At 37.2% G+C, this 115343-nt stretch carries 99 protein-coding genes (2 of these 99 only partly in view); 36 read left to right on the top strand and 63 right to left on the bottom strand.

The genetic code is table 11. From position 1 onward, the window contains the following. The 3 genes in view from ACO05K_RS12205 to ACO05K_RS12195 are tightly spaced (at most 41 nt apart) and all read right to left on the bottom strand, a layout consistent with a single transcriptional unit that may run on beyond the window. A protein-coding gene (locus ACO05K_RS12205; protein ID WP_421944709.1) for a helix-turn-helix domain-containing protein crosses the window boundary here: on the bottom strand, positions 1–45 show its start. It extends 876 nt beyond the left edge of the window; 45 of the gene's 921 nt are visible here — the first part of the coding sequence; it begins with the start codon at positions 43–45; its stop codon lies off the left edge, out of view. Between the two features lie 34 nt (positions 46–79). Beyond that, positions 80–490, bottom strand: coding sequence for a DUF2147 domain-containing protein (locus ACO05K_RS12200; protein WP_421944708.1), 411 nt, complete (start codon positions 488–490; stop codon positions 80–82). Between the two features lie 41 nt (positions 491–531). Continuing rightward, positions 532–1512, bottom strand: a complete 981-nt coding sequence (locus ACO05K_RS12195) for an NAD(P)H-binding protein (protein WP_421944707.1) — start codon at positions 1510–1512, stop codon at positions 532–534. Positions 1513–1985: 473 nt separating this feature from the next. Here ACO05K_RS12195 and ACO05K_RS12190 point away from each other — a divergent pair, with 473 nt between their 5' ends. Further along, positions 1986–3332 (top strand): DUF4932 domain-containing protein, encoded by a 1347-nt coding sequence (locus ACO05K_RS12190; protein WP_421944706.1) that lies wholly within the window; start codon positions 1986–1988, stop codon positions 3330–3332. Positions 3333–3438: 106 nt separating this feature from the next. Here the strand turns inward: ACO05K_RS12190 and istB are convergent, their stop codons facing one another. Continuing rightward, on the bottom strand, positions 3439–4188 hold the full coding sequence (gene istB / locus ACO05K_RS12185; protein ID WP_238414369.1) for an IS21-like element helper ATPase IstB: 750 nt from the start codon (positions 4186–4188) through the stop codon (positions 3439–3441). 19 nt (positions 4189–4207) lie between these two features. Beyond that, entirely contained in the window at positions 4208–5737 is a 1530-nt protein-coding gene (gene istA, locus ACO05K_RS12180; RefSeq protein ID WP_421944705.1) for an IS21 family transposase, read from the bottom strand. A 155-nt stretch (positions 5738–5892) separates the two neighbouring features. On the opposite strand from istA, the gene ACO05K_RS12175 reads away from it, so the two are divergent. After that, the gene (locus ACO05K_RS12175; RefSeq protein ID WP_421944704.1) at positions 5893–6519 is read left to right on the top strand and encodes a DUF4143 domain-containing protein; all 627 of its coding nucleotides are present in this window, start codon (positions 5893–5895) and stop codon (positions 6517–6519) included. A gap of 75 nt (positions 6520–6594) precedes the next feature. Here ACO05K_RS12175 and ACO05K_RS12170 read toward each other — a convergent pair whose 3' ends face one another. Continuing rightward, positions 6595–6894, bottom strand: a complete 300-nt coding sequence (locus ACO05K_RS12170; RefSeq protein ID WP_421944703.1) for a hypothetical protein — start codon at positions 6892–6894, stop codon at positions 6595–6597. A gap of 52 nt (positions 6895–6946) precedes the next feature. Between ACO05K_RS12170 and ACO05K_RS12165 the strand changes: the two genes are divergently transcribed. Continuing rightward, the gene (locus tag ACO05K_RS12165) at positions 6947–7315 is read left to right on the top strand and encodes a DUF4142 domain-containing protein (RefSeq protein WP_421944702.1); all 369 of its coding nucleotides are present in this window, start codon (positions 6947–6949) and stop codon (positions 7313–7315) included. Between the two features lie 93 nt (positions 7316–7408). On the opposite strand, the gene ACO05K_RS12160 is transcribed toward ACO05K_RS12165, so the two are convergent. The 9 genes from ACO05K_RS12160 to ACO05K_RS12120 form a co-directional block, all read right to left on the bottom strand. Further along, entirely contained in the window at positions 7409–9016 is a 1608-nt protein-coding gene (locus tag ACO05K_RS12160) for a tannase/feruloyl esterase family alpha/beta hydrolase (protein WP_421944701.1), read from the bottom strand. 175 nt (positions 9017–9191) lie between these two features. Next, positions 9192–12038: a glycosyl hydrolase gene (locus ACO05K_RS12155; protein ID WP_421944700.1), complete on the bottom strand. Its 2847-nt coding sequence runs from the start codon at positions 12036–12038 to the stop codon at positions 9192–9194. A 40-nt stretch (positions 12039–12078) separates the two neighbouring features. Then, positions 12079–13470 (bottom strand): glycoside hydrolase family 28 protein, encoded by a 1392-nt coding sequence (locus ACO05K_RS12150; RefSeq protein ID WP_421944699.1) that lies wholly within the window; start codon positions 13468–13470, stop codon positions 12079–12081. A 25-nt stretch (positions 13471–13495) separates the two neighbouring features. After that, on the bottom strand, positions 13496–14281 hold the full coding sequence (locus ACO05K_RS12145; RefSeq protein ID WP_421944698.1) for a GDSL-type esterase/lipase family protein: 786 nt from the start codon (positions 14279–14281) through the stop codon (positions 13496–13498). Positions 14282–14505: 224 nt separating this feature from the next. Next, positions 14506–15210: an SGNH/GDSL hydrolase family protein gene (locus tag ACO05K_RS12140; protein WP_421944697.1), complete on the bottom strand. Its 705-nt coding sequence runs from the start codon at positions 15208–15210 to the stop codon at positions 14506–14508. Positions 15211–15489: 279 nt separating this feature from the next. Continuing rightward, positions 15490–17127 carry a RagB/SusD family nutrient uptake outer membrane protein gene (locus ACO05K_RS12135; protein ID WP_421944696.1) on the bottom strand — a complete coding sequence of 546 codons (1638 nt, stop codon included), beginning with the start codon at positions 17125–17127 and terminating at the stop codon, positions 15490–15492. A gap of 2 nt (positions 17128–17129) precedes the next feature. Next, positions 17130–20561 carry a TonB-dependent receptor gene (locus tag ACO05K_RS12130; RefSeq protein WP_421944695.1) on the bottom strand — a complete coding sequence of 1144 codons (3432 nt, stop codon included), beginning with the start codon at positions 20559–20561 and terminating at the stop codon, positions 17130–17132. Positions 20562–20772: 211 nt separating this feature from the next. Further along, positions 20773–21960 (bottom strand): FecR family protein, encoded by a 1188-nt coding sequence (locus ACO05K_RS12125; protein WP_421944694.1) that lies wholly within the window; start codon positions 21958–21960, stop codon positions 20773–20775. Between the two features lie 78 nt (positions 21961–22038). Next, positions 22039–22647 carry an RNA polymerase sigma factor gene (locus ACO05K_RS12120; protein ID WP_421944693.1) on the bottom strand — a complete coding sequence of 203 codons (609 nt, stop codon included), beginning with the start codon at positions 22645–22647 and terminating at the stop codon, positions 22039–22041. A 692-nt stretch (positions 22648–23339) separates the two neighbouring features. Between ACO05K_RS12120 and ACO05K_RS12115 the strand changes: the two genes are divergently transcribed. The 3 genes from ACO05K_RS12115 to ACO05K_RS12105 are packed head-to-tail and all read left to right on the top strand — an operon-like array spanning position 23340 to position 24811. Continuing rightward, a complete protein-coding gene (locus tag ACO05K_RS12115) occupies positions 23340–23555 on the top strand; it encodes a helix-turn-helix domain-containing protein (protein ID WP_290239722.1) in 216 nt (71 codons plus the stop codon). After that, positions 23545–23880, top strand: a complete 336-nt coding sequence (locus ACO05K_RS12110; RefSeq protein WP_290239725.1) for a HipA N-terminal domain-containing protein — start codon at positions 23545–23547, stop codon at positions 23878–23880. Before ACO05K_RS12115 ends, ACO05K_RS12110 begins: the two co-directional genes overlap by 11 nt. After that, a complete protein-coding gene (locus ACO05K_RS12105) occupies positions 23873–24811 on the top strand; it encodes a HipA domain-containing protein (protein WP_421944692.1) in 939 nt (312 codons plus the stop codon). Before ACO05K_RS12110 ends, ACO05K_RS12105 begins: the two co-directional genes overlap by 8 nt. 683 nt (positions 24812–25494) lie before the next feature. Here the strand turns inward: ACO05K_RS12105 and ACO05K_RS12100 are convergent. The 6 genes from ACO05K_RS12100 to ACO05K_RS12075 all read right to left on the bottom strand — a co-directional run bounded on the left by ACO05K_RS12100 (position 25495) and on the right by ACO05K_RS12075 (position 35154). Then, positions 25495–27498, bottom strand: coding sequence for an FAD-dependent oxidoreductase (locus tag ACO05K_RS12100; RefSeq protein ID WP_421944691.1), 2004 nt, complete (start codon positions 27496–27498; stop codon positions 25495–25497). Then, positions 27498–29177 (bottom strand): RagB/SusD family nutrient uptake outer membrane protein, encoded by a 1680-nt coding sequence (locus tag ACO05K_RS12095; protein WP_421944690.1) that lies wholly within the window; start codon positions 29175–29177, stop codon positions 27498–27500. Before ACO05K_RS12095 ends, ACO05K_RS12100 begins: the two co-directional genes overlap by 1 nt. Before the next feature lie 16 nt (positions 29178–29193). Next, on the bottom strand, positions 29194–32505 hold the full coding sequence (locus ACO05K_RS12090; protein WP_421944689.1) for a TonB-dependent receptor: 3312 nt from the start codon (positions 32503–32505) through the stop codon (positions 29194–29196). A 78-nt stretch (positions 32506–32583) separates the two neighbouring features. Then, the gene (locus ACO05K_RS12085) at positions 32584–33708 is read right to left on the bottom strand and encodes a FecR family protein (RefSeq protein WP_421944688.1); all 1125 of its coding nucleotides are present in this window, start codon (positions 33706–33708) and stop codon (positions 32584–32586) included. Positions 33709–33747: 39 nt separating this feature from the next. Next, positions 33748–34290, bottom strand: a complete 543-nt coding sequence (locus ACO05K_RS12080; protein ID WP_421944687.1) for an RNA polymerase sigma factor — start codon at positions 34288–34290, stop codon at positions 33748–33750. A gap of 117 nt (positions 34291–34407) precedes the next feature. After that, positions 34408–35154 (bottom strand): hypothetical protein, encoded by a 747-nt coding sequence (locus tag ACO05K_RS12075; RefSeq protein WP_421944686.1) that lies wholly within the window; start codon positions 35152–35154, stop codon positions 34408–34410. Between the two features lie 570 nt (positions 35155–35724). On the opposite strand from ACO05K_RS12075, the gene ACO05K_RS12070 reads away from it, so the two are divergent. Further along, positions 35725–35925: a hypothetical protein gene (locus tag ACO05K_RS12070; RefSeq protein WP_421944685.1), complete on the top strand. Its 201-nt coding sequence runs from the start codon at positions 35725–35727 to the stop codon at positions 35923–35925. A gap of 252 nt (positions 35926–36177) precedes the next feature. Here ACO05K_RS12070 and ACO05K_RS12065 read toward each other — a convergent pair whose 3' ends face one another. Then, positions 36178–36399 carry a helix-turn-helix domain-containing protein gene (locus tag ACO05K_RS12065; RefSeq protein ID WP_421944684.1) on the bottom strand — a complete coding sequence of 74 codons (222 nt, stop codon included), beginning with the start codon at positions 36397–36399 and terminating at the stop codon, positions 36178–36180. A gap of 91 nt (positions 36400–36490) precedes the next feature. On the opposite strand from ACO05K_RS12065, the gene ACO05K_RS12060 reads away from it, so the two are divergent. Beyond that, the gene (locus ACO05K_RS12060; protein WP_421944683.1) at positions 36491–36823 is read left to right on the top strand and encodes a hypothetical protein; all 333 of its coding nucleotides are present in this window, start codon (positions 36491–36493) and stop codon (positions 36821–36823) included. A 101-nt stretch (positions 36824–36924) separates the two neighbouring features. On the opposite strand, the gene ACO05K_RS12055 is transcribed toward ACO05K_RS12060, so the two are convergent. The 3 genes from ACO05K_RS12055 to ACO05K_RS12045 all read right to left on the bottom strand — a co-directional run bounded on the left by ACO05K_RS12055 (position 36925) and on the right by ACO05K_RS12045 (position 38312). Beyond that, positions 36925–37062: a hypothetical protein gene (locus ACO05K_RS12055; protein WP_421944682.1), complete on the bottom strand. Its 138-nt coding sequence runs from the start codon at positions 37060–37062 to the stop codon at positions 36925–36927. Then, positions 37062–37988, bottom strand: coding sequence for an IS1595 family transposase (locus tag ACO05K_RS12050; protein WP_421944681.1), 927 nt, complete (start codon positions 37986–37988; stop codon positions 37062–37064). The genes ACO05K_RS12055 and ACO05K_RS12050 overlap by 1 nt, the downstream gene beginning before the upstream one ends. Positions 37989–38108: 120 nt before the next feature. Then, a complete protein-coding gene (locus ACO05K_RS12045; protein ID WP_421944680.1) occupies positions 38109–38312 on the bottom strand; it encodes a hypothetical protein in 204 nt (67 codons plus the stop codon). A 43-nt stretch (positions 38313–38355) separates the two neighbouring features. On the opposite strand from ACO05K_RS12045, the gene ACO05K_RS12040 reads away from it, so the two are divergent. The 5 genes from ACO05K_RS12040 to ACO05K_RS12020 all read left to right on the top strand — a co-directional run bounded on the left by ACO05K_RS12040 (position 38356) and on the right by ACO05K_RS12020 (position 44372). Continuing rightward, positions 38356–38661, top strand: a complete 306-nt coding sequence (locus ACO05K_RS12040) for a hypothetical protein (protein WP_421944679.1) — start codon at positions 38356–38358, stop codon at positions 38659–38661. A 267-nt stretch (positions 38662–38928) separates the two neighbouring features. Then, complete coding sequence (locus ACO05K_RS12035; RefSeq protein WP_421944678.1) at positions 38929–39528, top strand: hypothetical protein; 600 nt, start codon at positions 38929–38931, stop codon at positions 39526–39528. After that, complete coding sequence (locus tag ACO05K_RS12030) at positions 39529–40314, top strand: hypothetical protein (protein WP_421944677.1); 786 nt, start codon at positions 39529–39531, stop codon at positions 40312–40314. A gap of 494 nt (positions 40315–40808) precedes the next feature. Further along, on the top strand, positions 40809–42191 hold the full coding sequence (locus ACO05K_RS12025; protein WP_421944676.1) for a sensor histidine kinase: 1383 nt from the start codon (positions 40809–40811) through the stop codon (positions 42189–42191). 927 nt (positions 42192–43118) lie between these two features. Further along, positions 43119–44372 carry an ATP-binding protein gene (locus ACO05K_RS12020; protein ID WP_421944675.1) on the top strand — a complete coding sequence of 418 codons (1254 nt, stop codon included), beginning with the start codon at positions 43119–43121 and terminating at the stop codon, positions 44370–44372. Positions 44373–44429: 57 nt separating this feature from the next. On the opposite strand, the gene ACO05K_RS12015 is transcribed toward ACO05K_RS12020, so the two are convergent. From ACO05K_RS12015 to ACO05K_RS11875, 29 genes are all read right to left on the bottom strand, one after another. After that, entirely contained in the window at positions 44430–46154 is a 1725-nt protein-coding gene (locus tag ACO05K_RS12015) for a carbamoyltransferase (protein WP_421944674.1), read from the bottom strand. A gap of 3 nt (positions 46155–46157) precedes the next feature. Further along, a complete protein-coding gene (xrtY, locus tag ACO05K_RS12010) occupies positions 46158–46793 on the bottom strand; it encodes an exosortase Y (RefSeq protein WP_421944673.1) in 636 nt (211 codons plus the stop codon). Between the two features lie 489 nt (positions 46794–47282). Next, the gene (locus ACO05K_RS12005; RefSeq protein WP_421944672.1) at positions 47283–48137 is read right to left on the bottom strand and encodes a glycosyltransferase family 2 protein; all 855 of its coding nucleotides are present in this window, start codon (positions 48135–48137) and stop codon (positions 47283–47285) included. A gap of 189 nt (positions 48138–48326) precedes the next feature. Then, positions 48327–49754, bottom strand: coding sequence for an XrtY-associated glycosyltransferase XYAG1 (locus tag ACO05K_RS12000; protein WP_421944671.1), 1428 nt, complete (start codon positions 49752–49754; stop codon positions 48327–48329). Then, positions 49751–50941, bottom strand: coding sequence for a hypothetical protein (locus tag ACO05K_RS11995; protein ID WP_421944670.1), 1191 nt, complete (start codon positions 50939–50941; stop codon positions 49751–49753). The genes ACO05K_RS12000 and ACO05K_RS11995 overlap by 4 nt, the downstream gene beginning before the upstream one ends. Positions 50942–51123: 182 nt before the next feature. Next, positions 51124–52200, bottom strand: coding sequence for a glycosyltransferase (locus tag ACO05K_RS11990; protein WP_421944669.1), 1077 nt, complete (start codon positions 52198–52200; stop codon positions 51124–51126). Positions 52201–52234: 34 nt separating this feature from the next. Beyond that, positions 52235–53038 (bottom strand): FkbM family methyltransferase, encoded by an 804-nt coding sequence (locus tag ACO05K_RS11985; protein WP_421944668.1) that lies wholly within the window; start codon positions 53036–53038, stop codon positions 52235–52237. Then, on the bottom strand, positions 53035–54177 hold the full coding sequence (locus ACO05K_RS11980; RefSeq protein WP_421944667.1) for a glycosyltransferase family 4 protein: 1143 nt from the start codon (positions 54175–54177) through the stop codon (positions 53035–53037). The genes ACO05K_RS11985 and ACO05K_RS11980 overlap by 4 nt, the downstream gene beginning before the upstream one ends. Next, positions 54174–55208 (bottom strand): glycosyltransferase family 2 protein, encoded by a 1035-nt coding sequence (locus ACO05K_RS11975; protein WP_421944666.1) that lies wholly within the window; start codon positions 55206–55208, stop codon positions 54174–54176. Before ACO05K_RS11975 ends, ACO05K_RS11980 begins: the two co-directional genes overlap by 4 nt. Continuing rightward, a complete protein-coding gene (locus tag ACO05K_RS11970) occupies positions 55208–56026 on the bottom strand; it encodes a DUF1647 domain-containing protein (protein ID WP_421944665.1) in 819 nt (272 codons plus the stop codon). Before ACO05K_RS11970 ends, ACO05K_RS11975 begins: the two co-directional genes overlap by 1 nt. Next, entirely contained in the window at positions 56007–56879 is an 873-nt protein-coding gene (locus ACO05K_RS11965) for an alpha-1,2-fucosyltransferase (RefSeq protein ID WP_421944664.1), read from the bottom strand. Before ACO05K_RS11965 ends, ACO05K_RS11970 begins: the two co-directional genes overlap by 20 nt. Then, the gene (locus tag ACO05K_RS11960; protein ID WP_421944663.1) at positions 56872–57906 is read right to left on the bottom strand and encodes a CgeB family protein; all 1035 of its coding nucleotides are present in this window, start codon (positions 57904–57906) and stop codon (positions 56872–56874) included. Before ACO05K_RS11960 ends, ACO05K_RS11965 begins: the two co-directional genes overlap by 8 nt. Further along, entirely contained in the window at positions 57903–59207 is a 1305-nt protein-coding gene (locus ACO05K_RS11955) for a glycosyltransferase family 4 protein (protein ID WP_421944662.1), read from the bottom strand. Before ACO05K_RS11955 ends, ACO05K_RS11960 begins: the two co-directional genes overlap by 4 nt. A 1-nt stretch (position 59208) precedes the next feature. Further along, entirely contained in the window at positions 59209–60153 is a 945-nt protein-coding gene (locus ACO05K_RS11950) for a glycosyltransferase family 2 protein (protein ID WP_421944661.1), read from the bottom strand. Continuing rightward, positions 60150–60788, bottom strand: coding sequence for an acetyltransferase (locus tag ACO05K_RS11945; protein ID WP_421944660.1), 639 nt, complete (start codon positions 60786–60788; stop codon positions 60150–60152). Before ACO05K_RS11945 ends, ACO05K_RS11950 begins: the two co-directional genes overlap by 4 nt. Next, positions 60781–61860, bottom strand: a complete 1080-nt coding sequence (locus ACO05K_RS11940) for a DegT/DnrJ/EryC1/StrS family aminotransferase (protein WP_421944659.1) — start codon at positions 61858–61860, stop codon at positions 60781–60783. Before ACO05K_RS11940 ends, ACO05K_RS11945 begins: the two co-directional genes overlap by 8 nt. Positions 61861–62051: 191 nt before the next feature. After that, on the bottom strand, positions 62052–63023 hold the full coding sequence (locus ACO05K_RS11935) for a glycosyltransferase family 2 protein (RefSeq protein WP_421944658.1): 972 nt from the start codon (positions 63021–63023) through the stop codon (positions 62052–62054). Between the two features lie 6 nt (positions 63024–63029). Further along, positions 63030–63953: a glycosyltransferase family 2 protein gene (locus ACO05K_RS11930; protein ID WP_421944657.1), complete on the bottom strand. Its 924-nt coding sequence runs from the start codon at positions 63951–63953 to the stop codon at positions 63030–63032. Further along, entirely contained in the window at positions 63953–64798 is an 846-nt protein-coding gene (locus ACO05K_RS11925) for a glycosyltransferase family 2 protein (protein WP_421944656.1), read from the bottom strand. Before ACO05K_RS11925 ends, ACO05K_RS11930 begins: the two co-directional genes overlap by 1 nt. Before the next feature lie 79 nt (positions 64799–64877). Next, positions 64878–65831, bottom strand: a complete 954-nt coding sequence (locus tag ACO05K_RS11920; protein ID WP_421944655.1) for a glycosyltransferase family A protein — start codon at positions 65829–65831, stop codon at positions 64878–64880. Further along, entirely contained in the window at positions 65828–66553 is a 726-nt protein-coding gene (locus ACO05K_RS11915) for a class I SAM-dependent methyltransferase (protein WP_421944654.1), read from the bottom strand. Before ACO05K_RS11915 ends, ACO05K_RS11920 begins: the two co-directional genes overlap by 4 nt. A gap of 67 nt (positions 66554–66620) precedes the next feature. Further along, positions 66621–67877: an ABC transporter ATP-binding protein gene (locus ACO05K_RS11910; protein WP_421944653.1), complete on the bottom strand. Its 1257-nt coding sequence runs from the start codon at positions 67875–67877 to the stop codon at positions 66621–66623. Between the two features lie 10 nt (positions 67878–67887). After that, on the bottom strand, positions 67888–69015 hold the full coding sequence (locus tag ACO05K_RS11905) for an acyltransferase family protein (protein ID WP_421944652.1): 1128 nt from the start codon (positions 69013–69015) through the stop codon (positions 67888–67890). A gap of 96 nt (positions 69016–69111) precedes the next feature. Beyond that, entirely contained in the window at positions 69112–69969 is an 858-nt protein-coding gene (locus tag ACO05K_RS11900; protein WP_421944651.1) for an ABC transporter permease, read from the bottom strand. Between the two features lie 387 nt (positions 69970–70356). Continuing rightward, on the bottom strand, positions 70357–71460 hold the full coding sequence (locus ACO05K_RS11895) for a glycosyltransferase family 4 protein (protein WP_421944650.1): 1104 nt from the start codon (positions 71458–71460) through the stop codon (positions 70357–70359). A 501-nt stretch (positions 71461–71961) separates the two neighbouring features. Continuing rightward, complete coding sequence (gene asnB, locus ACO05K_RS11890; protein ID WP_421944649.1) at positions 71962–73764, bottom strand: asparagine synthase (glutamine-hydrolyzing); 1803 nt, start codon at positions 73762–73764, stop codon at positions 71962–71964. Between the two features lie 1204 nt (positions 73765–74968). Further along, positions 74969–75469 carry a UpxY family transcription antiterminator gene (locus tag ACO05K_RS11885; RefSeq protein ID WP_421944648.1) on the bottom strand — a complete coding sequence of 167 codons (501 nt, stop codon included), beginning with the start codon at positions 75467–75469 and terminating at the stop codon, positions 74969–74971. 399 nt (positions 75470–75868) lie between these two features. Beyond that, positions 75869–78271 carry a GumC family protein gene (locus ACO05K_RS11880; RefSeq protein ID WP_421944647.1) on the bottom strand — a complete coding sequence of 801 codons (2403 nt, stop codon included), beginning with the start codon at positions 78269–78271 and terminating at the stop codon, positions 75869–75871. 1413 nt (positions 78272–79684) lie between these two features. Continuing rightward, entirely contained in the window at positions 79685–80515 is an 831-nt protein-coding gene (locus ACO05K_RS11875; RefSeq protein ID WP_421944646.1) for a polysaccharide biosynthesis/export family protein, read from the bottom strand. 321 nt (positions 80516–80836) lie between these two features. Here ACO05K_RS11875 and ACO05K_RS11870 point away from each other — a divergent pair, with 321 nt between their 5' ends. From ACO05K_RS11870 to ACO05K_RS11810, 13 genes are all read left to right on the top strand, one after another. Further along, positions 80837–81304: a hypothetical protein gene (locus tag ACO05K_RS11870; protein WP_421944645.1), complete on the top strand. Its 468-nt coding sequence runs from the start codon at positions 80837–80839 to the stop codon at positions 81302–81304. Positions 81305–82929: 1625 nt separating this feature from the next. Continuing rightward, positions 82930–83373 (top strand): hypothetical protein, encoded by a 444-nt coding sequence (locus ACO05K_RS11865; RefSeq protein WP_421944644.1) that lies wholly within the window; start codon positions 82930–82932, stop codon positions 83371–83373. Between the two features lie 3286 nt (positions 83374–86659). Then, the gene (locus tag ACO05K_RS11860; protein ID WP_421944643.1) at positions 86660–87412 is read left to right on the top strand and encodes a glycosyltransferase family 2 protein; all 753 of its coding nucleotides are present in this window, start codon (positions 86660–86662) and stop codon (positions 87410–87412) included. Between the two features lie 92 nt (positions 87413–87504). Further along, a complete protein-coding gene (locus tag ACO05K_RS11855; RefSeq protein ID WP_421944642.1) occupies positions 87505–88593 on the top strand; it encodes an MraY family glycosyltransferase in 1089 nt (362 codons plus the stop codon). A gap of 615 nt (positions 88594–89208) precedes the next feature. Then, positions 89209–90210 (top strand): type I glyceraldehyde-3-phosphate dehydrogenase, encoded by a 1002-nt coding sequence (gene gap, locus ACO05K_RS11850; protein WP_421944641.1) that lies wholly within the window; start codon positions 89209–89211, stop codon positions 90208–90210. Positions 90211–90420: 210 nt separating this feature from the next. Then, positions 90421–90858: a GNAT family N-acetyltransferase gene (locus ACO05K_RS11845; protein ID WP_421944640.1), complete on the top strand. Its 438-nt coding sequence runs from the start codon at positions 90421–90423 to the stop codon at positions 90856–90858. 6 nt (positions 90859–90864) lie between these two features. Further along, entirely contained in the window at positions 90865–92058 is a 1194-nt protein-coding gene (locus tag ACO05K_RS11840) for a phosphoglycerate kinase (RefSeq protein WP_421944639.1), read from the top strand. Positions 92059–92203: 145 nt separating this feature from the next. Further along, positions 92204–92902: a DUF1826 domain-containing protein gene (locus ACO05K_RS11835; protein WP_421944638.1), complete on the top strand. Its 699-nt coding sequence runs from the start codon at positions 92204–92206 to the stop codon at positions 92900–92902. A 156-nt stretch (positions 92903–93058) separates the two neighbouring features. Then, positions 93059–95086, top strand: a complete 2028-nt coding sequence (locus ACO05K_RS11830) for a gliding motility-associated C-terminal domain-containing protein (protein ID WP_421944637.1) — start codon at positions 93059–93061, stop codon at positions 95084–95086. Positions 95087–95355: 269 nt separating this feature from the next. Further along, on the top strand, positions 95356–95592 hold the full coding sequence (locus ACO05K_RS11825) for a hypothetical protein (protein WP_421944636.1): 237 nt from the start codon (positions 95356–95358) through the stop codon (positions 95590–95592). After that, positions 95540–95863 carry a hypothetical protein gene (locus tag ACO05K_RS11820; RefSeq protein WP_421944635.1) on the top strand — a complete coding sequence of 108 codons (324 nt, stop codon included), beginning with the start codon at positions 95540–95542 and terminating at the stop codon, positions 95861–95863. Before ACO05K_RS11825 ends, ACO05K_RS11820 begins: the two co-directional genes overlap by 53 nt. A gap of 37 nt (positions 95864–95900) precedes the next feature. Next, positions 95901–96191: a hypothetical protein gene (locus ACO05K_RS11815; protein ID WP_421944634.1), complete on the top strand. Its 291-nt coding sequence runs from the start codon at positions 95901–95903 to the stop codon at positions 96189–96191. Positions 96192–96343: 152 nt separating this feature from the next. Next, positions 96344–97321: a c-type cytochrome gene (locus ACO05K_RS11810; protein WP_421944633.1), complete on the top strand. Its 978-nt coding sequence runs from the start codon at positions 96344–96346 to the stop codon at positions 97319–97321. Between the two features lie 86 nt (positions 97322–97407). Here the strand turns inward: ACO05K_RS11810 and ACO05K_RS11805 are convergent, their stop codons facing one another. The 4 genes from ACO05K_RS11805 to ACO05K_RS11790 all read right to left on the bottom strand — a co-directional run bounded on the left by ACO05K_RS11805 (position 97408) and on the right by ACO05K_RS11790 (position 100759). Further along, positions 97408–98628, bottom strand: a complete 1221-nt coding sequence (locus ACO05K_RS11805) for a hypothetical protein (RefSeq protein ID WP_421944632.1) — start codon at positions 98626–98628, stop codon at positions 97408–97410. Positions 98629–99149: 521 nt separating this feature from the next. Beyond that, positions 99150–99749 carry a cupin domain-containing protein gene (locus ACO05K_RS11800; RefSeq protein WP_421944631.1) on the bottom strand — a complete coding sequence of 200 codons (600 nt, stop codon included), beginning with the start codon at positions 99747–99749 and terminating at the stop codon, positions 99150–99152. Positions 99750–99757: 8 nt separating this feature from the next. Continuing rightward, complete coding sequence (locus ACO05K_RS11795) at positions 99758–100135, bottom strand: hypothetical protein (RefSeq protein ID WP_421944630.1); 378 nt, start codon at positions 100133–100135, stop codon at positions 99758–99760. A 393-nt stretch (positions 100136–100528) separates the two neighbouring features. Beyond that, on the bottom strand, positions 100529–100759 hold the full coding sequence (locus tag ACO05K_RS11790; RefSeq protein ID WP_421944629.1) for a hypothetical protein: 231 nt from the start codon (positions 100757–100759) through the stop codon (positions 100529–100531). A 649-nt stretch (positions 100760–101408) separates the two neighbouring features. On the opposite strand from ACO05K_RS11790, the gene ACO05K_RS11785 reads away from it, so the two are divergent. Continuing rightward, positions 101409–101693, top strand: coding sequence for a hypothetical protein (locus ACO05K_RS11785; RefSeq protein ID WP_421944628.1), 285 nt, complete (start codon positions 101409–101411; stop codon positions 101691–101693). Here ACO05K_RS11785 and ACO05K_RS11780 read toward each other — a convergent pair. Further along, positions 101680–102015: a response regulator gene (locus tag ACO05K_RS11780; RefSeq protein WP_421946295.1), complete on the bottom strand. Its 336-nt coding sequence runs from the start codon at positions 102013–102015 to the stop codon at positions 101680–101682. The two genes, ACO05K_RS11785 and ACO05K_RS11780, sit on opposite strands and share 14 nt — an antisense overlap. A 208-nt stretch (positions 102016–102223) precedes the next feature. Between ACO05K_RS11780 and ACO05K_RS11775 the strand changes: the two genes are divergently transcribed. From ACO05K_RS11775 to ACO05K_RS11765, 3 genes are all read left to right on the top strand, one after another. Beyond that, positions 102224–102415: a cold-shock protein gene (locus ACO05K_RS11775; protein ID WP_421944627.1), complete on the top strand. Its 192-nt coding sequence runs from the start codon at positions 102224–102226 to the stop codon at positions 102413–102415. A 164-nt stretch (positions 102416–102579) separates the two neighbouring features. After that, on the top strand, positions 102580–104115 hold the full coding sequence (locus ACO05K_RS11770) for a PAS domain-containing sensor histidine kinase (RefSeq protein ID WP_421944626.1): 1536 nt from the start codon (positions 102580–102582) through the stop codon (positions 104113–104115). Positions 104116–104118: 3 nt separating this feature from the next. After that, positions 104119–105429 carry a GAF domain-containing sensor histidine kinase gene (locus ACO05K_RS11765; protein WP_421944625.1) on the top strand — a complete coding sequence of 437 codons (1311 nt, stop codon included), beginning with the start codon at positions 104119–104121 and terminating at the stop codon, positions 105427–105429. Between the two features lie 1254 nt (positions 105430–106683). Here the strand turns inward: ACO05K_RS11765 and ACO05K_RS11760 are convergent. From ACO05K_RS11760 to ACO05K_RS11745, 4 genes are all read right to left on the bottom strand, one after another. Beyond that, on the bottom strand, positions 106684–106881 hold the full coding sequence (locus ACO05K_RS11760) for a hypothetical protein (RefSeq protein WP_421944624.1): 198 nt from the start codon (positions 106879–106881) through the stop codon (positions 106684–106686). A gap of 141 nt (positions 106882–107022) precedes the next feature. Continuing rightward, positions 107023–108198 carry a helix-turn-helix domain-containing protein gene (locus tag ACO05K_RS11755; RefSeq protein ID WP_421944623.1) on the bottom strand — a complete coding sequence of 392 codons (1176 nt, stop codon included), beginning with the start codon at positions 108196–108198 and terminating at the stop codon, positions 107023–107025. A gap of 77 nt (positions 108199–108275) precedes the next feature. After that, positions 108276–108662, bottom strand: a complete 387-nt coding sequence (locus tag ACO05K_RS11750; protein WP_421944622.1) for a hypothetical protein — start codon at positions 108660–108662, stop codon at positions 108276–108278. Positions 108663–108855: 193 nt separating this feature from the next. After that, complete coding sequence (locus tag ACO05K_RS11745; RefSeq protein WP_421944621.1) at positions 108856–109371, bottom strand: RNA polymerase sigma factor; 516 nt, start codon at positions 109369–109371, stop codon at positions 108856–108858. Positions 109372–109646: 275 nt separating this feature from the next. Between ACO05K_RS11745 and ACO05K_RS11740 the strand changes: the two genes are divergently transcribed. The 6 genes from ACO05K_RS11740 to ACO05K_RS11715 all read left to right on the top strand — a co-directional run. Beyond that, positions 109647–109937 (top strand): hypothetical protein, encoded by a 291-nt coding sequence (locus ACO05K_RS11740; RefSeq protein WP_421944620.1) that lies wholly within the window; start codon positions 109647–109649, stop codon positions 109935–109937. A 981-nt stretch (positions 109938–110918) separates the two neighbouring features. Further along, positions 110919–111386, top strand: coding sequence for a division/cell wall cluster transcriptional repressor MraZ (gene mraZ / locus ACO05K_RS11735; RefSeq protein ID WP_421944619.1), 468 nt, complete (start codon positions 110919–110921; stop codon positions 111384–111386). Further along, positions 111376–112281: a 16S rRNA (cytosine(1402)-N(4))-methyltransferase RsmH gene (rsmH, locus tag ACO05K_RS11730; protein ID WP_421944618.1), complete on the top strand. Its 906-nt coding sequence runs from the start codon at positions 111376–111378 to the stop codon at positions 112279–112281. Before mraZ ends, rsmH begins: the two co-directional genes overlap by 11 nt. After that, a complete protein-coding gene (locus ACO05K_RS11725; RefSeq protein WP_421944617.1) occupies positions 112278–112715 on the top strand; it encodes an FtsL-like putative cell division protein in 438 nt (145 codons plus the stop codon). Before rsmH ends, ACO05K_RS11725 begins: the two co-directional genes overlap by 4 nt. Continuing rightward, complete coding sequence (locus ACO05K_RS11720) at positions 112705–114801, top strand: penicillin-binding protein (RefSeq protein ID WP_421944616.1); 2097 nt, start codon at positions 112705–112707, stop codon at positions 114799–114801. Before ACO05K_RS11725 ends, ACO05K_RS11720 begins: the two co-directional genes overlap by 11 nt. Before the next feature lie 94 nt (positions 114802–114895). Then, a protein-coding gene (locus ACO05K_RS11715; RefSeq protein WP_421944615.1) for a UDP-N-acetylmuramoyl-L-alanyl-D-glutamate--2,6-diaminopimelate ligase crosses the window boundary here: on the top strand, positions 114896–115343 show its start. Its footprint extends 1010 nt past the window's final position; the window shows 448 of its 1458 coding nt (coding positions 1–448); it begins with the start codon at positions 114896–114898; its stop codon lies beyond the right edge, outside the window.

The following is a 115343-nucleotide window of genomic DNA, read 5'->3' as shown; positions in this document are numbered from 1 at the left end:
GTATTCCTTGATTGTTTTTATTCTGTAGGGCTGCTGCAAAATCATTCCGGTTAGGATAAAAAAGATTATAAATATAGGATTATTTTGTATTAACTTTTTCCAAAGTCAGTCCTGGATTCAATCCAAAGAAAGAAAGTCCCCAGAAGCCCCTGATGTTGAGGTTCCCATTTTCGGTAATGGTTAAATAAGAATCATAGGTATTTCCCTTAGCCCCATCATAATCATAGAGCTTTCCTTTCCAGCTGTTCTTCTTAACATCAAATTTAATATCCTTTAATAAAAGAATTCCCACCAGAGGCATATTCCGTTTTTCTTTGTCAGGATTATTGACGTCTAAAACAGGCTTTCCATAATTATCGACGTATTTTTTTAAATAGATTAGTTTGCCGTAATACTGTTCACCGGTCTTGAATATCTCCACCTTGCCTTCTTTGACCGGACTATACCATATACCAACAATATCATCAGCCTTTGACTGTGAAAATAACATTGAAAAAAAATTCAGAAATAGAATTGTTATAAATAGATGTTTCATTGCGCCTTATATTTTATTGCGAACGCTTTCGCAAAATCATTCATTTTTACCCTGCCTAAAACCGCTGGTCTATTTTTAAAATAATCTTCGAAGAGGCCACCATTGTGCATCGCCAAATTCATTTCGGTAAATTCTTCGGCTATTTTTTCAGACGCTCCAATTTTCATAAATGCATCTTTCATTTGTTTGTCACTGATAAGCACCCATTTTAAGTAAGGTTTCCCGATTGCATTTCCCAGTATGGAAGCTATTTCCTGGCAGGTGAGTTCCTCACTGGCAACATACCTTACCCGCTTCTCTTCTTGCTGAGTGTTAAGTTCCTCTGCAATGGCAGCAGCAATATCTGCAGGCGATACCCAGGCGATTTTATCACTTCCGCCATAATTTGACAATATTATTCCTGAATGACCTTTGATAAGCCCTTTCAGACCGTAATATTTAAGATAAAGCAATTTTCCAATGATACCCTTTAAAAACCCTTCACCCTTAACCATGTCCATGAACGCGTACAAGTTATAATCGAAAGACCCCGGTCGTAGATGGGTAACAGATACATCTTGGGGAAGTTGTTTAAAAAGGTTTTCTGCAATGTAGTGAAAAACCAAAACCCCTGTCCCGGTAGGCTTCTCACCGCCCACACTGCTCAGCTGTACCACTTTTTTAATGCCTGCATTTTGAATCGCCTTAGCATAATTCGTACTGATGCTAAAAGCCTGTTTCTGATAATCAGGCGTATCAGCCCCAAAAAAGTTAAAGGGCGGCATCATGCAGTAGGCAGCGTCGTGGCCTTGGAAAGTTTTAGTTACAAAAATGCCATCCTCTAATGCTCCAATCGCAGCCTTTGCACCCAGCTGTTCGATTTCCGCTTTCCTAGCGACCGAACTACTAATTACCGTTACCTGATGTCCTTGTTCAATCAGCTGCACAACGAGCGGCCTGGTGATATTTCCCAATGAACCTGTCAAAACTATTTTCATATAACATTCGATTTAATCCAGAGGCAAAGCTCACTTAATTAAATTCCTAATACGTGTTCAAATTCTCTTTTCTTGTGTTCAAAAACACGAAAAACAGTTTTTACAACAATCGAGACGTTTAACTGATTAGATTTCTTTTCTCGTGTACGCAAGATTTACTTACCAGTCAAGACGCTATTAAAGCATTAAATAAGCAATAGACTTAACAGCGCAATTTCTGCAGCTGGTATGCTAAAATTCAAAACACGGATTGAGTGAAGAATTTAATCGAAAAAAATTAGTTCAACCAGATTCTAAAACTAACTGGATAAATGTGCCCGGAATCGAACATTATGTTCAGTATCGGATATTTGTAAAGCTTAGGTTTTTTGTAATTTGTTATTTATCAGTTATTTAGTGATGGCATCACTATTGCAAAACACATTGAAAGCCTTTAGCGCTTTTTGGAATACTTATGCTAAACAAAAAAAACTATGCAAAAAAAAATACTCAATTTAACAATGATGTTATGCTTGATACTGCTCAATTTTAAAGGATACACCCAAACTACATCAAATAATCCAAAATTTCAGACTTTCCATCTGGTCATCAATGGGGTCAAATTCAGTGTCGACCCCCGTATAGAACTTTTTCACACAGTAGAAGTGCTCAGCGGAATCCCTTTAGTTAATTTTATTGAGCTGGATTACAAGCAAAAAATACTGACAACCTTTGCTAAATACAAAACCCACCCTCTATTTTCTTACTTAAAGCGTAACAATCTATATGGTAAACTCTTCGATTCCATTGACGCGCCAGTTTGGGCAATGCTTCATTTGACTAATGAATTGGAATGGCGTGAAGACATTGATGTTCCCGAAGCTAAAAATGCTGGGATTGATTCCTTAAGAATTCTTATGAAAGATTTTGCCGGGAAATCAAATTACATTGAGTTCTTCAATAGTAACGCAGATTTCTACCGCATCTCTTTAGAAACATTAACCTATAATCTGCCTGATTTCAATGAGAAGCAACGCCTCATGGACTACTGTAGCAATGGTAAAGGTGAGCACAATGAATTTAACGTAATCCTAAATTTCTTAGGGTGGGGGAACTTTGGACCAAGAATGTATAAAAGAGAAGGTATGGAGCTTTATGCGGTAATCGCACCTGAGAAAACTGCTATAAGAGTTCCTACATTCGATATTTCAGCATTGTACCGCCTTTTATGGCATGAATTTGCACACTCTTTTGCCAATCCAGCAATTGAAAAATATGAAGCCCGTTTTAATGAGTTTGAGTGGATGTGGACGCCTATAAAAGAATCAATGAAGGCACAGGCTTATCATTCCTGGCATGCTGTAGTAAAGGAACACCTTACTGAGGCAATTGCCTGCCGTATGGCCGCATTAAAGTTTGGTGAAGATGCAGCTGAATTAAATTATGTTCGCCGCCAATACGGTATGCGCTGGATATATCTTCACCCTATTCTTCAAGCCCTTAAACATTATGAGAAACAACGCCAACGATATCCTACTTTAGAGAGCTTTATCCCTGAAATTATTAAGGCGTTTAAAAATGTAAAGCAAAGTGATATCGAAATTTGGATGGCCCAGACAGAGTATATTAGAAAACCTGATGTCAGCACAATGCCCGCAATTGATGCTATTTATGACCAGAAAGACATTTTATTTATAACCTCAAGCAGTGAAGCAGATCAAATCGGCGACCAGAAATTACAAGCTTTTATTAAACAACTCAAAGAGAGGTTCCCTGCATTCAGGGAAGCGAAAGTAGTGGCTGATACAACAGTGTATATTTCGGAGAAACTGACCATGTGATTCCGTGGCAAACTGACCACCTGAATTGCTGGCGAACGAGTGCAGCAGATGCTATAGGTATGATGTCAAAAGTAATGATTTAAAAGTAATGATTTAAAAGTAATTTTTACAGATAGGTATTTTCGGGAGCAACGGTCCTTTTCTTGCGCATCGATTCGCCCTTGAGTTCTATCCTGTGGGCATCGTGAACAATCCTGTCCAAGATTGCATCAGCAATCGTTTTTTCTCCAATTACCTCATGCCATTTACTTACCGGAAGCTGTGATGTTATAATAAGTGATGTCTTACCATGCCTATCCTCAATGATCTCCATGAGTGCAGCCCTACTTTGTGAGTCGAATGGCTGTATCCCGAAATCGTCCAGTATCAGAAGCTGTTGTTTTTCAATACGTGAAACCTCTTTGATATAAGATCCATCAGCCTTTGCCATCTTTAGCTTTGCGAATAGCTTTGGTGTACTTCCATACAGAACCCTGTAACCGAGCATACATGCCTGATAACCGATTGCTGAGGCAAGATAACTTTTTCCTATGCCAGTGCTTCCTGTTATAAGTAGATTTTCAAACCTGTCGATAAAGGTGCAGTCCGCCAATCTCATAATCTGGTTTCTGTCAATACTTCTTTCTACATGATAATGCAGATCCTCTATGGATGCCTTATAACGGAACCTGGCGTAAAGGATCTGCCGTTCAATCTTTCGGTTTTGCCTGTCATCCCATTCAGCCTCTATCAGGTGTGCCAACAGTTCATCAGCGGTATATTCTGTGGTCTGTCCAGTTTCAATACTGCTTTTGAAGGCATGGAACATTCCATAGAACTTCAGCCTTCGCATTTTGTCAAGTGTATTCGTATTCATTTCTATATGGTTTTAATGGTTACTTGTAGTAGTCGCCTCCGCGAATGTTGTCATGGGCTGGCATTGGCAGTTCATCAGCGAACAGGCTTTCCTCATACTGGTCAAGGTTGCGTTCAAGTATGGTCTGTATGGTTTTATAACTGTATATCCCAAAGCCAAGGGCCCGTCTGCAGGCATTGATTAATCGCTGGTTCCCGGCTTTCTTCGAAAAGCTTAATATGCCCACGCATGATTTGTACGCCTGCTCAGGATGCTGTTTCCTGTCGAGTATTTTAAGGATATAAAGCTTGACGTCCTCATCTATGCTGGATGCCCACTCCAGAAAACGGTCCGGTGTCCATTCCGTGACGAACTTATGGGTAGTGGCCATATGGTCTTTATCCGTAGTGTAACTATAAGGACTTTTCATCCGTTTGTGCATCGCTATGCGCTCATAGTGATAGAAGACCTCCACATTTGACCTGGAGTAGAGTATCTTGACTTTTTTACCGATAAAACGGAATGGGACACTGTAATAATGCTTATCGGGACCAAGATTGACGTGGCCATTTTTCATCACCGTTGCGTGGTGCTGTTTCTTGAACTCGTATTTCAGCACTGGCAAAGGATTGAGTGCCTCCCGCTCAATCTCCTCGAACTGCAAGCGTCTGCTATAGTTTCTTCCCTTGAGGGGCTGGCTATTGTGCACCTCAAGTGCCTCAAGTATTGCAACATTCAGTTCTGCCAGGGAGTGAAAGACATGTTTTCTTAATGGCGCGTAGATCCGGCTATAGGCAATCTTAACAGCTCCTTCAACAAGTGCCTTGTCCCTTGGGCGGTATGCCCGTGCAGGCAGAATAGTTGTTCCGTAATGGTCGGCAAAATCCGCAAAGGTCTCGTTCAGGGTAGGCTCGTATTTGTTGCTCTTGGTTACCGCTGCCTTGAGGTTATCGGGAACAATGGCCGCTGAGACCCCACCAATATAATGGAATGTATTCTCGCACGCAGATATAAAGTCTTCTTTCTGTTGTGTGAGTACGGCCTCCACATAGGTAAGCTGGCTGGCACCAAGGATGGCAACGAACACCTCGACATCAATCACCTCACCGGTTTCCTGGTCAACAATGGAGAGTTTCTGTCCGGCAAAATCAACAAAGAGTTTATCGCCCGCCTTGTGGTCAAGGTGCATCACCGGGTTCACACGGGACTTCCACTGGTTATAATAGAAGCAGAACTGCGTGTAATGAAAGCCATTGGGAAATTCCTTTAGATAAGCTTCCCAGAGCATCACACGGGTTACCCCAGTGCGTTTAAGTTCTTTGTCAATACCAGGAAAACAACGTTGTAAAGTTAAAAGACGGCTATCGGGTGCCCGTTCCCGGCTCTTTCCAAAAAAATCCTCAAGCTCCTTGTCATTAAGTGCATTTATCTGTTCAAATGTACACCCACCGGAATCAAACGCACTGAAGTATCTTTTTGCTGTATTGCGGGAAACACCGACCTGGGTCGCTATGGAAAGCTTGCTTCGCCCCTGGCTGTACATTCTGAGAATCTGTCTTATCTTGCTCATGCTAATAGTCGTATTTGCCATCTTCGGGAATTATGTATATCCCAAAAATAGACTTGTATCTATAGCATTTGCCGATCGTTCGGACTGGTCAATTTGGTCCGAAATCCAGTGGTCAGTTTCCCGCGGAACAGGTGGTCAGTTTAAACCGAAACAGGGTGGTCAATTTCAGCGAAATCTCCATTCAAGGTTTTGGTAATTCTAGCTATAAATCCCGCGAAGTAGGAGAGGCTTTTCGGATATTAGACGATGCAAAAATTATGCGTTTGATTTATCCTACAACTGATGTTGAAGTGCCGCTTATCCCCGATTTGAAAAAATCTCCAAGATTACAATTTCTAGATACTGGACTGGTGAATTACTCTCTTGGTATCCAGGGAGAAATGCTTGCCTTATCGGATTTAAGTGCTGCTTATAAAGGCTCTGTCATCCCGCATTTGTTCACTCAGGAACTTATTTCAATGGAAAGTATTTCTTCCAATAAGCCAAATTTTTGGGTAAGGGAGAAAAAACAATCTGATGCTGAGGTAGACTTGCTTTACGTACATCGAAAAAATGTAATACCTATTGAAATAAAATCTGGTAGCACTGGTAGTTTAAGGTCGCTTCATCAATTCATTGAAATTTCAGGTGTCGCTCTTGCAATTAGAGTTTATGGGGGCGAATTTAAGTTAGAAAAAACTCAGACATCAACTGGTAAAGAGTATCGGTTATTAAATTTACCATATTACTTAGGAACCAGGCTTTCTGAATATGCAGAGTGGCTGGTTAATCAAAAAAACTAAATTAATGTTTATGGTAATGGTTTGTTCAAATCAAAGATTTATGCTGTGAGGTAGTTGGCTTAGTCAATAATCAATTTAATTGCTCATTCCTTTAATGCCCGATTTTACAACCGCAATTTTGCTTCTTTTGCCGTATGATTGTTCAAGAAGATTGCCAGCAGGGGGGGCAATCCCAGTGCGGGCGTTGATCAGATGCACTTTGAGCTTCGATTTAATAAGTCGAAAACCAGCGAAGTTTACTTTTTGAATGCCATGGAAGCTAAGCTTACCCGTTACAACAATAGCTTGCCTATTGAAAAGCGATTCGAACTCGACAGTCAAAACCGAATCTCTGCGCTTCAGGCCTATAAACTGCTTTGCGGCCAAAGCTTTCAAAAGGACATTTTCGTTCAGGATCTGGATGATTTGCAGGGGGAATAAAAGTAAAATGAGTACGCCCGCAGGAGGACAAAGACCTGACGGCAGAATTGATTCAGCCCCTGAAAACCTAAGAGACACTACCCGCACTCAAAATGTGGCAGGTGAGGCGGTAGTGCCAGCAGGAAAGAAACCTCAAACAAACGCAACTGATGAAGTGAGCATCAGTACAGAAATAAACAGACTAAAAAATTTAGATGCTAAATCATTTGATAAGGGTTATTATGAGCATGCAGTGGCCAATCACAAGCAGCTGACTGCGCTGCTTGAAGAAGCCGGTAATTCTTTAGATTCACAAATTAAAGCATTTTCGAAAGCCTTCCCTTTCCCTGTAAAACAAAATATTTATTTCAGACCAGGCAGCAGTCAAAACGATTAGAGAGTCTTAGACCTTAATCGTTAACATGAACGCTCCGCTTACCCCCTCCATCTCTTCCAATTACTATAATTGCAGCTTCTCTGGTGTTAAGCACTATTTTAAATATTTTTTAGCAGGCACAAGCACCCCTTTTCTTAAATGAATTTTGGGGATAAAGCTGCCAGAATGGTTTACAGGACCTTTTTTATACACCGCAAATTTCGGATAGGGATAGACAGGGCGGGTGAATCTGGGCGGCGATTCAATTTGGCAACATCCCAAAGCCTTCATCTCCAGCTGATTTAGCTTCATGTTATGCTCCACCCAGTCCACGAGCCCTTCGAGCAGGTCGCCTGAAAAGTTGCTCAGCCCCGGTCCCCCACCACAATGGGCCATGCCTGGGATAAGGTAATAAAGGAAAAAGTCTTGTGTTTTCTTTAACCCGCGCTGTCGCGTTACAACACGCTCATAATAATTTAGGGCATCCTGATAGGGTACCAGCGGATCAGAAGTTCCAGTGTACATAATAAGCTTTCCACCCCGGTTTTTGAATTTGGAGATATCCGCATTATTGGCATTTAAAATAGGAGCAAGGATGCTATCGAGTTTTCGAAGGTCGTTATTCATGTCGAATTCTTCAGGGTTGAAATCTCGGCCAAGTGCCCAAAGGAAGGGATAAAAGTTACCCACCGCGCTGGATTTTGTCTGCTGGGTTTCTAACCCCCCACCGATATTTTCTGCGCCAACCGGGGGAGGGGTATAGATTTGTTGGCTGTTTGGATAATCCTTCGGGCCAGCATAAATTAATTTAATGATCCTGAGCTGCTGCTGGTTTAAGCAGGTTTCTTCACGCCCACGCCCGCATTTAAAAAGCGAGTCGAAATTTACGCGCACCCTTCTCGGATCGGTAAGAAAGTTATCGCCCTTTATTCCTCCTGACTGAACTGCATAGGTCTGGTTGATTCTTTTTGCAATAAAGGAGAGTTCATTTTTGGAAAAAAGTGGTTTTCCGTTCTGATTTAGCATTTGATAATGAAATAAAAATCCTGCATGTAGATGGGTACGGTTATTTGCAGGTGCAGCAGCGATGACTCCATCATAGTCCTGCGGATAACGTTGTACCTCCATTAGCGCCTGCTGGCCGCCAGTAGAACAGCCTGTAAAATAGGAGTGGTGCTGGCTTCGGCCGTAGAATATTTTAATAATCATCTTTGATACCGTGGTCATTAAGTGAGTTGCCCGGTAACCAAAGTCTTTCCAGATTTCGGGCTGGCCGACTGCCGAGTTTACACCATTTGAAGTACCTAAATCGGTATTTGCAGTGGCGTAACCTCGCCTGATACCACTTGCCAAACTTGCATGTACTATCTTCCCAGCCCCTCCGCCGTTTCCCGTTCCTAAAAAGCGCTCATTCCAGTTGTTAACCGGTAACCAAAGTTCTATTTTAATCAATGAACCGGCAACTGGCCTCAAAGCTCCGGCAATCCTAAAAAAAGCTGGCAGATCTGATAACCTTTGTCCATCCCCGGGTATATCGAAGTATCCACAAGAAATGCGCTGGATACCCTCAATGGTGAGCATATCAATTTTTAACTGGTTAATCTGGCGTTTCAATGAATCCTCAGGTGATGCTTTTAATCCATAAGCTGCTTGTGCAGATGTCCACAGGAAGATGAGCAGCAAGAGGATAAAAACAGGTGAAATGTACTTGAAGTGATTCATTATTTTTTGCTGTAAATGCCTTTTAGCGCTATGGGTGATATTTTAGAAATATCATTTTTGCCAAAAACGCTGATAATATTCTTTGCTCCGTTAAGATATGATTGACTTTCTCTATTCGAGCCTGCTAGTACCCTGCTGTTCTTAAAGGAGAAATGCATAATAGATTGCATGAGTGTTAAGGGTTAATTTGTATCGTCTTTAAGGGCATTAACGAGACGGTGCCAGATAAACCCGAGCTCAACGGCTTCCAATGCTTTGCTGTAAACTTACCATCCTTTCCTCTGTTGGCTGCCTCCCGCGCCTGAAAGTCAACATTATAAGAATTCTTATAAGAAATCCCTTTTTTTTCCATATCAATAATCCGGTTAGCCATCGAGTTCACCACTCTTATCTCGAGTGTATTTGTAGGCTGCAACTGCGCTGAATTTAAATCTATGGTAAACTGCGGGCCCAACAGGGTGCCAATATTTTTCCCATTAAGGTGTACCTGGATACTTCCAAAAGCTTTATCTACACTTAAGCGCCAGCGAGGAACCAAACCAGAGGGCTTATTAAATGTAGTGCTATAGCTGGCCTCTCCAGAAAATGCCTGATAAGCCTCTGCGGGTGAATCAGTCCAAGGTTCTAATTTTTCCAGCGTTACCGGCGGCGGAAGTTGCGGTCCCCCTTTCAAAAATTTTAGCCTCCATTCCCCTTTTAATGCTATTGCATTCCCGGCAGATTCATAGAAGGCATACTTCGTTTCGGGTTTTTTTATTGCAGAAGTTTTTATGATGCAGCTCTCGCCAGCTTGCAGTTCTATAAAAACTTCAGTCCCTTTGGAGCCTTTGATAACTGGTGCCGCTCCCAGTTGACGAGTCATTGGGTTGAATAGGGTCGCCGATACAGCTGATGTATTCAAGGTGATTTTTCGGCTGATAGTTTTTTGACCTTGATTGACGATAAAGTAAGTTTTGCCGTCAGGATTTCCACGGCGCGTAAACTCTAACCCATTATCGGTCATCGTTTCGCGCATAACCCCCGCTGCTTGCATGAGCTGCGGGATATCCTCTCCCAGAAAAAACGCACCTTTGCCTATATCGGCCCTTTTAACGCCATTTATCACGGGGTCAAATTGAAGCCTTTTCATTAGAGCTTTAAACATTGACTGCTTGGACTTTGTCGGGTCAAATCCTGCCGGCTCAGTAGGTAATTTGTCATATACAATTACCCTTGCGCCCTTACGCGCAAGTTCGATAATACTTTCAAGGGTATTTACTGGAATCGTACTCACCGCAGGCAAAACAAGTGTTTTATAGCGGGCTTCCCCAGATAAAAGAAAGCTATTGCCCTGCTTTAGATTAATGACTTGCCTATCGGAGATAAAATCAAATGCAAAGCCTTTTGCCAGCATTTGTTTTGCAACATTTTCAAAACCCGTTCCGTTAAACTGCTGCATATCATGATAGTGCCTTAACAGACCTTCTCCCTTTTCCATAAAGCTGTCAGAAATGGGCAGGTATAGCAAAACATCGTTATCCGGACTTCCCTGCTGTAAAAAAGACTGACACCTGGCAATATAATTGTTAAGGGTTCCAAAATCCCGCCAGAATGGGTCGTTAGGAACGAAGTTTACCGCTGCATAAAACAGCCAGCCAGGCCATTTGGCGTCCTTTGGGGAATAGTTTACTCCATGGTAAAAAAGATGGTTTACTCCTCCAATAAAGCAGCGGTCTGCAGACTGCTTTAACTCTGCTAAGGTGGTCATAAAATGTTCATTGAACCAGGTACCTGATTCGGTAGAAACTAGCGGCTTGCCGCTAACATGGGCAGCGGAGGATGCAAATTTAAATCCCATAACACCATTTCCTTCGGTCTCCGGTATATCGGATGCTGCATACAGGTCAAGTATATTAGCTGGCGACCCGTGCGCCTGATTGCGAATGAGCTTTTTTCTGCCGCTTGCCCAGGCTTGCCAGGGTTTGGTAAAATTCTCAAGCATCAGCTCTGAAATAGTCTGGCGATAATCATGCAACACCTGTTTATCACTTTGATTAGGCTCTATGGATAACAGGGCAGGTAAGTGCTTTCTGAGATCATAGCCTCTTCGGCGAATGAACTCATCAAACAATAAGGGGGTAAAGTTAGCCTGACCCTGCGCATCATCTACCTCATAGGAATCATTGAAATATGCCCGCACCCCTTTATCCTTGTTGCCTGCAAAAGCGTCACTGAATTTTTTCAGGTAACTCATAATTGCAGGTTTGGAAAAATGATCGATCACGTATCCCTCTCCGCCAGGGGCTGCCCGCTCCACGAGTTTTCCATGAAAACCACTAAAGAGCGCATACAATTTCCAATCGCCATCCGGAGCCGTCCAAGCAAGGTTTCCATTTGTGGACACCTTGCTTGTCAAATCAATCGCCATCCCTTTATTGGTATAGGCCATCAATACCATTAATGCAGCAGGCTGTGGAAACCTGATCTGATCAATTGCCATCTGCTGCAAGTTGGCATTGCTGCTCAAGGGCTGCTTTATCTCCTTTATTCCAACGCGCTGGCCAGCTTGTATGAGAAGCGGTGACTGGGTGTATTGGATGGGCTCTGTTAATTTTTCACCACTCTTTAGGGTGTACGTTTTCCAGAATATTTCCTTACCGGCTTCTGAATCCATTACCCATGGCCCGCCAAAAGGCCAGCCAGTTGCATTGGCTAGATCAATACCCATATTTAAACCTTTGGCTTGCGCTACGGTATATTGAAGCATGTCAATCCAGGATGCTGAAAGAAAGGGTATGAACTGAGTTTCGGTGCCTTTCACACCATAAATGGGAGTAATTTCCATTCCGCCCAGGCCAGCTGACTGATACTGCTGAAGATTCCAGGATATATCAGCTTTTGTCACTGCACTGCCCTGCCACCACCAGCGTCCCCAGGGTCTGTTTTGACTGGTAAGTTCCGGCCAGGTGCTTTGAGCAGAGGTGAGGGTGGTAAGGCTGAGGAAAAAAGCGGCAGTGAGCGTTGAAATAATTTCTTTTTTCATAAATACATTCAGGTTGATGGTTTTGAAACACCTTTGAGTGCTATTGGTTAATGAGTATATTTTTGCATTCAGTTTGCTTAACTGATGAGGACTTAACGATCTCGCCATTTAATTGAATTCCTGTTGCTTTAAACCTTTCTACATCCTCTAAAACGAGCGCAGGTCGAAAGTCTGGTTGGGTATGGCTGATTTGGAAGTTATCCAGGGTAATGTTTTTTGCATGTCTGACATATAGACCCGAGGCAGGAAGGCTCCATCCAAATATCCGGTTTTCCGGATAGTCTTTTTCATTTTCAGGAACCTTCCTTTCCGCATCTTGCTGTGTGCCGCCGCCTGGACCGGTAAGCAAAATATCCCGCAGGACAACGTTTTCCACTTTATAGCCGGGGACCCCGGCAATAGTACTGGTCATGCGGCTATGATAGCTAGCCACAATGTTGCTGATAATGATGTTTTTAAGGCTGCCCGTGGGATTTTTTCGGCTGCCCAGGCGAATAAAGATAGGGGTTTGAATCCCTGTCATACTGATGTTAGATATGGATACCTGATCCATTATACCGCCATCTACAATTTCCAGGGCGATGCCTGCGATTCCAGTTATACTTTGGCTAATAAAATGAGTGGGCTTATCCTGCCATTTATGAAATGGGGATTCCGACGCATTTCGCAGCACACAATTGCTGATTGATATATTCTTGAAGCCGCCAAGCGAACCTGTTCCCATCTTAATGAGGTTGCAGTTGGATGAGACCACACAGTTGGTAATGGAAATATTTTCTGTTACGCGACTGGGATTTTCGCTTTTTAGGCAAATCGCATCATCGCCCGAATCGATAATGCACCCGGTAACCACCACATCACGGCTGTCAATATCAATTCCATCATTATTAAGGTTTGCATGAGAATATATAGAGATGCCGCGAACCATGATATGCTCGCTGTCAAATAGACGTAATGTCCATGCAGCGGACTGTCGAAGTTTTACCCCTTCAATTAGTATATTTTTACTGCCTCTGACAAAAATGATATAAGGTCTATCGGGAGATTCTTCTTTGATTGTGAAGTTTCCTCCATTGCCAAACAAGGTGCCTAGCCCGGACACGGTAGCGTTTTCGACTTTATCTATCAGTACCAGACTTACATATCTTGTTCCGTCAGCAATAGCATCTATACTCGCACCCGCTTCCAGGTAAAGGTTAACGTTAGTTTTAAGGGAAACCATATAGGATAAAAACTTGCCTGCTGGTATAATAACCTTACCACCACCTTTCCCAGCGCATTCATCTATCGCCCTTTGTATAAATTTGGTATTGTTTGTTTTACCATCTCCCTTGGCTCCATAATCGGTAACCAGGAAATCTTTAGCCATAGTCTGTATTGCCCCTGTAAAAAGGAGCACAAACATAAAAACTGTTTTAATTGGGGTATTCATCGTATTTTGCATAGGATTGGAGTGATTATGGTTTGAGGTAGGGACGAATGTTCAGGGTTTGATTTGAACCGATGTAATTGATAACCGCCTGCGCGCCCAGCATTCCGCCCTGTGTGCTTGGATGCACGTGATCTTCGGTAAAGTAGCGGGCGGTGGCCTTTGCGCCTTCTTTATCATAGATATCAGCCAGAGTGCTGTTTAGGTCTAAAAATGGGGCATTATTTCTTTCTGCAGCTGTTCTAGCCCATTTGCCATAGCCCTCTGATACCCTTTGGATTTTGCCATCCTTCCACTGATCTTTAGGGATTGGTGAACATATCACAGCTGTTGCTCCCTTGGCCTTTGCTTCGCTAATAAACCGTGCTAAGTACCAGCCGTAAGAATGGACAATTTCCCTTTCGCCTGAAAAATGGTTGATAATACTCACTGTATCTTCTCCGTTGCCCTTGAGGCTTCCTCTGGATCTTTGCAGGTCATCAATGGGCCCATCATCATTATGGCCGAATTGAATCAGCACCACATCACCTGGTTTGAGTTTGGCTTTCAAGACCCTCCACATACCCTTTTTTCGTAAAGCCTCATCGTGGGATATGCTGGTGTAATAGGTTCGGCTGCTGGTACCAGAGACAGCGCAGTTTTGAACGCTAACCTTGGTGGTGTCAAAATACTGGTGCACAAATTTGCCCCATCCACCGGCCACGGTAGAATCACCCACCAGGTATAGGGTAGGTTTATCCTGCTGTTTAAAGGCAAAAACTGCTAATAAGATGTTTGCCAGCAATCCCACTTTTAAAGTTGCTATTTTATTCATTTGCTTAAGTTTTATCAATCAAAAATTTAATTGTTGTATTTTATCTTGTGAGCTAATCTCTCGGCTAACTATTCTTTAGCGCTGCTATGACCGGGCTTGTTTCGCTTAAATCCATAATTTTTGAATGTCCAAAATTCGTTTGAAACCCAGCTCTATTCATCTATAAAAAATATTCAAACGCACTTGTAAAGCCTTTTATGGCCGAGCATTCAACCCGGATATTGTTACTTCGGCTTATGGCGCGATTGCCAAAGGCTTATAAAACCTGAAATGTAGGCCGCCTGTAGTTTGCGGATTTCGGGAGTGTAGTGCGCATGGTCCACAAACCGGTTCTCTCCCTGAACTGCCGTAAAACCAAACAGGTCTATTTTCTCCACCTTTACTTTATCGAACAGCTCATCCGCAATTTCATTATAACGCTCTATATCTTTCAGGTAGCGATTAAAACCCTTGTTTTTTCGGTGCAGCGAATCAATAACGCCAGTGGTGCGTATCCATATCATGGGGATTTTTTTACTTGCAATAAGCTTGTAAATCGCCTCCAGATTTTTACGGTAATCTTTTTCTTCTACCGCAATTTTGCCAGATTTAGGGTCTCGTTTTACATCATGCAATCCGCAATTGAGCATAAAAATATCCGGATGGAAGGCTGGATCTTTGATTTTTATCTGCAGATAGCTAAGCACCATCCGGGAGTCGCCGCCATTAGCGCCCAGGGGTATGTCCAGATTTTTGAAAGCGACCGAATCACCATCTTTTCGTTCGATAAGATAGCCTGGTGATAAAAATTTCTGCAAATCAGTCCCATATTGTAACGATATGCTGTCGCCTAACAAAAAAAGTATTCTGGGTTTAGGATTGATAAATGCTACTAGGATAATCAAGCATAGAACGCTAGTTAGGGTAGGAAATACTTTATTTATTTTCATATGCTTTGTTAATCAAAAAAATTAATTCACGTTGTTTATTAGCGCTGAATTCTTCCCTCAGTGTTTACCTTAACAGTAGTGGCTTTATTGCAACTCAGCTGCCTAGAAACAAGCCTCAACTCAAGGCATAACTTTTTCGCCAGATGCCAAGGATGAAGCTAAAGGAGGATAATCATTCAAAGAAGTTTTCCACCTGCCGCGAGAAACGAGGGCAAAGCATAGCCCCGGCTCAGCTGCGAAATTGGGGCTGCTGAGCTTAGCTTACGCAAGTGCGGAAAATTAATAGCCTGGATTTTGTTTCAGATTAACGTTAGTGGCAATATCCCGGCTAGGCAGAGGATACCAAATCTTATAATTCTTAAAGTTAGCCTGAATGGCGGGTATACTATGTCCAGGGTAGTAATTGGCCGTCCCTAAGGCGTTCAACACCGAAGTGATTCTGCCCGTCCGGATTAAATCGAATCTTCTCCAACCCTCTGCCACCAGTTCACGCCCACGCTCATCGAGCAGTTCGCTCATAAAGTCGGGCTTTGAGTAAGCGGTCGTAATCGCATTCGTTTTGGCAACATCATCTCCGCATGCCCGCAGACGCACCTCCCGCAATAAGGCGCGTGCAGCGGATTCATTACCGGTTTGATAGCTCGTTTCTGCATACATCAGCACAATATCGGCAAAGCGAAGTATTGCAAAGTCGGTTTCTCCTGAGTATACATCTATTCCCCTTGCAATACGGGCATTGGGATCATCTTCACGCCATTTGTTCACGCATAAAGGTCCTAGATTGGATGGGGTTATCGGATCAGGGGTGTAATATTTAAAATTATCGATAGTTATGAAAACGGTTTTAGTAGTTAAATAGCCGCTCATGGTACTAATTCGTCCGTCATTTGTATTGTATCGCTGGTAGACTTCCCTAAGCGGTCTCAGCCACCCATAGGTGCCGGAATTGGTGCGGTAGTCACCTCTTGGTCCAGCCAGATAGGCATATAAATTAATCTCCTGTGATCCGCCCGGACCACACTGCACTATCATCATATTTTCTTCTCTGGCAGCGGCCTCAGTGGCAGCTAAAAATAAGTAGTTGAAGGGACGTATGAGTTTGTATCCACTATTATCGTAAACCTCCTTACACCATCTATGGGCCTCTGCATAGGCCTCGTTTTGATTTACATAGCTAAAACTATTGACCGGGAAGTTAAGGTTCTCACTAACATTATTTTGCTTACATGAGGCCTCATAAAGGTTTACTTTAGCTAAAAATCCTGCAGCAGTGTAGCGGTTTACCCTGCCCGCACTCCCGTTACGTGCAGGTAAAACATCGTAAGCGGACTTGAAATCTGCTTTGGCTTGCTGAAGAACCTGTTGGATTGATGCGCGGGGAGAAGAGATATCAGGAGCGGAAGTTGTAATTAGCGGCACCCCACCAAAAAGCCATGTAAGATAAGTATAATACATTCCACGCATAAACTGCGCCTCAGCTACAATCTGGGCACGCCTGGTCGCATCCATTTCAATTGAGGGTACTTTTTCGATAATAAAGTTAGCACGGTTGATACCTGCGTATAAGAAAAAGTATGCATACCATAAATTTGGATTTTCGGCGGTATAGGTATGGTCATAAAAGGGCATCAGGTCTGGTTGACCAGTTGTAAACCTGGGATCCTGGGTAAGGTCATCCACACCAAGGTTGGTCAGGTAATGCATGCCACGACCCCATAATGGCTGGTTGCCATATCCTTGTATATTTTGGGCGTTCAGCACATCATATACCCCGGTAATGGCCAGTTCAGCATCAGTTGCTGATTTATAAAAGTTATTTGTAGATACAACAGAATATGGAGTCTCTTCAAGAATTTTGCTACACGAGCTGCAAATCAATGTGAGCACTGAAATGAGTAATATGGATAAGCGGTTCATAGCTATAGTTTAATGTTAAGTCCGAAAATAATAGATCGTTCACGCGGGTAGGATATGTTATCAACCCCTGGCAATAAGGCAGAGTAGGAATTCACCTCCGGGTCAAATCCGCTGTAGCCTGTCCAGGTATACAAATTTACCCCGGTTAAATAAACACGTAATCCATTCACACCAAGTTTTTTGAGCGTTTGGGAGTTGTTTAGGTTATAGCCTAGGGTTAAGTTTTTCAATCTTAAAAACGATGCATCCTCGGTATAATAAGAAGAAACGTCGAGCTTGCTCTGTGAGAGCAGGCTAGGGTAAACATTCGATGGATTATCGATGCGCCAACGGTTGGTCCAGTATTTTTCGGTTGGGTTAGCAAAAATTGATACCGGTGCTTCAATCCGCCCACGCCCAACGTAAAGAATATCATTACCGTAAGACCAGTTGAATAGCACGTTTAAATCGAAATTTTTATAAGTAAAGCTGTTACTCAAACCCCCATAGTGCTGAGGATTACTGTTACTAATTACTGTAGCGTCATTTTCGTTAATGATACCATCGCCATTGAGGTCTCTGTATTTCAAATCTCCGGGACGCGCCGTACGGGAGGACATTCCGGGAATGCCCGGCTTGGGCGTATAGTTTAATCCGTTGAGATTGACCTCGGTTACCTGTGAGGGATCAATGATGGTTCCTGCTGAGTTCCTGATGATAAAGTCTGTGAGCTGATACACCCCATCATTAACGTAGCCATACGCGGTGCCTATAGGCTGACCGGTAATTACCCGGCCAAGTGTGCTAATCGGACCACCATAGACCGTAACTGGAATATACTTTACGCTGCCTAGCGAGACAACTTTGTTGCGGTTAACTGAAATGTTTAGACTACTGCTCCAGGTGAAATTCGCCTTTTTAATGTTAATTGTGCTTAAAGCTAGCTCAACTCCTTTGTTGTCTATCTGACCTAAATTCTGAAATTGCCTTAAAAAACCGCTTTGTGCAGGAATATCCGCCTGTAAAAGTAGGTCCTTTGTCTGCTTTAGGTATACATCTGCTGTTAGGGACACCCTGTCTTTGAAAAGGCTGAGATCTAAACCCGCATCATATGCATAAGTGGTTTCCCATTTCAAGTTTGGATTGGCTATCACATTTGGAGCCACGCCAAGGCTGGCGGTGTTATTGACCGAAGCATAAAACACCTGCGAAAGGGTGGCTAAGGATTGGTAGGGTGGTATTCTTTCGTTTCCTGTAAGTCCAAAACTGCCTCTGAATTTTAAATCCGATATAAAGCCTAGATTTTCCAGAAACTTTTCTTTTGATGCTCTCCAGGCCAGACCCACACTAGGAAAGAGCGCTGATTTATTGCCTTCAGCCAGTTTAGACGAGGCATCGTTACGCAAGGTGGCTGTTAGCAGATACTTATCCTTAAAATTATAGTTCAAACGGGCAAATTCAGATACCCTTACATACCGCTGTTTATCCGAAGAAGGAGGAACAGTTAGGATTTTAGCAGTGGCAATATTGTCTAAGGGATTGATGTTTTGAATGTCAAAGCCCTGCGCAGAGAGTCTGAAAGCTTCAATTTCATAAGAATTCACCTCAAAGCCTGCCAGTAAAGTAATGGAATGATTTTGATTGAAGCGTTTATTGTAAGTTAGGGTACTGGTCTGGTACCAGTTAACTGAGCTGCTTGTATTTAAAAATGCCAGACCTTTAGAAGGAAATCCCCAGGATACGGTGGTTGGGTAGAATTCCCCATTTTTTGACTGGGTCAGCACTGCGCCTGCCCTTAGGTCTAAGTTCAGCCCGTTGATGATCCGGTAGTTCGCACTTAAATCTGCCAGCGCTCTTGAAAGCGGACTTCTCTTATAAGCCAGGCTGGCAAAATCAACCGGGCTGGACACCGCTGCGCCATCAGGGTCGAGTGCCAACTGGGTTGGATCAGGTGCATTTAGCGGTCGCGTCAACAAAATCATTTGCATTATCCCGTTATTATTCCTTACATCATTCCCACCGTTGGATGCAACCCCTTTTCCAATGGCGTGCGAGAGGTTGACATTTACTCCCAACCTGAGCCGGTTGGTCGCGTTATGAGTGATCTTTGCCAACAGACCATAGCGTTCAAAGTTATTATTAATGATAAGGCCTTGCTGGTTGAGATAAGAAGCAGAAGTGAAAAAGCTTGTCTTGGTGCTTCCGCCACTGTAACTTAGGCTGTAATTTTGTGTTACCGCCGTTCTTAGTGCCTCCCGCTGCCAATCGTATGACTGGACGCCGCTTAAGTCTCTAACCTGATCTACAATATTATCCCCATTGGTGTCAATAGCGTAATTTCCGTCGGCTGTTCCGTTTGCCAGACGGAAACGGGCGTAGTCCTGCGCGCCAAGCATTTGAATGTGTTTGGGTGCCCAGGCAATGCCAGCGTAATTATTGAACTCGAGCACTGAGGTGTTGTTTTTACCGGATTTTGTAGTAATCACTACCACCCCGTTTGCACCACGAGAACCAAAAATAGCTGTCGCTGATGCATCTTTGAGTACTTCCATTGAGGCAATATCATTAGGGCTAATACCTGCAAGTGGGTTTGATAGAGCGGTATTGCCAATCCCTGAACGGGCCGCCTCATTGGTATTTACATCAATTTGAACACCATCTATTACGTATAAGGGTTGGGTGCCGGAGTTGAATGAGTTTGTACCTCTTATCACAACATTTACCGCGCTTCCAGGCTCGCCCGAAGAGGATACAACCTGTACCCCAGCCAGCCTGCCTTGCATCGCTTCCATAAATGAAGTTGATTTGGCTTGTTGTATCTCCTGCTCCTTAATACCCGCAACAGAACCTGTGAGATCACCTTTGCGCTGGGTACCGTAACCTACAACAACTACATCATTTAGATTGGAAGCCTGTTTAGTAAGTTTGATGTTTATCACCGTTTGTTTACCGACAGTGACTTCCTCGGCTTTATAGCCAACAGAACTAAACATGAGTATACTTTGTTCTCCCGGTACTGAAATTTTGTAGCTGCCATCGGCGCTGGTGATTGTCCCAGCTGAGTTATTTTTGATCATTACCGTTGCCCCAGGTATGCCAATGCCGTTCTCATCCCGTACTTTTCCACTTATGCTTACCTGCAAAACAGGCATACCTTCAGTAGCTCTTGAAATTATAATGACATCCTTTTCATCTAAAGCATAAGTGAAAGGCTGCTGTTCAAAACATTTTCTAAGTGCCTCTTTGATAGGTAAACTTTTAAAATCAACGCTCACCGGCCGGGCTTTATCGATAAGCTTTACATCGTAAAGAAAATGATAGCCACTTTGTTTAGTAAGGGCTTCAAAGACTTTTTCAATAGACTCATTTTTCACCCTGAGTGAAACATTCTGAGCTCGACTGGCGGCTGAAACCTGCAATAGGGTGATGAGCAGGAAAAATATGATGAGCTTCATTCTCAATAATAATTTAAAGGCGATACAGGGCCAGTCCCTGTATACTAATTCAGCAAAAAAGTGATACATTTGGTTAGTTGTTAATTACGTAAATAGTTGTTTGAAAGCAATTCTTGTTAATTACCTACTAAAGGGCCCTGCAAGGCCTTACTCACCAGGGGCGGAGTCAACGCTCCTGGTTTTTTTATAGCTAGGTGTATGTATAGTAATTTTATAAGCTCACTATCACCCTCCTTCCTTTTATTTTAAATTGAACTGAACCCGAGAGCTCAATTTTATGCAATAACTCTTGAATGTTTTTTCCTCGAGAAATTGTTCCTCCATAAATGATATTGCTGCAATCCGCTTCATAAACGACCTCCACATCGTACCATCGTGCGATTTTTCGCATGATTGCCGGGATATTTTCGCGCGTAAATTTAAAATAACCCATTTTCCATGCAATAGCATCATCGGCATTTATCTGTTTGATTTCAATGCTCTGACCTTCCTGGCCTACAATCGCCTGCTGCCCTGGTGATAGCAATGCATGCCTTCCTTGAACGGTTAAAGCAATTGACCCTTCAAGTAAAGTGGTTCTGCTTAATGCTTCATCCTGGTATGCCATTACGTTGAAGTGGGTGCCCAGTACTTTAATATTGGTGCTGCCTACATCAACCAAAAAAGGCATTTGCTTATTGGGGGAGACCTCAAAATACGCTTCTCCTTTAAGTTGCACGCGACGCTCATTTCCGGCGAATGTAACGGGATATGTTAATGAAGATGCAGCATTTAAGAACACAGTCGTTTGATCGGGTAAGACAATCTCATATTGTCCGCCCTTAGGTGTGGTTATGGTATTAAATGAGATTTCAGTGGGAGTTGTTTTGTTATCTTGGGTTTTTACTGAATAGGTAAGGCGGCCATCTTTGCCTTTAACAATGGCTACATCGCTTTTAGAATCTATGATCCCGTTAGCAGCTTTTGTGAGGTCGATTTCTCTTCCATCTCCAAGGGTGAGAATAGCTTTGTTTCCTCCGGGAAGTATGGGCGAGGAAACCTTGGTGACGCTTGCTGAGATATATGGCTTTTCAGCCATTTTGGTTTTAGACAGCCAAACTGTTGTAAAAATGATAACTATCGATGCAGCAGCCCACCACCAATTATTTGGACGGGAGAGACGACTTGAATTATTTTTTTTACCTGCCGCCAGGATATTTTCCGAAATACGCCCCGCAATATCACTGCCTAGTATGTCCTCGTTGGTTTGTTCACTGTTCCATAACACACCAAACAGCGCAGATACCTGCTGTTGATAATCTGGATCTTCAAGCATCAAAAGCAGTTCGTCCTTTTCTTTCAAAGTACACGAATGCTCTAGGTATCGCTTGGCCAAATAGGTAAATCTATTCTGGTTCATTATTTGGTTAGGGCGCTACATATGCGCCGTTTAATATAAGACACCATTTCCCTAACCGTCGGAGTAGATAAAGTGAAATTATTTTTTATGGCTTAGAATTTCTATCATCACAAGCGTCATACTAACATCCTGGTGCTTTAGAATGTAAGCCCTTATATGTCTCAAAGCATGCTGCATATGTGTTTTCACGGTAAGCGGCGATAGCGAAAGCTTATGGGCGGCCTCTTCGTATTTCAATCCTTCTTCCTTGCACAAGGTGTAAATTGTCTTTTGCTGAGGAGTGAGTTGGCCTATTGCTTGTTGAAATACCGCACTGGTATCATTAAAGAGAATGGTTTCCTCGGTTTCATTGTGCTGCTTTTCATATGCATTCGCTTTCAAGTCATCGAGCTGAATTTCTTTGCGCTGACTACGTAAAACATTGAGCGTAATATTGCGCGTGGATACCTGTAAATATCGGCCAATATCCTGTATTTCAGTCAAGCCTGGATGCAGCCATATTTTCAGGAAAACATCGTGCAAAATTTCCTCCGCCAGCGTTTCCGAGCGCGTGATGCGTAAAGCTACATAATAAACCTTACGACGATAGCTCTCAAACAAAACATTAAATGCCCGCTCTTCTCCCGAGGCAATTCGGGCGATTAAAAGTTTCTCTTCTGAAGTTTGGTTAGCTGCGTCTAAATGCATGGCATTTAAGCTCGGTTTTTTAAATTATACAATACAATAATAATACTAAAAATACTTAAAATCCCATCTAAAAGGAATTAAAATTATTACCAAAATTTATCGGCCAAAAATTATCATTATTACTACTTATCATCCAAAGATTTTCAAACAAAGACAACTTCAATCAGTAAAATGTATCTCATTCTGCTGGCCTTCAATGATTGCCTGAGAGGCAAAAGATTCTGATTTAAGATTGGAAAAGGCGCTAATTTTACTTTTTTCATGTTGGCAGCCATCATTGTGCTTCGATCAGCAGTACCAATTAATTTCAATACCGCATCATCCATAACGGTAGTATAAAAACTGTTTGCTTGTGATCTTTATTGTAGCACCTTGATCTGACCAACCCCTGTAATTCATAGGCGAACTATTGCGAATCTCTAGCCAGACTTGCGTAAATCTTTCTGTTTTGCCAGTAGTTATGTTTTTTTTCGCCTCGAAAAGAATGTAATTATGTTCAGTTTATTTGTTTGCTAATTTATCATGAAGAGTTATATTAAATCCTCCAATCTATTATACCCTAGAGCACATCTTCAATAAGTATACAATATAATACCCGATTAGCTAAAATTTGAATTGTGAATAAATATTTTATACCCTATAAGGTATATTAAATTTAATTTATTGTATATTTATACCCATAAGGGTATAATATGAGTAATCCATTATCAACATTTGTAAAAACTCAACGCAAGCTGGTTAAACTCTCACAGGAGGAATTGGCATTCAAAGCTGGCGTGGGACTTCGTTTTCTTCGGGAATTAGAACAGGGAAAAGAGACGCTTAGGCTAGATAAGATAAATCAAGTACTTGAATTATTTGGTAAACAGGTTGGTGTAACAAATATCGAGAATAGACATGTCGATTAGGTCAAAAGTATTATTTGGGAATAATCTTGCGGGATATCTGGAGAAATATGATAATGGTTATAGGTTTACTTATGACTCAAAATACCTAAGCAATGAAAGCGCTAGGCCTATAAGTTTAAGCCTTCCCTTATCACCATATCCCTATCAAAGCAGAATCCTGTTTTCATTTTTCGATGGCCTGATTCCAGAGGGTTGGCTACTTAAATTTGCAAGAGAGGAATGGCATATTAAAGGAAGTGATCGCTTTGAGTTGCTCAATGCACTATGCAGGGATACTATTGGAGCGGTAACGGTATTTCCATCAGAGGAGGAAGATTATGAATAAGTGTTATTTTTGCTATGAGCCGACCAACTCAGATTTAAGCTACCATACGAGATGCTGTAAAAGATTCTTTGGTACAGTCCAGCTTCCTGAACTTGATTTAGATGAGGAAATTCTATCCGAACTTGCAAGGGAAACTGTTAATAACCGAATTGCTATTACGGGTGTTCAACCTAAACTCTCTGTAAATTTGGAAACCATCAAGAGTAAAAACCGGTTAACCATTGTTGGACTATGGGGTAATTATATTCTTAAGCCCCAAAGCCCAGAGCGGCCAGCTATGCCCGAAGTTGAGGACTTGACCATGCATCTTGCTCAGCATTTTAAGATCAATACTTGCGATCATGCGCTTATTCCAACCACCAACGGAGAGATGGCTTACCTTGCCAAAAGATTTGATCGGGTTAATGGCAAGAAAGTTCATGTTGAGGACCTTTGCCAGGTAGGTGGTTTCCAAACAGAACAAAAATATGACAGCTCATATGAACGATGTGGTAAACTGATAGCCACTTATGCAACCAACGCGCAGCTAGAGGTTATAAACTATTTTGAGCTCTTGGTATTTTCTTTCTTAAGTGGTAATAATGATATGCATATGAAAAACTTTTCCCTTCTTCATTCGGGTAATGATAACAAGATTAGTTTGTCACCGGCCTATGATCTTATAAACGCAAAATTAATAAATCCCAAGGATCAGGAAGAAACAGCCCTTTTACTGAATGGGAGAAAGAAGAAAATTAGTTTCAAAGATTTTGAAAAGCTATCAACCTCACTTGGTGTTAGAGAAAATGTAGTGATTAGAGTTATAAAAAGATTCAGCTCTGCAACTCCATTAGTTAACCTAATAATAGAGAAATCTTTTCTTAGTGATTCCCATAAGTCCGATTATAAAAATATGTGGGCGGATCGATTGGCAAGACTAAACAATGTATAGGGCAATTTCAGTAAACTTGCTTTTAAAACATCGTCTGAGTATGCGCACTTAGTGGATATTTCGTCAAATTTGGTTTTCTATCACTTTTGATGAAAACAATGTGATTCGATCTCTAACTCATAAATGACATTCATTGTCTTGAAAATATTCTTAGAAGCCAGATTTCGTATTCTTCACCAAAAGTGATGAAGAAAGCGGATGCTGAACCCACCCTTGGGTATTAAAGATTTTAGAATGGACCATGTTGCCCCCCTTCTTCAATTTGATTTGGCTTACTTAGGTAAATAATCTTTTACCTAAAGGAGTGTAAAATGGCCGGAAAATCGAAGTCAATGAGTCAGATCGAACAGTTATTACACCTTCAGCGACAGGCGATTCCATCAAAAGCATAGCCCGCAGTCTAGGTATAGATAGAATGCCGTAATGGTGTCGATATTTCTAAACCCCGAAAGTTATTTATGTCAATAACTATGTTTGGCTATTAGAAAATGCAATGTTCATTTTATTTGTCTGTTGACGGATCATGAACGTCTGGATTTCTGAAGTACATTAATTTATACCCTAAAGGGTATAAATTAATGTGTTGGAGTGTTAATTATACCCTAAAGGGTATCAATGGCCTGATATAATCAAGCCATTGATTGTTTTTCATAAGCAGATGTAACAATGGAGTTGTCTGAATTCTATTTTTTATCAGGCACGAGTAGAATCGCATCAGCAGTTATCATTGCATCTGCACCTTTATTATTGAGCTCAACAAAGGCAACCTTTCCAGCACTTAATTCATAGTGGCCAAGTGATACCCATTCACCCGAGGTCTGGCCAACAATATTGATTTTTGCATCTTCAATGACTACCTGTTTTTCTTTTACTCCGTCAAATACTTTAACGGTAGTTTGTGTAGAAGCCTTTTTCTGCTTCGGGTAGTAGATGAATAGCCGATAGCTACCTTTTTTAATGATGTTTGGCTGATAACGAATACTTGAAGGCTCACCAGTTGCAGGTGAAATATAGTAATCAGGGCCATATCCGCCGTATGTCTGGCTCTGCCATGCGCCCGTTTTAGTAACTTGGCGCGTATCATCATTATCTACAATTATTTCCAGCGGGCTATCATCTAGTAGCGGATTGGCTTTCAACGCAGACTGAACTTTGCTTACCTCCACGCGCTGCACTGCCAGTTTATTATTGATTGCTTCCACTGCTGCAACTGCTGCAGATTGACCAAGTACCATAAATACAGGCTCCATACGTATCGAGCCATAAGCGATGTGGCTTGCAGAAAGGCACACTGGAACTAAAAGGTTCGCAGCCTGTTGTTCTTTTGGAATAATCGCCCGGTAGGAAATCGGGTAGGGGCCAAATCCGCCCTCTTCAACATTCCCTTCATTTTTGACCGTTCCATCTACAACTAAACGGTCGCAGTTGTGTGAATCCATGGTATAGGCAGCCATGCCAACGCCATCGTTTACCTTTTCCCTTCCCTGGCAATGGTGCTGTGTCATCACAAGCTCGCCCACCATTCTTCTTGCCTCCCGCACATAAAGCTGATGAGACCAGTTTTCATTGTCGATATATTCATCCTTCGGGTAGCCCCATTTCTTGATTTCTGCCCGTATGTGCTCAGGTACTCTTAGATCATTTCCCACGAAATACAGCAGACCTTTGGTATAATCCACATGTGCATTCCAAATCTCCGCTCTTTGTTTATAATTTGCATCAGGATAAGCCCAGTTCATGCCAATCATGTCGGTTGAAAAGCCATTACGGTTGTTTATATCAGTTTTGCTGTTAGGCATGCCGCTCCAAATAAATACATCCTGCAAAGACTTCCATGTTCTTTTTTCCATTTGCCTCAGCAGCAGTTCGTACCGCTGCGGCTGATAGTTTTTTGGCTTTGTAATCGGTATCTGATTACTAGGGTTGCTAGTCAGACATATCCGGAAATTATAGGCCTGTACCTTTTTATCACCCGTGCCGGCAGGCAATAACGTGCTTTCCGAAATGCCCCAAAGCAGTCCGCTGCTTTTATCCCCTGGGATTCGGTAAGGGTCGATATCCTGAGGCAGCTGATGACCATTTTTTAATTGTACACCATTAAAGGTCTCGTTATAGATGCTATTAGCTTCCCTACCTACGGTATAAGAGACGCCGGCTTTCGCCATCAAATCGCCTTCGTAAGAGCAGTCAAGAAAAACTTTTCCAGCGATTTGATTCGCGGGGGCTTTGGTATTAAATGAATTTTCAAGGCTTATGGACTGTATATAGTTTCCTTTTTTTATCGCCCCGGTAATTCGGTTTTCATAAAGCACTTCAACCCGCGCACTTTTAATATAGTCTTGAAATATGCCTTCAGCCACATGGGGCTCAAAAATCCACTGCTCAAATTTTCCGTAATGAGTGCCAACCCTGCGATAAAAATCTAGCGCCAGGCCGCTAATTGCATATTTATTGCCGATATCAGTAAGGCCCAGTCCCCCCGAACTCATTCCGCCCAAATGTTTGCCGGGCTCGATTAAGATAACAGTTTTGCCAAGTTTCTTTGCAGTATAGGCTGCAATTACCCCGGCTGAAGTTCCGCCATATATCACGATATCATATGCTGATTTAGCGGGCTTTTGTGCATAAGTAATCTGGGTGGAGGCCGCTAGTAGAACCAGCAGCGCAAGTTTTATCATTTTTTTCATTAGTAGCCAGGGTTTTGAACGAGTTTAGGATTGGTAACAATTTCAATATTTGGAATCGGCCACAGGTAATCCCGCGTTTTATTGAAGGAACGCACCTCTATTACCCTTAAATCTGCGCGGTTCGGCACAGCTGAATAATCAGCTAACCCATTCTCATCAATCTGAGGCGCCGCGGCTACCAGTCCCCGTTGTACCCTTCCGTAAAAGTTTCCGACCATCGCTTTTTCAGCAATTTTCCATCTGCGTAAATCTGTCAGCCTAAAGCCTTCCATAGCCAACTCATAAAGACGCTCTTTGTGAACAAGGCTACGAAATTCAGTTGTACTTTTGCCTGCAGTAATCGAAGGCATGTTCACGCTTTGTCTGTTTCGTACCAGGTTTACAGCATCGTATGCCGACTGGTCAAGTTGGCCAAGCTCGTTTTTTGCCTCCGCATAAATCAGTAATACCTCCGCATAGCGAATCTGTATCACGTTAATCTCTGAATTGGTGCGGTCAACCCTGTCCTCTAAATCCACGTATTTTCTCCAGCAGTATCCGGTAAAAGTGGCAAATGCGTTTATCGCATCCTGATTATCTACCCTGGTTGCCGGCACGGTATTATAATTCCAGCATTTTAAGCTGTCTCTATGGGTTTCAAACTGATAGTTAAAAAATACTGAACCTGGAAGGGCAATGGTAAATGCTAACCTCGGGTCACGGTTTTTATATGGATCTTTTGCATTAAATAGCGGTGACTTATCGATATTCAAACCATCCGTGCAAGGGTAGGCATCAACGAGGGATTGAGAGGGCACTTTATTTGCAAAACCCTGCCCGTTTCTGGATAGTAAATTATTTGGTGTCGAGTGCGTTTTAGTCCTCGAGGCCTTTAAATACTGAAATGCCCAGATGATTTCATTCGAGTTTTGACCGGCATAACTGAACAGTGCACCATAATTATTATGCAAGCTGTAAGTCCTTAAATCCATTACTGCTTTTGCGGCTTCGGCTGCCTGAGCCCAGAGACCATTGTTCAGGGCTGTTCTCGCTTTAATCGCTAATGCTGCCCCTCGGGTTGCCCGGCCAACATCGGCGCCAGTATAACTTAAAGGTAAATCGGAGGCAGACTCGGTGAGTTCTTTTAGAACGAAGTCAAGGATTACGGTTTTTGAGGACTTTGCCACCTGACTTTCCTCCAGCTTTAGCATTCGGGTGACCAGGGGTACCTCGCCAAAATAATCAAGGAGATTGCTATAAGTGAAAGCGCGAACGAAACGTGCCTCTGCTTTCGAGCGATTAAAAACTGCAGGAGAAGATACGGATTTCACTTTTTCTATATTGTCCAGCACGAAGTTACATTTTGAAATCACCTTGTAGCTTTCCGTCCAGATGGTGAGTGCATAGCCATTGTTGCTGTCATGGTCACCTTTACCAAGGCTCTGAAGGGGACTATTGTTTCTATCCCATCCGATATCAGTCCCATCATCTACCGAGAGATTCAAGGGCATGGCATCAATTGAAGAATATCCGGCAGCATGATAGATGCCGTTTACCGCAAGAACAAGTTCATCCTGGTTTACAAAAAAGGTTTCATCTGAAGGGCCCGATAGCGGGTTTTTTTCCAGGTAGTCCTTCTGGCAGGCCGGCAGTAGCAAGCTCAGACCAGCAATAAGGCAGTAGTATATTTTAGTTTTCATCTGATTATCTTTTAGATTAAAAATTAGCTTCCAGTCCGAAAGTATAGAGCTTAACCTGTGGGTAAACACTTACCGCGCCTACTGGAAACTCCACATCAAAGCCGTTCCAGAAATTAGTTGCAGCGGCCAGATTAGATCCATTGGCGAATACGCGGAAACGGTTTAGTCCAATCTTTTTGGAAATATTGGCTGGTAGGGTATAGCCAATCTGAATATTTTTTAATCGCAAATAGGAAGCGTCTTTCAAATAAAAGCTTGAAATCTGCTCATTATTTGATTCCCCGAAAGCAAGTCTTGGAAAGGCTGCATTTGGATTGGAAGGGCTCCACCGGTCCTTATTGTCTTCCCGAATGGTGCCACCGATTGCCCCACCTACATTGAATGGCAGTATTCCCGGGCCAGTGAGATAACCATCTGCCTTGCCCACGCCTTGTAGCAGTACATAAAGGTCAAAGCCCTTGTAAGATGCGCTCATGATGGATGAAAAAGTATATCTGGGTACAGTACTTCCAATAATGACCTTATCGAGTTCATTAATCAGGTTATCCCCATTCTGATCCCGGTACTTGATGTCACCTGCTTTAACCGTTCCAAACTGGCGGGCATGGGCTGCAACCTCCTGATCGCTTTGAAATAAACCCTCAGCCTGATAACCAAAAATCGAGGCTATCGGATAGCCCTCCCGGTTTACCGTCAAACCAGTCTGATTAATGCCCCGCATATCAACCACAGTATTCTTTACATCCGATAGGTTCAGGGTTACATTATAATTGAAATCTTTTACATTACCTTTATAGGCAAGGGCCAATTCCCATCCGTTATTATCCACCACGCCGGCATTCTGATAAGGTCTTACTAAACCCAAAATAAGAGGTACATCGAGCAGCAGTAAAATATCACGCGTTCTTCTGCGGTAATAATCGGCAGTCAAACTCAGGTTCCCAAATAGCGTTAAATCCAGGCCTATATTCTTCTCTTCTGTAGTTTCCCAGGAAATATCGCGGTTAGACAGCGCGTTCAGCGCTGCGGTATTGGTGATCTGTTTACCTAAAGCGGTAGAGGCCAGTACAAGCGCAGTCACAGAAGGATAGGTTCCGATATTCTGGTTACCTAATCTTCCCCAGGAGAAACGAAATTTAGCTTCATTTAGAAAACCTTTTAGTCCCGACATAAAGTTTTCTTCTGAAATGCGCCACCCTGCCGATGCGGAAGGAAAAAAGCCATATTTATTACCTTCAGCAAACCGGGAAGAACCATCGTAACGTGCGTTTACTTCCAGTAAATATTTACTATCATAGCTGTAGTTCAATCTGGAAAACAGGGACTGTAAAGCCCATTCTTCGGCGGTACCAGTTGCCCTCTGGTTTACCGCCGAACCTCCATTTAAAACCGGGTATTCAGGCAGGATATAGGTATCACGGTAAGCAGTGGTGCTTTCCATATAAAAGTCCTCACGGCTCCCGCCTACCATAAACTTAAAGTTGTGCGTTTTAAAATTTTTGCTGGCCGTTACCGTTGCCCTCATGTTATTGAAAAAGGACTCGCTATAAGTCTGGGTTAACGAGCTTAAAGCAGGCGTTAAGAAGCTTGGACTTCCATTTGGCAGATAAGACTGTATCGCCTTTCGAAAGTTATTTCCTGAAGAGAGCGCATATTTTGGAGAGTATGCGACTTCAGCTTCCAGCCATTCAACAGGCTTATAGTTGACAACCGCGTTTATACTCCCAAATGGCCCCCTGGTACGATTAGTTCCACCATCTTTACTGGCAGAGATTGGATTGGAGCCATTCCAGCCAACGCCCCACTGTCCGCTTTCGTTGATGCCAATCTGGTTGGCCGGAATCCCGTTCATCCACTGAAAAATTTCAGAAGAAGAGGCTGCAGGGTCAGTGGTGATTGCATTTACATACTGAAGGTCAATGCGGGCTTTGAGTTTGTCGGAAAAGGTAATGTCTGCATTATTTCGAATCGTGAACCGTTTAAATCCTGAGTTTTCGATAATACCTTTTTGGTCAAAGTATCCAAATGAACCTAAAAGCCGCACTTTTTGCGTGCCGCCTTGTATGGTCAAGAAGTGACTTTGTTGTAAGCCAGATCCGGTCAGTGTCTCTTTTTGCCAGTCGGTGTTTGGATATAAGTCCGAATTGCGCCCGGCCTGCTGGATGTAATTATTAATCAGCGTCTGGCTATAAAGTGGCGTTCTGCCTGTGTTGGAATAGGCTTCATTGATGAGTAGCATATAATCCAGGGCATCCACCTGTTTAGGCATATTTGTCGCGTTTTGTTTACCAAAGTAATTGTTATAAGAGATGCCAATCTGGTCTGCTTTGGCCCGTTTGGTAGTAACCAAGATAACGCCATTAGCTGCCCTTGAGCCATAAATGGATGAAGATGCGGCATCTTTTAGTACAGAAATGGACTCGATTAGGTTCGGGTCGATATTATTTATCGAGCCTTCAATCCCGTCAATCATCACAAGCGGGTTAGCATCACTCAAGGTTCCGATACCACGTATGCGGATGCTGCCGCCATCTCCCCCTGGCCGGCCTGAACTTTGCTTTACTGTAACCCCAGGCGCCATTCCCTGCAAGGCAGCAGAGGTTTGACCCATGGGTCTTGCAGCAAGATCCTTTCCGGAAACCTGTGAAACAGCGCCGGTAAGGTTTACTTTTTTCTGGGTACCGTAACCCACCACAACAACATCATTCAGGTTTGCATTTTCTTGCTTTAAACTCACATTTATGGTTAGCTGATCAGTAACTAAGATTTCCTGAACTGCAAAGCCTAGATAAGAGAAAACAAGTAACGAGGATTTTGGTGCATTGATAGAATAGCGCCCATTATCATCGGTCACGGTTGCCTTTTGGGTGCCTTTTATTTTGACCCCCACTCCAGGTATAGCTGCTCCGGTTTCATCGGTTACTTTGCCGCTAACCATTTCCTGAGGCGCAGGGATTTCAGCTTTGGCGGGCTGTGATTCTGTAGCAGCTTTGATTGCAGGTACTCTACGCTCCAACACGATGTATTTTTCTTTGATTAGCCACTCTAAAGACCGGCCTTTTAATACAAATTGCATGACTTCTGATAAATCTGCGTTATTAAAGTCAACGGAGATTTTTTCGCTATCATCTAGCAACCTGTTGCTGTAGAAAACAGTAAATCCGGTTTGGGTTTTAATGGTTTTAAAAACACTGGCAAGGGTAATGTTTCGCCCTTTTACATTCACCTTATAGACTGGTTGTGATCTTCCAAAAGCAGGGGAGAGCAGATGGAGTACGAAAATAACCGGCAACATTGACCGGCCAAGTCGGGTAATTTTTTTAAGCATACATTTAAGGTTTATATTGGTTATACCTAAAGGATGCAGCTAGGAGCGAAATGGGTGAAGACTTTTATTAAAAAAAAATTATTTAAAAGTTAATACCCCATTTTTGAGCTCTGCCTTTATTCCTGAAGAGAGCTGAAGATTTGCAATGACCACCGAAAGGGGTAGTGTGCGGTCAATTTCACCAGTAAAAGTCTGCCCGGCAATATGCGCATTATCCCAATTTACCTTTACATCAAACCATCTGCTGATGACCGGCGCGATTTGCTCAATAGATTTGTTGTGGAAAAAGTAGGTTCCTTTCATCCATCCGAGCACCTCCTGAGCATCAAAGTCATGGACATTGAATTTATTATTTGCTCCAATCATCACCTCTTGCCCGGCTTTTAATAATAAGGTATTATTTCCCTTTTTAGCGGAAACCGAACCCTCTACAAGCGCTGTACTAAATACGGATTCAGGATAAGCATTCACGTTGAAGCTTGTTCCGTGAACTGTTATCTCAGCATGGTCTGTATGGACGATGAACTCATGGTTTTTATCCTTCGCGACCTGGAAATAAGCTTCTCCAGTAAGGTAAACTTCTCTTTTTCCTGCGCTAAAAGTAGAGGGAAAGCGTATGCTTGAAGTAGAATTTAACCAAATTTCAGTGCCGTCTGAAAGTTTTAGCTTATAATCTTTGGATGAAGGGACAACAAGAGTCGCCCACTGTACCTCGCCAGCGTTTTCAGCACTATAGCTAAGCCTTTTACTTTCAGCAAGGAAGCTCGTTTTTCCAATATTAACAGTCTTGCTGCCGCCGATTTCAACCAGTCTTCCATCATCTGTTTTCAGGTACACCTGCCCCGCAATTGTTTTTTGATTTGAAGAGCGGGAAGTATTTTTAGATAAAAAATACCAGCCTAGCGGGATTGCCAGCAGCAGTACCGCTGCAGCGGCAGCCATTTTTCTTAAAAATAATTTAGTAGATGCGGGCTTTTTAACCAGGCGCGGTTGGATGCTTTCCCAGGCATTTTCACTATCCAGGTTTTCCAGCAACGCTTTCGCTTTTGGCTTGCTCATTTTTTCATTCAATTCTTCCCATAGCTTGCGGATTTCCGGCTGGCTGGAAATGGCATTTTCAACAACAAGGTCATCCTGGTCACTAATTGTCCCTGCAATTTTTTCAAACAAAAGTGTTTCTATATGTTCCTTGTCTACTATCATTAGTAATAAGAGTCCTTTTTGCTAAGTTGGGTGAATGATTTATATGATTTTTTTGACTTTATCCCTTATACTCTTTAAAGCGAGCTTGAGGTGGGTTTTAACGGAGTTGACAGAAAGTCCCATTTCCTGGGCGGCCTGTTTGTATTTTTTATCTTCCAGATAGACCATTCGGAAGACCCTTTGCCGCTGTACGGGGAGTTCGTTAAAGATAAGCTCCAGGTCTGATTGTAAAATCATTGGCATTTCAACTTCCACTGTAGATTGGGATTCAACCTGAAGGTTGTTAGCGTAAGCATCCAGCCTTTTATCTGCCACCTTACGGTTTCTTAATTGCATCATGCACTGGTTATGTACAGCGCCGAAGAGATAAGCTCTGACTGAAGTTCTGATGTTTAGATCAGGTAATTTCTGCCATAGGGTGACAAAGAGATTCTGAACCAAGTCTTCCGCCTCCATCTCGTCCTCTAATATATGGTATGCCTTAGCAACAAGGGGCTTGTAAAACTTTTTAAACAGCAGTTCATAAGCAGATTGATTTCCACTTTTTAGTTCATCGATAAGTGTTTGGTCAGAATACTCCATTAACAAAGTAATGTAGGATAAGCGTTTAGGATAAATATATAGTGAATTTTCTGAAATACAAACTTTTACACCCTTGTCTCTGATCCCTAGCTTATCTAACTACAAGTAGTTTGTCTATCAAAATTTAGAAATCGGTTCGTTTTCCAGGTCATAGACTGCTGCTGAGCGCTCGACATCAAACCATTGTCTGAACATTTTGTAGTTGCGGTTTTGTGGCCATTCTTTTTTATTGCTATGCAGCTCCTCTAATTCGAGCATAAATAATTTATCAAATTTTTTGCTTAGCCAGACTTCTAAATCTTCAACCTGATCACTTATCAGATAAGTTCTTGTTTCGTTTGCTTCTGCAAAAGCATTAGGGTAGAGTTTAGACAACCAATCCTGAAGGGGTTGGAGTGGCTTTAAGATAATTGCCTTACGGTCAATATAATTCTCTTCGAAATCTTCCTCCGCGAACTCTTCATCAAAACTATCTACCATAGAAGCTAGATAATCATCCTTTCCCTGTGTGATTACCGATAAAATAGGATTCCCGGTAGTTTCTTCAATTTCAAAATCTGCAATAAATCTATCATGGTTTTTGAACTTTGTCATTTTCAAATAAATCATTCTTTTTAGAAGATCCACATCTACTTCTGAACTACTTAAAGAATTTATCATCGCTTCACTTTCTACTTTTGGCAATAGTAGTTTCATATTTCCGAAATTCCATGCGTTGATTGCAAATTCAACGATGTCTTCGTAATCTTCCGTGTCTGTGAAATCAAATGCAAAAGCATCAATGAATTCCTGCAGTAATTTTGAGTATTTCACATCCTGACTGGTATTATCATTTCCGAATAAACTAATGATTTTATTTTTCATATGCTAATTTGACTTACTTAAAGTATTCTTTATCAAAATTAATAAAGGCGACAATATAGTAAATTACCCTTAGCTATATAATCTGTGTTTATTCAATTTAAAGCCGCTTTTTTACTGTCGACTTCGTTTGTTATCTTTGTAAAGCGTACGAAGTACCAATCCGTACGCTTAATCGATTAATTCTCAAACACAATGACAATCCTCATTGTATCAATTATAGCAAATGTTGTTAAGCAATTTGCTAAACGTTTTAAGTTTAAGTTCTATTTCAAACTTGAGATTAAAAGCAAATAGCTCGGTAATCTTTTATGAAAAATGAATACTTCAATTAATCGATAAAGGGCTCTTGCAGCCCTTTTGTTTTGTAAACTTCAGAAATCTTTCAATATAATTGTAATAGATGTTTAACTAAGTAGTCTTTCTTACTCTGTCAGGTTGTCAGCAAGAATAAAGTGAAATCAACTAACTTTGTCGTTTGAAATAAAATCTTACTGACAAATTACATAGTTTATAACAATTGCACATTCTTTGATAATAAAAATTGCCTACTAAACAATAGGCACGAAGAATATGATTGAAGTTGGTGGAATAAATTTAGCCCAAGCTGTAATTGACTTAGAAGTTCAAGTTGCAACGCAAAGTATCATTATTGATAACTTGATTAGAGCAAATAATCTAAGAATTACTCAAGCTGAAGTTGATAAAGCAAGAGACGCTGCCTTTGAGCAGGTTAAAGCTAAATACCCTAAAGCTGGTTTAACTAAAGTTTAACTAACATTTTATCATTGCAGATAATTTCTATTGGTGCAGTGATAACAATTTTTAATGGTTTACTAGGTTTTAATTGCATTTTAGATGCTTGCATTTGTAATTTGATTTTAGCTTTCATTTAATGAAGATCAAAAAGTATTCTTTTTACAGCATGATTTACTTTTATATAATTAGACCTCTTAAAAATTAAACAAATTTTATGAAAAAGTATTGAAAGCCCTTCGTTAGATGTAACGAGGGGCTACTTTATTTTCAAAACAACTCCTTAGCATCTATTTCAAGCGCTTTGGCTATCCTCAATATTGTAATGAGCTTACAGTTAATCTTCCCCGTCTCAATGCGATAAATCTGAGATAATTCTATTTCAGCCAAATTTGCAAGTGCTTCCATTGAAAGGTCTTTCTCCTTCCTAATTCTTCGAAGATTCTTACCGAATGCTTCTAATTGCTCCTTTTCATCTGACTGTGATAACATTAGTCAAATGTGCTGTAGATGTGTAAATATTATTTAGGCATAAGTGCCTAATTTTGATTTTATTATTTAGTTTTATCGAAAACTGAATAATATGAAAAAACTCTCTTTGGCTTTATTGATAGCCATGCTTTTTAGTTGTAAATCTGAACCGCTTAGATTTAAGCGAGATACAATTCTTTATGATAAAACCTATCTTCTCTTTTTTAATAGTACTGTTTGGGAAGACGGTTCAGAAACACTTAACTATGAAATTTATAAAGTTGATGGTAGCAGAGATAAATTTGCTAGTGGTAAGGCTGGCATTACCGCAAGTTCAATTAGATTTCAGTACGAAAATGAAGATGATGTTAAAAAGACGATTGATGGTTTCAAAAAGAAATATCCTGACTCTCGGATTTATTTAGATAATCAACTTCAGGATTAAAAATAAAGAGAGGACACATTACAATCCTCTCTTTTAGAACTACACTACAATTATTGAATTGCTATGCTAAAGTTCACATTATTGTTTGGCTTGTGCCACTATTATTTTTCTTTCTTGGGCTTACCAGATTTAACTATCTTATCTACTGCTTGCTCCATTGAAATGCCATAGAAAGGGTTAGTGATTTCTTCATTCTTTTCCTCTTTTGGCTTGATTTGTTTTGCTTTCGCTTTTTTCATTATAGTCTTTTTAGTTCGTGATATTTCAATCTGCAGTTAGCAAGATCTACTACCATCGCAACTCTTTCGCCGTCACCAGCCTTTCTATAGTTGTATCTAAATACGCTTTCATCAACATACTTTTGTAAATGCAATCTTGAAGTAGAATGATATATTCCAAATATACTACGTTTTAAATGACTCCAAAAACCCTCAATTGTGTTTGTGTGTGCATTACCAACAACATATTGACCTTCCCCGTGTTTAACAAAACTGTGAGAGTGGCTTTTCTTTAATCCTCTATAACCTCTCCATTCATCAGTCATTACAGTTGAGTTTGGTTTAATGGTTTCATCAACAATTGGCTGAATTTCTGAGGCAGAAGTATCTTTCATCACTTTAGCTACAAGTAAGCCACCTCTTTCAATCATTCCTAATACTGGTGTTTTGTCAATACAGCTTCTACCTTGTGAATTTTTGACTTTCTTCTTTGCGTGGCGGTTTTTATTCTTACCACCCACAAAAGATTCATCGATTTCTACTATAGTTTCTCCGCCAAGCATCTCAAAACTTCCGTTTCCCAATGCTGTACGTAATCTTTGCAACATGAACCATGCTGTTTTCTGCGTTACTTTTAAATCTCTTGCTAACTGATGTGAAGATACCCCTTTCTTATGTGAGGTAAGTAGATAGATGGCGATAAACCATTTTTTAAGTGGAACTTTTGAACCTTCAAAGATAGTTCCAACTTTAGCAGTGAATTGTTCGTCGCAATCTTTATCGGCACATTTATATTTGCCGCTTTTAAGAGCATAAGATTTGATGTTTCCACAATGAGGACATGCCCTGTTACCTTTCCATCTTAATTCTTCGAGGTGCTTTACAGCTGTTTCTTCGTCTTTTAAAAACTCTACTAATTCAAATAAATTGGTGTAGTGTTGTTCCATTTTCTGTTTGGTGTTTTCTCGATCTATTATGGACATAAAGGTCCAACTAATAGACATGGGGTCCACCATTTTTCTGAAAAAACTTGCAAGAAAGTGCTGTGCCTAACTGGAATAAAGAATTTAAGTATTTATAAACAATTGAATTCTTCCACCTTTTTGCTGGTCGTAAGGCAAATTGTTTTTGATTGCACTTATTGGAATTAGGGAGATGTTTTCGAATTGTTGTCTCCAACGCTCTTCATAATCTGATATGAGGGTATTGATTTGTTGTTCTAGCTCTTTCTTTTCTTTGAGAGCCTTGTTTTTGATTTCTGATTCGTGCATTTTATGAATTTTAGACTTAGAATACTATGTGTTATATTTGAATATGTCATTTAAACAAACGCTGCCACATTTTTATCAATCACTCCTGAATCTAAAAGGTTATGGATTCGATAAAGTAATGAGCTTGAAGGATTCAATGCTTCATGTTATTACAATTATTGAAATTGAAGAAAAGGAGAATCATCTTTTAAAACCACTTGTGGAGGATTTTTATAAATACGCCTTACCATTAATTGAAAAATTTAAAGTATACGATGCCACAGAAGAAAGTAAGCAATATTTCAGCTTAGCAAGAGCCTTGACTATTACTTTAATTTTAGATTTTAATCATATCTGTGAGGATCACTAACAAGATTTTCTTTATAGTTTAATTCCATATTTAGTAGTGAGAATAAGACACCTCCAAGTTTTTCTCCGCCAAAGTTTAGGACAATTTTTAATTCTTCAATACATAGATTTGATAGCCATTTACAATTAAATTCAGCTTTCCACCGTATTAAATCTGTTTTATATTCTTTTTGCATAAAATTCTATAAAGCTAAACTTCCGCCTTTATCTGCATATACTCCAAATAATAGTTGTGATTTGTTATATTTACTGTTAAATCTAAAATAACATGGCAAAAAATCAATTTAAATTTGAACTTAAAATTACTGGATTTGAATTAAAAGTGGAGGGCTCAAAAGAAGATGTAGCATCTATCACCTCTAGTGTAGCAAATCAATTAAAAGGGTTGACTACTCCACAGGTTTTTGGAGATAGCACAGAAACAGAGGATGTGGAAGCTACAGAAATTCCTCAATCTCAATTACCACCTGCCCCTCAAAAGAAGAAGAATTCTCGTAAAAAATCATCGTCAGCAGGGAGTAGTGTTATGAAAATTGAACCTATCGATTTCAAAAATGACCCTAAAAAATATAGTGCGCCTTCAATGAATTGGACTACATTGCAAAAAGCTTTGTGGGTTATGTACGTAATTAACAGTGAAAAAAAAATAAGCGAATTAAGTATCGCACAGATTACCAATACTTTCAATACACATTATAAACAATCAAAAACTATTCGTGCTACTAATGTAGCTAGAGATTTAGGAAAAGTAAAATTGAATAATAACGCGTTGGTGGGAGAAAACGCCACAGCAAGCCCTCATCTTTGGTATTTGACCGACGCTGGTAATTTATTTGTACAAAACCTAATAAAGGAGTCAAAAGGTTAAATGGGCTTAGTTGAAAGAGACACTTTAATATCTAATCTATCTCCTCCTTTTGACCATTTACTGGCAACACAGTTTGTTGATGAATTTCTTTCAATTGAACGTCGTTTTATTCAAAGAGATTGGGAGCCTGCAGAACTTGACGCAGGGCAGTTTGCAGAAATTGCGTTCAGAATATTATATCATTTAGATAGTGGGAATTTAAATCTTAATAAGGAAGTAAAAGATTGCAAAAGGTATCTTGTTAATAATGACGTGCCGCATTCGCTAAACAGAAAAGATGTTTCACATCTATCGAATGTGTTGGGTGCGATATATGAGTTTAGAAGTGATAGAGGTGCGGTTCATATATCTCCCACCTATAGTCCAAATCACATGGATTCAAAATATTTAATTGAGTCTGTAAGGTGGTGTATGAATGAAATGCTGAGAATATTTTGGAATGGCGATAGAGAGGAAGTTGCTAAAACTATTAGAGAGCTTCTTCAATTTGATGTTCCATGTATCGGCGTCTTCGGTGATATAATAATTGTTCAACGCACAGACCTTCGACCAGATGAAGAAATTCTTATATTGCTGCATTATGCGGGAGAAAACGGATTTAGCAGAAGAGAATTGGGTATACATTCTTTAAGTAGTGCGCCATTAGTTACCAACAATATTAAAAAGCTATCTGCTCCAGATAAAAGACAAGTTATTCAATTGAAGAATGGAAATTATCGTCTCACTGACCTTGGAAGTAGAAGAATTCGCTTGGAATTAGCTGATAAACTTTTGCTAAGCATTTAATAGAAAGGTAGAGTTCAAAACAACTCTACCTTTCTATTTTTCTCACCAATTTCTACAAGGGGTAATTTGCTATATTGTCGCCTTAATAAATTTTAGTTTTTATATTAATCCAAAAAGGAAAAAGGCTGCTATTGTATTTTATAAAGTCTCTCACTAAGTTTCTTAAGGCTATTCATCGCATTCCTTCTTTGGCAATTTTATTTTCAAATATTTCTTTTATAATCCAGTTTAAATTTCATCTCCCAATAATAGTTTGATAATCAGTAAATTTTGGATAATGGATAAATTAGGAAAGATTGGTATTATCCCAATAGAAATAGATTTGTTATAAATTATTGTTCCAAATAACAGTTAAATAATTAATTTCAGCTTTTATTCAGCTTAACACCTTTTGGGTAGCATTCAACAGACGCGTAATAAAATAGGAGAAGAAAGTACATTTCTTCTCCTATCTAAACATGGAACTAGTGCCACTCAGTCTTTGAAACTATGCCATGGCTAAACTTATTATTTTTAATTTTCTTTTCTCTCAAGCAAAAAATGGAAAAGCCAGCTTTTGGTTAGCACTCATTGGCAGCCCAGCCCAGTTTTCTTTGGAAAGGAGGGTGTTTCATTCCGTTAGTATTGGCCTGATTGCCGCATCGATGATTTATGCGCCCTACAACTTGGTTGCAGGTCTATACGTCGGGTCTGTTTCTGCGGTATTGATCTGCCTATTCTTCGTTTATCAGTACTATTATTCCAGGTTCCAAAATAAACCACACAACAGTACACTCTTCGGAATTATGGGATTGTTGGTTTTTGGAATAAATTATTTTGCAATTGCTGGTACTAATGGATCCACCGACATCATCTGGCCAGCTTATTTACTGGTTTTGTTGGTTATTTCGCCTTATCAGCAGCACCTGAAGTGGCTAGTTATTTATTTGTTGTGGTTTTTTGCGTTGCACACTGTTGGCTACTATTATCCTGAATTTATAAAATATCCCTTTACTACGGTTGAGGGTCAATTTATTGATCGAATGACTGCTTTTCCATTGCCAGTGTTCGTTATTTATATCGTTGTCAGGTTTATCAGGCGCAGTTATGATTTTGAACGCATGGATGCCCAGCAAAAGACAATTGCAATAGAAAGTAGCAAAGCGCAAATTTTGCGGCAGAAAGACGAGCTGGAACAGCGCAGTTTGGAGAAAGACAATTTGATGTCCATCATATCCCATGATTTGAGGGCCCCTTTAGTCAGTATTCAAAGTTACTTTAGTCTGTTGAATAAAAACAGGCTGGGTGCTGAAGAGCGGCGTGCGATTGAGAAATCTTTAGAGCGTGCCACCAGCCATACCATCACTATGCTTTCCAATTTGTTGAACTGGTCCAAATCTCAGATGGGCGGGTCTGTTGTGCAGCTTGAGACAATAAATGTGCTGCAAGTGCTTGAAAGTACCATAGAAATGGCACGTGATTATGCAAAAAATAAAGACATTACACTTGTTAATTCTATCCCTTTTCATTTAATGGTATTGGCCGATGTAGATATGCTGCAGATCGTTATGCGCAACCTGATCAACAATTCGATAAAATTTACTGCAAATGGTGGTATGATCCGTATTAATGCTCATATCATCAACGATGATTGTGAAATTTCAATAATCGATAATGGCAGAGGGATCGCACCTGGCGATCAGGAAAATATTTTTTCGATCAAAGCAGCACCCACTTACGGTACAAATAATGAAAAGGGAGTTGGACTGGGCTTAGTGTTATGTAAGGAGTTTATAGAACGTATGGGCGGTAAAATCGGATTTGAAAGTGTTTTAAATGCAGGTTCTAAATTTTTTATTTCCCTACTCTTGGCGAATGATGCAAGGAAAGGTAGATAGACGGTCTGGCAATTAAAATCTCCAGTCTTTCGCTTTCGGAAAAAGAAGGCTTGGGACAGATGAAAGAGGCCTGAATATCTGGCTTAAGCATTGTATAAAATGTTGAACAGTCGAACAATGGTGATCTTATCGAGAAGCCAATTTAATTATTCCTACAAGCATGCAAGGATAAACTTTGCGATGATAATTCATCAACCAATTGTATAATCTAGATAGAAGTAAAAATTAGGATGGGGGGAGCGAAAATCATTAACTGCTTATAAAGCTTATATATCATCCCGCATTTATTTATTCAGGAACTTATTTCCATGGAAAGTATTTCATCAGACCCTATTTTGGAAAAAAAGTCAGATGCAGAGGAGGCTTGCTATAAATAAAAAAAAATGTTACGCCAATTGAAATAAATCTGGCAGTATTTGAGTCCTTCAGGATAGCAATCCAAGGATGACAAGGTAATTTACTGCTTTCCGCTTGGCTATCTTCCGTTAGTTGAGGGGGTATGTGTATGTTGGTATGATAAGGGAAATGGACTTAGCGCTCATGTTTGGCAGACATTGAAAAGTGGAGTTTCCGTAATTGACACTGGTTTTGGGTATTGAAGATTTTAGAGAGACTGGTGAGGTTATTGCCTGCAAAAGTATTTGTGGCATCGCTTCCATTCTATGATTACTGCTTTGTGATAGCGGCTAGGAGCCAGAAGGTCATGATTTTCTCCCATGCCTACAAAAGTTGCCCTAAGGAACTTGCTGGTGCGCCTGACTATGTAACAGAATCACTAGTTCTTATCATTAGCAGATTACCATTAACAATCATAATAATTCCTATGGTCATACGATACTGATGATTTGCTTTTTCTTGTAAAAATAAATTATAACCTTTGAATTTATAAAGTTTAACTTTTCTTTTACAAGAAATAATGACGTTATTATGTATAATAGATTTATAATAGATAAGCTAAAAATTGCCCTCAAGGTCAGCCCCGTCGTATATCTGAACGGACCTAGACAGGCAGGTAAAAGTACGTTGGTGCTAACTAGTTCCAAAGTGCTTTGGCCGGAAGAAGAAAAGGTTAATTATATTACTTTTGACAGGCCAACGCAAATGGCAGCTGCTGCTGCAGAACCAGAAGCTTTTTTGTCAGCTCAGAGTGGAAAAGTCATCATTGATGAAGTTCAGATGGTACCTGAACTTTTTCCGGCACTAAAGATTGTAGTTGATGAATCACGTTTTAATCAACCTAATTCTGCTAATGGTAAATTCCTGCTCACCGGTTCAGCGAAAATTCTTGCGCTACCTAAACTCTCAAACCCATTGGTCGGAAGGATGAATGTATTGACATTATATCCATTCTGCACCGCAGAAGCGCTAAGTGGAAATGGCAATGGTTTGGAAAAAATACTTTCTTTTGATTTTTCTGATTTAAAGAATACCGAACTCTCAATTATTGAGGCCATGAGCTATGCAACATATCCTGAAATTTCTGGAAAAGATACGACCGAGAGAAATGTCTGGTTTGATGGGTACATAACCACTATATTACAGCGGGACGTAAGGATGATTGCTGAACTGGAAAAAATTTCTATTCTTCCAAGCTTGCTACGTTTACTGGCTTCAAGAGCCGCAAATTTAGTAAATGACGCGGACTTAGCCAGGGATTTGGGATTGAACCCTGTAACGGGGAAATTATATAGAAACATCTTAAAAATGATGTTTCTTAACTTTGATGTAGAACCATGGTTTAGGAATATCAATAAAAGGTTGGTTAAGTCTCCAAAAAATTATTTAACCGATACGATGATGCTTTGTTATATGCTTGAGCTTAATCTGGAGGATATCTCTAAAAACAGACCAGATCTCTTTGGTCATATACTGGAAAATTATGTAGCCGCAGAGCTTACCAAGCTAATTTCCTTTAGTGATATCAAAACTAAACTTTATCATTTTCTGACTAGTGATGGTATAGAGGTAGATTTTATTCTGGAAAGTGCGGATGGAGGAGTCTTCGCAATTGAAGTAAAAAAGACTGAAAATTTGAGCGTGAAAGACTTTAAGGGAATCAAGGTTTTTGCTGATCTGGTCGGGGAGGACTTTAGAGGAGGGATTATACTTTACTCAGGTAAAGAAGCAGTGCCTTTTGGTAATAAGTTATGGGCAGTTCCATTTCATATACTTTGGCAATAAAAAAATTAATTCAGATAGATTTACAATAGAAGTATGAGTTGAGCTTTAAGCATAAATTTATCTTTTAATAATGATGTCTTCCATCACAAGCATATCCATTTTGGTTCTTAGGAAACAATCCAAAGCCTCTTCAGGCGCGTTAACAATTGGCTCGTTTTCATTGAATGAGGTATTTAGTAAAATTGGCGTTCCGGTTTGCTTGTAAAAATGGTTAATAAGGCGGTAGTATTTTTGATTCTGTCTTGCTGTTACAGACTGCAATCTACCGGTTCCATCTAGATGTGTTACCGCTGGTATTTCTGCTCGTTTATCTTCTTTAATTAAAAAAACCTTTTCCATAAACGGTACATCATCATTTTGCTCAAAATACTCTGAAACAAACTCTTTTAAAATAGATGGCGCAAATGGTCTGAAAGATTCCCTCCGTTTTATCTTATTGTTTAGGAGCTCTTTCGCACCAGCATTTCTAGGGTCAGCTATAATAGAGCGATTCCCTAAAGCCCGTGGGCCAAATTCTGCCCTTCCCTGAAACCATCCAACCACACCATTCTTGGTTAAGCAATCAACCACAGCATCATAAAATTCATTTTCACGTAATCTTAGATAAGCTATTTCTCGCTTTTTTAATAAACTTTCGATGTAATTGTTTGTGTAACAACTGCCCAAATAGCCATGCTCCATGGCTTCAGTCCGCTCAAAGCCCAATGTTTGGTTATATACCCAAAGTGCAGCACCAATAGCTGTGCCTGCATCATGCCCGGCAGGAGGGATGTAAACGTTCTTAAATTTAGTAAATAATTTGATTTTACCGTTTGCAACGGAATTTTGAGCAACTCCACCAGCTATGCAAATTGAATCGAGCTGAGTTATATGCTGCAAATGATTTAAGACATGAAATAAAACATTCTCCGCTACTTTTTGAACACTAGCTGCAATGTCTTTGTGCTTTTGCTCAATAGGTTCATTTGGCTTTCTTGCGTTTCCGAGTAAATCAATCAGTTTTTCAGAAAATACAGATTCCATTGAAGGTATTCCATTCTCCCAAACCATTTGAACACCTTTTTTAGTATGACTAAAATAACTCAAATCAAGCTCAAACAAGCCATTTGGTTTTAAATGAACTAACTTTTGAATTTTAGCTTCAAATGTTGGCGAACCATATGGAGCAAGTCCCATAATCTTATATTCATCGCCATAATGTGGAAAACCTAAATATTGAGTTAAAGCCGTGTAAAAAAGACCAAGAGAATGGGGGTAACTTACCGAATCAAGTACATTAATTTGATTGCCTTTTCCTACCGCTGTCATTGTACTTGTAAAATCGCCAAAACCGTCAATGCTTAATATGGCCGATTCTTTAAATGGCGACGCAAAAAAAGCACTTGCTAAATGCGAACGATGATGCTCAACATTATGTATCTGTGCCTTTAATTCGTTTGGTTTTAACCCAAAATGAGCTATAAATTCTTCGTTAATGCCTTTTGCCTTTTGCAGATTTCGCATTCTATCCGCAATATTTTTTAAGCTTAATCTGTTTTTGAGGGCAGTTAGAACCTTTTTGCTAAAATTAGCCTTTGGATCTCTGGAAATAGCAATGTGGTCTACATCTCTGATATCAACACCTGCTTCCTGCAAACAAAATTTAATTGCTAATTCTGGAAAGCCAGCCCAATGTTTTATTCGTCTGAAACGTTCCTCTTCTGATGCAGCTATTATTACACCGTCTTTGTAAATGCAGGCAGAAGAATCTCCATGATATGCGTTTATACCTAAAATGTACATCTACTAATCTAGCTTAGCTGTTGTGTTATCACTTTGGTTATCCGAAACGTTTTCTTTTGGCTTTCTGATTTTTGTATTTCTCTTAATCCAGAAGAAAAGAATAATAAATATGATGATGTAAACAATTACATTAAAAATTTCATGGTGGTATTCAAAGTAATTTCGCTGACTTTGGAAAAATCCAAAAAGTAAACCTAAGCCAGAAATTCTCATAATGTTCAAAATGTATATGGTAATAATACCGATAATCAACATTTTAATGGTCTCTTTCCAACTCGCAGGAAATGACAGTACAAATGCAGCTAAAAAGCTCATTACACCCAAACCTAAGCAAGAGTAATTTATACGAAGTAGAGGGCCATTAACAACCATTACATCCATTTCATTATGAATGGCATAGAAGCCGAAAAGCTTTATAATCCAAACGGCAGGAACGATTAGCGCATTTTTTAAACCTTGTATGTAATCAAAGTTTTCTGCTATAAATGCATTGTAATATTTCCCTCCAGGATTCATTACACTATTCATAAAGAGGTTACCCTGGCTAAATAATATGTATAATACAAATAAGGATATAATAAATTTGATTGCCTTTTTATCTGCTTGCTTCTTTGCTGCTGCATTCTGGATTTCGTTCATATTCTGTTTGATTTTTTTGAAGATAACTAATCTTCTATTCGCCTTAATCTTGTAAAAATCTTCTTATTTATAACTCGAATTTCAATGTTTATTTTTGCCAAAGTAAAATAATCTATCTCGATATTCATTTACCTTAACCAACTAACCAACTAACCAACTAACCAACTAACCAACTAACCAACTAACCAATTTATTCTCTCCTCCTAGCTAAGCCTCAACACAAAATCCCCGTTCCGCTTTTTAACCGGCAGGGTCTAGGTTTCGGGAAGCACAAATTGGCCTTACTACTGACTTCAACAGAAATCTAGCGAGCCGGCAGTTTATTAATTAGTTTTTAATGATTTTAAATGTATTAATGAGCTCGCAAAAAGCTCGGTTTGGGTTCTTTTTGCTGTCAAAAAGAAGAAGCCCGTCCGGCCAGGACAATAATTTGTTCACTAAATAATTCACCAATGGACTATAATCAATAAAAAAATACAACAATTTGCCCTAACCAATCCTCCGTTTCAAATTTGAAATCTTCCTGTCTACTTGTAACCTAAACCAAAGCCCTTGCAAATAGTGAAAACGGATGCCTTTTACCCCCTCAAAAATACCAAACTTAAATAGCATTCTATACAAAAAGTATAAATACGGTCTAAAGCCTAATGGCAATTTCCACCAAAGATTTTTAAACCAGGCTCTTTTTTCATCAGGACTACCAAATAAAGATGGTTTAAGTGTTTGGTTTCTGATTTTTTGCATTCGCTCAATCTCTTCAGCTGCAATTAAATCACTGTATCGCTCATGTTTTTTTAACCAGAAATTGGTATCATATTCTTTCAAATTGTCTTCAATCAAATATCCTTTTCGCCAGATAATTGTTTTCCCAGGAACGATAAATCGATGATCCATATTCTCATTCAAATCAGAATAACCGATACCATTTCTAAACATTTTTAGTTGATAAAAAGGGTAATAGCCACCAAATCTTATCCATTTGCCTTGAAAATAATTCTTGCGATTAAAATAAATGCCATCAACATCGTCGTAATCTTTAGGATTAAAACTTTTTAGCAAATCGAATAATTGTTGAGTTACAATCTGATCGGCATCTAGTCCGATTACCCATGGTGTTTTTATGTCGAAATTTTTCAGTGCAAAATCCCATTGCTGTGGATGGTTAGTGAATGGATTAACCTTAACCTCATCTGAATATGCATTGGCAATTTCTAACGTGCTATCCGTACTCCCACTATCCAGAATAAAGGTTTCAGCATGTAATTCTTTTATAGAATTTAACAATCTTGGTAAATGAATTTCTTCATTATATGTAAGAATAATAAAACTGAAATTTTTATTCATTAATTCTATTTTGTCATTCTGATGGCATATAGATAACCGTCATTTCGACTGTAGTGCAGCGGAATGGAGAAATCTTATGATAAATTTTGCTAAGATGCATAGTCGAAGAATCTTCGAATGATATCTCTTTCAGTTTATCACTCTGAGCTTGTCGAAGAGCGATTACTTAATCTGTGGCTAACTCACTCATTAGTTTTCAGAGTGAAATCCCAGAACATCTTCATATAACTCTAGATATCTCCCAATCAAAACTTCATCATTAAAATCATTTTTTATCATGATAGGAGCGATGCTGCTTATTTTTTCTCTTTTGGCTATAGATGCATTAGCTTCAATAATTTTTTCAGCGATATCTTTTGGTTCTAAGCTACAAATCCAACCAAGTTCATTTGCTTTTACATAATCAGCGAGACCAACATTTTCGCTAATTAAAACAGGCGTCCCAATGCTTAAACTCTCAACAACAACGTTGGCGAAATTTTCATTATAGGATGGAAGAACCAATAAATCATGCGCTGCCATTATAGAAAACTTTTCATCATTACCAACCTGACCAATCCATGTAAGGCGGTCTTCCAGCCTTAAGCTTTTAGCTTTTAGCTTTAAGCTTTTAACATATTCTTCCTCACCACTTCCGGCAATAGTTAAATTAAACTCAAAATCAAGTTTCGAAAGCGCATCAAAAAGTAGTTCTAAACCTTTCTTTTTCTCTATTCTCGATAAAAAGATAAGATTCAAAATTTGGCTGCTTTTCTGAACTTCGCTAGTTGCTACTTGATACTTGCTACTCGATATTTGATACTTGCTACTTACTACTTGAGGCTCCACACACTCCCTACCCAAACTAACCAAATTCGAAATAATGTTTATGCTTCTTGGTTGGATAATTTTGAGTACATCCTGTTTTTCCTGCTCACTGGTTACATGTATGTGGCAATATCTTAATAGTCGGTCGCCAATTAACCACTGCAATATTTTTTTTGAGAATGAGCTGCTGTTGTTTTGTGAATATGTTGTCAACATGCCTCTGGGCGATAAAACAACTGGAATTTTATACCATTTCGCTACAAAACAACTTAATACAGAAACCAGATTCCACCAGGCATGGATGTGTATTACAATCTCATTCCCTTCCTTTGGAGGGGTGCCTGCAAGGCGGGGTGGTTTTTGCCTCCCTTCGGATGGGTTTATTTTGGCTGTTTGAGAGATTGGTGAAGGATTACATATTCCGCTCTCCGCTCTCTGCTTTTTGCTTTCAGCTTTCCACTTTTGGCTCTCTAAAAGAACTTTCCTCAATCTCCATAACAACCCCGGCGAAAAATGACTATGATCCTTTGTCCATCGCTTAAAATAAGTAACTGGCACACCATCTATAAATATCGGCTTCCTAGATTCTACATCTAACTCATTCCTGCCATTTGCTGTGGTTGTAAAAACCTCGAGATTAAACTCTCCACTTTCCATTTTCCGCTTTGAGCTTTCCGCTTTGAGCTTTCTGCTTTCCGCTTTAAGCTTTCCGCTCTTCGCCAACCCCTCACACAACATCGAAACCGACATAATTGGTCCACCGTAAACATAAGCAGGTTTATAGGAAGCTGTTAGGTGAAGGATTTTCAATTAAGGTAAATAGGGTTCTTTTCAATATAATTCAACTTTTTAAAGATATGGATTGTAATAAAAATTAATACAAAACCATAAAAAGTGGTATTGAATAAATTTTCAAAACAACCACCCCGACTTAAGATAGAAAATAGGCTATAAAATAAAACAGATAGTCCTAAATCATATCCTAATTTTTTTTCTAAAAGATGTGACAAGGTATGAACAAGGAAGCCATAACATAAAAACGTAATAAAAACAGTTAAATAACCATAACTCATGTAGGCATCAGCAACCGTTTGCGGTTTTGCAGAAGTTGTATCGTATGGAGAATTAACAATTAATGCTCCATTCTCTATAGCTCTTTGTTGAGCTGTAATATCTGGACTTAATTTACTAGGCCAAATGATTCGAGGTATTAGGCTTAAAACACCATTTTTGTATATTTCTAAATTATAGTATGGTCTACGTGCTGGAACAGATTCTAAATAGCGGTTCAACATGGATATTTCAGAAAGTCTTGTACTTAAAAAAGCCCAATTAACGCTTCTTATTTTTTCTTTATTTAATAGAAGCGAATTATCTAGTGATGATAAGGTTTCATATGCGTTTTTATTATTATACCAGGCTGCTTCTCTTATTGTGCCATTTAGGGTAGGAATAAAATAAAAATAGGCTAAAATTAAGGGGAAAAACACTAAACTCGTTCTCTTTACACCATATTTATCATATAATATTACGCCAAGATAAATTAAGGGGAATAAAGTACTCTCTTTCATGCCAGATAAAAAACCTATAAGTAATACCGTAGTAAAATATAAAAATCCCTTTATTATTAATTTTCTGTGGCTTAAAGAATAACCAAAATACTTAACAGCGCAAATTGTAGAAAAGATATTCAAGTAGCTGCTTAATTGAGAAAAAGGCGTTTTGAGTGCAAGTAATGCAAGAATAGTAGCACCTATTGATAACTTTAAATACGCTCCTTCCTTAATGTTAACTCTATATTCAGTTATATTTATATTTTTGTTTTTGTATACAAAGTAACCCGATAAATAACAGGCGTGCGCAAAAACAATGAATTTCTGACTTAATGATGTAGCTTCAATTTCAAATACATTAGGAAAGGCTACATGTTCAAAAAATTCATATCCTAATTGGTCTAAAAAATAAAATATAGAAGAAACAGCTGTGTAACCCCACATCAATCCTTGAGATAATATTAATGGGCTAAAAAATTTTAATTTCTGATTGTAAATTTTATAGTATACATAGATACTATAAATTATTAAAAATATACTCCCTAGCCAGGCTATTAAGTATGACGTTGTTGGATCATTAGTAAAGTAGCTTATAAGAAAAGGTAAGAAAAAGATCAAGAAGTGCATTAATTGTTATCCTTTAAATAAGATGAAATTTTTAAGAAATGCTTGTTAAAGTTAAGTTCTGATTCAAAGTCGTTTATGGCTGAATTAGAAATTTCTATGTATTTTTTCTGAATGTTTATTAGAATATCCTTAAGAGAATCATCGCTTAAATCCGTAAAAAACGCCCATTGTCTTGTACCTAACTTTTTTCGATAACTCTCACTATCAAAAAGAATCACAGGAAATCCGCAGCTTACATATTCATAAATTTTATTAGAAGCGGTACTTCCCGTTTCATATTGAATATTAGTTGGCTTACTTATAGCAATACCTATATTGTTTTGAATAGTTAAATCACGAAGCTTGTCATAGTTCACAGCCTCTAATACCTTTATACTATCTTCTAGTTTTTTTTCTTTTATTAAAGTTATTAGAGAGCTTCTAAAGCTTCCATCAGCAAAGCCAATAATGGTTAATGAAATTTTTTTATTAGTAGGATTTGTAGATATAAAATTAACTAATTCAATCAAACCATGATCGTTGCTAATTTGACCTTGATATATGAGCTTGATTTCTTTACCCAGGTTAGTCTTATTTTTTAGCTTATAAAGAAGTGGGTAATTCGGCAGAAATATGTATTTGCCAGAAAATTTTTCAAGTGGATAATATTTTTCCCGTTCTTCCGAAGGTAGAGTGAATAAATTGATTTTACTAAAAAAAGTTCTTTCTGATTTACTTGCAAACCAAGATACAGAATATTTATTTAGCTTCTCAATTTCTAATAGGTCATGATTGTGATACCAGATTTTAGGCTTATGTTTTAAAAAAAAACTAATTAATCTATAGCTAAATAATGGAATTGGGTCATATAAAATAACCCATTTGGGCTGAACTTTTTTCAAAGATTGAAATAACAAAAAAGTAAATTTTAAAAAGGATTTTACTTTCCAAAGATTGCTGGCTTGTTCAGTAGCTCTTATATCTTTTAAAGAACCACTTTTTTTGATTGTGATATTTTTTTTGTAATTAATATCTTCTTTTTTTACATTTCTGCAAATAATCTCTATTTGATTAGCGTATTCAGATAAATTATTCACAGCATTTAAACTTGGTGGATAATATTCAATATGGCTATATAGGGCGACTACTATGTTCAATTTCTGAAGAAAAATAATCAACATTATTATACCTTTTTTGAATATATCCTAATGCTGTGAGATATGATTTAATTTCTTTTGTGGACGTACCTAAATTATTTAATTGATTCTCATGAAAATCAATTAAGATATTTTTAATAATCTTCTTTCTTAATAACTCTTCACCTGACTTTAAAGCAAAAAGTTCGTAGCCTTCAATATCTATCTTTATTAGTTCTATCGAATTAAGATTATGCTCCCTGACAATATCATCTAATGTTTTACTTGTCGTTTTTTGCTTTTTCCAAAAAAAACTTCTATTTGTCTTGATAAAGGAGGAACTTCCCGTATTTAAAGATGGTGATAAAGTAATAAAAATATCTTCAGGATTCATTGTAATTGCATTATTGCAGATAATTATATTTTCAAAATTATTTAAAGTTGCATTGACTTGAATAACTTCAGCCAGCCTTTTTTGAGGCTCAATGCTGAATACTCTACCTTTTTTCCCAACCTTACTAGCAGCATAAATGCTAAACCACCCCTCATTTGCACCTAAATCTATGAATGTTTTACCTGGCGAAAGAAAGTTTGTTATGAATTCTGTCCAAGATTGTTCATATATTATTTCTTCTAATTGAGTATTAAATAAATTCCAGTATAAATTTGACCATACATCTAAATAGAATTTAAACTTTCCGTGATTTAATACAATTCTCTTATTACCTGTAATTTTTTTTATAAGCAACGCCAATTCTACAGGCCTTATATTTTGTACCCAATGCGTTTTTAATTTCATGAATTTAATTTATTTAAGAACTCAATATTTCTCTTACCAAAAGCATCCCAAGTAAATTCGTTTTCTGAAATATTTCTGGAAATCATACCCATTTTTGGTATTTTATCTTTATTCTTATCAAACCATAGTAATGCTTTTTCTAATTCATTTTCATCATTGGCAGGAATAATGATACCATTTTTGTAATTTTGTATTACATCGGGCCCGCCTGTATTTTTAGTTGCAATTATTGCGCAGCCACAAGACATCGCTTGTAAAAGAACCATTCCAAAACCGTCTTCTAAGCTGTTTAATATTAATACATCTATTTTCCAATAAATCCGATAAAGTTCCTTTTGCTTATGAATTCCATTATACATTATGAAATCATGTTTTTTTAAAGTTGTAGCATCAAATGTCTTGTGATCAATTGGGCCAGTTAAATTTAAATCGAAAATTTCTTTTATATCATTTAATCGAGCAATTACATTAATAACAGAGTCAATTCCTTTTCTACTACTCAAAGTGCCAACGTAACCTAATACTATCTTTTCTTTATCTTCTCTTTTGTGTTGAAATGGAAATTGGTTTAAATCTACCCCTAAAAGATTAATAAACAATTTCTCTTTCTTAAACCCTTTTTCGATAAATGTATTAAAAGCATAAGTGCTAGGAACTGTAATATAGTCAGCCTCATAGTATTCTTTTAACTCTTTTTCTATAATTCGAAGATTTATATGTTTTTTGACATAAATAACTTTTTTAAGTAAACGTTCCTGTTCTTCAATATGTGCTGAGCCTCTGACAAGAATTATTTTAGCTTGTGGGTTTTTTTTTCGAAGAGTTTTTATAGTTTTCAGTGCATAACCAGACCATATAAAGTACACATCACTATCATATTTAATAATTTTTGATGCTAAAAAGTCAAATGCTTCGCAAGCTAAAAAATCAAAAGGATATCCAAAACCCAAGAATTTGGTAGTTCTGTTTATAATTTCATTGATGTATAATGATTTTATGTATTGCTTTTTTATTCCAAATGGCAATACATATCTCACAGGATAGCCCGTGACCAATTGATTCAATACGCCAAGCTTTTGAAAGTATATGGCCATATCAAAACCATGCAATCTGCCTGGAACTAAAACACTAATCTTCATGATTTGGCAATACTATATAAATATTTTTTAAACCTTTCAAATAAAGATATGGGGATGTTAAGACCAAATAGAGTGCTTAAAGTATAATAACTTTTTAGTTTTAACTTATCTTTAAGACTAAATAACTTATAATCTTTAAACCGTTTTAATTTCAATCCTTCTTTTAGACCTAAGGCCGCTATCAAAGCTGAATTTTTACGATAATCAACCAGCCAAAAAGGGTAGGTAAATTGATATATCCTTTTTATAATTTTATAATAGTATTTTGTTCCATTTAATCCGGCATCTTTAAATGCCATAGCGCAAACATTTGCGTATGATGGTAAACCAGCATCCAATATTTTGTAGTCGCTTTTTGTTTTTGGTAGAGTATCTAAATATGAATTCGCAATTTCATTGTTAATGCGAATATCTTTTAAAACCATAGGTTCCTTTAGGGTAAAGAAACAACCCCCTCTTATAATAATTAATGTTGCTAAATAAATTTGAGCATAAATACTTCCATCTAATTTTGAGGTATTGACAGAATCAAAGGCACTTTTTTTAAAAATTATGCCTGCTACAAAACTGAAACTTGAGTAATATTTTAATGCAATTTCCGTACCTGATCCAATATTGCTAGTTTGCTGAGCCCTTATTTGAATATTATTTACATCTAAATAATCAGCACTATTACAAAAACCAACATCAGGAAGGTTATTGTTCTCAAGAAAAAGCGTTAATCTATTAATTACAAAATCATCAGCTAAGGTATCATCATTTCCCAAAACAAAGCAATAATCTCCGGAAGCTAATTCCAGGCTTTTCCTCAAATTCCTATCATAACCCACATTTTTTTCAAATTTATAGTATATCAAAGGATAGCGATAGGATTTTTGTAACTCGGCAATCTGAGTTGCTGTATTGTCGGTGCTCGCATCATCAGAAATAATCACCTCTAGATTGGCATCTTTTTGAAGAGCAATTCTTTCAAGATTGATTTTTAGGTATTCTATCCTATTATACTGAGGGATACAAATTGAAATTTTCATTAGTCAATATCATTGTGTATGGAGAATCCTAAAAGTCTATGTGGCACTCCCTTTAATATTTTATGATTATAGGCCAGCAGAGTTAAAATTGCTTGATCTTGTCTATGATTTTTTTTATTTGAACCTGTCGGAGCAAACATCTCTTTTTGAAGCGCTAATTCAGACCACTCAGATAATAGTGCCATCGCCTTTTCATTTCTAGTATCAAAAGCAACAGCTCCACCAGTTAAATTTGATTTGTACAAATTTTTTGAATGGTGTAATATGCTTGAAATAGATGTTGGATGTGTCCATTCTATTACTAATCCAGGCGATTTTGGAGAATAAAAACCATATTTATTTAATATATACCTCATTTTAAATAAAGGTTCCTTTAACAAGTTACCAGCATCCATCCAAACAAATTGAGAATTTAATTCCTTAGAAATTTCTTTCAAAATAGTTGGCTTCCAAGCATATTCACCTTGATTTATATCTATTTTAAAAAATGATGGGTATTTTTCATAATTGAACAAACGAATATTAAGATCGGGAAAAAGATACTGTAAATTATTTCGTTCCTCTGAAGTTAATCCAAGATCATAGAAATAAGTATATTTAATACTTTCGAATTTCGAAATGCTTGATAACAACTGAATGGCAGATCTATAATGAGAGCTATTAGCTCCAGTAATTATATTTAACGTAGTTAATTCATTTATTTTGTTTTTTTTAATTTTAAATAACCATGATTTTAAGTTATCAAACGGTAGTATCAAAAAATCATATAATTTCTGTGGAGCTTTTGCCACTATTTTCTTAAAGAGAATTTTTTTCATGGTTCTTCAAAAAGTCCTTTAATGTTCCTTCAAATAATTTTTGCTCTAATCTGATTCTTGAATGAATATGATCTGGGTGCCGAATAATTGGAGATTCAGATAAAAAGCCTGCCCATTCGCTAAATGAACTATGGGCAGATGTAATAATTATTTTGCTACGACTTAAATTTACCAAATCAACAACATCTATACTGCAATCAGATAATGTTGTGTTGTTCAACGTAAAAATTTCTTTCAATTCTTCTTCATAGCCATCGCTGAAAACGAGTGTTTTAGGAGATGAGTTTAACGACAAGCCTATTTTTTGAATACAATCAATAAAATACTTTATTGGTGTTCTTGTTGCACCAACTAACTTAAAATCTACACCATCAGGTAAGGGCTTAAAATCTCCCATCCTGATGTGCACTCCTATTTCAGCGTTAACATTATATTTCTCAACTTGTTTCACTACTTTTTTCGATAGTTTTTCAAAAAATGCATCTCTAATAATCAATCTATACGATTGGAAGCTTTCAAAATAGTTTTTCCATGAAGGAATTTGTTCAAATAAATACCTGGTATTAAACTGAATTGCTTCTGCCCCTAGCTCAGGTTCTTTAACAATTGAAGTCTTAGTGAGTATATGTTGTAAATATATCAGTTGTGCTGCGAAGGAGTTTCTCTTGAATTGCCCAAAATAAAATCTCTTAGCTTTTTCTCTTCTCAGAAATGGACCAATATGAATTCTATTAAATCCAATAATGTAGAGAGGCAGGTTATTTTTTTTTGCAAACATTAAAGCCCTTGCCCAAACAAATAATTTATTTCCTAAGCCTGCTCTTGGCAATCTTGCAATAACTAGACTATTCAAGGTACTTATTTATGTAACTGTTCATAAGTTTGGTTCTATTTTGATAGCCATAACCAGATTTTATACTTCGGTCATTTCCATTAGCTTTAATTTTGGAAACTAAGCCCTCATGCACTTTATAAAATTGTAACTTGTCTTTTAGCTCTTCAATGGAATCAAAGTAAATTGCTTCTTTATCTTCTTCAAAAAAGTCTAATTGCTCTTCTGTGCGTTCAGATATCAACAGCCCATTATAGCCTGGAACTTCAAATGTCCGCATATTATGAGATTGCTCAATAATATTCTGTGGGCGTAAAAAATTTAATATACCACTTGCACTTAAGCAGGCATTAGCATAATCTTGTGCGTATAAGGGTTCATTATGATAGCTGATGTTTTTTAATCGTCGTAGTTTTTTATTCCAAATATTAGAACCGAATACTTGCAAATTAAATTCATTTAAATTCTTAATTTTTAACTCCCTGTCCTTATCCCAGGCGCCAATAAATAAAACCTGCTCGAGCAAGTGTGAAGATTTACTTTTTATTGGTTTTATAGTTTCATCATAACCAAAAGGGATACAATAACTATTTACTTGATAATCCTTAATAAGCTGTTTACATATATTTTCAGAATAACTGAAATGTAAATCGAAGTGCTTAATGCTATTAACTACATTTATATTTCCTGCACCTTTTGAATAGAACTTGAAAGGGTGGTCTGGGTTATAATTGCAAAGTAGTTTACAATGTTTCCTTAGTTCAAGCAGCGTTTCCGGGAAAAGCTCCATCCCTTTAAATACTAAAATAACAAGAGGCTTTAACAATGCTGACTCAATTAAAATACTGCGATTTATATTATTATAGTAAATAGAAGGGTTAACGCAATGAATTAATTTTGTTAAACCATTTCTATCCTTTTTATAGTTTACGGGAAGCTGTATATCTATTGATTTTACTGCCCAGTTTAGAAGAGTAAAATTCTTCTCATATTGTAATTCCAAAGCACCTTTTGAAAAAGAACCTAAAATTAGAATGGACTTAGTCATGAGTAAATTTCTGATTGCTGAATCATTATCTCAAAGTGTATTTTAAAATCAGTTGGTTTATTTTTAGTAGTGCCTTTTTCAAATGAAGGTTGCTGGCTTATTTTATTTTTTAAATCTTTAACGTTTCCTGTTTTGAAACTTGTTGTAGAACCATAGAAATATCTGGTAAGTTCTTTACACCCACCAATGTTCGATGCAATGACAGTGCATCCACTCGCTATAGCTTCATGAAAAACCAAAGGGCCAATTTCATACCATTCGGACGGAATAATTACAGTATTAACTTGTAAATAAATTTGGGCTAATTGCTCCTGACTTAAGTTACCCAACCATTTAATATCTTTTCTGAGACTGATTTTTTTTAAAAGTTTTTTAATAACCTTATCATTACAATTAGGAGTTCCAGTTATCCAGAGTTCTTTTAATCCATTATCTTCTAAATTCACCCAGGCTTTTAAAAGCGTAATAAAGCCTTTAATTTTTAATAAACGGCCGTTAAATAGAAATTTATGTGAACCTTTTGCTAAATTCTTTTCTCCAAAAAATATTGGGTCAATCCCATGTCTTTGAAATTTTATTTTCTCAAGTTTAACTTGAGCTGATAACACCTCTTTAATTCCCTCAGAATAGACCCACCATTCGTCAGTTATATTAATAAGCTGTTGGAAGGCATCCAAATTTAGTTTTATGTAGTATTTTATATTAAAAATGGCAGGAAGTATATTCAAATGATTTGAAAATAAGAACGGGGTTATTTTCTCTGTAAACCAGTATGGTAAATTGAAACGATAACTTAAGCCATCAGCTACATAATTAATTTTTTGTGGTTGTTCCTTAAATGTATTGCCCAATGTTAATGTTTCTTTTGGGTCGGAAATAGGGGTATGGTAGGAACTTACAACTTTAATTTCTGGAATTTTACTCTTCAAAGATAGAATCAAATCCAATCCAATAGCAGCTGTAAATCCATTTATATGCAAAATATCAAAATGATTATTTTCGAAATATGAGCCATAGCTATTAGTATGTGCAGTTGAATATTTGGCATATATCTGCTTAGTTTTAATTGTCTTATAATTTACCCCCAATACTGTTAAATTATCATGTAGATAACGGATGATTTTAATGTTGTTATCTTCATATTCTACATCATATTCATTGGCAATGTTTAAATCAATTGCAGCAATGATAGTAACATTATGCCCCCTTTGCGTTAAGAATTTAGCTAAATTCAACACATATATTTCAGTCCCACCAACATGGTAAGGAAGAAAATTATGTGTAGCTAATAAAATATTCAATCTATTTAATATTTAATTTACTCTTTAACGGTAAATAGTATTTATCAAGATAACTGCTAAAATATAACCTAATCACTTTAATATTAAAAAGGTGTTTGAAATCAGTTAAAATATACTTCTTAAAACATCTTCTTGCATCTCTATAAAGCCCTTGTCCAAAGTAGTTATGTGCAAATCGATAATAATAAATGCCTTTTAAATTTTTAATCTTTTCTGCATTGAAAATTCTCAATTTCGAAAAATGTTCAATTATTTTAAAGGTAGTTTCTTCACCATTTTTATTGGCAATCATCGTTACATGCATACCATTTTGATGAATACGGTAAAAGGCTAAATCTTTATTAAGATAGCCGATTGGATGGTTTAGACTGACTGAGAGACTTAAATACCAATCAAGATAATTATATTCCATTGGAATTGGAAAAATATTATTCAGAATATCTTTTCTAAATACCAATGTCGGAGCAGTAATGTAATAATCATTAATTAAATCTTCGAATTCATAAGCGATATGCTCATTTTTTTTTCTTCGTGTAATTACATTTTCATTTGTAACAACATCAAGGTTATTAATGTACGAACAATTGCAGTAAGCCATTCCTAAGGTTAGATTATTTTCGAGAAATGATATCATTTCAGTTAGAAAATTAGGCTTCCAAAAGTCATCCCCATCAAACCTACAAATGTATTTTCCAGTTGCTAATTTAAAGGCTTTGTTAACAGACTTTGCGGCACCCTGATTTATAGATTCCAGCACAATTATTACCCTCGAATCCCCTTTAAACTTGCTGATAATTAACGGCGAACTATCTCGGCTTGCATCATCAACTATAATTAATTCAATATCAAAATTGACGGTTTGATTTAAAATGCTTTCTATTGAAGAGCAAATATAATTTTCAAAATTATAGCAGGTAAGAATTATACTTACAAACGGTTTTTTCAAGATAATTGTCTAATTATTCTTGCAGGAACGCCTGCAACAAGAGTGTTTTCAGGAACATCTTTAGTAACACAAGCTCCTGCGGCAATAAACGAATTTTTCCCGATTTTTAAATTAGGGATGATGGATGCGCCTATGCCAATGAAAACGCTTTCTGCAATTGTAACATCTCCAGCAATTGTAACGCCAGGAGAAATGGTTGTGAAATCGCCAATTTTAGAACCATGACTAATAGAGCAATTAGCATTTACAATAACATGATTTCCAATTTCTACATTAAAGTTAATTGAACAGTTAGGAGCAATGCAAACTCCATTGCCTATAACGGTAGATTGGCTAACGTAATTTTTAGGATGTAGTATGCTTATAAAATTGAATCCTTGTTGATGTAATATTTCTATTATTTCTTTCCTTTTTACATCTCCAATAGCTCCTAATATTTTTAAATTGCTGTTAGGGTTGTTACTATTTAAAAAATCACTTAATGAAATTATATTTTTATTGGTCAATGAATTTGACGAGAAATAATTATCATCCAAAATGTAACCCTCAATAATATACTCATCGCTAAAGGAAGAAAGATATTCAGTTACTTCATCTGCATGGTTACCTGCACCTAATAAAAATACTTTAATCATGAATAATTTCTTTTATGATTTTGCAAATTTTTAATACATCTTTTTCCTTTAAGTCATAAAATAAGGGAAGACATAAAATACGGCTGGCGATATCTTCAGCAATTGGGGAAGGTTGATGTTTTAAAAAATCGAGCGTGTTTAGCGATGGATAAAAATATCTCCTTGGAAAAATTTCATAGTCATTTAAAGCTCTTATTGATTTCAAAAGGAATTCCTCATTTTTAAAAATGATGGGGTAATAAGCATAATTATATACAGTATCATTTCTAACTATGATAGTTTCTAAATTTAACCCAAATAAATTTTCGTTATACCATCCAAAAATATTCTTTCGTGCAGTTATAATTTGGTTAATTTCAGGTAAAATACTAAGGCCCATTGCAGCATTAAATTCGGATGATTTTCCATTAATTCCTACACCCCAAAACTTTTCGGTTCCATTATGCCCAAAGTTTCGCATGTATGAAATTTTGTGTGCTAATTCATCGTCATTTGTAATAATTGCACCTCCTTCTATCGTATGAAATAATTTGGTTGCGTGAAAGCTTAGTGTACTTATGTCTCCGTAATTTAAGATTGACTTATCCTTGTATTTTACATTAAAAGCATGAGCAGCATCATATATCACGCTCATATTGTGCTTTTTGGAAATTCTACTAATTTCTTCAACATCACATGGATTACCATATACATGGGTTGCTATGAGTGTTTTAATGCCTTTTTTTGCCAACTTCTCAACTTCCAAAGTATCAATACTTAAATGTTTTGGCTCAATATCAGCAAATACTGGGTTTAAACCTTCCCATAATATACTAGATGTTGTAGCTATATAAGAAAAGGGGGTAGTAATTACATCACCTACTACTTCTAATGCTTTAAGTGCGATTTGTAATGCCACAGTTCCATTATTAACAAAAAATAAATGTTTGACGCCTAAATAATTTTTTAGCTTTTCTTCTAACTCTAGTACTAATGGGCCATGGTTGGTCAAATGATTGCGTTTCCATATTCCTTCAAGGTAGCTTTGATATACATTAATATCAGGTAAAAAACTTTTAGTTACGTTAATCATTATAAAAGGATATTTTGGATGAAATTAAGTTTGAAAATTTTAAGACTATTTATAAGTTCGAAAAGCATTGATTTTTACTATAAATATGTTCTTAAAAACCGTATTGCCCTCAACCTTTTATTACTATGGAAGCATACAACTCACATTGCTTGAAAAAAAGAATTGATGTAAGCTCATTTAATTGTGGAATTTTAGCCATTAATTTTTTTCAATTTAACTCTAACCTTTGCTGGAAGCATATTTATATAAATTACAGATAAATGTTCGGTAAACATTGGTCCAAAGAAAAATGCGAGATTTCTTTTAATAATATTGTAGCTCAGATAATTTGCATAACCACTTGTTTCGTAAGCATTGAAAGCAATTCTTGCCGACTGATAATTTTTTTGATGATAAAGATGTAAACCTGTTCTTAACAAAGCTTCAGCGTAAGTTGGAAAATGATGTGATGTAATTTTTTGCTTTAAATCTAATAAGGACTTTAGATTCGAAGTCCATACATCATCATAATTTTGATTAGAGTGGCTTAGCAAACGGATATTTTGCCTCACTAAAGTTTTATTAATAAAATGAAAGTTATTCGTTCTTAAAAAAATACGTCTGTTAAAATCCGCATCTTCAGATTGTGGTAAAACCTCACGCTCTTTAAAACCTTCAATAGAAATAGCAAATTCTTTTTTATATGTTATAGATGGGATTAATAGGGCATGGATTAAGCTGAAGCTAAAGATATCAACAATGTCTTGAGATAGACCTATAACTTTTTCAGATATTAATTCTCCATTTTCATTATAAGAGGCAACCTCGTTAAGTATAATATCTGCATTACTTTTATTTATGGCATTTTGAATTTCCAAAAGTGAATTTTCCAATAACTCATCATCAGCATCTTGAAAGCGTATAAATTCTCCATTCGCCATCATCATTAATTGATTTCGTCCATAGCCTGGGCCTTTGTTTTCTTCACTTCTAATTGTTTTAATCTCGAAATTATATAGGCTGGTATCTATATAATTTTTAACATGATCCACTGAAGCATCATCATAAACAATTACCTCAAAAGGTAACAGAGATTGTTTATTAATACTTTGTAAACATCTGATTAATAGTTCCTTTTCGTTGTAGTAAGTAATTAGTACAGAAATGGATGATATTTTTAACATAGCCGTTTAAGCATTACTATGAATTAATTTACTTTGTGCAGTTAACTGCATTTTGGCTTTAAAAGCACCTTTAAATAGATGAAAAACAGCCGGAATAAAATGCCAAGGTCTAATAAGAAGAGGCTTAAACCATAGTACACCTTTTATATAATAAACTAAAAATGAGCGACCTTTAACAAGTCCGCAGTTTTTTAGAATGAAATAGAAATATTCTTTCCAATATAAATGATTGGGATATTTATGTTGTCTAGTAATATGTCGGTTAGCGCCAGTTTGCACTAATTTATGAATAAGGTACAGTGAAGGATCATATATTGATCGAAAATTATTTTTTATAAATCTTAATGATAAATCAGAGTCTTCCAATCTTTTCATGCTTTCATCAAATCCATTTAAGGAAAGAAAAGCCATTTTTTTTATGCCCATATTACAAGATCCTAAATCAGCTAATTCGTTTAAGCTATAACCATAATTCATTGGTCTGAAAAGAAACCCAGTGTTTTTATTTTTAAATTGAAGGGGTAACTCGTAAGCTATTGGCTGATTAATCTCTTCAACACGGCCAGCAATGCCATCAACCATTGGATTATCAATAAATGCTTTATAATAGTTGCTGCAAAAGTCTGCTGGTAGTATAACATCATCATCTATGAATACTATAAAGTCTTGGGTTGATAGTTTAACCCCTAAATTTCTTGCTGCTCCTGCACTTTTTATTTTAGATTTTTGATAGATAAAATTACATGTTGAACTATCAATGGCTTTTTCTAATTCGATTTTTATGTCCTCTGGGTAGTTATCAGTTTGATCAATAATGATTATTTCAAATGGTTTAACCGTTAAAATTTCCATCTGTTCAATCAATGATAAAATCTCAGAACCACGATCAAGCGTAGGGATTACAATTGAAATAGGCACTAAGTGTTTCATTAAAATATTTTTTTTAATTTGGAATATAAGATAATATCCAAAAATCTAAATCTGTCGTTATTATGAAGAGACATATTATACCTGAATAATCTATTCTGAAAAAAGAGTATTAATCTTTCTCTCCAATTTAATCTGTATTTTTTTGAATATTTTAAAACCACAGTGGACACTTCTTTCATGGCTTCAAAATTATTTTTAAATGTTTTTTGGCCTGAATGCGAACGCATTAAACTAATGAGTTCAGGTATATACGTTATTTTTTGATTTTCACCTTCAATAAGTCCGAATTTTAACCATAAATCCAAATCCATAGTAAAATGTAATGAGTTGTTTAAGTAACCTGCTTTACATAACAGTTTCTGCGAATAAAAAACAGATGGCTGAGGTAAATATATGCCTTCATGGTATCTCAATAAATCTCTGAAGGTTTTAGGATTGCTTTCGTGTGGTACTTTGAGGTGATTTACTGCGTCCCAATGTAATGAACCTCCGACTATTAAAGGAGATTGAAATTTTTTGAATGCTGAGGCGATAGTGTAGAGTGCGTTGTTTGAAAAAATATCATCTGAATTTAACCAACTAATAATTTCGCCAGTACTTCGCTGCAGTCCTTTATTAATGGCATAACTCTGTCCATCGTCTTTTTCGCTAATCCAATAAGCTATTTTATCCTCATATTTTTTAATAATATCGATCGTTCCATCAGAACTTCCACCGTCAATTATAATATATTCTAGATTTGGATACTTCTGATTTAATACAGAGAGAATTGTTTCTTCAATAAATTCTGCCTGATTAAAACTTGGGGTTACTATAGAAATTTTGGGGAAGAACTTGATTGACATCTTATCTGCTGGCTTATGGTTGTTAATTATCGAAAGGTTTCTTATGATAATTTAAACACTTCATTTTTAGCTCATCTAACTAGCGTAGTAAGTAATTTCCACTAGTTTTTTTTAATAATTTATAAGCTTTGTAGTTTCCAAGAAGGATTGAAAAATTATATGCAAAAATAAAAACATTTAGGTGTACTAAATTATTAATTGTGTTTATAATAAACTTAGTTGGAAAAGGCTTTTTTAATTCATCATAGTATTTAAAACGTATTAGTGTATTAGACAAAGACATCGCAGATATTAGTCTTAGAATGTAATTTCTCTTTATTCTATTCCTGGGAATGTAATGCTTTATTTTTAAATTACTGAACATGCCAACACTGTGGTTATTCTTTAATAAAAAGCAGATCATATCAGTATCACCACCTGAAGTAAGTGTTCTACCAGTTCTATCCAATAGTTTGAAATTTTCATCCTCAAAATAATGAAGTATGAAATCTCTCCTAGCAAACATTCCAGCACCAAATACGTAACAGATTTCATTCAAGTTCTTGGTTATGATTTGCTCGTGCCCAACATTTTTTATATCAAAAATAGCACAAAGTTGCTTGTAGTTCTCAAACCAACTATCGGGTTTTTTTTCGTAAACAGCTTCTGAGATGCCACAGCCCAAAATCCCGAGATTGGGATAGTGCTCTAAATTTTTCCTAAAGTTAATTATATAGTTCTTCTCTAACCAGTTATCATCATCGCAAAACAAGACCCAATTGTGTTTAGCATTTTTTACCCCCTTAAATCGGGCGTTACTCAAGCCCGATCTATCTTCTTTTAATAATTTAAATTCAATTTTTTTATCATAGCGATTTAATTCTTGTGCGACAACTTCATGAGTATTATCTGTTGAAGCATTATTTACGATTATTAACTCTATATGACTAAGATCTCCTCGTAAATTGAAAATATGCTTTAAGGTTTCTGGCAATCTAGTAGCACTATTGTAGCAGCACATTACTATAGAAACACCATTAACTAAGTCTTTCATTTTATAATAGATTTTATTAAGCTCTTTAATGATTGTGTAAATTTTGGCTTATCAATATTTTCTTCTACTATTTTATTTAATTTTTCTATTTGTGAACATTTGATACTTAGCAATTCAGGATGAACGATTGATAAAAGGTTTTTACTTTCTTGCAAACCAAATATTTCTATTTTTTCTTTGGTAGTATACAATAGCATATTTTGTTTGTACCACCATTCTACTTTTGGAGTATCCCAAAATTTCGGTCTTAAAATATCAACTGGATGATATCCTTCTTTAGCAAAATGTTTTTGCCAATAATTTGGCCACTGCTCATTGATGTGGTTTTGCCCACCTTGATTTGGAATTGCAGCAGAAAAAAGAATAATGTCACTTGCATCCGTTAGCGTCTTTACTATAGTTTCAGCAGAGCTTTCATGCAAATGTTCAACCACCTCTAAAGAAATTGCTAAATCATATTTTTGTTCAAAAAAGAATGGTAACGTTAAATCATGTAATTGAAACTCGCTGTCATCAATGCATAACATGTTTTTATCAATATAATTACCATCTATACCTTTAACTTTTGCCCCTAGCTTTTTTGCGACAGAGAGCCATGAACCTGTTCCACAACCGATATCAACAATTGACTTTGGTTTAAATAATTCAAACAAATATGGTAACACTTCTTCCCCTGCCCTAGTATTATGTATTGCAGTATTGTGAAAATAATTAAATAACATAATTTTTATTTAGAAAATAAGAATTGTGATGAAAATTCTACTTTAAGTGAATTGGTTAAAATCTTACTTAACTTGATAAATGCCATTCTACATTCTTAACTTTAACAGAACCAATAGAACGAAAGTCTGGCAATTTTGTGCTATCAATTAAGTCGTCATTTAGTTCAATATTTAATACCTCATGATACTCTGCATAATCCGTTAATGAATCCCCTAAAAATAAAGAAATCGTGTATGTGCCTGGTATGAGTGGAATATCTGGTATTTTTAAAGTTATTGTACCACTACTGAGAATTTTATTGATATAGCCGCTTCTCTGCATTCTGGAATTGGTTCCAAAAATAGGTTGTTTTAATTTATCCAAAAATATAACTCCCAAGGTTGGATTATTAAGAGGAGTTGGAGATATAAATTTTGCCTCTAAATGAAAGTTGTTTTGCGCCAAGCTTTTTTCATCCACTACAATGCTAACTAGTTCAGGTCTTGTAAATATATTAGTATCGTTTAGCATATCAAAAGAATAGCTGTTTTCCCTCTTTAGATATTTTTCAACAATGATGTTTGCATTTCCAAACAAATTCATAGTACCATTTATTAATAAAATGCCTGTTTTACATAATTGTTGAACACTACTCATATTATGGCTCACAAACAAAACAGTCCTTCCTTCACCTTTGCTCACTTCACCCATCTTGCCTAAACACTTTTTCTGAAACTCTGCATCCCCAACCGCCAGCACTTCATCAACTATTAAAATTTCTGATTCTAAGTGTGCCGCTACAGCAAAAGCAAGTCGAACATACATGCCCGAAGAGTATCTTTTAACAGGTGTGTCTATATAGCGTTCAATTCCAGCAAAATCCACAATCTCATCCAACTTTCGTTGAATTTCTTTTTTGCGCATGCCTAAAATTGCGCCATTAAGAAATATATTTTCCTTTCCAGATAGTTCAGGATGAAAACCAGTTCCAACTTCCAAGAGACTTGCAATTCTACCTTTACCAGAAATTTTACCAGTTGTAGGAGCGGTAACTTTACTCAATATCTTAAGTAAAGTACTCTTGCCAGCGCCATTCCTGCCAACAATACCAACCGCATCGCCTTGCTCAATTTCGAAATTGATATCTTTTAAACTCCATACTACATCACTGTCACTTTTAGCATTTTGGTTATTTCTTTCCCCAATCTTAAGAAAAGGATCTTCTTTCCGACGCATCCTTGCATACCATCGTTCCAAATCACGACTAATAGTGCCTGTGCCAATTTGACCGAGCTGATAAGCTTTACTTAGATTTTCTACCTTAATTGAGATATTTTTAGACAAATTTTTTGGGTTAATAGTTTGAAAACTTCATCTTCAATCTTAGAAAAGGCTTTTCGAAGAAATAATAGGATAAAAAACCAATAACAAATACACAGAGCAAGTTAATTGGAAAGTAAAGATATTGCTCTAATACTGGATAATTTCCTTTTGGTATGATTAATAACTGTTGCCAGATATATAAGCTGTAAGAAATGATTCCTATTTGTAAAAATGTTTTGCTATTTAATATTCTAAAAATAAAATGATTTTTTCTAAGTACCGAAAATAATATCATATAGCAGATACTAATATCAGTCAAAATATTTCCGAAGGGTAAAAGTAATTTTCCATACAATCCTTTTACTGAAAAAAAATAAATAGAATAAGTAACTATTATCGCAAGTATAAAAGCTATAAAATTAAAATTTTTAGCTATTGTGATTTTTGAAGAGATGTGAGGATTAAAACACAGGAGGCTAACTAGAGCCCCGGAAAATATTGAACTCGAAGGAATAAAGAATGGTGCTAAAATATAGTTTCCAATTTGAGAATTCGCGTACTCAGCAATTTTAAAGAAGGGAATAATTAAAATTATAATTAAGCAAATTAGAAGGCTGTTTTTAAAGTGTTTAAAAATAAATGGCCAAATTAAGTAAAACTGTTCCTCAACAGCTAAACTCCAGCTATGACCAGTAATCCAAGTTCTAGATAAGAAATTAAAATTGTTAATGTAGAATAATGGTACAATAAAATTAGAGAGGACTAAGTTGAGTCTAAAAAAATGATTCACTAGGAAAACCACAATTAAGTATAAGTAAAAAACGGGAATTATTCTTAATGCTCGTCTAATAAAGAAGTTTTTCAGATTTATCCTATCATATTTTATTTTTTCTTTTATTAAAAGGGTCGTAATTAAAAAACCGCTTAAAACAAAAAATATCTTAACTCCTATATCTCCAATTGCTACTAGCTTTAAAAATGTGTGAATTATGCTGCCCTTTTCAAGCGTGAGCATGAAATGTCCAAAAATGACCATCAATATGGCTACTGCTCTCCAACCATCTAAAGATGGAATATATTTCACATCCAAGAAATTCGGAGTTTTAAATGGTGTATTCAGCTGAACCCTAATTTTATTTATTTCTTTTCTTGTAAACAAAGTATTAAGGACTAGAATTTATTTTGATTTTCTAATTTCATTGAAATCTTTGACATATATACAATTTACCAATTAATCAATTCTACAATTAAACACTTAAACCGTATCCACAAAATTTCGTTCCACTTTATTAAAAATTACAATTCCAAATAGGAGCAAGGCTATTGTAACAATTGCCGCATAACCAAAGCTACTCCAGCTAAAACTTCCTTCACCCAAAAAACCATAACGAAATGTTTCAATTATGGGAGTCATCGGGTTATATTCAATTATCCATGCATATTCAGGATATTTAGTTAATGCAGTTGATAGAGGGTAGATTACAGTTGTTGCATACATTAGTAACTGTACGCCGAAGCCCACTAAGAAAGCTAGGTCACGGTATTTTGTTGTCATGGCAGAAATAATCATCCCTGCACCTAAGCCCAATAAAGCCATTAAAATAACAACCAATGGAAAAAGTAAGATGGCAGATGTAATATGGAAATCAGCACCCGTTAAATAATAGTATGCCATTAAGATTAAAAACAGTAGCATTTGCACACCGAAGCGAACCAAATTACTAACTACAATGCTTAGTGGCATAATAAACCTGGGGAAGTAGACCTTGCCAAAAATGCCAGCATTGTCTCTGAATACAGTAGAAGTTTTAGTTAAACAATCAGCAAAATAATTCCAGGCAGTTATGCCCGCCATGTAAAAAAGTGGTTTTGGTAAACCATCAGTCGAAATCCCGGCAAGGTTACCAAATATAAAGGTGAAAATTATTGTAGTAAATAACGGCTGTATAAAAAACCACAGCGGACCAAGAATTGTCTGCTTATAAAAAGAAACAAAATCTCTTCTAACCAACAGGACTAATAAATCGCGATAAGCCCAAACCTCATTTAATTTTAAATCAAATAAGGAAGCTTTCGCCTCAATAGTCCAATGATGTTCTTCTTTATGCTCCATTAATAATTTTCAGTTGTCTGTTATCTGTTGCCTGTTCGCCATTTTAACAATTAACCAATGTTCAATTAAACAATTAACCTAAAAAACCATCCATTTCCATCCAACTAAGCCTTACCACCTCATCTCCGTTCCGCTTTTAGACCGGCATGGTCTAGATTTCGGGATGCAATAATTGGCCTAACCACTGCCTTTAATAGAAATCTAGCGAGCCGGCAGTTTATTAATTAGTTTTTTATTGATTTTAAGTGCATTAATGAGCTCGCTCAAAAGCTCGGTTTTCTCTCTTTTTGCTGCCAAAAAAGAGAAAAGCCTTTACGGTCAGGACATTAAATTTAATGAGCAAATGAACAATAAACCAATGACCAATTAACCAATTATTCAATTCAATCAATTAACCAACACACCCCTTATACGCTCCTTATACCCTTCAAACCCAAAAGACTCTAAACACTTTTCTTGTAATTCTTTTTTATTGTATATCGAATTCACCTCATCAAGTATTACACATAATAGTCCAGCTTTATCTTCCGGATTTATTGCCTGTCCTAAAACACCATTTAAAATGGCATCTATACTGCCATCTGCATTCCCGGTAATAGAGCGACAACCACATGAAGCCGCTTCAATAAAAGAGATGCCAAAACCTTCACCTTTACTCGGCATTACAAAAACATCAGCCAATAAATAATGATTTTGGATTTCATCATCTGGAATAAAGCCTGTCAAAATTACACGCTGTTGCAATTGATGTTTATCGATCAGTTTTTTAATTCTTTGTTCTTCTGCTAAATCAGCCTTTCCACTCAATATGTAAATGATATGTTCTGGAAGTTCAGCAAGTGCTTCAATAACTTTATCGTAACCCTTATATTGTTCTGTACTAGATAACCTGTTAAGCGTAAATAAAACTTTTGTATCTGTTTTTAAATTATACCGATTAATAAGTTTCTGTGGTTTACCAAATGAATTCGGTGCTACAAAAAACGGATTAAGGCAATTATTAATCACTTCTATTTTATCTGGTGAGATTTGATGTACCTCTTCGATTTTATGTGCAGTATATCTACTTACAGCAATAATTTCGACCTGTTTTCTGATGAAATTCGTTTTCCACCTGCTGAGTTTTTCCCAGATTTCAATACCATGAGCAAATAAAATAATACGCTTTTTTGGATTGAGTTTTTTAATGAACCAGCCAAAAACCAATAAGTTTATGTGACTTAAAATGATAATATCAGAGTAGTATCCCTTGATTAATGCTTGAATAGCGAAATTAATTCTTCCACCATTAAAACCTCGAAAAGATTTTTGTTCAACATATCGTAAGTCTGGATTCGTATCATACATACTTAACACCTCATACTCACTTAATTTTCCTTCACTCAGTAAATCTTGTAAAACCTTCGAAAAACTCCTGCAAACTTTTTCAATTCCACCAGTTAAGCTGAACGTATGAAGTGTAAGAAAGAGAATTTTTTTGTTTGAAATCAATTTTTATCTGTTAGCGGTTTTTGGTTGCCAGTTTCCAGTTAGTCAATTCGACAATTAAAGCTATTAAACAATTAATCAATTCGCCTTTCTATCCACCCAACTTAGCCTTACTACGAACTCTCCGTTCCACTTTTAGATCGGCATGGTCTAGATTTCGGGATGCATTAATTTGCCTAATCACTGCCTTTAAAAGAAATCTAGCGAGCCGGCAGTTTATTAATTAGTTTTTTATTGATTTTAAGTGCATTAATGAGCTCGCTCAAAAGCTCGGTTTTCTCTCTTTTTGCTGTCAAAAAGGAGATGCCTGTCCGGCCAGGACAATAAATTAATTAACAATTGACCTATTGACCAATTAGCAATTAAACAATTTATAACTCATTCATTCAAGTAATCAATTTTTTTCCGCTTGTCAGTCTGAGCGTAGTCGAAGACCAGTAACTAACAATTAACCAAATGACCAATGAACCAATTCAACGATTCATAACTCAATCATTCACTCACTCAATCTTCATCCCCAACAACCTGATAAACCGCCATTATCTTACTCCAATGTAGGTTTCCATTTCTAAAATCTTCTGTCAAATTTCGTACCTTCTCATTTTTATTATTAGAAAGGATACTTAAAAACTCCTGATTCTTGCTTAACCATTTCTGAAATGGAAAAGTAAATCCCATTTTTGGGCGATTCCAAATTTTTTCTGGTAATAGATTTGCAAAAGCATCAACTAGCAAACCTTTTGGTTTATCCGTTTTATAAATCAAATCACTTTTAATTTCTTTAACAAATTTAACCAATTCCTTATCTAAAAATGGAACACGAACTTCAACGCCATGTTGCATACTCATAGCATCAGTATCTTTTAATAGCTGATTTTGCATATAGAGATTATACTCTAACCAACTGGCTTTTTCTGCATCTTTAAGAGATGAATTCATTTCGCCAATTTTTGCATTTTTTAATACTTCATCAACCTGATTTATTGTACACTTTAATAGCAAAGCAATTTCATCAGGCGAGAAAATTCCGCGTAAAAACAGATACTTGCCGCAAGTATTTTTATAACTTAAATAATACGCTCTTTTTAATATTGGTTTATTAAATCTTAAGCCTTGTTTAAGGATAAATCGAGGGAGCTTACTCAATTTTTCAACTAAGCCCATTCTCTTAAATGATGGATATCCTCCAAATAATTCATCAGCACCAATGCCCGATAAAACAGCCTTTAATCCGTTTTGCTTGGCAAAGTAGGAGATAAACCATGAATTAACTCCATCTGTTGTGGGTTGATCCATTGCTGCAATCGCATTAGGAAACTGCTCATCAAAAACAGACTTACTAACACTATACTCTCGATGAATGCTTTTTATCTGACTACTTATTAAATCCTGATAAATTTTTTCCGAATATTCAGCTTCTTCAAAGTTGATGGCGAGGGTGTGCAGTTTTTCTTGTTTTTTCAATATCTGACTAGCCAAAATGCTAATGATACTGCTGTCGATACCTCCACTTAAAAAAGCACCAATTGGCGCATCAGAATATAAGTGTTTTCTAACCGCGTTTTTCAAGCTTTGCTTTACAACTTGTACAGCTTCTGTATAATCGGTAATTTTATTTTCTGGAATTAAAGATTGATATGCTTTAACCTCAAAAGTATGATTAGAATGCGCCCAGGTTAAATAACTCGCCTTTGGTAGCATTTCGATTTCGGTGTAGGTTGTATAGGGTTCAGGAATATGGCCAAAAGCCAGTAGATAAATCTTCCAGTTTTTATTGTTAGTGTATCGCTGATTCGCATGTTCGAAAGCTCTAACCTCGGATGCAAAAACGAGTTGTTGATTTATGGCACTAAAATAAAGTGGCTTAATTCCGGCAGAATCCCGAACTAAATAGGTATTGTTAGATGTTGAATCGTAAAGTGAAAAGGCAAACATACCATTTAACATGCTGAAACTTTTTATGCCCCATTCTGCATAGGCTGCCAAAATAACTTCAGTATCGCTGTTGCTGTTAAATTCATGGTTTAGGTTGAGCAGAGAAGCTTTTAATGCCCGATAATTATATATCTCCCCATTAAAACTAATAACATATTTATTCTCATTGTAAAACATTGGTTGATGCCCTGCAGCACTAAGATCGATTAAAGACAATCTTCGGTGACCAAAAGCAATCCCATTATTGGCATTAAAATAAAAACCTTCATCATCGGGTCCTCCATGAGCCATAGAATCGCACATAGCTTTTATTTCTGACTTCAACTGATCCTCAGTTTTACTTTTATCTACAATCCCGGCAATGCGACACATTTAGTTACCAGTTGCCAGTTGTCGGTTATCGGATGCCATTTTTAATTATTATCTGCTTAGATGGTTAGAGTTAGGGGGCAATGATTCATTTAATAATCCAGTTATTCAATCCCTCTATAAGACACCGCTTCGCCCTTTCAGTCACATTTTCTTTAAAAAACGAACTGATTATCTCATGAGTTTCCAGTTATTAGTTTCCTGCGTTCACATGCAATTAAACAGTTAACCACCTTTACAATTAACCAATTTCTCAATTAAAACAATCAGCCCTTTAATCCGCCCAACTAAGCCTTACCACTTTATCTCCGTTGCGCTTTTAAACCGGCATGGTCTAGATTTCGGGATGCACAAATTGGCCTAACTACTAACTTCAACAGAAATCTAGCGAGCCGGCAGTTTATTAATCTGTTTTTTATTTTTTTAAACGTATTAATGAGCTCGCTCGAAAGCTCGGTTTTCTCTCTTTTTGCTGTCAAAAAGGAGATGCCTGTCCGGGCAGGACAATAAATTAATTCACCAATGACCAATTGGACAATTTTTAACTCACTTAATCACTCATTTAATCAGACACAGCTTCGCCCTTTCAGTCACATTTTCATCAAAAAACGAACTGATTATTTATTAAAATATAGTTGTTGGTTACCTGTTATCTGTTTCCTGTTGGAAAATATTAACTAGCAATTAACCAATGACCAATTTGTCAGTCTGAGCGTAGTCTAAGACCGTAGTTAATTAAACCACCCCCGGCCCCTCCTTGAAAATAAGGAGGGGAGTTTCCCCTCAAAATCGCCAAACATTTCCAACATATAATTCTGAGCCCTGCCTAAGCTCTCAATCTCTAATCACTCAGGCAATGTCAATTAAACATTTAACAGCTTAAACAACTTACCAATTAACCCAATCTCCCTCTATTTCTGCCCAACTAAGCCTTACCACTTTATCTCCGTTCCGCTTTTAAACCGGCATGGTCTAGATTTCGGAATGCACAAATTGGCCCATCTGCTGACTTCAACAGAAATCTAGCGAGCCGGCAGTTTTTCTCTCTTTTTGCTGTCAAAAAGAGAATAAGCCTCCCGATAAAATCGGTATGAACTATCTGGCTAGTGCAAACTAACTTCTAATCACTCAGGCAATGTCAATTAAAGATTTAACCACTTATGCAATTAACCAATTTCTCAATTCATCACTTAACCAAAAACAAACCTCACATCTTCTCCACAAACGCAATCGAAGTATTAATTTCAATTGCAACACCCATATTCTCTAAACGTAATATTAACCGTTGTTTATTGTGTATCGAAACCGTTTCAGCCAGCATACCTTTGAAAGGTCCGGCTTTTATGATTACTTTTTCTCCCGCTTTAATGTCGTATTCCAAAACTTCTAATTCAACATCAGTAGCCAGTAATAATTTTAAATCTTCGATTTGCTTATCAGGCATAGAAGCAATTTTTCCTGAAAAATAAAGGAATCTTGAAATGCCATTCGTCATTAAAACCTCAGCATGTTCTTTGGCAGAAATATACACAAACAGGTAGGATTTTATCAAGGGCTCCTCTACAATTTTTTTGCGATCACTCCACTGTTTAACTGTCTTTTTAAGAGGAAGATAACAGGTGATGCCCTTTTTTACTAGTTCCTCGTAAGCTTTTTTCTCAGCCCGCGAACGCGTATAAACAGGATACCACTTGTAATTATTGTCCATTTTTCATTTTCCGTTGAACGTTTTTTATCGCTGGTTATCTTTTTTTTTCAATTAGCCAATTAAGCAGTTAACCAATTAAACAATTAACTCTAAACAAAATTTTCACTAACCAACTAACCAACTAACCAACTAACCAACTAACCAACTAACCAACTAACTTATTTTTTCTTCCAAAACCGCTACCACCTTCTATTTTTAATATGTAAGCTTTGCATCTAACTAAGCCTAACCTCTATCTCTCCGTTACATTCAAATCCGGCCTAACAAATTTTTCGGTTAGCAGCAACAAGCCAGGCTACTAACTTTAGAAGAAAAATTTTCAGCCGGTGATTTTTGTTTCTTTTGTTCACACAAAAGAAAGAGCTCTTCCGCGGCGGCGAGCGGATTATCTTCAATTCGTTATTTTTTCTTCCAAAACTGCCACCATCTTCTGTTTTCATCATCATAATAACCAGAGCCAGAATAACCAGAATAATCAGAATAATAGTATGTACTATTTCCGCCACCTCTAGAATAATCAGTAGTGTAATAGTTCGAATAAAGCGCATCATCGCCAAAGGCATTTAACACAATAGCTAAATTGCTTAGACCGTATTCTCTCGATAAACGCTCCGGAATATTAGCAGCTCTTTGTTGTGAAACACCAGAACGGATTACAAAAAGGTTAACATCTGAAGATCGAATTAGCGGAATCGCATCTGATACCAAGCCTACAGGTGCAGTATCGACTAAAACATAATCATATTCTTTTTCTAAATCTTTAAGCAAAGCTTTCATAGCCTCAGTATGAAGTAGCTCAGAAGGGTTTGGAGGTACCGGCCCAGAAGGAATAAAATCAATGTGATGTAATTCGTCGTGAATCATTACCTCTTCTAAAGTAGCCTGTCCGGATAATAAAGAACTTAAACCTTTTTTATTGTCGCTACCAAATGCCTTATGCAATTTAGATTTTCTTAAATCAGCAGCGATCAAAACCACTCGCTTTTCGATTAGTGCAAGCGTTCCTGCCAGGTTTACGGTAACAAACGACTTTCCCTCGCCAGATATCTCTGAAGTAATACAAATAACTTTACTTTGTTTATGACTGGCCAGAAAACTGAGATTTGTTCTAACAGAGCGTACCGACTCGGCAAATACAGATTTGGGTTTTGATAAAGAAAGTGCCTGGCGACTATCCAGATCGATATAATCAGGAAATTTCCGGATAACGCCAATAATAGGCGTATTGGTTAAGCCTTCTACAGTTTCTTTGTCATAAATGTAAGGGTTTAAGAATCTAACTAGTAAAATTAAACCAAAGCCTGCAGCTAATCCAAGTGTTAGCGCAGTACTATAAGCTTTATTGCTGTTTGGAGAAATTGCAAAATAAGATGGATAAGCTGGGTTTACAATTGATGCACCGGCAACAATTGCAGCCGCATTCATTTCGGCTTCGAGCTTTTTCTCGGATAAGTAAGAACGTACCTTATTGTTAACTTCAAAATTGGTCTGTAGCTTAACAAAGTTTTGCTCTTTAACCGGAATCGTACTCATGCTTTGAGTAACACCGGAAATTTGATTATCTATATAGTTGATGGTTTGTTGATTTTGTCTGAGCATACCATCAACCGCACTTCTTATACTTGCCTTAACATTTGCAATTTGTTGTTCAATTTGCTTTACAGGCTGAGAATCGCTATTGAATTGCCCGAGTTTAATCTCACGGTTAGCCAAAAGTGTATTTAGTTGAGTGACCAATATACCTAAACCAGAATTTATGTCGCCTTCTAAATCTAAACCGATTTCAACTTTTGATTTATTGCTATTTACTTGCTCCTGTAATTGTTTGATGCCAAGTTGCTTGAGCCTTAATTCTGTTTTCTGCTTCTCAAAGTCCGAAAGTTTACCTACCGTCATAGAAGTAGAAGAACTCATATCAACTAACTTGTTTTCAGTTTTGAAATTGGCTAAGGTTTTGCCTGATTTACCCGCTTCGGTGTCAATAAAACCTAATTGGTTATCGATAAAATCTACAGTTTGTTTAGCAGAACGCCTTCTTTGGATAACATCAAATTTCACATATTCTTTCATAATGGCGTTAAGAATATCTGCCGCAAAAACCGCATTTGCATCGGTTTGACTTAAGCTCATCACATTAGTGAACCGTGCCGCCTCGCCTATGTACAATCCACCCATCGCCCTGCCAATAAAATCTTCTTTGCTATTAAATTTAAACTGATAGGTACTATTCGCTGGAATTTTATCTTTAACACGGAAAATCATATTGCCGATGTTAATGTCCTGTCCGTATTTATAAACAGTTTTTTGTTTATCGTTATCAGCTATATATAAATTGAAATGTTGCGCATCTGCTGCGGTTACCTCATAAAGCGATCTGTCGAAATTAACACTATCTTGTTTTATAATTTCGATAACAAATGGAACACTTGGATAAAGCTCTGTTGTCCGTACGCGACCTTTTAAGTAATAGCTGATTTTATAATCAAGTGTTTTAACAGCATTTGAAATCACTTCGTTACTACGAATTGTAAAACTCTCTGCCTGTATTTTATCTGTATAGTTATAATTTTGAGGAGCCATCTGACTTCCTGTTGATACAGATGGATTACTATCCTCCAATTTCAAAGAGGCTCCCGTTTGATAAATAGGAGGGGTATACCATAAATAAAGCCAAGCAACGCACAATGAAATCCCTACTGTAGCAGCAATCCAATACCAACGGCTTAAAAAAACCCTAAAGATTTTATAAAAATCTATACTCTGGCTAACGCCTTTTTTTTCTTCTTGAACAGTTTCAGCCAATGTTTTCTGTTTTTAATAAATTTCTATTTTCAGTTTGTCAGTCGGAGCCTGTCGAAGACCCCAATCAACCTAGCAATTACCAATTTGTCAATTATCAATTTGTCAATCTGAGCGTAGTCGAAGACCGTAGTTAATTAATAATCCATAAAGCAACTAAACCACCCCCGGCCCCTCCTTGAAAATAAGGAGGGGAGTTCCCCTCAAAATTGCCAAACAGTTCCAATATATAAGTTTAAGCTCTGCCTAAGCTCCAATCTCAAATCACCCAGGCAATTGTCAATTAAACATTTAAACAATTAACCTAATCTCTTTCCACCCAACTAAGCTTCATGCTATCTGGCATAGGAAGTGATGGAAGGAGAAAGCAATAAAGCTTTTTGCACAGGCATTCAAATTACCCAGAATCAAGGTAGCGCGTATTCCCGATTTTTCATCGGGCTTGTGCTACCGCAAATCAAAGCTTTATTAGGTTTATCCAACATCATTTCCAAGCCTTGATTTTTGGTTACCTTTTTATCAAGAAAAAGGTAAAAAAGCCAGTCCGGCCAGGACAATAATTTATTACCAATTATCCAATTTGTCAATTATCAATTGTCAGTCTGAGCGTAGTCGAAGACCAGATTCAACTAATAATCAAATACCAGAAGACCAATTAACCAACTAACCAATTCAACAATTAACCTAATCTCTTTCCACCCAACTAAGCCTCATACTATCCTTCATGCTATCTGGCATAGGAAGTGATGGAAGGAGAAAGCAATAAAGCTTTTTGCACAGGCATTCAAATTACCCAGAATCAAGGTAGCGCGTATTCCCGATTTTTCATCGGGCTTGTGCTACCGCAAATCAAAGCTTTATTAGGTTTATCCAACATCATTTCCAAGCCTTGATTTTTGGTTACCTTTTTATCAAGAAAAAGGTAAAAGCCAGTCCGGCCAGGACAATAATTTATTACCAATTATCCAATTTGTCAATTATCAATTGTCAGTCTGAGCGTAGTCGAAGACCAGATTCAACTAATAATCAAATACCAGAAGACCAATTAACCAACTAACCAATTCAACAATTAACCTAATCTCTTTTCACCCAACTAAGCCTCATACTATCCTTCATGCTATCTGGCATAGGAAGTGATGGAAGGAGAAAGCAATAAAGCTTTTTGCACAGGCATTCAAATTACCCAGAATCAAGGTAGCGCGTATTCCCGATTTTTCATCGGGCTTGTGCTACCGCAAATCAAAGCTTTATTAGGTTTATCCAACATCATTTCCAAGCCTTGATTTTTGGTTACCTTTTTATCAAGAAAAAGGTAAAAGCCAGTCCGGCCAGGACAATAAATTTAATTACCAATAATCAATTCTACAATTAACCAATTCAACAGGTAACCAATTAAAACAATTAACCACCTCATAACTACCTCGTCACCGTAAATATCAAAACCGCTAAGTTAACCACAACCAATAAAGGCTGTAAAATATTATTATAACTCTGTAATTTTTCAGTTGTAGCTGCACTTTTTGTTTGCTGTAGAACAATAATATCATCATTCTGCAGAACAAGTTTTTTGCTGGCTAAACTGTTAATATCGTTAAGGTTAACGTAAATAATTTCAGGATTGCTGCGGTCACCACGAATAATTTTAAGCGTTTTCGGATCTGCAGTTTTGGTTATACCTCCTGCTTCTCCAATAATATCTATAAGTGTAGTATTTTCCCTTTCGAGCAAGAAATTACCTTGCTTACCAAATTCGCCAAGGAGGGTGACTTTTAAATTTACAACGCTTAATTCAATAATAGGATTACGAAGTAGTTGTTTAGCATATAAATCCTGAATCTTAATTGCAGCCTCTCTTCTGCTAAGTCCTGCAACCGGAATCTTACCAATGGCGGGCAAATTAACCTGACCATCTAAATCCACCGGATAAGAAAGCACATTATTAATGCTTCCAGAAGAACTACTTTGGTTGCTATTGGATGCAGATGCTCCACTTGCATTTCCTGTTGCACCAAATTCAGCATTTTGAACGTTGCGAATGGCCAGCCTGTCGTTTACTCTGATTTTGTAATAAGCATCGCTAATGCCTTGGTCGTTCACAACGTAAACCTGTTTTATGGTATCTGTTACCACGTCGCTTGAGGCATTAAATAAACTACGCTCTCTTCTGGCTGAACAGGCACCAAGAATAGATAAAAATAGAATAGAAGTAATAAAATATAATAATTGCTTCTTGAAAGTTATCGCCATGTAAGCCGCCCTCTTTTGATGTTTAGAAAAACAAAAATACTTTTTAAAATGACTTATTGAAGAAAAAAATGATTACGAAAATATTAACTTCTTTAACAAATCATTCCAAAAAAATATCAACCCGACAACCATACTGATTTATGATTTTTGTCAAAAGCATTCTCCACTGCTTAAGTTTCTTGCACTCTTATTAGGAGTATTTTTGCATTACTTAAATTTTTGATACTCATGCCTAATGTTGTTTTGAGTGTCATCAAGATGTTAGGGAGAGCTAACGTTACAATTGAAAATGTACTTTATAATAATGAAGTACATTAATTTATGGGTATAGGTGATTACTCCTTTGGGGAGTATATTTGTATTCCTCTATTGTTAAGCGCATCCCTAGAAGTAGTAAAATATTTTATGGGAAAATTTAGTTTTTTTATTGTTGCTTTTTTGTTAACTGTTTTTTTAGCCAATGCTGATACTGGCTGTTTGACAACCGATGGTCGGGTATTTACAAATAGAAATGGTTTATATTTGTTTTTTTGGCCAAGATACACATTTACTAACTCAACTCATTGGAGATCTTTTTCATCGGTTTACTGCGTTGAAGAAAGCAATGATGATTGTCGAGTTGATAGCTCGGTAAGTGGTTATGCGGATAGATGGGGTAAAACAATTACTTTCACAATTATACCTTGCCCACTTGATGACTACATTGTCTGGTTCATTCTACCTATTGGAATAGTAAGCTTCCTATACCTTCGAAGAAATCAAACGAATAACCAGATGAATGTTGGTTAATTTTAATACTTCGGCCAAATCACGGATATTTCTAAGCGACTAAATGAACAGTTATTGATTTAGTCTTTGTTCATTGTTATTCATTCTAAACATCTTTTTTTAAAATCAGTTTAATACTCGTCACAACCATTTTAGTTGTGGGTTATTGATTGATTGTTATGAAGTTGTGTTTTTACTTACTTCTTACAGTATTGCTATTTTGGGGTCTAAGTGCTAGGTGCCAAAGCTTGGGTTGTTACTATCCTGCTGATACACGCATTTATTCGTCAGTCGATTTTTTTGGAGTATGGTCTGCCCCTATTAATTTAAACTGTTCGGCTGGGAATGCAACCTACGCTCTGAATCTTACAAAACGACCCGGTACATTTAAATGTACTGCTACGGGTAGGTCATTTCTAGGTGGTGATGAGTATTATTTTAATGTTTTAAATTGTTCATTAGATGAAGAAATATTCCTATATGTTGTTACGTCGGCATTATTGGGCGTTTTTTTTATCAAAAAACATAAAAGTTGTATGATGATGTAGCGTATTTAGTGTAATTAATACACAGTTGCATATTTTTGTACTTGAAATCCATCCCGTTCCTATATACTAATGAAGGTTTTTCGAAGTTTTGTAATTTTATGTTTATTTTGCAATCTTAACTATTTATGTGCGCAACCAGTTCCTGGTCCAGGGTGTATGATTAAAGAAACCGTAACTTTTGGTTATGATAGAGTCTATCAAACACAATTGCCGAATGAACAAGGGTATACAAATGTCTATCGAGGGTATACAACCCCATATTCAGATTGGACAAATAGTTCAGCTCCACTTGATGATAAAAGAAGAAATCCTTGCTATAGATGGATTCCTAATACTGTAAATACTTCATGTAGAGTCAAATACACTTCGAATTGTGCGAGCCCTTCATGCTTCTATTCAGGAATTCATGGGCAGTTTACTGGCCCTGCCGTAAATTGTCCTGTAGATGACTATATTCCTTGGCTAATTTTACCTATTGGTGTCTTTGGTTTCTACTATATGCGTAAAAGAAGTCTTATAATATAGAGCTATAAGTATTGCGTTTTCTCACTTGAATCGGATAGGGTAAGGTCTTTAACTGCTTGCCGTTCTTAGCTGTAAAAGTCATAAATTGCTTTTCGGTTTGAAAAATAATTTCTGGCGTAGTTACCAGTGCACATAGTGATTTGGTATTTCATAATATAATTCCCTCTTGATGATTATATACCTTGGTTAACTATACCAATAGGCGTAATTATGTTTTATATTCTTTCGAAAAGGGTGTTCTCCGTCCAATAACAATATTTAATTCTTACTCAGCTCATCTGTAAATAAGGGTTAAGCTGCTGTAAAATGCCTTGTTCATTTTCAATACAACCTTTAGCTCTGCTTTTGTTCATTTTGTTCATTTTTAATTTTGAGTTTTTTGTTCATTTTCGCAGCGCCTATTTATGAAAAAATTAGTTAACTAATTTTTAATCATCCTTTTAAAATGCAATTGTTGTGTTCAAGATTTGATTACAAGTTTCGTTTTGTTGCAAAAGCAATCAAAATAAGCTTCATAATTCGATTTTTATCTGATAAGTATATGTCTATAAAGTTATTAATGGGTGAATCATTATGAGGAATCCAATAATAATATTATCTCTAATTATCTTACCAGTCTTTACATGTTACGCTGAAGATGTAGTTGGATGTTTGTATGATAATGATACAAAGCTGAGAGCTAATCCTATTGGTAATAGAAATCCCTACAATCCTTCAAATCCTAATTCAGGATACCCAGCATATAATGGAAATGTTTATACTGTAGTGACAAATAAAACCTTTGCAAATCTAAATTGCGATGATTATTATATCTCGTATAAGCCAGCAGATAGTCCTAGCACAAGATGTTATCCGTATAATGGTACAACATGGACTAACTTTAATGGGATAATTGCTACAATAAGTCGAAAGGTTTGTAATGTACCTATTGATGATTACATTCCAATTGTAGTTTTAGTATTTGGAATTAGCAGTTTGTTCTTTTTTCGGAGATTAGAATTAAATTCTATCAATTAATACTGAACAAAAAGAACGATCTTATAACTAGGTAGTGCCTATAGTTTTGTAATGAATCATCCATTACAAATAATGAAAGGCCTAAGATATTTCTTAATTGTTTTCGTATTGCTTCTCTTTCAAAATACCAACGCTGCAGATGGCTGTTTGGTTAATTCAAATATTTATTCAAATCCTGCCCCCACTGCACTAAATGTAAATTTATTTAGTGACTTAAAAATGTATACTAGCCCAGGGCAGTCCACAAGCTGCTTTTCAGGGACAGTTTCTTCTTCAACTGCATGTTACGTATGTGATCAAGGAGGAGAAATAAGCTCGGCAGTGAGTATAGGGAGTTTACTTTATTTGATAACCTGCAATAAGAAGACTAATGCATTAGGTCTGGGGCCATACTATTCTGCTCTACCCGGCACTTATTATTCAAGCTATGTGTTGCAATGCAACCTCGATGATTACTCCTGGGCGTTAGGCTCAGTAGCCGCAGCATGTGCTTTCATTATCATCCGCAGAAAGAGAAACTATTAGAATAGCAAGTCCATAGCTTAAGCATAGATCAAGTAGGGATAAAGCATAGATAAAGTATAGTAATAGTACTAAGTTATGCTAGCATAATATTCGGCCATTTGTTATCGGTTACCTGCTTTCAGTAATTAATGTTGTAGTATTTGATAATATCATCCTGAAAATATTTGATGGTCTACCTATCTGGTACTGCAAATCAATAATGTATTACATGTCCTCACAATTTAGGTCGACTTGCAAGCGAATTGCTTCAATATTTCTTTGCCTTATAAAAGGTATCTGTTAAGGTTTTATTGACCCTTTGTTAACCTTTTGGGTAAGCAGGGGGTTAACAAAGTAAAGGATGGGTTAACAATGGGTAATAAAAGGGTTAACAATGGGTTAACAAATAGTGAACTTGGGGATAGCTAGTCTGCACCAAAGGGATAATAATTATAAGTGAATAATTAACAACCATCAAATGAACTAATGGACTATGAATCGATAACCAATTAACCAATTTGTCAATTATCACTTTGTCAGTCTGAGCGTAGTCGAAGACCGTAGTTTATTAATAATCCATAAAGCAACTAAACCACCCCCGGCCCCTCCTTGAAAATAAGGAGGGGAGTCCCCTCAAAATTGCCAAACAGTTGCAATGTATAAGTTTAAACTTTGCCTAAGTTCCAATCTCCCAGGTAATTATTCAATCATCAATTTGTCAGTCTGAGCGTAGTCGAAGACCAGATTCAATTAATAATCAAATAACCGATTAACCTATTAAAACAATTCAACAACTAACCAATTAAACATCCAACTAATTCCACCCAACTAAGCCCAACCACAAATCTCCGTTCCGCTTTTAATCCGGCATGGTCTAGATTTCGGGATGCACAAATTGGCCTGGTTGCTAACTTCAACAGAAATCTAGCGAGCCGGCAGTTTATTAATTAGTTTTTTATTGATTTAAGTGCATTAATGAGCTAGCTCAAAAGCTCGGTTTTCTCTCTTTTTGCTGTCAAAAAGAGAATGGGCCTGTCCGGCCAGGACAATAAATTTAATCCAATTAATCAATTTGTCAATTATCAATTTGTCAGTCTGAGCATAATCGAAGACCAGATTCAACTAATAATCAAATACCAGAAGACCAATTAACCAACTAACCAATTCAACAATTAACCTAATCTCTTTCCACCCAACTAAGCCTCATACTATCCTTCATGCTATCTGGCATAGGAAGTGATGGAAGGAGAAAGCAATAAAGCTTTTTGCACAAGCATTCAAATTACCCAGGATCAAGGTAGCGTGTATTCCCGATTTTTCATCGGGCTTGTGCTACCGCAAATCAAAGCTTTATTAGGTTTATCCAACATCATTTCCAAGCCTTGATTTTTGGTTACCTTTTTATCAAGAAAAAGGTAAAAAAGCCAGTCCGGCCAGGACAATAAAATTTAATTACCAATTAATCAATTAGTCGATTATCAATTTGTCAGTCTGAGCGTAGTCGAAGACCAGATTCAATTAATAATCAAATAACCGATTAACCTATTAAAACAATTCAACAACTAACCAATTAAACATTTAACCATCCAACTAATTCCACCCAACTAAGCCTAACTACAAAACCTACGTTCCGCTTTTCGACCGGCATGGTCTAGATTTCGGGATGCACAAATTTGCCCAGCTACTTACTTTAACAGAAATCTAGCGAAGCGGCAGTTTATTAATTAGTTTTTTATTGATTTAAGTGCATTAATGAGCTAGCTCAAAAGCTCGGTTTTCTCTCTTTTTGCTGTCAAAAAGAGAATAGGCCTGTCCGGCCAGGACAATAAATTTAATCCAATTAATCAATTTGTCAATTATCAATTTGTCAGTCTGAGCGTAGTCGAAGACCGTTCCTTGTCAATAACCAACTAACAATTTTTAATAATCGATCAACCAATTAACGTTTTCAATTAACCAATAACCCATCCACCCAACTAAGCCTCATACTATCCTTCATGCTATCTGGCATAGGAAGTGATGGAAGGAGAAAGCAATAAAGCTTTTTGCACAGGCATTCAAATTACCCAGGATAAAGGTAGCGCGTATTCCCGATTTTTCATCGGGCTTGTGCTACCGCAAATCAAAGCTTTATTAGGTTTATCCAACATCATTTCCAAGCCTTGATTTTTGGTTACCTTTTTATCAAGAAAAAGGTAAAAAAGCCAGTCCGGCCAGGACAATAAATTTAATTACCAATTAATCAATTTGTCAATTCAACAATTACACAATTTACCAATTAAAACAATTCACCCTGAACTAAACCACTAAAAAATAAATTTGATTTTTATAAAAGTAAACCTATCTTGCTGTATGATTAATTATATAGCTAATGAAAAAGTTGTTATTAATCATCCCGCTCTTAACAATCCCAAAATTTATTTTTGCAGCAGATGGAATAGATGGTTGTCACATTACCACTGGCGTAACTGGTCAATCTCGACTATACTACACACCTTATACATCCGGCTCAGGAAGTCCAACGCATTGGATTGAAACCTCTGTCGGTCATGTGGCTATAATACCTTAACGCCAGCGAGATGTTTTAATACCACTAATGTACCATGTCACGTGTACAATTATGGTACAACTGCTTCTTCACCGGCGTTAGAAGATATCATGTATTCCGGTTTTTATGCATTAGTTACCACCAATTGTCCAATAGACGATTATGTGCCTGTATTTTTTATCTTTACGGCAGGTATAGCCTGCGTCAGCATCAATAAAAGGTATAAAAATATTAATGAAGGTATCTCTGATAACCGTAGTGTTTAATGGTGAAGCATTTCTTAAAGATTGTATCGAATCTGTAATCGCACAGGATTATGATGATATTGAATATATTGTAATTGATGGTGCTTCAAAAGATAATACGCTAAGCATTATTAATCAATACAGTTCGCACATCAGCCAATTCATTTCAGAGCCAGATAAAGGTTTGTATGATGCAATTAATAAAGGAATTGATTTAGCCTCTGGTGACGTAATAGGTTTACTAAATGCTGATGATATGCTTGCCAGTAATGATGTTATTACTAAAATTGTAGCGCTGTTTAATAATGATGCGGCGTTGGAAGCAGTTTATGGGGATTTAAATTACGTCCACCCACACACCTTAAAAATTATAAGGAAGTGGAAATCCAGGCAGGCCGAAAAAAAGGATTTATTAAATGGCTGGATGCCTGCACACCCAACTCTATATATTAAAAAAGACACCCTTAAAAAGCATGGAAATTATGCCTTAGATTTAGGTACTGCAGCAGATTATGATTTAATATTGAGGTATCTATATGTTTATGAAATAAGAATAAAATACTTACCAATGCTAATGGTTAATATGAGAATGGGTGGAGTGAGCAACGGAACTTTAAAAGCAATCTGGTTGGCGGCGAAAAATGATTTTATAGCCTTAAAAAGAAATAAACTTCCATTACCTTTAATTACATTGATGAAAAAGAAGCTGTTAAAATTTGAGCAGTTTATGATTAAATTATAAGTTTAAGTATTTCTTGATTTTTATCATACAACGCATACAAGCTTGTCACAATAAAATTGCATTGCCTATATTTGTAACACAATACAACAATTTTGTTAAAAACCCTATTACAATCAAATCCCGAACTATTTTACATAGCCATTTTTGGTTTAGCTACCGCTTTGGTTGTTTTTAGTATACCTTCAGTTATCTTTTCTTCTATAAAATATAGTCTTTTTGATACCAATGATATGCATCGCAAAAATCACAAGCGAAACATATCGCGTTTGGGTGGTTTGGCTATTTTTGGAAGTTTTACCATCAGCGTTTTGCTTTTTTCGGCGATTGTTCAATTTAAGGAAGCTAATTTTCTAATTACATCATGTATTATCCTGGCTGCATTAGGTTTAAAAGATGATGTTTATGGTACTAACACCAGTACTAAATTTCTCTTGCAGTTAGTCGTAGCGATAATATTGGTTTTCTTTGGAGGGTTCAGGTTAAGCAGTTTATATGGTGTTTTAGGAATTGGCGATATGAATATGTTTTGGGGAGGTGTATTTTCCGTAATCCTGATCATTTTCTTAAATAATGCTTTTAATCTTATTGATGGTATCGATGGATTAGCCGGATCTATTGGTATAACCGCAAACTTATTCTTTGGTGTATTCTTTGCAATGATGAATCAGGTTTCTTATGCTTTTATTGCATTTGCATTGGCAGGTGCTGTAACGGGCTTTATTAAATACAATTGGTATCCGGCAAAAATTTTTATGGGCGATACCGGCGCACTCATCATTGGCTTGGTAACAGCTGCCTTATCTATCAAATTCATCGAACTTAGTAAGTTTACGGGCGATTCAACACCGTTCGTCTTTTCTGCTCCGGCTATTGCTGTTGCCATTATCATAGTACCTGTATATGATTCACTTCGAATTTTTACGGTACGTACAATAAAGGGTAATTCGCCTTTTGTTGGCGATAGAAATCACATTCATCATCGTTTAGAAAGATTAGGATACAAACCACCTCAAATAATTTTACTAGCCGCCGGATTAAATGTCGCTGTTATTTTAATGGCATTGTTAATGCAGAATATGGGTAATTTCTTCCTGATATTTTTCATTATAGGTTTGTGTGTAGTTTTCGATTTTGTGCTTTTCTACCGCCTGCGTAAAATGGATAATGCCAATAGGAAGTAGTTCAATGTGTTTCCTGTTATGAGTTACCAGTAGGCAAGCGTTGAGCGTAAGCGATGTTCGTTTATCGTCCTTCGCTTCTCATCAACTTTATTCTATGTTGTCAGTCTGAGCGTAGTTGAAGACCATAAACAATTAAACAATTAATCAATTAACCAATTAAAACAATATCCAATAACCTAAATTTTTACTAACCAACGAACCAACGAACCAACGAACCAACGAACCAACGAACCAAGTTCTATTTCCACCCAGCTAAGCCCAAGTACAAAATCCCCGTTCAGCTTTTAATCCGGCATGGTCTAGATTTCGGGAAGCACAAATTAGCCTAACCACTGCCTATGATAGAAATCTAGCAGCCGCCAGTTATTAATCGGTTTTTATTGTTTTTTAACTGCATTAATGAGCTCGCAATGTGCTCGGTTATCATGTACATCAAGAATTAATCAATTTCCAATTTTCTATTTCCTTCAATCAGTCAGTCTAACCAAACTTCAATATTCTGCAATTAACCAATTCAACAATTAACCAATTCAACGATTAACCAAAAAACAATTAACCAATAATCAACTCAACAATCTCAAAATAAACATTAATTTTGCGCTCTAATTTTATTTAATGAGAATAGCAATTAACGGGTTTGGTAGAATAGGGAGAACCTTTTTACGTTTGGCCTTGGCCGAAGGATTTGAGGTGGTGGCGATTAATGATTTATCTGAACCAAAAACAATGGCACATCTTTTTAAATACGATACCGTTCACGGAGTATTTAAAGGAGCTGTTGAAGCTAAAACAGATGCAATTTCAATTAATGGAGTTTCTATTCCATTCTTTTCGATGAAACATGCAATACAACTTCCATGGGCAGCTTTAAAGGTTGATATCGTAATAGATTGTACAGGGAAAAATCTAAAACTGGAAGATGCAGAAGGACACATTCAATCTGGAGCAAAACAGGTTATAATCTCTGCGCCGGCTGCTGATGATATTCCGATGGTGGTTTTAGGCGTGAATGATAATGATATAGATTTGTCAAGTCCGGTTTTATCTAATGCAAGTTGTACCACTAACAACATAGCACCTATGATAAAAATTTTGAACGATAACTGGGGCGTTGAAGAAGGATACATTACAACGGTTCACTCTATGACGGGCGACCAAAATCTGCATGATAGTAACCATAAAGATTTACGTAGAGCAAGAGCAGCTTCATCTTCAATTATCCCGACAACTACAGGAGCCGCAAAGGCAATTACACATATTTTCCCTGAGTTAGAGGGTAGATTGGGCGGTGCTGGTATTCGGGTTCCGGTATTAAATGGTTCGTTAACTGATTTTACATGTATCCTTAAACAGAAAACAACGGTAGAAGAAATTAATAGTGCTTTTAAAAAGGCAGCAAGCAACGAATTATCAAACTTGTTAGAATATACAGAAGATCCAATTGTTTCTATTGATGTAATTGATAATCCACATTCTTGTGTGTTCGATGCACAGTTAACTTCAATAGTTGGCGATTTGGTTAAAGTTGTTGGATGGTACGATAATGAATTTGGTTACAGCAGCCGTATTGTAGATTTAATTAAAAAAATTGAAGCAAGCAAAGTTGAAGTGGTTTAGTTGGTATCTGTTGCCTGTTATCTGTTGCCTGTTGCGAAGTCACCAATTACCAATTAGACAAATACACAGTTAACCAATTAAACAGTTAACCAATAAAAAATTAACCAGCTAAACAATTAACCAATTAACCAAAAACTAAAAAACCAACAATCTCCTTAATTTACGGGAACGATTGCATAAATTTGAAAAATCCCTGAATTGAAATAATCTATGGTAAAATTTATATCGGCACAAGAAGTACTTCCCCTAAGAAGCATGATGCTGAGAAATGGTAAATCTTACGAGCATTGCATTTTTGATGGCGATGAAGCTTATGATACTTTCCATCTTGGCTATGAACTCGATGGAGAAATCAAGTCAATAGCAACCTTTATGCGGAACGATTTTTTTGAAAACGAGGGTGAGGGTTATCAGTTAAGAGGCATGGCTACGCATAGCGATTATGGAGGGAAAGGTTATGGTAAAGCGCTTGTAGATTTTGCCATCGAATACCTGAAAGAATACAATACGAATTATCTGTGGTGCAATGCCCGTTCAACAGCTGCACCATTCTATAAGAAAATCGGTTTTACAACCGAATCTCCAGAGTTCGACATACCGGGAATCGGATTCCATTACGAAATGAAATTAAACTTAAAATCAAAATAAATAAACATGAGAACAATAGACCAGTTTAACTTTAAAGATAAAAAAGCACTGATAAGGGTAGATTTTAACGTGCCTTTAGATGATAACTTTAAAATTACTGATGATAAAAGAATGCGTGCTGCGCTTCCAACCATTCAAAAGATTTTGAAAGATGGTGGTTCAGTAATTTTAATGTCGCACTTAGGCCGTCCAAAAGATGGTCCAACTGATAAATATTCTTTAAAGCACATTCTGGCCGATTTATCTTCTATGTTAAATTTAGAAGTAAAATTTGCTGATGATTGTATTGGTGAATCTGCTGTAAATCAGGCAAAAGATTTAGCTGCTGGCGAAGTTTTATTGTTAGAGAACTTACGTTTTTATAAGGAAGAAGAAAAAGGAGACAAGGCTTTTGCAGAAAAACTTGCAGGTTTAGGAGATGTTTACGTTAATGATGCCTTCGGAACCGCGCACCGTGCGCATGCTTCTACGGCTATTGTTGCTGAATTTTTTCCTGATGCTAAATATTTCGGTTATCTAATGGCTTCTGAGCTAGAAAATGCAGAGAAAGTATTAAATCATCCGGAAAGACCATTTACTGCAATTATGGGCGGTGCTAAAGTATCAGATAAAATCCTTTTAATCGAAAAATTATTGGATAAGGTTGATAACCTGATTATTGGTGGCGGCATGGCTTATACTTTCGCAAAAGCGCAAGGTGGCGAAATCGGCACTTCATTATTAGAAGCGGATAAACAAGAGCTTTCTTTAGAGTTAGTTGAAAAAGCAAAAGCAAAAGGCGTAAACTTAATTCTACCACTTGATACGGTAATTGCAGATAAATTTGCAAACGATGCGGATAAAAAAGCTGTAGATTCTGGTCAGATTCCCGCAGATTGGATGGGACTTGACATTGGCCCTAAATCAGCAGCTTTATTTCAGAATGTAATTAAAAACTCTAAAACTTTACTGTGGAACGGTCCGATGGGCGTTTTCGAAATGGAAAGCTTTGAAGTGGGTACTAAAGCCGTTGCTGATGCGGTAGTAGCTGCAACTAAAGATAATGGTGCGTTCTCTTTAATTGGTGGTGGTGATTCTGCTGCGGCAATCGCAAAATTCGGTTTAGAAGATGAAGTAAGTTATGTATCTACGGGTGGTGGCGCTTTATTAGAATACATGGAAGGTAAGGAATTGCCAGGTGTAAAGGCAATTAACGAATAACCTACTTATTTTTTATAGAAAAATAGGAGCCTGGAAGATTATCTTTCGGGCTTTTATTATTTTAAGAGTACTTAAGATGCCCATTTTATTGTGGCCACAATCTTTAGTATTTTTGACCAGCATTTAAAATGTGTTTAAAATAAGTATGATTGGTGAATTTTTGCATACAGAGCAGTTCAAAGTGGTTAATTCTTTTGAAGAACTTATAAAAGCGGAGTTTAGAGAAGAAATTAATGCGTTTTGCTGGGAAAGAAATTTAGCTGGAGATTTTAAAGAGGTTGTTTCTAAGCTTAAGCTAAAAGAAGACGTCACTGATGTATCAATTGAGGATCTTTTGAATCTTTGCTTATCAGTAAACGGTTCAATAGCAAGAGAACAAATCATAAATGATTTAACTCTATTAACAGATTTGGGAGCACTGCCTGTTCTTAATTTAATCAAGGCTTATCCTCGTGACCAGGAATTCGATTTTATTTCTACCGATGTATACTCGTTCCATGTTGACCGTTCACCAGTTAGCACGGATACTTTTTTGTGTACATACCATGGAGCAGCGGGAGATATCATACCGAATAATCAGGTTGAACAAAAAATTCTGATTCCGGAGATTAGGCAGAAGCTTAAAGATTTACATGATGGCGCTGAAACAGAATTTGAAGACTTTTTAAAAGAAAATTATTTCGATATGCATTATCAGCTAAAAACTGGCAGCACTCCTGTAAGTTTAGGTATTGGTAATTTATGGCGGTTAGCAGTAGATCGGCCTGGGCAACAAGTTTTGCCCTGCGTACACCGTGCACCCCTCGAAAATGATGGTGAATATAGATTACTTTTGATTTGTTAATGCATTATACCTCAATTATGAAACTAAAGATTTTTTTGTTAAAATCCATAGCCGGTAATGAATTTAGAAGTTACGGCAATTAATGATTAATTCTATATATTGCGAGTCGTATTTATAAATCCGAACCGCTTTTTATTAATTTTCGATTGCGCCCTCATGAAGATATATTTTCTCGCTGTAAATATTCTATTAATAATTCTCTCCCAATCTTTATTATCTAATGCTCAAACCAATCAAACCGTCTTAAGCGGCGAAAATACTGCAGCTGTAAATTTTGGCGCCTCTGCCTGTAAATACAATTGGGTAAACAATAATGCTAATATTGGCTTATCTGCAAGTGGAACAGGAGATATTAATTCTTTCGTTGCCACTAATAATACATCCAGACCAATTACAGCAACAATTACTGCAACCCCTGCTAGTTCTGGATTTGCATATATCGCCGATACTTACCTCAATATCGTTTCGGTAATTAATCTTTCAACCAATCTTGTAGTTGCAACTATTCCAGTGGGTTTAAATCCTATGAATGTAGATATAAGTCCCGACGGCAGTTTAATATATATAGCCAATTATCACGGTGGATCAATTTCTGTAATTGATGCGGCTACAAATACCGTAAAAGCGAGTATTATAACAGAAGATTATCAATTAGGATTTGTGCTAAGCCCGGATGGTAATCGAATTTATGCTATACATGGTAATGGCAATTTTTCCGTTATCGATACAAAAACAAACACCATTGTTAAAACTTTACGACTTAACATAGGAACTTACAGCTTGTGCGTGAGCGCTGATGGGAAATACGTTTACGCAGCGGCTGCTTATGATAATAATGTTCTTGTTTTCGATACAGAAACAAACAGTGTTGCATATAAAATACCAATAGGAGCAGGCTCAAATGCAGTTGTACTAAGCCCTGATGGACTTACTTTATACGTAACTGCAAGAGATAATACTATTAAAGTAATTAATACTTCAACTAAATCAATTATTTCTAGCATCTCAGTTCCGTACTCGAATGCGGTATCTTTAAGTCCAGATGGAAAAACCTTATACGTAACATCTAATGGAAATTCAGTATCGGTAATAAATACAACAAATAATTCTGTTACGGCAAGAATACCTGCAGGGCAATATGTAGAGGGAATTTCACTGAATCAAGATGGTTCCCGCTTATATATAATCAATCAGGTTCCTGGAACTGTATCTGTGTTAAATACAGCAACAAATTCAATTATAGCCGATTTCCGGGTAGGCTCAAATCCGTATTCTTTCGGCGATTTTGTTTTATCCTGCTCAGCAAAGCCTGTTACATTTACAATAACTGTTAACCCACTAGTTCCCGTTCCTAAAGCACTAGCATATGGTAATTTACAATCATTAAGTTCAGTTTATGGAAAGGCATCTGCTACAACAAGCTTCACTGTTTCAGGAGAGAATTTAGCAGAATCAGTTGTGATTACTGCACCAGATGGATTTGAGATAAGTACCAATAATAATCTTTTTAGTGCTGCTTTAACCATCGGCTCTGCCGAAAACTTGGAAGCCACTACAATCTATATTCGACTTAAATCAACTACTTCGGCTGGGGATTATTCAGGACAAATTCAAATCAAAAGTTCAGGAACTTCGGCAGAACTAACTATGCCATTAAGCTTTGTTGACTTAGCTCCATTATTGATTACTGCAGACAGCAAAACTAAATTCGTGAATACAGAAAATCCGGTTTTTACGGTAAGCTACAATGGTTTTGTAAATAATGATTTGCCTGCCATGCTTTTGGCTCAGCCTACAATAATTTCAAATGCAGATAAATTATCTCCTGTGGGCATTTATTTTATTACAGCAAGCGATGCGGTTTCACAAAATTATAGTATTTCTTATCAGGATGGATTGCTTAACGTTATCGAAAATGCATCAGCCGGTGTTATTCCAAGTGGATTTTCACCTAATAATGATGGAATTAATGATGTTTGGGAAATCAAAGGTCTTTCATCAGATTTACGTTGTAGTGTGAGTGTTTTTAACAGATATGGAGCCAGGGTTTTTTCATCTTTAGGATATAAAAGTCCCTGGGATGGCACAAGCAAAGGTAAGGCAGTACCTGTTGGAACATATTATTACGCCATTAATTTCGGAGATGGCCAAAAAGTTTCCGGCAGCTTAACTATTTTAAGATAGTTAAGCTCTAAAAAGACTCTTTCCAGTTTTTTCGAAATAGGATTCTATAAGTATAAAATTTTAACCCTAAATAACTTTGCACTTTGTAATCCAAATCAGCTCCAATCTTTAATAAAACTGGACATGATAGCAATAGCGTATGAGGCTTTCCTGCATGATGAATGCCTTTTTTGGTCTCACGCGCGTTGAAATGTTTATGACAGCTCACAGGGCATTTGGATTTTGTATAAAAATAATAAACCAATGCCGGTGCCAATTGTTGCATAGACATGGAAGAGCTAGCATACACAATCAAAAATAAAAGGGGAGATGATATTACTTATACCATCGTTGAATATGGCTCCAAGGATACCTTTGACTTCATGCCCAACGGCGAGACGGTAAGAAGGGTGGCGAAACAGAAGGGTAGCTGGGTACAGATTTCAGGAGCTGATACCGACCAGGAAATCCTCGATGAGCTGGGCGGCTTTATCGACCAGCACAACCAACAAAAAGCAGAGCACTAACGTTTGGTTTATGGAAACTTATAACATCGCTATCGGGGAGGATGAATTGCAGGCTTTTCAGGTTGGCATTTTCCCGGATAGTAACCAATCCAGCTGCCGATATCGTGTTTTCCAGAATGGGAAAATGGTTGCTTCTTTATCGCCCAATAGCCAGGGCTTTTTAGATATCTGCCAAAACCCAGGTCGCATTAGCGATGAACTGCTCGATAAACTCTCTGAGGCAATCGAATTGCGGCATCCTGAGCGGCTTGATGATGAGTCTGATGATTAAGAATTTGCATTTAATTAGCCATAAATAAAATTTGAGTATGACCACTAAAATAAATAAGCCTTCATTTAGCGAGGCAGAGAGAAACAAATTTGAAAGCGGTGTATTAGAAACCTTATATACTGAAACCGGGATACCCTACTTTGTCATCAAGTCTGGTTTGGACTTAGCCGAGTATGCTAGCTTGGCCAAGTTAGCCTTGGAGGACGAGCGTCAGATCGCACACGATTTTACAAGTAAGGTTACCGATGAATCGGGAGAACAGCAAGTAGAATTTACTTATCGTTCCAAATGGTTTCTCGATGGGCTGGCTACCAAAGATATGGAATAGGTGGGGGTCAACTGGATGTTGAGCGCCTACGTAGATAAAGAAACATTTGTGTTCCGTCGATAAAAAAAAACAAAAGTTTTAAAATTCATCCTAACTATCTGTTTTTCAAATATTAATGATTATGTTTATGTTGACCAACCAAACAAATCATAATGAAAACGCTCAAAGTTCTCCTTCTCCTATTTGGAATCATCCTGCTGTTGGCCGTAACAGCAGGAACCTACGTTAAAATTGCACTGCCTGATGTTGGCGATGCACCTTTACTCACCATCAAGTCTACCCCTGAAAGTATCGAAAACGGAAAGTATCTGGCCAATCATGTTGCAGTCTGCATGGATTGTCACAGTAGCAGAGACTGGTCTCGGTTCGCAGGGCCTATGAAAGCGGACGGAATGGGTGGGGGTGGCGAGGTATTTAATAAAGAAATGGGATTCCCCGGGGAATACTATGCTGCAAACTTGACGCCATTTGCACTTAAAACCTGGACAGATGGCGAGCTCTTCAGGGCCATAACAAGTGGAGTAAATAAAGATGGTAAAGCGCTTTTCCCAATTATGGCGGCCCATCGGTTTGGTAAAATGGATAAGAAAGATATTTATGATATTATTTCTTACATCAGAACGCTCAAACCAGTCGAAAATATTGTTCCTCCATCCAAATCTGATTTTCCGGTCAACTTTATTATCAATACTATGCCCCAGAAGGCTGATTTTCAAAGCAAACCTCTAGTTTCGAATACCGTAGAATATGGTGCCTACTTAGTTAACGCTGCCGGCTGTGTGGACTGCCATAGCAAGAATGAAAAAGGCCGGGTAGTAAGCGGAACTGAATTTGGCGGCGGAATGGAATTTGGATTACCTGGAGGCAAGGTAACTTCTTCAAATATCACATTCGATTTAAATACCGGCATTGGTCGTTGGAGCAAGGGTACGTTTTTAGCAAGGTTCAAAATTTTTGCCGACACCGCTTATGCTGCACCAATAGTTGCCAAAGGCGATATTAATACGCCAATGCCATGGAATATGTACGCAGGTATGAGGCCAGCCGATTTAGAAGCAATTTACGAGTATTTGCGGAGCTTAAAACCAATTAACAACAAGGTAGAAAAATATCAGCTGGTTAGACCGTAATGACCTCGAGGGGACTTTTTTTTGTCAATCAGCCATTTAGTTCCTGGATGTTTTTGTTCTGAATATCCTAGAGCAGGGTGAGCTGATTAAAGAGGCACTTTCCAATCGGTAGCTAATGGTCTATTGATTATGATGCTTTGATAGTTTATGGTTACCTTATCTTTTCCAGATGAACTTATGGTTCTAAAAGGCATTTTAATGTTTTCGATTGTGCGGTTATTGCTGTAGATATTGGTCTGGTTTTTACTCCCAATCTGGTAGCTATCCGCCAGAAGAATATAGCTGCTGTCAAAAAAGTAAGTGAATTTATGTCCGTCAACCTCGAACTGAACAGCATAACCATCTCTGGTAGCCTGTACCTTTCCACGGGTAAATACGGTACTGTTCTTCCTCCCCAGACCTAAGACACCTGTGTAATCATTATATTTGGCTTCAAGAAGACGTTGTTTATCACTAATAGTCTTCTTTCCGTTATTCCATAACCACCCACCGTCTGGGCCAATTTGCTCCACTGCTATAAGCCTCCCTTTATGAAACATTTCGTTGCGGAATCGATTGCCTGCAAGATCGTTATAAGAGGTGAGCTGGATGCCACCTAGCTCAGCTTTAATGGTATAGGTTTTAAGGTTGTCCAGCGCCTGGCCACCGTAAAGCTTTCTCACGTTGGTAAAAATCTCCAAAGCAGAGGGTAGCTTGGCATTAGGCTGTTTTTTTTCCTCGCTGCCCGCTTTTTTATCATTCTCGCCCATAAAATAAAAACTGCCGTCTATCACTGCCATCGCTTTACTTTTGCCGCTTGCAGGACTTGCAAAGAAACTGTGTGTTGTAGTATTGCCGTTGCCATATTTAAGGGTTAATACGCCGTCTTTTAGTGAATATTTTCCACTGCCATCACTATTGGTATTGGTGCCACCACCGATATTATCACCTGCTATTATTGTAGTTGACTCTTTATCTGTTGTGAAATTTCCTGCCCCATCAAAGCTTAAGTTTCTTCGAGTACTCGATCCGATATACGTGGTCCCGGTTGCGATGCCACCGCTTCCACTAATGAATTTGAAAACATAGGTTCCTTTGGGCACGCTGTTGTCTAAGTCCATTTTGAATAATACATGGTTTCCACCATCCAGGTTGCCCCCTTTGGTAATGGTGTATTTGTCTTTATTTCCATTTGAATAGAGCAGGTGCAGATCAGCGCCCTTGATTTCATACTTACCTCTTATGGCCGTTTTCCAATCTTTTTTATTGAGCTGGTCGGTAAAGGTTTTGTCTTTTCGCAGCAGAATTACCACATCTGTTCTATTCATTGCGCCACCAAGGGGATTTAGGCTAAGTTTTACGCCTGCATATACGCCTGGAAATGAATTCGGCGATTGACATGCGCTGGATAAGACAGTGGTGAAAAGAATAAGAGTCTGTAAGGCGAGATATCGAAACTGTTTCATAAATAGAAATCTATCAGGTCAAATATTTTCAACAATAAACTTTGAGTAATGTTTTTTTTCAGATACCACGAAAGATGTAATGTGTACTCGTGAAAAAAAAAAATGATTAAAGAAGCCTTGATTGAAGTGGTGCATCTTTTAATAAAATAGTACAGCCCTCAGGTGTATTTTATCTTAAGTTGCGGCTAAAACTTCTTTACTTTAGTTAATATGGCTCATCGAACTTACAAGTGTAGTTTTAGTATCAACAACAAGACTTTATTGGTTATCTACCGGCGTGGCTTACTTATTTATTAAGGCCTAATTACGCTTTTGTGACTGGGATGTATGAAAATACCAGACATTAATATCTTTTTGGGAGTCAAAGTAGCTCCTTAGAAATATCAAGCTAGTTCAACATGCTGCAAAATAGCTGTTACGGATTCTGAGGTGATCACCACATTATGAGGCTCGAACAGCGGTATCTGCATAAAATCGCCTGCAGCCATGTGAACGGATTTGTCACCTATCGTGCATACGCAGGTGCCTTTAAGAATCAAAAAACTCTCATTTAAGCTTTCATGAACTTCCTGCTCAATGTCAACTGTGGAAACGATGAGGACCTGCGTAACGCCATTTTCCATCTGTAGCAGTTCCTGGAAAATCTTTTCTGTTGCTTTTTCCGGCAACAGGGGAGTGACAAATTCTAACCAGGCACCTGCGTTTGAAAAAGCAGTTATCAGCGGCAATTTACCTGATTGCAATTTTTCCTCCGCCTTTATCCCGGCAAAGATTAGTTCCATTTTTCTATCAGTTTTTAAATCCGGGTAAACTGCGTTTCTGAAGGCATATTCTTCGAAAAAGGATTCAAGTTTTGCCAGTTCTAAATTAACAGACGGATGTAACTTTTGCATGCTTTCGACAAAGGAAACTTCTTCAGCGGAGAGTGCCCCGATAAGATAAAGTTCCAGCATACCACTGTTTATAAATTCTTCTAGCTTCATCCGTTTTCTTACGCTTTTAATTTTTCCCTTAATTTCAAAATAGCCTCCTTTTCACAGATTCCTAACAGATTTGCCGCCTCCACGATGCTAAAGCCCTCTGAAAGTACTAGCCTTTTAATGCATTTATGCTCCTCACTTTTTTTTACCGAATAGTCAATCAGATACATTCTTGCAACCTTTCTGACCAGCTTCATTAGCCAGACAATCAGCTTGCCATTTACCCGTACGCCGGTACTCAATTCAATAAAAGCCGTTTCCAAAACGGTCGCAGTCAACTCCTCTGCTTTCTGAGCGGATCTGCAGAAAATTACAAACTGTCCAAATATTAGGCTACTATAGTTATCATAAAGGGCTTTTTGAGCGGTATCATCCTTTGCAAAAATCATCTCTCTTATCTTTTTATCCGATTCAGAACTATAGCAGGGCATTGTCTTTTTTATAAATATAGATAAATAACTGATTTTAAATCAGCGTTCGCATTATATTTTCCAGCTCTAGGTTCTTGAAAGGATGAGAATCGTTCATGCTGATTTCTCAAATAAGAGGACAATACCTGAAGCTTTGATGCAAACTATCTCTGGTAATGTATTTTGGAAGGGTATTGGCTGTTTATAAATTTGGAAGGGTGCTTCCTAGCAGTGTCCGATTTCTTTACGGGCTAGCATAAGTAGAAAAATAGATTGGCAATTTGAAGGTCCGACTTTTGCCATTTTCCGGTCTTCCTTTTGATTTGATATTACAAAAGGGCTTTGCTGATGATTCACCTGGCAAGAAATACCCTAAAGGTTATGATCCATAAAACTTTTAGGGAGTCTTGAAACATTTTTTTTCACGCCTGTTGCCTGCAATCTCTCTCCAATTAACATGATTCGAAACCTCACCTGATCCTCAACAAACAACAATGCATTCATTTTAGAAACTTCGAAGCAGATGTCCTGCTCATTTGTATCAACAATCTTTCCCTTGCCTGTGATTGCGTTGAACTCAGTTATTTTTCCGTATCTTAACATGTTGATTATTAGGCTAAAGTAGGTTTTTTTATTCGTAGTTTCACCATGAAAGGAAAGTAATTCTGTTCGCTGCTGATTCTTGCTTTTTCTCAAAGCACACAAAACCCTGCCTGGTGATTCTAATTCCTATTTTCTTGCGGCTCTGGCGCTTTTTCTTTTGGGTCTGTCATGTCAATAGTCTTTGAGTTATAACAAGAATACCACCCAATGGTTCTGGAAAAAAACAAACTCAATGATTAGTATTGCTTGTTTCTAAGTTATGCAAACAGCTGTGCCAGGTTTATTTTTATAACTTCATTTTATTGCTAGCATCAGGGAAGGAATTGTTGCCACAAGGTTCATAGCCAGGTTTGCATTTCGATTATTTAAGAATTTTCCGTTTTAACCCTTCCCTAGTAGGCATGATGTTCCCGATGAGCTTACCTTAAATTCACTGTTTCATCATTGCGCAGGGCTGTGCTATGCTCACCATGCTGAATCTTCTTTGTTCACCATTAGTACTGCAAACTGTTTTAGCAGTCTTTAAAAATAAACGACTTGGGATTTACAGATATCATATCGATGTTGTCACAAATAATTTATTTTCAGCGATTTAAATAGTTGTTGCCGTTTAATATGCGTAGGTTCGGTATTGCCAAACAACCAGAGAATGTCAAAATTTCAAGTAAACCTTAGCAATTGTGACAATGAGCCGATACACGTTCCGGCAAGGGTACAATCCCATGGCTTTCTCATCGCCCTTGATTTCGAAAATATCATATGTTTTTGCAGTGAAAATATTAAAGATTTTCTTGGAGTATCCGCAGAGAATCTTTTGGAAAAGCCGCTGGCAGATTTGGAAATCATTCTAAATAACGATGTGCAACATGACTTTCTGACCAAGCTATTAATTATGGCTAATAGCAAAAGAGATTTTGCAATTAACCCCCTTTAGTGATTAGTTCTATTAATGCGTTCACCGCACCCAAGTCAAATGGTTTTTCGATAAATCCGTCCGCTCCGCATTCTTTATCTCGTTCTTTGATAAACGCTGCTGTCATCAATACGATCGGGATATGGGAAAAAGCCGGGTTTGATTTTAATTTTCTGCACAGCAATGATCCATCGGTATCCCCCAGCATGATATCCAACAATATAATGTCGGGCTGGAATGAAGTCAATATCCCGATAACTCCTGAACTTTCTTCTAAAGTCAGTACCTGGTACTGATCAAAAATAAGTGCCGCCATTTCGCAAAGGGAGGGTTCGTCGTCTATGAAAAGTATCTTTTTGATAATGCAATGAATAATTACTGCAAAATAAAAAAAAATATTTATACGCGGGAGGTAGGTGTTTATCGCGGACTGGCCGCGAGCCTGATTGCATTAGATTTAAAATGTTTTTTTTTCGAATGACCTGATTCATGTAACCATTTGACTTTCAATTATTTTTGTGTATATTTGAACATAATTAAAATAAAATATAATGCAACAAGGAACAGTAAAATTTTTCAATGAAACAAAAGGTTTTGGATTTATAGTGCCATCTAATGGTGATGCAGAACTTTTTGTACATATATCTGGCTTGATAGATAACATTCGCGAGAATGATTTAGTAAGCTATGATGTAGAAGAAGGCCGAAAAGGTCTGAATGCAATCAACGTTAAGGTAGGATAAAATAATATTCTTCATAGATTTTTAAGAACATCCGCCCATTAGGCGGATGTTTTTTTTTGCTCCTTAGCGAAATAAATTAACAACTTCATGGATTTTTCAAACATAAAGTCCTGTAATTAGTTATTAGTTGAATTTGCATGCGACATTCAGACTCATTAAAAGTAATGGAAGATTTTCTCAGGAATTTGGCTGGCGTCTCCGATATAGACCCGCGCCTTTTAGCAGCAGCTTTGAATGCATCAAGCAATGGCGTGGTGATTACTGATCACCTTAAGCCCGATGAACCCATCATTTACTGCAATGATGCATTTGAAACTTTAACAGGATATGAAAGGATCAACATCATCGGTCACAACTGCCGTTTTTTGCAGGCAGATGACCGTGACCAGAAATCAAGGCAGGAAATCAAGGAGGCAATCCGTAATGGAGAACATTGTCAGGTGCTGATAAAAAACTACAGAAAAAATGCTAAACTAATCTGGAATGAGCTTATTATATCTCCCGTCAGGGATAAATTCGGTGTGGTAACACACTTCATTGGCATTCAAAATGATGTAAGCAAAAGGGTTCTTGCGGAGCAAAAACTAGAAGAGCAGCGGGACAGGCTTGATGAAAAGGTTCAGGATCGAACGCAAAGTCTAGAGGAGAGTGAGAAATATCTTTCAGCCATAGTTGAAACGATAAGGGAGAGTCTAATCGTATTAGACAGTGAGCTTAAGGTTGTGGATGCCAATGAGAACTTTTGTGACTTCTTTAGACAATCCAGAGAAGATATTATTGGCCAGAAGTTCTTTTCCCTTGGTAGCGGTGAGTGGGATATACCTGAACTTAAAGAACTCTTGATAAATGTGCTTCCCCACAATAATCCTTTTGAAGATTTTGAATTTGAAAGCGAATTCTTTAAGATAGGTAAAAGAGTATTAATACTCAATGCAAGGCAGATGGTTCTTAAGGGGAAATCTCAGGAAAGAATCCTACTTGCTATTGAGGATATTACCGAACGCAAAGTGCTTGAATACAGAAAGGAGGACTTCATTAATATTGCCAGCCATGAAATGAAAACCCCTTTGACTAGTATTAAGGGAAACCTTCAAATGTTGCAAAAAATCGCAGAAAAAAGAAATGATGTCATCTATACCAAAGGATTCCAAACCGCAAGTAGGTCCATTCAACGGCTTGAGAATTTGATTTACGAGCTGCTAGACGCTTCAAAAATGCAGTTAGGAAAGGTGCAATTTAAGTTTGAAGAGTTTAGTGTCTCACAATTGTTAAAAGAATCAGTTGATATCATTGCAGCAGATGCGCCGGATCATCAATTTTTAATCACCGGAGATATTAACCAAAGCATAGATGGTGATATGGGACGTCTGGAGCAGGTCATGATAAACCTCTTGTCCAATGCTGTCAAATATAGTCCCAAGAACTCTGAAATTAGTATTCATGTTTCCTGCATGTCCGGGTATTGCAAAATATCTGTTAAAGATAGCGGCCTCGGTATAAGTAGTAAAGATCACAAACGTATCTTTGAACGTTTTTTTAGAACCGACGATACCGCTGAAAAATTTCCGGGTGTTGGAGTGGGGCTGTACGTTTGTAATTATATTATCAAAGAACATCAGGGCTCAATTTGGGTCGACAGTGAGCATGGTCATGGTTCAATCTTCAGCTTCACAGTTCCGATAAAAAGAGCCAAAGGTTGATGCATGTGGTTTGAAAACCCTCATAGAGGTCTACCAATTATATTGTTTAGCTTTACAGCCTTTTACACCATCTTTTTGAATTATTTATCATTATTAGTAACAAATAACTTGCAAATAATTAAGCCAAACAATTCTTCCCAAACCGAAAGATTATCCGCGTTGGAAGATTACCAGATAATGGATAGCGATGCAGAAGTTGAATTCGATGAACTCACGATGCTCGCCTCTAAGATATGTGGAACGCCAATAGCGCTCATTACGCTGCTGGATGAACATCGTCAGTGGTTTAAAAGCAATGTTGGATTAAAAGTTTCGCAAACACCTATAGAGCATGCTTTCTGTGCGCATACCATACAGGAGGAGCAAGGGATGATGGTAATTCATGATGCCAGAACTGACGAACGTTTTTCTTTAAACCCGTTGGTGACCGATGATCCCAATATTGTCTTTTATGCAGGAATTTCGCTCATCAACCCCGCTGGAGTTGCTTTGGGCAGCCTTTGCGTTATAGACAGGATACCTAGAAAACTTACGGTCGATCAGCTTGAAGCTTTGGGTATCATTGCCAGACAGGTAATCGCTCAAATGGAACTCAAAATTAAAGTCACAAAACTCCTAAATGCTAACACACAACTTGTTGAAAGCAATAAGTTTATGCAACGCTTTGCAACTACTGCCGCCCATGATTTAAAAAATCCGCTAAGTAGTATTTCTATAAGTTCCGAACTTATGCTTAGGGAATTGACTGTAAGAAATGATGAAAAGCTTCACAGGCTTGCCTCCGCTAACTTATCTTCTGCAAAAAAGTTGGTTCAAATGGTCAATGATATGCTTGAATATTCCTTGCGACCGGAAGCGTTGACTTCCAGCAAAACAAATGTCGACTTGCTGGAATTGGTCAAAAGAACAATTGCAATGGTGGTGCTTTCTGAAGATGTGAAGATTAGCCTCCCTGGGGAATCCATTACTATTACGGCCTCTGAAATAGCACTTCAACAGATTTTTATCAATCTTTTAACAAATGCAATACGCTATAATGATAAAACACTTTGCGAAATAGAAATCTCCTGGGCAACTATGCAAAACAGTATCATTTTCAATGTTGTTGATAATGGACCTGGAATACCTCAGGCGCAATTGCAAAGAATATTTGAGAAAGATGTAACGTTAAGTAAAAAAGATAGATTCCAACAGCAAGGCACCGGGATTGGATTGCATACAGTGAGGTTATTAATAGAGAAATTAGGTGGTGGGATTGAAGTGACTTCAGAAATGGGTCGGGGTAGCCAATTCACTTTTTCAATAGGCGTTTAGTTGATAAGCTTTCGTTAGATTTTTTTAAGGGTTATTCTTTCAATGATCAGATTACTACTAATTTAGATGTCCATAAATAGTTTCAGACCTTTTGAACTAATAAAATATAGATTATAGGATGGCTTAAAGCATGCTACTGTATCCTCACAGGATATCAATCTGGCCTTATGCTGCTGCTTTTTCTGCAGTAGCTTTATCATCAGAATGCTATCCTGTTTTTCTTTGCTTCACATGGCTAATAACCGTCCTGTTTTTTCTGGTCATTAACTACAAACAATTAAGTAAGCCTCCCCTAAATATCATGATCTGATGGTCATCGGAAAAACCTTAGCTAGCTTTATCTGGCTGCTTCAACTGATTTTTAGATAGCACCAGGCCTTTTGAGCAATGCCTCCAGTCATGTTGCGAGCTGTTTTCAGGTGTTATATATTTTGGTTTTTTCGTCTCTGCTCACTATTAGGCTATAAATATTCATATTAGCCTCCCATTAGTTTGAACACAGAATCACCCACAAGAACATATCCAATAATACACACCACTTAATACGCATTGCAAGCAATAAATACGTGAAATAAACAATTGGGTATTTAACTAATCCAAGCCCCGGAATTTATCGTATATTGTAGTGAGAGCGTTAAATTAGATTGGAGCAGGTTACAGTATTTGTACCTGCTTCTTTTTGCAACAACTTTTTGACAGTCAACTAAATAGCATTGAAGCTATCTTTGCATCGGCCATCTGGAACTAACTGATGACTAATTTAGATTACGCTTCAATCTACCTAATAGAAAAAGCTTTATAAGCAGTTGCATTTCACCTGTGACTGCTTCTCTGTTTTTTTTGCATTCGATATTAAGGTGTTACTGGAACCGATTGCTTAATGTATCAATGAATTTTGTGTAATGAAATCTGATGAGTTTGAGTTCGAAGGCTCAGTTTACAAGTCAGCTGACTGATGAGGGGTGATAAAAGAATTAAATTAAAACAGATACATAAAAAAGAGCGACCAATTTATTTGGTTACTCTTTTTCTAAATTTTTGAACCTAATTATTTCCTTGGTTTATACACCACTTTTTGTAGGGCAAATGCTTTAACAGGAACCTGATTGTACCGCTTGCTATGAATTAACAGGCTAATGCGGGATGACCTTTTTCACAATGATTGGCAGCGTAAGGTCAGATAGGTCGGTTATCCCTATCACAATCCCCAGGGCTAGCTGGTATGGCAGCCTGCATCTTTTGAGCACTTACCTTTTATGAAGCGTTTTCAAATTCTTCAAACATAGCCTCCAGGGAGCTTATGTCCTGAAAAACCGCGCCACTGGAAATATTATTGGCAGTAGAAAGAACGGTTAAGGATTCAGTATCACAATCGACAAAGGTGCTGAGTTCCAGAAATTTTTCTGGTCTGATCTTGAAAATCATCAGGGATTTTTTCTTTGAATAAGGCATTGAAGTCTGTTAGTTTAGTTTTCCTCACGCACCAGCCTCAATTATCATTCAGCTAATGGTCCGACAAAAATCTGCCTAAAAATTTATAAAAGGGTTAACCTGAGAAGCTGATTATGTAACGATATTCAAAATCGATACAAATTAGCGGCTTTTGAGGTCAGAAAGGTAGGCAGAGGGGCTTTTGTCTACTGCCTTTTTGAAAGCAACAAAAAAGGTGTTTCGAGAGGAAAAGCCTGCATCTAACGCAATAGCCTCTAATGTAAATTGTTTCCAGTCTCCAGAATCAAGTCTTTGCTTTACGTATTCAATTCGTAGCTTATTAACGTAGGTATTAAAGTTCGACTGGTAGTGATTGTTGAACAGCTCGGATAATTTATGATTTGGGACATCCATCTGAGAGGCAAGACCACTCATGGTTAACCCTGTTTGCTTGAATGCCTGATTTTCAATGACGTGATGCTCAACCTGTGCAATAAGCTTTTTATCAACTGGTTTTATTTTTCGCTTTTCAGTAAAATGGGGCTGGGATTGAGCGGCTGAGACTGTTCCGTGTTGGTTTTGTTCGTCCTCCTTAATGGAAAATCCGAAAATGAGTTCAGGATTTAAGAAAAACGAGAGGCTGAGAAGCAATAAAGTAAGTGATAAAGCTAAAATCAGCGGGCTCTTGTGTAACATAAAGTAGGCACTGTTTGCATTTTGAAGGATCGCCAAATTCAGTCCGAGCATCCCAGTGAAAATTAGGATAAGCAGGCCAGAAAAAAGATAGGCCCACCTAATGGCTTTCATCTGCAGTTTTTGTTTGGAAACAATGTAAGTGAATCGAACTTGAAGCACCGAATATATAAGGCCTGAGATTGGGAAGGCAAACCAGTGCCATGGCTCTACGATATATTTTTCTCCTGAAAAAGCATAGTGAAGGTCGGTGGCAACTCTGTTAACAACTGCCTGCTGCTGCGATAAATCCAAGAGATTGTAAGGTGTAACCGAGATAAAGGCAGGTATTGCAATTAAAAAGTGCAGCAGGTGACTTTTTCTAAACTTAGAAAATTGTGGATTTAGCGCACCCCGTAGATATAAAAAAAAACATGGTCCGATAAAATAATAAAGTGGCAAACCCTTATTAAAAAGCATCGGGTAGTATTGGATTTGCCCAGAGCTGGTCAATAAAAATATGAATGCGTACCACGCAGTGCTAAAAATGGCAGCAGCGAGCAGCGCATTGAGATACTTTTTTTCTCGCCCATATATCCATAACAGGATAACAACCAGGGATAAAATGAAAATTGCACCGATTACGGTTAAAAAAAAGGGATGCAAGAGAATAATTAGTTTAAGGATATCAAAAATAATAATCTAATGTTATTTAACTATTGATATTCCTATATGCTCTGTGTTTACACCACTTTACAGCTTTTTAATGCCCAGAAAATAAGAACAGGTTGAAAAAACAAGCGGGCCATCCTCTTGCCCTCTGTATCCAATCCAAATGCACTACGATTGTTGGTATATTGGGCGATATTGCCTGGGAAAACCGCAACAAACATGGACGCTGCTATTATACCTAACTGTTTTTCGTATTTCTTAGGCATTATTACCAGCGCTGTTCCTAACGCAATTTCTCCAATTCCTGAATAAACCACTGTATCATCTTTTTTTAGTGGCACCCAGTCGGGCACCTGAGCCTGAAATGCTTTTCTTGCAAATGTTAAATGTCCGACTCCCGCAAAGATCAAACCGCTGCCCAGTAAGATTTTGGCTATTAGCTTCAGTTCTGTTTTCATCTTTTATGTATTTATCAATAATAACATAAATTAAAGCAATATGTTCCACCAAGCTTAAAGATAGCTATAATAGCTTTTTTTACAAAATAGACGAGGTTGATCTATCATGATGGCTTTTATAAAAAGGTGAAAAAAATAAGGCCACCCAAATTGGAGTGGCCATCGATAGTTATGATTGAATTATTATCGGATGCTAGTTAATGCCTTCTTTATACATTTTCAATTTCTTTGCAAGGCGTAATCTGGCCTGGTGAATTCTGGTTTTAACAGTACCAAGTGGAATGTTCATTTCCTGAGCAATGTCTTCGTATTTATAACCTTCCACAAACCTTATAAAAGGAATCTGTAATCCATGTGGTAATTGACTTATCGCGCCGTTTACATCACCAAGTATGAACGTACTTTCTCCGGAGTTTTTGGACGCACTATGAAGGAGTTGCTCAGAATTTATTTCCTCAGACTGGTGTATCAGGGCATTCTTCTTGTTGGATTTTCGATAATTGTTTATAAAAGTATTTCGCATTATGGTGTAAAGCCATCCTTTTACATTTGTGCCTTCCTGAAAACTGCCCCTAAAACGTATCGCTTTCATCACAGTGTCTTGCAATAAGTCATTTGCCTCATCTTCATCCCTAACAAATTTTAAAGCAAAAGCTCGAAGTGCACTATTGTACTGGGTGATAAGTGTCGAAAATTTTTCCTCGTTCATAGTTTTTGATTTTAGTTAGATGCTCAAATTTCCACCAAAAATAATACCATTCTAAAAGTTAGATATTTATCTGCCTTGAAATCAGGTGTTTGTTCGGTTATTATGTGGCAAATACTGGTTGATAAAATTTTGCCACCTCTTTCAGGTAAGCCAGTGAGCAGTTTTGCCTTTCCCACTAGCTTTTAAACAATTTAGAAGTATCAAAAAGATAATCTTTGGCAACCTTTTATCATAGGCTATGTTGTTGTGGTAAGATTTGAAATTTGATGGGTGAAATGATGAGTAATGAGAACAAAGCGGTAACCGCTTCCGATGCCTATGGGATTGAGCTTGGCTTCAATCTTCAAAGGATTTTAGTTGAAGAAATGGTTACTTATCGAAACGGTGTAATCACGATTCGAAGAGTTGGGGCACTGGAGCATGATTTCAGCAAATGGTTTGCATCCAAGGTATCCCAACTTCCTCGGGCTTCCTACCCCTTGTGTGATGTAGCTGTTTTGATATATGAAAATAGCAAAATCAAGCATGCTCAGATGTTTAGTCCATTAGAAAGCGGTCAACAATAGCTTTTCAAGCCGCGTTATAATTTAACTGCGCATCTTAGCAATTTGATTTTTTCTATCCTGGTCACTTAGAGTAAGGCACTAGCGAGATATTAGAAGCATTGTATTTTTCGGGTAAGGGCTGTGTGTCGAATATGCGATAGCATAGTATAATTTCTATGGAGTCGCAGTCTGTGCAGAAAATTCCTGCTGGAGCTTGGTGCAGGTTTTTTGCATAAATGAACAGCAAAAAAGTAAGTCCCATTTCATGTTTAAAATTAAAGTTTGAGGGAGGATTTTTTTTTAGCTGAAACTTTAATATTATTTTAATGTTTGAAAGTGTAGGTTAATATTTCTATCATTCTTAACCTTAATTAGTTCAAAATGCAGCGTTATGGATTTAGCGCTGCATCTGTTTTTGTCTGCTAGAATGAGAATAAATTTAGTAAAAGCTTAACCGAAAAAGCTTGAATCGTATTGCTGTATTTTAGTATTTAAAATCTATGATCTCTGGCCGTACTTTTTACCGCATCCATATTGATTGTAAGAAAATATTTCACAACGCTCACAACCGTTATTCGCTGCCGATCAGCTCAACTATAATTAGTTTCGAGAATAACAAATACACAACTCATTCTAGCTTGAAGGTACCATTTTACATCGATGACTTGCCTGTCACTCTCTTGCCTTTTAAGCAAGGGATTATGTTCATAACCTTATTATATATATCACCCTGGCCTGTATATCTTTACAGTCTAGCAATAGAATGATTTTTGATGAGTAACCATCTAACTTTAATTTTGTTCATGGAATGAGATAATTTTATCTAACTTGTTTTTTATCAGCGTATAACGCCTTTTTAATATTGCTGATTAGGTTTTTTTAATATCTGTTTTAGTCTTCTGGTGGTAGAAAAATGATGTGGAAAACTTTTTTGTGGTAAAAAGTGGTAAAAAGTGGTAGAACTCTTTACTTTTACACTACATAAAAAGTGTAAATACCACTATGATCCAACTTTTAGGTGAATTTGATTGTAAACTTGACGCAAAGGGACGCCTTATGGTACCTGCTGCGCTTAAGAAACAATTGCCTGAAGCCGAGAAAGAAGGGTTCATAATTAATCGTGGTTTCGAGAAAAATCTTGTTATTTATCCGAAGTCTGTTTGGAATGAAGTTTTGGCTGAAGTAAGTAAATTAAATACTTACGATACTGAGGTTAGAATGTTTGTGCGTTCATTCACTCGTGGCGCAACAGAAATTAATCTTGATGCTGCCGGCCGTGTATTAATTCCTAAATCTCTTGCAGAATATGCCGGGTTAGGAAATGATATCGTTTTGGCTGGTCAGCTCGATAAAATAGAAGTTTGGGATAAAAAATCTTACGAAGATATTTTTGATAATGTGCCCGAAAATTTCGCTGCATTAGCGCAGAAAGTAATGGGGGGAAAGAAAGGGGGTGCTGATGGAGTCTAATTATCATGTACCAGTTATGCTTCAGCCTTGCATAGATGGTTTAAATATAAAGCCTGATGGCGTTTATGTGGATGTTACCTTTGGTGGTGGCGGTCATTCAAAAGAAATTTTAAAGCATCTTGGGAAAAACGGAACTTTAATCGCTTTCGATCAGGATGCTGATGCGCAGGCAAATATTCCCTCTGATGATCGCTTGATTTTTATAGATCAGAATTTCGGATTTCTTAAAAACAATCTTCGGTTAAAAGGCTTTAAGCAGGTTGATGGAATTCTGGCGGATTTAGGTGTGTCATCTCATCAGTTTGATATTCCGGAGCGTGGTTTTTCTATTCGTTTTAATGCGGATTTGGATATGCGTATGGATAAAAACGGACAACTTACAGCAGCAGAAGTTTTAAATACCTACACAGAAGATAAATTGCATAAAATTTTTGGAATTTATGGTGAGGTGAAAAATGCAAAATCGCTGGCAAGAGCTATTGTGACGGCACGCTTAGATGCGCCTTTTACTGATATCGATAGTTTCAAATCTGCAATCGCGTCATACATCCCAAAAGGAAAAGAAAATAAATATTTAGCGCAAGTATTCCAGGCTTTGAGAATCGAGGTAAATGCAGAAATACAGGTTCTTGAGAATTTCCTTCAGCAAGCAGCAGAAGTTTTAAAACCAGGTGGTCATTTGGTTGTGATGTCTTATCATTCTTTGGAAGATAGGCCGGTTAAAAATTTCATGGCTAAAGGTAAATTTCAGGGTGAGGTGGAAAAGGATTTTTTTGGTAATCATCAAAAGCCATTTAATGTAATTACCAGGAAAGCTGTAGTAGCAACTGATGAAGAAATTGCCTTGAACAATCGGGCAAGAAGTGCAAAGTTAAGAATAGCAGAAAAAATATGAACAGGTTCAGGGAAGATTTAGAAGACGAGGAGTTAGGACCTGAGCCCGAATTAAAAGTTAAATCGGAAAAGGTAAAACCCGAAAGAGTAAAATCTGAAGACGAGAAAAAGTTTGCAGATACCTTTATCGGTAAGTTTTTTATTGAGGGTGTGATATCAAAAGAAGCGGCTACAGATGCATTGCCGTTTTTGTGTTTTCTGGCTTTTTTAGGTATGGTTTATATCGCTAACAGCCACTTTGCAGTAAATAATGTACGCAAAATTGATAAGTTAAATAAAGAAGTAAAAGAGTTAAGATGGGAGTATAAATCTATGAAAGCCGAGTTAATGTTTAAAAGCAAACTAACTGAAGTGGCTAAAAAGGTTGATACACTAGGAATAAAAGAATTAATAGAACCTCCAAAAAAAATAATTGTTAAAAGCGATGAATATTAGAGCAAACATTCTGCTTCGTGTATATCTGGCATTTGGCTTAATTGTGCTTTTTGCTTTGGCGGTAGTTTTACGCCTTGGTCAGGTACAATTCGTACAGGGACATAAGTGGAAGGCTATGGCGGATAGTCTTTCGACGAGGTATATGGCTGTGGAGGCCACCAGAGGTAATATTTATTCGAACGATGGTAGCTTACTGGCTACTTCTGTTCCTGAATATGAATTGCGTATGGATATGTTTGCAGGCGGCATTGCTGATGATAAGATTTTTAATGAAAAAGTTGATTCGCTTGGGATGAAGTTAGCATGGATTTTTAAAGATAAGAGCCCGAAAGATTACTCAAGAATTCTTCGTAAAGGTCGTCAGGATAGCGCCCGTTATCTGCTTATTCATCGTAAAGTTGGTTATTCAGATTTAAAAACGATAAGAACATTTCCGCTTTACAATGTTGGTAAATTTAATGGAGGCTTAATCGCGGTACAACAAAACAAACGCATTTTACCTTTTAAAGCACTTGCTGCCCGTACAATTGGTTATAAAAATGCTAATGTGAAAAATGGAGTAGGGTTAGAAGGGGCATACAATCAATACATTAATGGCGAAACCGGAAGAAGATTAATGCAGCGTATCGCTGGTGGTGTTTATGTTCCGGTTAACGATGAAGAAGAAGTTGCCCCTAAAGATGGAGCAGATATTATTTCGACCATCGACATTAACATGCAGGATTTGGCGCAAAGTGCTTTAGAAAAACAACTGATTAAAAGTAAAGCAGACCACGGTGCGGTAATTGTAATGGAGGTTGAAACCGGAGAAATAAGGGCTGTTGCAAATTTCTCTAAAGTTGAAGAAGGTGTTTATAAAGAGAAATTCAATTACGCAATTGCTGGTAATCAAGATCCGGGCTCAACATTTAAGCTTGCGTCTTACATGGCTTTATTAGAGGATGAAAAGGTAGATACGAATACAATGGTTGCAACCGGAAATTATCAAATTCCTGGACATATGATTAAAGATTCTCACGGGAGTATTGGTGTGGTAACCGTTAAGAAAGCTTTCGAGCAATCTTCTAACGCGGCAATTGCATCGATGGTAAATAACGCTTACCGTGAAAATCCTAAAAAATTTACCGATCATTTATACGATTGGCATTTGAATGAAAAGCTTCAACTTCAAATTCCAGGTGAAGCGCAACCTGTAGTAAAAAATCCTTCGAATAAAAGTTGGGGTAAAATGACCTTGCCTCAAATGGCGTATGGATATGAAATGCAGCTAACGCCATTGAAAATGCTTACGTTTTATAACGCTGTGGCTAACAATGGTAAATACATTGCACCAATTTTTGTTAAAGAAGTAAGGAGATTGGGTAATCCGATAGAGCAATTTAAAGCAAGGGTTATAAACGATAAAATATGCTCAGATGTTACTTTAAGCAAAATCAAAAAAATGCTTGAGGGCGTAGTAACCGAAGGCAGTGGTAAACAAATTGTTTATAATCCACTTTATAAGATTGCTGGTAAAACAGGTACGGCTCAGGTTGCTGATGCCAATAAAGGTTATAGGGCAAACAAGCAGTATCAGGCATCTTTTGTAGGCTATTTTCCTGCTGATAAACCTAAGTATTCGATGATTGTGGTAATTAACGATCCTAAAGGTGCTTACTATGGTGCGTTGGTGTCAGGTCCGGTTTTTAGAGAGATTGCAGACAGAATTTACGCAAGTGATATGCAGATGTACAATGATGTGCCTGCAGCGTTGGTTGGCAATACAGGTAATCCGCCAACAAAGGCCGGACAAAGTAAAGCCACACAAAAAGTTTATAAAGCATTTGGGTTTAAGCCACTTTTTGCTTCTAAATCTGAATATTATAATACAATTGATACCAGTGCAGGAACAATTTTTCAGGAAAATAATGAGCGTAAGGGTGTAATGCCAAATGTATCGGGTATGGGTTTAAAAGATGCGCTTTACCTTTTGGGCAACGCAGGATTAAAAACAAGAGTAACAGGTTCTGGAAAGGTTATCAGGCAATCTGTTCAGGCTGGTGTCAAGGTTGGTAAAGGTTTACTGGTAGATATACAATTAGATTAAAATGAATTATAGAATGATTGATTGACAGAATGTTGTTTGGCTATTTGTCGAACATTCACTCATTCAAAATTCACTCATTCAAAATTAAAAAAGCATGCAATTACAAGATTTGCTATATGGTGTAACGATTAAAGAATTGGTTGGTAAAACCGATAGAGAGATCAATGCACTTAATTTTGATTCGCGTAAAATTACCAAAGACGATGTATTTTTTGCAGTTGTAGGAACAGCGGCTGATGGGCATCAATATATAAATCAAACTGTAGAGCAAGGTGCAGCAGTTATCATTTGTGAAAACCTTCCAGAAATTGAGGATTACAATGTTACTTACATAAAAGTTGATAATACTTCAGTTGCGCTGGGAATTATGGCTGGTAATTTTTATGGAAATCCATCAAAAGAACTAAAACTGATAGGTATTACCGGTACGAATGGTAAGACAACAATCGCTACCATATTATTCAAACTTTTTAAAGATTTAGGTTACAAAACTGGGCTGATTTCTACTGTAGAGAATTTTGTAAATGATAAAGTTGTTGCCT

It is taken from the genome of Pedobacter sp. (assembly GCF_965227205.1).
Taxonomy (GTDB): Bacteria; Bacteroidota; Bacteroidia; order Sphingobacteriales; family Sphingobacteriaceae; genus Pedobacter.
Note: the sequence above shows the minus strand (reverse complement) of the source record. Positions and strands in the feature narration are given on the sequence as shown.

What these genes read in the sequence shown, in the direction of transcription:
- ACO05K_RS12030 (WP_421944677.1), top strand. Translation starts at nt 39,529, where the DNA reads ATGGGCTTAGTTGAAAGAGACACTTTAATATCTAATCTATCTCCTCCT.
- ACO05K_RS11785 (WP_421944628.1), top strand. Translation starts at nt 101,409, where the DNA reads ATGTCAAAATTTCAAGTAAACCTTAGCAATTGTGACAATGAGCCGATA.
- ACO05K_RS12155 (WP_421944700.1), bottom strand. Translation starts at nt 12,038, where the DNA reads ATGAAAAAAGAAATTATTTCAACGCTCACTGCCGCTTTTTTCCTCAGC.
- ACO05K_RS12125 (WP_421944694.1), bottom strand. Translation starts at nt 21,960, where the DNA reads ATGAACCAGAATAGATTTACCTATTTGGCCAAGCGATACCTAGAGCAT.
- ACO05K_RS11925 (WP_421944656.1), bottom strand. Translation starts at nt 64,798, where the DNA reads ATGTCAATCAAGTTCTTCCCCAAAATTTCTATAGTAACCCCAAGTTTT.
- ACO05K_RS12120 (WP_421944693.1), bottom strand. Translation starts at nt 22,647, where the DNA reads ATGCATTTAGACGCAGCTAACCAAACTTCAGAAGAGAAACTTTTAATC.
- ACO05K_RS11795 (WP_421944630.1), bottom strand. Translation starts at nt 100,135, where the DNA reads ATGATTTTTGCAAAGGATGATACCGCTCAAAAAGCCCTTTATGATAAC.
- ACO05K_RS12145 (WP_421944698.1), bottom strand. Translation starts at nt 14,281, where the DNA reads ATGAATAAAATAGCAACTTTAAAAGTGGGATTGCTGGCAAACATCTTA.
- ACO05K_RS11840 (WP_421944639.1), top strand. Translation starts at nt 90,865, where the DNA reads ATGAGAACAATAGACCAGTTTAACTTTAAAGATAAAAAAGCACTGATA.
- ACO05K_RS11870 (WP_421944645.1), top strand. Translation starts at nt 80,837, where the DNA reads ATGGGTATAGGTGATTACTCCTTTGGGGAGTATATTTGTATTCCTCTA.
- ACO05K_RS11930 (WP_421944657.1), bottom strand. Translation starts at nt 63,953, where the DNA reads ATGAAACACTTAGTGCCTATTTCAATTGTAATCCCTACGCTTGATCGT.
- ACO05K_RS11835 (WP_421944638.1), top strand. Translation starts at nt 92,204, where the DNA reads ATGATTGGTGAATTTTTGCATACAGAGCAGTTCAAAGTGGTTAATTCT.
- ACO05K_RS12100 (WP_421944691.1), bottom strand. Translation starts at nt 27,498, where the DNA reads ATGAAAAAAATGATAAAACTTGCGCTGCTGGTTCTACTAGCGGCCTCC.
- ACO05K_RS11770 (WP_421944626.1), top strand. Translation starts at nt 102,580, where the DNA reads ATGGAAGATTTTCTCAGGAATTTGGCTGGCGTCTCCGATATAGACCCG.
- ACO05K_RS12110 (WP_290239725.1), top strand. Translation starts at nt 23,545, where the DNA reads ATGTCGATTAGGTCAAAAGTATTATTTGGGAATAATCTTGCGGGATAT.
- ACO05K_RS11975 (WP_421944666.1), bottom strand. Translation starts at nt 55,208, where the DNA reads ATGAAAATTTCAATTTGTATCCCTCAGTATAATAGGATAGAATACCTA.
- ACO05K_RS11825 (WP_421944636.1), top strand. Translation starts at nt 95,356, where the DNA reads ATGGAAGAGCTAGCATACACAATCAAAAATAAAAGGGGAGATGATATT.
- ACO05K_RS12135 (WP_421944696.1), bottom strand. Translation starts at nt 17,127, where the DNA reads ATGAACCGCTTATCCATATTACTCATTTCAGTGCTCACATTGATTTGC.
- ACO05K_RS12050 (WP_421944681.1), bottom strand. Translation starts at nt 37,988, where the DNA reads ATGGAACAACACTACACCAATTTATTTGAATTAGTAGAGTTTTTAAAA.
- ACO05K_RS11740 (WP_421944620.1), top strand. Translation starts at nt 109,647, where the DNA reads ATGATGAGTAATGAGAACAAAGCGGTAACCGCTTCCGATGCCTATGGG.
- ACO05K_RS11815 (WP_421944634.1), top strand. Translation starts at nt 95,901, where the DNA reads ATGACCACTAAAATAAATAAGCCTTCATTTAGCGAGGCAGAGAGAAAC.
- istA (WP_421944705.1), bottom strand. Translation starts at nt 5,737, where the DNA reads ATGAGCAAGATAAGACAGATTCTCAGAATGTACAGCCAGGGGCGAAGC.
- ACO05K_RS11960 (WP_421944663.1), bottom strand. Translation starts at nt 57,906, where the DNA reads ATGACTAAGTCCATTCTAATTTTAGGTTCTTTTTCAAAAGGTGCTTTG.
- ACO05K_RS12025 (WP_421944676.1), top strand. Translation starts at nt 40,809, where the DNA reads ATGGCTAAACTTATTATTTTTAATTTTCTTTTCTCTCAAGCAAAAAAT.
- ACO05K_RS11875 (WP_421944646.1), bottom strand. Translation starts at nt 80,515, where the DNA reads ATGGCGATAACTTTCAAGAAGCAATTATTATATTTTATTACTTCTATT.
- ACO05K_RS11985 (WP_421944668.1), bottom strand. Translation starts at nt 53,038, where the DNA reads ATGAAATTAAAAACGCATTGGGTACAAAATATAAGGCCTGTAGAATTG.
- istB (WP_238414369.1), bottom strand. Translation starts at nt 4,188, where the DNA reads ATGAATACGAATACACTTGACAAAATGCGAAGGCTGAAGTTCTATGGA.
- rsmH (WP_421944618.1), top strand. Translation starts at nt 111,376, where the DNA reads ATGGAGTCTAATTATCATGTACCAGTTATGCTTCAGCCTTGCATAGAT.
- ACO05K_RS12090 (WP_421944689.1), bottom strand. Translation starts at nt 32,505, where the DNA reads ATGCTTAAAAAAATTACCCGACTTGGCCGGTCAATGTTGCCGGTTATT.
- ACO05K_RS11765 (WP_421944625.1), top strand. Translation starts at nt 104,119, where the DNA reads ATGTGGTTTGAAAACCCTCATAGAGGTCTACCAATTATATTGTTTAGC.
- ACO05K_RS12045 (WP_421944680.1), bottom strand. Translation starts at nt 38,312, where the DNA reads ATGCACGAATCAGAAATCAAAAACAAGGCTCTCAAAGAAAAGAAAGAG.
- ACO05K_RS12130 (WP_421944695.1), bottom strand. Translation starts at nt 20,561, where the DNA reads ATGAAGCTCATCATATTTTTCCTGCTCATCACCCTATTGCAGGTTTCA.
- ACO05K_RS12070 (WP_421944685.1), top strand. Translation starts at nt 35,725, where the DNA reads ATGATTGAAGTTGGTGGAATAAATTTAGCCCAAGCTGTAATTGACTTA.
- ACO05K_RS12105 (WP_421944692.1), top strand. Translation starts at nt 23,873, where the DNA reads ATGAATAAGTGTTATTTTTGCTATGAGCCGACCAACTCAGATTTAAGC.
- ACO05K_RS11935 (WP_421944658.1), bottom strand. Translation starts at nt 63,023, where the DNA reads ATGTTAAAAATATCATCCATTTCTGTACTAATTACTTACTACAACGAA.
- ACO05K_RS12095 (WP_421944690.1), bottom strand. Translation starts at nt 29,177, where the DNA reads ATGAAAACTAAAATATACTACTGCCTTATTGCTGGTCTGAGCTTGCTA.
- gap (WP_421944641.1), top strand. Translation starts at nt 89,209, where the DNA reads ATGAGAATAGCAATTAACGGGTTTGGTAGAATAGGGAGAACCTTTTTA.
- ACO05K_RS11775 (WP_421944627.1), top strand. Translation starts at nt 102,224, where the DNA reads ATGCAACAAGGAACAGTAAAATTTTTCAATGAAACAAAAGGTTTTGGA.
- xrtY (WP_421944673.1), bottom strand. Translation starts at nt 46,793, where the DNA reads ATGAACGAAATCCAGAATGCAGCAGCAAAGAAGCAAGCAGATAAAAAG.
- ACO05K_RS11885 (WP_421944648.1), bottom strand. Translation starts at nt 75,469, where the DNA reads ATGGACAATAATTACAAGTGGTATCCTGTTTATACGCGTTCGCGGGCT.
- ACO05K_RS11865 (WP_421944644.1), top strand. Translation starts at nt 82,930, where the DNA reads ATGAGGAATCCAATAATAATATTATCTCTAATTATCTTACCAGTCTTT.
- ACO05K_RS12075 (WP_421944686.1), bottom strand. Translation starts at nt 35,154, where the DNA reads ATGAAAAATAAAATCATTAGTTTATTCGGAAATGATAATACCAGTCAG.
- ACO05K_RS11810 (WP_421944633.1), top strand. Translation starts at nt 96,344, where the DNA reads ATGAAAACGCTCAAAGTTCTCCTTCTCCTATTTGGAATCATCCTGCTG.
- ACO05K_RS12020 (WP_421944675.1), top strand. Translation starts at nt 43,119, where the DNA reads ATGTATAATAGATTTATAATAGATAAGCTAAAAATTGCCCTCAAGGTC.
- ACO05K_RS11720 (WP_421944616.1), top strand. Translation starts at nt 112,705, where the DNA reads ATGAATATTAGAGCAAACATTCTGCTTCGTGTATATCTGGCATTTGGC.
- ACO05K_RS12055 (WP_421944682.1), bottom strand. Translation starts at nt 37,062, where the DNA reads ATGAAAAAAGCGAAAGCAAAACAAATCAAGCCAAAAGAGGAAAAGAAT.
- ACO05K_RS12195 (WP_421944707.1), bottom strand. Translation starts at nt 1,512, where the DNA reads ATGAAAATAGTTTTGACAGGTTCATTGGGAAATATCACCAGGCCGCTC.
- ACO05K_RS12190 (WP_421944706.1), top strand. Translation starts at nt 1,986, where the DNA reads ATGCAAAAAAAAATACTCAATTTAACAATGATGTTATGCTTGATACTG.
- ACO05K_RS12080 (WP_421944687.1), bottom strand. Translation starts at nt 34,290, where the DNA reads ATGGAGTATTCTGACCAAACACTTATCGATGAACTAAAAAGTGGAAAT.
- ACO05K_RS12150 (WP_421944699.1), bottom strand. Translation starts at nt 13,470, where the DNA reads ATGAATACCCCAATTAAAACAGTTTTTATGTTTGTGCTCCTTTTTACA.
- ACO05K_RS11805 (WP_421944632.1), bottom strand. Translation starts at nt 98,628, where the DNA reads ATGAATAGAACAGATGTGGTAATTCTGCTGCGAAAAGACAAAACCTTT.
- ACO05K_RS11790 (WP_421944629.1), bottom strand. Translation starts at nt 100,759, where the DNA reads ATGTTAAGATACGGAAAAATAACTGAGTTCAACGCAATCACAGGCAAG.
- ACO05K_RS11980 (WP_421944667.1), bottom strand. Translation starts at nt 54,177, where the DNA reads ATGAAGATTAGTGTTTTAGTTCCAGGCAGATTGCATGGTTTTGATATG.
- ACO05K_RS12060 (WP_421944683.1), top strand. Translation starts at nt 36,491, where the DNA reads ATGAAAAAACTCTCTTTGGCTTTATTGATAGCCATGCTTTTTAGTTGT.
- ACO05K_RS12140 (WP_421944697.1), bottom strand. Translation starts at nt 15,210, where the DNA reads ATGAAAATAAATAAAGTATTTCCTACCCTAACTAGCGTTCTATGCTTG.
- ACO05K_RS12165 (WP_421944702.1), top strand. Translation starts at nt 6,947, where the DNA reads ATGAGTACGCCCGCAGGAGGACAAAGACCTGACGGCAGAATTGATTCA.
- ACO05K_RS12160 (WP_421944701.1), bottom strand. Translation starts at nt 9,016, where the DNA reads ATGAATCACTTCAAGTACATTTCACCTGTTTTTATCCTCTTGCTGCTC.
- ACO05K_RS11820 (WP_421944635.1), top strand. Translation starts at nt 95,540, where the DNA reads ATGAGCTGGGCGGCTTTATCGACCAGCACAACCAACAAAAAGCAGAGC.
- ACO05K_RS11760 (WP_421944624.1), bottom strand. Translation starts at nt 106,881, where the DNA reads ATGCCTTATTCAAAGAAAAAATCCCTGATGATTTTCAAGATCAGACCA.
- ACO05K_RS11725 (WP_421944617.1), top strand. Translation starts at nt 112,278, where the DNA reads ATGAACAGGTTCAGGGAAGATTTAGAAGACGAGGAGTTAGGACCTGAG.
- ACO05K_RS11800 (WP_421944631.1), bottom strand. Translation starts at nt 99,749, where the DNA reads ATGAAGCTAGAAGAATTTATAAACAGTGGTATGCTGGAACTTTATCTT.
- ACO05K_RS12015 (WP_421944674.1), bottom strand. Translation starts at nt 46,154, where the DNA reads ATGTACATTTTAGGTATAAACGCATATCATGGAGATTCTTCTGCCTGC.
- ACO05K_RS11830 (WP_421944637.1), top strand. Translation starts at nt 93,059, where the DNA reads ATGAAGATATATTTTCTCGCTGTAAATATTCTATTAATAATTCTCTCC.
- ACO05K_RS11945 (WP_421944660.1), bottom strand. Translation starts at nt 60,788, where the DNA reads ATGATTAAAGTATTTTTATTAGGTGCAGGTAACCATGCAGATGAAGTA.
- ACO05K_RS12200 (WP_421944708.1), bottom strand. Translation starts at nt 490, where the DNA reads ATGTTATTTTCACAGTCAAAGGCTGATGATATTGTTGGTATATGGTAT.
- ACO05K_RS12115 (WP_290239722.1), top strand. Translation starts at nt 23,340, where the DNA reads ATGAGTAATCCATTATCAACATTTGTAAAAACTCAACGCAAGCTGGTT.
- ACO05K_RS12040 (WP_421944679.1), top strand. Translation starts at nt 38,356, where the DNA reads ATGTCATTTAAACAAACGCTGCCACATTTTTATCAATCACTCCTGAAT.
- ACO05K_RS11915 (WP_421944654.1), bottom strand. Translation starts at nt 66,553, where the DNA reads ATGTTATTTAATTATTTTCACAATACTGCAATACATAATACTAGGGCA.
- ACO05K_RS12035 (WP_421944678.1), top strand. Translation starts at nt 38,929, where the DNA reads ATGGCAAAAAATCAATTTAAATTTGAACTTAAAATTACTGGATTTGAA.
- ACO05K_RS11970 (WP_421944665.1), bottom strand. Translation starts at nt 56,026, where the DNA reads ATGAAAAAAATTCTCTTTAAGAAAATAGTGGCAAAAGCTCCACAGAAA.
- ACO05K_RS12085 (WP_421944688.1), bottom strand. Translation starts at nt 33,708, where the DNA reads ATGATAGTAGACAAGGAACATATAGAAACACTTTTGTTTGAAAAAATT.
- mraZ (WP_421944619.1), top strand. Translation starts at nt 110,919, where the DNA reads ATGATCCAACTTTTAGGTGAATTTGATTGTAAACTTGACGCAAAGGGA.
- ACO05K_RS11920 (WP_421944655.1), bottom strand. Translation starts at nt 65,831, where the DNA reads ATGAAAGACTTAGTTAATGGTGTTTCTATAGTAATGTGCTGCTACAAT.
- asnB (WP_421944649.1), bottom strand. Translation starts at nt 73,764, where the DNA reads ATGTGTCGCATTGCCGGGATTGTAGATAAAAGTAAAACTGAGGATCAG.
- ACO05K_RS11845 (WP_421944640.1), top strand. Translation starts at nt 90,421, where the DNA reads ATGGTAAAATTTATATCGGCACAAGAAGTACTTCCCCTAAGAAGCATG.
- ACO05K_RS11900 (WP_421944651.1), bottom strand. Translation starts at nt 69,969, where the DNA reads ATGGAGCATAAAGAAGAACATCATTGGACTATTGAGGCGAAAGCTTCC.
- ACO05K_RS11745 (WP_421944621.1), bottom strand. Translation starts at nt 109,371, where the DNA reads ATGAACGAGGAAAAATTTTCGACACTTATCACCCAGTACAATAGTGCA.
- ACO05K_RS12065 (WP_421944684.1), bottom strand. Translation starts at nt 36,399, where the DNA reads ATGTTATCACAGTCAGATGAAAAGGAGCAATTAGAAGCATTCGGTAAG.
- ACO05K_RS12005 (WP_421944672.1), bottom strand. Translation starts at nt 48,137, where the DNA reads ATGAATAAAAATTTCAGTTTTATTATTCTTACATATAATGAAGAAATT.
- ACO05K_RS11750 (WP_421944622.1), bottom strand. Translation starts at nt 108,662, where the DNA reads ATGAAAACAGAACTGAAGCTAATAGCCAAAATCTTACTGGGCAGCGGT.
- ACO05K_RS11860 (WP_421944643.1), top strand. Translation starts at nt 86,660, where the DNA reads ATGAAGGTATCTCTGATAACCGTAGTGTTTAATGGTGAAGCATTTCTT.
- ACO05K_RS11940 (WP_421944659.1), bottom strand. Translation starts at nt 61,860, where the DNA reads ATGATTAACGTAACTAAAAGTTTTTTACCTGATATTAATGTATATCAA.
- ACO05K_RS11995 (WP_421944670.1), bottom strand. Translation starts at nt 50,941, where the DNA reads ATGTGGGGTTACACAGCTGTTTCTTCTATATTTTATTTTTTAGACCAA.